We start from the raw sequence: 112,539 nt of genomic DNA on the forward strand, positions 1-112,539 counted from the left end.
GCCGCGCCAGCGTCGACTTGCCCGAGCCCGAGGGGCCGACCACGGCCACCGTCTTACCGGCCGGAATCTCGAAGCTCACATGCTTCAGGATGGGCCGCGCGGGCTCGTAGGCGAAGCTCACGTCCTCGAAGCGCACGGTGGCGTCGGCACCGGCCAGCGGCTGTGCGCCGGGCGCGTCGCGCACCTCGCGCTCCTTCTCGAGCAGCACGAACATCTTGTCGAGGTCGGTCAGGCTCTGCTTGATCTCGCGGTAGATCACGCCCAGGAAATTGAGCGGGATGTACAGCTGGATCATGAAGGCGTTGACCATCACCAGGTCGCCCAGCGTCATGCGCCCGTCGACCACGCCCGAGGTGGCGCGCCACAGCATCAGCACCAGGCTGATGGCGATCAGCGCCTGCTGGCCGGTGTTGAGCATGCTCAGCGTGCGCTGGCTCTTGATGGCGGCCTTGCGGTAGCGGTCGAGGCTGGCGTCGTAGCGGCCGGCCTCGAAGTCCTCGTTGTTGAAGTACTTGACGGTCTCGTAGTTCAGGAGCGAATCGACCGCGCGGCTCTGCGCCACCGAGTCGAGCTCGTTCATGGTCTTGCGGAACTGCGTGCGCCACTCGGTCACGGTGACGGTGAAGACGATGTACAGCACCAGCGCCGCCACCGTGATCCACACGAAGAAGGCGTCGAACTTCACGCCCAGGATGGTGAGCACCAGCACCAGCTCGATGATGGTCGGCACGATGCTGTAGAGCGACATCGAGATCAGCGAATGCACGCCGCGCGTACCGCGCTCGATGTCGCGCGTCATGCCGCCGGTCTGGCGCTCCAGGTGGAAGCGCAGGCTCAGCGAATGCAGGTGGCGGAACACCTCCAGCGCGATCTGCCGGGCCGTGCCCTCGGTGGCCTTGGCGAAGATCAGCTCGCGCAGTTCGCTGAAGAGCGAGGTCGAGAAGCGCAGCAGCCCGTAGGCCAGCAGCAGCCCGATGGGCACGATGAGCAGCGCCTGGGCCATGTCGGGCTTGGGCGTCATGGTGTCGACCAGGTTCTTCAGCAGCACCGGCACGCCGACGTTGGCCACCTTGGCGCCGACCATGAAGGCCAGCGCGGCGAGCACGCGCCACTTGTACTGCCAGAGATAGGGGAAAAGCCGGCGCAGGGTCGCCCAGTCGGAGCGTTCGCCTGCGGGTGCCGGCGCCTGGCCGGCGGCTGCGTGGGAGGAAGGAAGGGCTTCGCCGCTGCGGCGCATGGAGGACAATCGTGGTTGCTTGTTTGTTCCAGATTGTGCCCATGTCAGATACTTCCAGTGCCGCCTCCACGGCCGCTGCCACCCTCAAGAGCCTGCCCACCGACATGGAGCTGGTGCTCAAGGTCATCCCGATGCCGGCGGACTGCAACGCCAACGGCGACATCTTCGGCGGCTGGGTCATGGCCCAGTGCGACCTGGCCGGCTCCGTCATCCCCGCGCGCTACGCCAAGGGACGGCAGGCCACGGTGGCGGTCAACGAGTTCATCTTCAAGCAGCCGGTGCGCCTGGGCGACATCCTGTCGTTCTACTCCAAGCTGGTGCGCATCGGCCGCACCTCGGTCACGGTCACGGTCGAAGTCTTCGCCGAACGCTTCCGCGCACAGGGCGAGTACATCAAGGTGACGCAAGCCACCTTCACCTACGTGGCCATCGACGACAACGGCCGTCCGCGGCCGATTGAAAAGTAATCCCCCCAGGCTTCGCGCACTTCGCGTCGCGTACGCCTTCCCCCTTGCCGGGGGCGACGCCTGCGGCCCGGCAAGGCCGGTTCCGCGGTGTTCCTGGCTAAGGCGGCACCCTCTCAGACGCCCGGGTCGCGCACCCGCTCGAAGCGTTCGAACTCGCGGTTGACCCACCGCCCGTCACGCCGCTCCACGCGGCGGATGTACACCGTCTGCACGATGTCGCGGGTGTGGGCGTCGATCTCGATCGGCCCGCGCGGGCTGTCGAGCTTCAGCCCGCGAAACGCATCCACCAGCCGCTCTCCGCTCGCGTTGCCGCGCACGGCGGGCGAGCTCATCGCGGCGTCGATGGCCTCCAGCGCATCGTGCGCCGCGACCGCGAAGTAGCCGGGCCGCAGATGGCTGCCGTATTCGGTCTCGAAGACGCCGGTGAAGCGCCGGTTGGCCGGCGAGTCGTGCACGAAGGAATAGTGGTGGCTGGTGACGAGGCCGTCGGCCAGTTCGCCGATGCCTTCAAGGTAGTGGTCGTCGGTGGCGTCGCCGGTGGCCAGCAGGCGGATGCCGGTGTCGGCCATGCCCCGGTCGCGCCAGAACTTGAGGAAAGTCGCCGGCATCTGCCCCGAGGGCAGGAAGAAGAACACCGCCTGCGGCTTCAGTTCGCGCAGCCGCAGCATGTAGGCCGAGTAGTCCAGCGTGGCCAGCGGCACCCGCAGCATCGCGCCGATGCGGCCGCCGCCCGCAGTGAAGCCCGAGACGAAGGCGCTTTCGGCATCGACGCCCGAAGCGTAGTCGGCCACCACCGTGCAGACGTCGCGCAGCCCCTGCTGCAGCGCCCACCGGGCCAATGGCATCGTGACCTGCCCGATGGTGAAGGACACGCGCACCGCATACGGGCAGCGCGCCGTGATGCCCGAGGACGCCGCGTTCATCACGATCAGCGGCAGCCTGGCCTGCGTGGCGACGTTGCCCACGGCATAGGCATTGGAGCTGAAGTCCAGGCCCGCGAGCAGCTCGACGCGCTCGCTTTCCACGAGGTCGAGCGCCTGGCGGCGGGCCTGGTCGGGGGCGCTGCCCGGCACGTCGCGCCGCAGCAGTTCGACGGGCCTTCCGGCGATGTGCTGGTTGTGCGCCGCCAGCCACACGGACATGCCGGCATCGAACTGCCGGCCGCCGCCTGCATAGGGGCCGGACCAAGAACCGATGACGCCGATGCGCAGCGGCCTGATGCGCGCCAGGGCCAGCGAAGGCGCCGCCAGGGCGCCGGCGGCCAGCAAACCTAAAGTACGCCTGCGCGAAATGCCGGATGCTACTTTTTCAGTAGCATCATTCACCCGGTGGACGGGCGCCGTGAGCGTTCTTCTCTCCGAGGCTTGCACGCAGGACAGTGTAAGCGTGCAAGACCCGGAAGGCGCTTCCGACCCTCATCAGACCTTGGAGAAATCCGGCTTGCGCTTTTGACGAAAGCTTGCCCGCGCCACTTGCGTGGCTACGCCTCTGGCGAGGCGTCGGATTTCAGCACTTGCTGAAATCCGGCTTGCGCTTTTCCATAAAAGCGCTGAAAGCCTCCCGCGCAGCCGGTTCGCGCAGCATGCGCCCGAAGCTCGCGCCCTCCTCGCCCATGCGCTCCAGCACGGCGGGCATCTGGCCCTTCTTCAGCAGGCGCTTGGTTTCCACCAGCGCGCTCAGCGGCTTGGCCGCCAGCTTGCGGGCCTGGGTCTGCGCGATGGCGTTCGCCTCGGTCGGCGGCACCACGCGGTTGACCAGGCCCACTTCGAGCGCGGCCTCGGCCATGAAGGGTTCGCCCAGCAGCAGCGCCTCGGCGGCGCGGTGGTAGCCCAGCATCTGCGGCACCAGCAGGCTCGAAGCCGCCTCGGGGCACAGGCCCAGGTTCACGAAGGGCATCGAGAAGGCCGCGTTGTCGCCGGCATAGACCAGGTCGCAGTGGAACAGCATCGTGGTGCCGATGCCCACGGCCGGGCCGCACACCGAGGCGACGAGCGGCTTGGGGAAAGTGGCGATGCCGCGCAGGAAGCGGAACACCGGCGATTCCTGGGTGGCGGGCGGCGCGTTGAGGAAGTCGCCAATGTCGTTGCCCGCGCTGAAGATCGTCGGGTCGCCCTGGATCAGCACGCAGCGCACGGCCGCGTCGGTCTCCGCATTGGCCAGGGCGTCGGCCAGCTCGGCGTACATGCCGCTGGTGATCGAGTTCTTCTTGTCGACGCGATTGAAGGTGATGGTCATCACACCGGCTTCGGTGTGGACGAGGATGTCGCTCATAGAAAGATCCTTGAATGAAACGTGTGGTGCCGCCCTCAGGCGGCGTCGAGTGCTTCGCGTACGAAATCGAGCCGGTCCTGGCCCCAGAACATTTCGTCGCCGACGAACATGGTGGGCGCGCCGAACACGCCACGCTCCACGGCTTCCTGGGTGACGGCCTTGAGCCGGTCCTTGGTTTCCTGCGCGCCGGCCAGCGCGAGCAGCGCGCCTGCATCGAAGCCGGCATTCTGCAGGACTGCGCCGACGGTCGCCGGGTCGTTCAGGTTCTTCGGTTCCACCCACATCGCGTGGAAGACCGCGTCGACATACGTGCCGAAGCGGTCGGGCTCCTTCATCTGGACGCCTGTGGCGCCGCGCATCAGCAGCAGCGTGTTGATGGGAAAGTGCGGGTTGTGCGCGAAGGGCACGCCGTAGCGCTTCGCGAAGCGCTGGAGGTCGGTCGTCATGTACGGGCCCTTGGGCTTGATCTCGGCCGGCGAGTGGTTGCCGGTGGCCTGGAACACGCCGCCGAGGAGCATGGGCTTCCATACCAGCTGCGCGCCGGTGTCGGCACACACGTGCGGCAGCTGCGTCGCGGCCAGGTAGGCGGCGGGGCTGCCGAAGTCGAAATAGAAGTCGACGGATCGGGTCATGGGTGTCTCCATTCAATGCTGCGAGGGTCGGGATCGGACTTCCGGACGCAAGGGACGCGAAGGTTTCGCAAAGAGCGCAAGAGATCCGGGACACATCTTCGAATGCATTTTTCGCGTCCTTCGCGAAACCTTCGCGTCCTCTGCGTCCCTTGCGCCCGTGATCAGAACTTCTCGGACCAGGGCCGCAGGTCGATCTCGTGCGTCCAGGCGTCGCGCGGCTGCGCGTGCAGCATCCAGTAGGTGTCGGCGATGTGGTCGGGGTTCAGGATGCCGTCGCTTTCCTTCAGCGCATAGCGCTCGGGGAAGTTGCTTCGGATGAACTCGGTGTCGATCGCACCGTCGACCACCACGTGCGCCACGTGGATGCCCTGCGGCCCGAGCTCGCGGGCCATGGACTGGGCCAGCGCGCGCAGCGCCATCTTCGCGCCCGAGAAGGCGCCGAAGTTCGCTCCGCCGCGCAGCGAGGCGGTGGCGCCGGTGAAGATGATCGTGCCGCGATGGCCACCTTTGGGAAGCTCGCGCGCCACCATGCGCTTCGCCACCTCGCGTCCGTTGAGAAAGCCCGAGAAGCAGGCCATCTCCCACACCTTGAAGTACTTGCGCGCGGTCTCGGTGAGGATGCTCTCGGGCACGTTGGCGCCGATGTTGAACACCATCACCTCGATGGGCCCGATGGTCGATTCGATCTGCTCGACGAGCGCGACCACCTCCTCTTCCTTGCGTGCATCGCATGCGAAGGCATGGGCGCGGCGGCCGTCGGCCTCGATCTGCGCGACCAGCGGCTGCAGCTTGTCGAGGCTGCGCCGCGTGACGCAGGCGACATAGCCTTCGCGCGCGAAGCGGCGGGCGATGGCGCCGCCGGTGGCGTCGCCGGCGCCGACGACGAGAACGGCTTTCTGCGGAGTGGCCATGTCGCTATTCCTTGTAGTAGACGATCTGGTTGGAGGTGGCGAGCAGCACGCCCTTCTCGCTCCACAGATGCGCGGTCTGGTCGAAGAAACCGTTGAAGAACTGCTGGCCCGCGGCGCGGCCCAGCAGGTAGCCGGTGCCGACCTCGGCGAGCTGCTGCGGCCCGGCGTGGAAGTAGGTGGTGATCGACACCGTGCCCGCCGGCACGTGCTTCGCGCGGCGCAGCCACACGCGCGGATAGAACATGTCGCTCATCGCGGCCAGCGATGCGAAGTCCAGCGGCCTGGGCTCGGCGTCGCGCAGCCAGATGCGGGTTTCGCTGTGGCCAAGGCTCTCGTCCCATCTGGCGGGAATGCCGCCGCTGAAGGGGCGCATCTCGTACTGCTTGACCCACGCCACGCCCGAGGGGCCGATGCTCATGCGCTCGACCGTCTCGGGCCTGGGCGACTCGGGCATGGGCATGTCGCTCTCGCCCCAGGTCTCGCGGCGCGCGGCGGTCACCACCGTGGCGGTGGTCGTCATGTTGGGCGCGCCGCTGGCGCCGGCCTGCGTGATCTGCACGGTCCAGTGCTGCGTGGAACGGTTGGTGCGCACGGCCGTGGCCTGGATGTCGAACGCGCCGGCTTCGAGCGCCGCCGCGTAGTTGACCGTGATCGCGATCGGCGTGCCCAGCACGTCGGGGTGCTGCATCACCGACTGCAGCGCGAGCGCCGCGGTGGTGCCGCCGAAGGGCCCGACCATGTTCCAGTAGTCGGGGCTGGTCATGCCGGTGAAGTGCCCCACGCGGATGTCGCTGTGGTGGATCTTCAGGGCCTTGTCGAAGGGGTGCGTGCTCGTCGTCATGGCGGCAGTGTGCCTGCGGTGGCCCGCGTCACGCAGTCGTGTGCGGGACGTTGTCGTGCTGCACCGCAGTAAGCGATGCGAGCCTGTTCAGCTTGTCCGCCGTGCTCGGCCAGAGGCTCTGGCTGAACTGCTCGCGGAAGAAGCCGAAGTGGCCGATGCGGCGCGCCTGCACGTCGGCCGGCGCGATGCGTTCGATGGCGCTCGGCGCGCCGGTATAGAAGCTCACCAGGCTGTTCGTGCCTGCCAGCGTCATGAGCTCGTCGTCGGTCATCGACAGCGCGAGCACCGGGAAACGCACGCGGCTGTAGCTGCGCGCGGCAAGCTCGCCCTCGGCGCCGACGCTGTAGCGCGGGTTGAGGCACCAGCGCCGCCACTGCAGGATCACGCCGCGCGGCAGGTCGCCCACCTTCCTGAGCTTGCGGCCCGGAAAGTAGCCGAACAGCCGGGTGACCAGCGGCACCAGCACGAACCAGAAGTAGAGGATGGAGCGCTTGAGCCTCGGCGCGTTCTCGCGCCAGTAGCCGCTGCCGGCCGCGATGCTCACGAGCCCGTCGACCTGCTCGGGCCGCTGCAGGAAGCCCGGCAGCTGCGCGCCGAGGCTGTGGCCCAGCAGGTAGAGCGGCGCATCGGGCGCTGCGGCCTTGGCGGCATCGATGACCGCCTCATAGTCGCGTGCCCAGTCGAACAGGTCGGCATCGACCTCGCGCAGCGGCACGTCGCCGCGCGAGTCGCCCGAGCCCCGGTAGTCGAAGGTCCAGACGCACAGGCCCTGCTGCGAGAGCCATTGCGCGAAGGGCGCGTAGAAGGACTGGCGCACGCCCATCGCGCCGCCGATCACCACGCTCGCGCGCGGCGTGCCGGCGGGTTCGTAGCGGCGCACCGCCAGTTGCTGGGCGCCGCCGTCGACCGGAAGCTGCTGCTGCGTCTGCATGAAGCTGTCTCCTTCGTTGAACCGGCACTCGTGTCGGTGCCTTGCGCGCTACGGGTCAGACCCGCTCGAAGATGCCGGCTGCGCCCTGGCCCATGCCCACGCACATCGTGACCATGCCGTACTTCAGGTTCTCGCGGCGCAGCGCGTGCACCACGGTGGCCGAGCGGATGGCACCGGTGGCGCCCAGCGGATGGCCCAGCGCGATCGCGCCGCCCATCGGGTTGACCTTCGACGCGTCGAGGCCCAGCGTGTTGATGACGGCCAGCGACTGCGCCGCGAAGGCTTCGTTGAGCTCGTACCAGTCGATGTCTTCCTGCTTCAGGCCGGCATAGCGCAGCGCTGCGGGAATGGCCTCGATCGGGCCGATGCCCATGATGTGCGGCGGCACGCCCTTGCTGGCGAAGCTCACGAAGCGCGCGAGCGGCGTGAGGCCGAACTGCTTGACCGCCTTCTCGCTCGCCAGGATCAGCGCGCCGGCGCCGTCCGAGGTCTGCGAGCTGTTGCCGGCCGTCACGGTGCCGCGCGCGGCGAACACGGTGCGCAGCTTGGCCAGGCCTTCGAGGCTGGTATCGGGGCGCGCGCCCTCGTCGAGGTTGACGGTGCGGGTCTTGGCGATGGATTCGCCAGTCTCCAGGTTCGGCGCGCGGTCGGTCACCTCGATGGGCGTGATCTCGTCTGCGAACTTGCCGGCCTGCTGCGCGGCCAGCGCCTTCTGGTGCGAGGCGAGCGCGAACTCGTCCTGAGCCTGGCGGCTCACCTTCCACTGCTGCGCCACCTTCTCCGCCGTGAGGCCCATGCCGTAGGCGATGCCCACGTCGCCCTCGCGCTCGAAGATCGAGGGCGACAGCGAGGGCGAGTTGCCCATCATCGGCACCATGCTCATGCTCTCGACACCCGCCGCGATCATCACGTCGGCCTCGCCCACGCGGATGCGGTCGGCCGCCATCTGCACGGCCGACAGGCCCGATGCGCAGAAGCGGTTGACGGTGATGCCGCCCACGCTGGTCGGCAGGCCGGCCAGCACCGCGCCGATGCGCGCGACGTTCAGGCCCTGCTGCGACTCGGGAATCGCGCAGCCGCAGATGATGTCCTCGATGGCTTTCGGATCGAGGCTGGGCACCGCGGCCAGCGCAGCGCGCAGCGTGGTGGCCAGCAGGTCGTCGGGCCGGTAGTTGCGGAAGTAGCCCCGGTGCGACTTGCCGATGGGGGTGCGGGTGGCGGAGACGATGTAGGCGTCTTGGACTTGCTTCATGGAAGGCTCCTGGATTTGGCTCCTTCCCCCTCTGGGGGAAGGTCGGGATGGGGGCAGACGGCCGTCAATTCGCCGAGTCGATTGGCAATCGCCTGCAGCACCCCTTCAAAGTTGACAAACGGATCGTTCGATCCGAAACGCAGTACGTCGAATCCCTGCGCGCGCAGGAAAGCGTCGCGTCGGGCGTCGTAGCCCGCCTGCGCCTGATGTTGCGATCCGTCGAGTTCGACGATCAGCTTGGGACCGAGGCAGGCGAAATCGGCGATGTAGTTGCCAAGCGGATGCTGCCTGCGGAACTTCACTCCCAGTTGCTCGCCGCGCAGCCCGCTCCAGAGCTTGCGCTCGGAGTCGGTCATCCCGCGCCGCAGCGTGCGGGCGTTATGTTGCGCGTTGGGAGTAGATTGGTTTTGCATGGGCCGCTTGCCCCCATCCCGACCTTCCCCCAAAGGGGGAAGGAGAAAGACGGGCATCGCTCGTATCAGTTGCGCACAGGCTTCCCCGTGCTGAGCATCCCCATGATCCGCTCCTGCGTCTTGGGGTGCACGATGAGCGAGCAGAACGCCTTGCGTTCCAGCGTCATCAGGTATTCCTCGGTCACGAGCGAGCCCGCGTCCACGTCGCCGCCGGTCACCACGTTGGCGATCAGGCTGGCGATGTGGAAGTCGTGGGCGCTGATGAAGCCGCCGTCGCGCATGTTCACGAGCTGGCCCTTGATGGTGGCGGCGCCGCTGCGGCCCGCGACGCGGAAGGCGCGGCGCAGCGGGGGGCGGTAGCCGGCGTCGGCCATGGCCTTGGCCTGCTGCAGAGCCACGTACAGCAGCTCGTCCTTGTTCGGCACGATCACGTCGCCCTCGAGCAGGTAGCCCAGCTTCTTCGAGTCGAGCGCGCCGGTGCCCACCTTCGCCATCGCGGCGGCGGTGAAGCCTTCGGTGAGGAAGGGCAGCAGGTCGGTGCCCGTCGAGGCCGATGCGTTCTCGGCCGCGCGGCGGGCGATGTAGGTCAGGCCGCCCGCGCCGGGGATCAGGCCCACGCCCACTTCGACCAGGCCGATGTAGCTTTCCATCGCGGCAACGCGCTTGGCCGAATGGATGGCCAGCTCGCAGCCGCCGCCCAGCGCCATGCCGCGCACGGCGGAGATCACCGGCACGTTGGCGTAGCGGATCTTGAGCATCACGTTCTGCAGCTCTTCCTCCGCACCCTCGACCGCGCCGATGCCGGCGACCACGAAGGCCGGCAGCATGGCCTGCAGGTCGGCGCCGACGGAGAACACCTCGTCGGGCGACCAGATCACCAGGCCCTTGTATTCGGCCTCGGCCAGGTCGACCGCGGCGCCGAGCGCCTCGGCCACGTCGGGGCTGATGGCGTGCATCTTCGAATGGATGCTGGCGATGAGCACTTCGCCATCGAGCGTCCACACGCGCACGTCGCCTTCGTCGCTGATGGTGGTGCCGGCGGTGTTGGCGTCAGCCGCGTTGGCGCCGAGCACGCTCTCGGGGAACAGCTGGCGCTCATGCACCGGCAGCCTGCGCTGCGGCACGAACCTGTTCTGCGAGGCGCTCCACGAGCCCTCGGGCGTGTGCACGCCGCCGGCCTCGGCCACCGGGCCTTCGAACACCCACCTGGGCAGCGGCGCGCTGCTCAGCGCCTTGCCGGCGTCGATGTCTTCCTGCACCCACTTGGCGACCTGCGCCCAGCCGGCTTCCTGCCAGAGTTCGAAGGGGCCCTGCTTCATGCCGAAGCCCCAGCGCATGGCGAAGTCGATGTCGCGCGCGCTCTCGGCGATGTCTCCCAGGTGCACGGCTGCGTAGTGGAAGCCGTCGCGCAGGATGGCCCAGAGGAACTGGCCCTGCGGTCCTTCGCTCTCGCGCAGCAGCTTCAGGCGTTCGCCCGCGGGCTTCTTGAGCATGCGGCCGTACACCTCGTCGGCCTTGGCGCCGGCGGGCACGTACTCGCCGCTCTTCAGGTCGAAGCGCAGGATGTCGCGGCCGGCCTTCTTGAAGAAGCCGGCCTTGGTCTTCTGGCCCAGGTTGCCCAGCTCCAGCAGCCTGGCGAGCACGGGAGGCGTCGCGAAGTTGGCGTAGAACGGGTCGGTCTCGGCGTTGAGGTTGTCCTGCAGGGTCTTCACGACGTGGGCCATGGTATCCAGGCCCACCACGTCGGCGGTGCGGAAGGTGCCCGAGCTCGCGCGGCCCAGCTTCTTGCCGGTGAGGTCGTCCACCACGTCGGGCGTGAGGCCGAACTTCTCGACTTCCTTCAGCGTGGCCAGCATGCCGGCGATGCCGACGCGGTTGGCGATGAAGTTGGGCGTGTCGTGCGCGCGCACCACGCCCTTGCCCAGCGTGCTGGTGACGAAGGCTTCGAGGTCGTCGAGCACCTGCGGCTGCGTGGTGGGCGTGTTGATCAGCTCCACCAGGAACATGTAGCGCGGCGGATTGAAGAAGTGGATGCCGCAGAAGCGCGGCTTCAGCGCCTCGGGCAGCGCCTCGCTGAGCTTGGTGATCGACAGGCCCGAGGTGTTGGAGGCCAGGATCGCATGCTTGGCGACGTGCGGCGCGATCTTCTTGTAGAGATCGAGCTTCCAGTCCATGCGCTCGGCGATGGCCTCGATGACGAGGTCGCACTCGCCGAGCTTGTCGAGGTTGTCGTCGTAGTTGGCCTGCTCGATCAGCACCGCGTCGGCCACGTCGCCCAGCGGCGCGGGCTTGAGCTTCTTGAGGTTGTCGATGGCGCGCGTGACGATGCCGTTCTTGGGGCCTTCCTTGGCCGCCAGGTCGAACAGCACGACAGGCACGCGCACGTTGACGAGGTGGGCCGCGATCTGCGCGCCCATCACGCCGGCGCCGAGCACGGCGACCTTCTTCACTTGAAATCGGGACATAACTGGGCTTTGAAGTTTCGAATCAGTTCGGGGAACACCACGGAACCGGCTTTGCCGGGCCGCTGGTGTTGCCCCCTTGAGGGGGTAGGCGGCTACACGAAGTGAGCAAGCAACGGGGGTGGGTCAGGGAACGCGGTTCCAGGTTTGGGTGCGCCAGAAGGGGCCCAGGTAGCCGCGCACCTCGAGCTTCCTGCCGCCATCGACGGGCGTGAAGCTCGCGCGGTATTCCTTGCCGTTCTCGGGGTCGAGGATCTTTCCGCCTTCCCAGACGTCCTTGCCCTCGGCCTTCTTGCCGCCGCGGATGATCTCCAGGCCCGCGATGGGCTTGCCCTTGCGGTCGTCGCTGCATTCCTCGCAGACCGCGTCGGCCTTGGTGTCCTTCTTCAACGACTTCTCGATGCGGCCGGTGAGCGCGCCGTTGGTCTCGGCGATGCGGATCTCGGCCTTGACCTCGCCGGTCTTGTCGTCGACGTTGCGCCACAGGCCCACCGGCGTGATGCCCGCGCCTTGCGCCATGGCGGAAGCGGCGGTGACGGTGAACAGGACGGCTGCAAGCATTGCTTTCATGAGCGGCTTCCGGTTGAGTGTGGGTCGGTCGTCGAAGAAGGAGCCCCAGGCTTACGCCAGGGCGGCTTCGGTGTCCATCAGCACCTTGCTGCCGGCGCGCGCGGTGCGCATCAGCGTCGCGGTCTCGGGGAATAGCTTGGCGAAGTAGAAGCGCGCGGTCTGCAGCTTGCCGACGTAGAACGGGTCGGTGTTGCCGGCGGCGATCTCGCGCAGCGCGACCTGCGCCATGCGGGCGAACAGGTAGCCGAACACGAAGTGGCCGGCCACGCGCAGGTAGTCGACGGCGGCGGCGCCCACTTCGTCGGGGTTCTGGAAGCCCTTGAATCCGATCTCGGTCGTGAACTTGGTGAGCTGGTCGCCCAGGCCGGCGATCGGGTTGATGAACTCGGCCATCTTCTCGTTCACGCCCTCTTCTTCCACCAGCTTCGCGACGAGCTTGCCGAACTTCTTGAGCGAGGCGCCGTTGTTGCCCAGCACCTTGCGGCCCAGCAGGTCCAGCGACTGGATCGTGTTGGTGCCTTCGTAGATCATGTTGATGCGGTTGTCGCGCACGAACTGCTCCATGCCCCATTCCTTGATGAAGCCGTGGCCGCCGAACACCTGCATGCAGGCGTTGGTGGAGATGTGGCCGTTGTCGGTGATGAAGGCCTTGACGATGGGGGTCAGCAGCGCGACCAGCTCGCCCGAGTCCTTGCGCACCTTCTCGTCGGGGTGGTTGTGTTCCTTGTCGAGCAGCAGCGTGCAGAAGATCTGCAGCGCGCGGCCGCCTTCGGCGTACGCCTTGGCGGTGAGCAGCATCTTGCGCACGTCGGGGTGCACGATGATGGGGTCGGCTTCCTTGTCCTTGGCCTTCACGCCCGAGAGGGAGCGCATCTGGATGCGGTCCTTGGCGTAGGCCAGCGCGTTCTGGTAGGCCACTTCCGTGAGGCCCAGCGACTGGTTGCCCACGCCCAGGCGGGCGGCGTTCATCATCACGAACATCGCGGCCAGGCCCTTGTTGGGCTCGCCCACCAGGGTTCCGGTGGCGCCTTCGATCACGATCTGCGCGGTGGCGTTGCCGTGGATGCCCATCTTGTGCTCCAGGCCGGCGCAGAAGATCGGGTTGCGCTCGCCCAGCGAGCCGTCGGCCTTGACCTTGAACTTCGGCACCACGAACAGGCTGATGCCCTTGCTGCCCTTGGGCGCGTCGGGAAGGCGTGCCAGCACCAGGTGGATGATGTTGCTGGTCATGTCGTGCTCGCCGGCCGAGATGAAGATCTTGTTGCCGGTGATGCGGTAGGTGCCGTCGGGCTGCGGCTCGGCCTTGGTGCGCAGCAGGCCCAGGTCGGTGCCGCAGTGCGGCTCGGTCAGGCACATGGTGCCGGTCCATTCGCCGCTGGTGAGCTTGGGCAGGTAGGTCTTCTTCTGCTCGTCGGTGCCGTGCGCGGCGAGCGCTTCGTAAGCGCCGTGCGAGAGGCCGGGATACATGGTCCAGGCCTGGTTGGCGCTGTTGAGCATCTCGAACAGGCACTGGTTCACCACGAAGGGCAGGCCCTGGCCTCCGAAGGCCGGGTCGCACGACAGCGCGGGCCAGCCGCCCTCGACGTACTTGGCGTAGGCTTCCTTGAAGCCCTTGGGGGTCTTCACTTCATGCGTGTTCTTGTCGAGCGTGCAGCCTTCCTCGTCGCCGCTGATGTTCAGCGGGAAGGTCACCTCGGCGGCGAACTTGCCCGCCTCCTCGATCACCGCGTTGATGGTGTCGGCGTCGGTCTCGGCATGGGCCGGAAGCGCCTTGAGCTCCTCGGCGACGTTGAGCACTTCGTGCAGCACGAACTGCATGTCGCGTACGGGGGGGGTGTAGGTAGGCATCCGGGACTCTCCTGGTCGAAGCTAGATAGAAAAAAGAAAAAGGAAAAACGGAACCGGCCGCGCGCTTCGCTCAGCGCACGGTCTTGAGGCGGCGTGCCGCGGGTGCGGCGGCCGCTTCGGGCTTGGGTGCGTCGGGCGTGGCGGCGCGCGCGAGGATGTTGTCGAAGCCGACGTTGGCGCGGCCGATGGAGCCGGGCACCTGCAGGAAGCGGGCTTCGTAGTGCAGCGCGAGGATCAGGCCGTGGATCTCGAACGCCAGCTGGCGTTCGTCGGCGTCGGCGCGCAGGTGGCCTTCGCTCTGCGACTGCACGATGGCGCGCAGCACGGCCGCCTGCCAGATGCTGACCGACTCGACCAGCGCGTCGCGCACCGGACCTGGACGGTCGTCGAATTCGGAAGCGCCGCTGATGTAGATGCAGCCCGAGTCGATCTCGGTCGAGGTGCGCTTCATCCAGTTAGCGAACATGGCGCGCAGGCGCGGCAGGCCGCGCGGCGCCTTCAGTGCGGGAAAGAACACCTCCTGCTCGAAGCGCGCGTGGTATTCGCGCACCACCGAGATCTGGAGCTCTTCGCGCGATCCGAAGTGGGCGAAGACGCCCGACTTGCTCATCTTGGTGATCTCGGCCACGGCGCCGATCGACAGCCCTTCGAGGCCGATCTGCGCGGCCAGTGCCAGCGCCGCATCGACGATGACGGCCTTGGTCTGCTGCCCTTTCTGGGCGGCGCGCGCGGGCTTGGCGGGAACGGCTGTTGCGGTCATCGTGGAATTTCCATGCAAAAACGAACGGTCGTTCTATTTTGCAGGGCTTTGGACTTCCGGCCGCAAATTAACCTTCAGTTATTGAAGGTTAATGAAGGCGGGACGGACCGCAATCGGGTCCGTCCCGCATCACTCACTCTCACTCGCTTCCAGGGCCGTACGGCCCCGGGGCTCAGAACTCCTGCGACACCGGCCGCAGCACGACCTCGTTGATGTCCACGTCGGCCGGCTGCTCCACCGCGTAGACCACGGCGCGCGCCACCGAATCGGCAGGGATCTGGTTGGACTCGTAGAACGCCTTCACGCCGGCCGCGCTCTCGGCATCGGTGGTGCCGAACTTGAGCTCCGACTCCACCGCGCCGGGCGAGACGATGGTCACGCGCACGCCGCTGTTGCCCACCTCCACGCGCAGGCCCTCGGAGATGGCGCGCACCGCGTACTTGGTCGCGCTGTAGACGGTGCCGATCGGCGTGAACACCTTCAGCCCCGCGATGGACGCCACGTTGACGATGTGCCCGCTGCCCTGCGCCTGCATGCGCGGCAGCACCGCGGCGATGCCGTAGAGCACGCCCTTGATGTTGACGTCGATGGTGCGGTCCCATTCGTCGACCTTCAGCTTGTGGATGGGCGACAGCGGCATCACGCCTGCGTTGTTGACCAGCACGTCGATGCGGCCGAAGGCCTCGACGGTGGCCTGGGCGAGCTTCTCGAGGTCGGCGCGCTTCGCCACGTCGGTGGCCACGGCGATGGCTTCGCCGCCGGCTTCGCGGATCTCGGCGACGAGCTTGTCGAGCCGCTCGGTACGGCGCGCAGCCAGCACCACCTTCGCGCCGCGCGCCGCCAGGTGGCGCGCGGTCGATTCGCCCAGCCCGCTGCTCGCACCGGTGACGATGGCGACCTTGCCCTTGATGTTGTCTTGAACAGATGTCATGGAGAGATTCCTTTCGCGGTGTGTTGAAGAAGTGCATGCAGTGTGGAAAATCCATGCGTTCCAGTAAATGAAACTCTGGCGACTTCAGAATTCCCAATTGAGGAACACTCCATGTCCAACCGCCTCGAAGCGCTGCGCGTCTTCTTCACCGCCGCCGATGCCTCCAATTTCCGCGAGGCGGCCGTGCGACTTTCGGTGTCGCCGCAGGTGGTGACGCGCGCGGTGCGCGAGCTCGAGGAAGAACTGGGCGAGCCGCTCTTCCACCGCAGCACGCGCGGCGTGCAGCTCACCGATTTCGGGCGGCAGCTCGCGCAGCGCGCGCGTGCGGCGGTGGGCGGCGTCGACGCTCTGTTCCACCGCACCGACCGGCGCGCGCTGTCGCAGCATGCGGGCACGGTGCGCGTGACCGCACCCAACGTGTTCGGCCGCCGGCTGATCCCGCAGGCGCTGGCGCCCATGCTGGCCGGGCACCCCGGCCTGGTGCTCGACCTGCGGCTGTCGGAGAGCCATGCCGACGTGGTCGACGAGCAGATCGACATCGGCGTGCGCGCTGGACCCATCCGAGATGCGCGCTTCGTCGCCCGCACGGTCGGCAGGATGCGCCTCTACGTGGTGGCGACGCCCGCGCTGATCGAGCGCACCGGCATTCCGGAGAGCCTCGATGCGCTGCCGGGCTTTCCGCTCACTGCGCTGATGGACCGCAGCTCGGGCCGCCCATGGTCGTGGTTCTTCAGCAAGGGGCGGCAGGTGCCGATCGCCGCGCCCGCCTTCGTCACCGACGACGTCGATGCCGAATGCGCGGCAGTGCGCGCGGGCCTGGGCTTCGGCCAGCTCGTGGCCCCGCTGGCCGAGCCCCTGCTGCAGTCGGGCGAGCTCGTGGAGGTGCTGGAGGCCGAGGCGCCGGAGCCCTGGCCGATCCATGTCTACCGCTCGCAGCGCGCACCGGTTCCGGCGCGCGTGCGGCTGGTGTACGACGAGCTGATCCGCGTGCTGCGCTGAGGCGGCTGCCGGCTACTCGTACTTGCGGCCCTCGCGCATCAGCTGCGGCGTGCCGATCACTTCGTTGAGCGCGTCGAAGTCCAGCATCTGCGCCCGCCAGGGCTGCGTGGTGCGGTGCCGGTGCAGGCTGGCGTAGTAGCCCTGCAGCGTGTGCACCACCGCGCGCGCCGTGCCGCCGGGGAAGATGGCGATGCGAAAGCCGTGCCGCTGCAGCACATCGGCGTCCTGGATCGGCGTCTTGCCGCCCTCGACCATGTTGGCCAGCAGCGGCACGCGATGCGCGAAGCGGCTGCAGGCGGCATCCATCTGCTCGGGCGAGCGCAGCGCCTCGATGAACAGGGCGTCCACGCCGCACTCGAGGTATGCCTCGGCGCGGTCGAGCGCGGCCTCCAGGCCCTCGACCGCCACCGCGTCGGTGCGCGCGAGGATCAGGGTGTCGCTGGAAGCGCGCGCGTCCAGCGCTGCCTTGAGCTTGCCGACCATCTCGCGCTCGGGCACCACGGCCTTGCCGTCGAGGTGCCCGCAGCGCTTGGGAAAGGTCTGGTCCTCGATCTGCACCATCGCCGCGCCCGCGCGCTCGAAGCCGCGCACGGTGCGCTGCGTGTTCAGCGCGTTGCCGAAGCCGGTGTCCGCATCGACGATCACCGGCAGGTCCACCCGCTCGGTGATGCGTGCCAGCGTGTCGGCCACTTCGGTGAAGGTGGTCAGGCCGATGTCGGAGCGGCCCAGCCGGGTGTAGGCGATGGACGCGCCCGACAGGTAGAGCGCCTCGAAGCCGGCCTGCTCGGCCACCAGCGCGCTCAGCGCGTCGTACACGCCGGGCGCCAGCACGATGTCGCGGCTGGCGAGGCGGGTCTTGAAGTCGTGTGTCGTCATGCGGACGGCTCCTTGTGTCCAACGAGTGAGGCGGCGGTGCGCGCCGCGATGTAGCCACCGGCGACGGCGCTCAGCAGGCCGTTGCCGGAGAGATAGCCCCACACCGCGTCGCCCGACACGCCGCCGGCAGCGCCGCCCGCGGCCAGCAGGTTGGGAAGCGGCGTGCCGTCCTGGCGCAGCACGCGCATGTCGGGCGCGGTGTCTAGGCCGCCCTGGGTGTGGAAGAGCGCGCCGGTCACCTTCACGGCGAAGTACGGCGCTTCGAGACCGCGCGCGAACACGCGGCCGTCGGGTGCGGCACCGGCGCGCATTGCGTCGAGCGTGGCCTGCAGCACGGGGGCTTCGCAGCCGATGCACCCGGCCAGCGCGGCCACCGAGTCGCAGCGGCGCAGCGCTCCGGCGGCCTCGGCCTCGCAGAAATCGGGGAAGCCGCGCGCCAGGGCGAGCAACGGCGTGTCGAACACGTTCCAGGCGATGCCGCCCGGCTGCGCGAGCACGTGCACCGCGGCTTCGGAATAGCCCTGGGTCTCGTCGTGGAAGCGGCGGCCTTCGCAGTTGAGCTGCACGCCGCCTTCCATCATCACGGCCCACGACATCAGCGCTCCCTGGGGCGTGACCCACGAGCCGTGGCCCTGGTAGCCGCCCAGGTCGCGCAGCCGTGCGCCCAGCGCCGTTCCCCAGAGGATCGCACTGCCGTCGTTGCCCACGTGCCCGCCGAAGGCGGCCTCGCCCATCTCGGGCAGCAGCGTGCGAACCATCTGCGCGTTGCCGCCGAAGCCGTTGCATGCCAGCAGCAGCGCGTCGCAGCCCAGCGTCTCGCGCCGGCCGTCGGGGCGCAGGTAGTCCACGCCGACCACCCGGTCCTGCGCATCGAGCACCAGCGTGTCGACCACGGCCTGCGTCAGCACGGGGATGCCCGCCGCCTCGACCGCGGCGAGCAGCGCCGCCATGAGCGCGGCGCCGGTCTTCTGCGGCATCGCATGCATGCGATGCACGCTGTGGCCCGGGTAGAGAAAGCCGTCGAGCAGGATCCATTCGAGGCCGTGGCGCGCCTGAAGCGCGTCGAGTGCGGGGCCGATGGCACCGGCGTACGCCTCGACCAGCGCAGGCGCCGCGCGGCCGTGCGCCTTGGCCTGGATGTCGGCCGCGAAGCGCCCGGCGCTGTCGCCTGCCACGCCATGCTCGCGCTGCGTGCGCGTGCCGGGAGCTGGAATGAAGCCCGACGAGAGCGCGGTCGACCCGCTCGGCAGCGCGTCGCGCTCCAGCACCACGCAGTCCACGCCCGCGTCGGCCAGCATCAGCGCCGCAGTGAGCCCGCAGGCCCCGCCGCCGACGATGGCGACCGGCACATGCACCTCGGCCTCCACCTGCGCGGCACGCCGGAGCGTTCTTTCGGGACCGCTCATGCCAGCGACGCGATGAAGGGCGCGCAGTCCGTCACTTCGGCCACGTTGCGCATGTCGGCCAGCGAGGTGTTGTGGCGCTCCTCGCCGAATGCCGCGCAACCGTCGCCGAGCACCAGGGTGCGGTAGTCGCGCATGTGCGCATCGCGCACCGTGCTGGCCACGCCGCCGTTGGTGACGATGCCGCACACGGCCACGGTGTCGATTCCCGCGCGGCGCAGCACCCAGTCGAGCTGGGTGTTGAAGAAGGCCGAGTACGCCACCTTGCTCACGGTGACGTCGACCAGGCCGGCCAGCGCATCGACGTTGGCCTGGCCCCAGCTGCCGGGCGCGAAGTCGCCCCTGGCCAGGTACGGGCGCAGCGCCTTCAGGTGCGGCGAGATCATCGGCTCGCCCTTCGCGTCGGGCCACAGGGTGAACTGGCTCGCCACGACCAGTCCGCCGCCCGCCTTCAGCGCGCGCGCAACGGCGGCCACGCGCTCCGGCAGCAGCAGCGCGGGCGGGTTGGCGTCGCCCCCGCGCGCGTAGGCGCCATTCGGGTGGAGAAAGTCGTTCTGCAGGTCGACGACGACCAGCGCCGTCTTCGCCGGAAGGATCTTCGCGCCGGCGCTCATGACGGCCTCACCAGCAGGTTGCCGTATGCATCGACCTCGGCATGGAAGCCGGGCTCCAGCCACACGGTGGTGTCGGCCTGCTCGAGGATGGCGGGCCCGTCGATGCGTGCGGCCACCGGCAGTTCGAGCCGCGCGTAGCGCAGCGCGTCGTGCCACCGGCCTTGATGGAACACGCGCTGCGTGCCCAGCGGCGCGGTGCTGCCCTCGCCTTCGGGCGCCAGCACCTTCAGGTCGAACTTGGGTCGCACGCCGATGCGCGCATAGCGCAGGTTCATCACGCGGATCGCGATGCCGTCGAGCACGCGGCCGAAGGCTGCGGTGTAGGCGGCCTCGAAGGCCGAGCGAATCGACTCCGCCGTGAGCGGCGCCTGGCCCGCATCGGCCAGCACCACCGGCAGCGTGTGGGTCTGGCCGGCGTAGAGCATGTCGAGCGCGACCACCTCGCGCACCTCGTCGAAGCGCACGCCCGACGAATCGAGCCGCTGCTGGCAGCTGGCGGCCAGCTCGTCGATGCGGTGCCGAAGGTCGACCACGTCGAGATCGGCCAGCGCCTTGTTGATGGTCTGCACCGCGTCGTGGCGCATGTCGGCGATCACGCAGCCCAGCGCCGAAGTCACGCCCGGGTAGCGCGGCACGATGCCGGTGGCCACGCCCACCTCGCGCATCATCGCGCACACGTGCAGCGCGCCGCCGCCGCCGAAGGGCATGTACGCGAAGCGGCGCGGATCGTGCCCGCGCTCGATCGACACCAGGCGGATCGCGCCGGCCATGCGCGCATTGGCCACGGTGAGGATGGCTTCGGCGGCCGCATGCACGTCGAGGCCCAGCGGACGCGCGACGTGTTCCTCGATGGCCTGGCGCGACTTCTGCGCGTCCAGCGCCGCCAGCAGGCCGCCGCCCAGCGGGCGGTCCGCCGCGATGCGCCCGAGCAGCACGTTCGCATCGGTCACCGTCGGGCGCGTGTTGCCGCGACCGTAGCAGGCCGGCCCCGGCACGCTGCCCGCCGACTCGGGGCCGACCTGCAGCATGCCGCTCGCGTCCACCGACGCGATGGAGCCGCCGCCGGCACCGATGGTCTCGATCTGGATCATCGGCGAGCGGATCACCATGCCGAACTCGATGGCGGTCTGCGCGGCCAGCGCGGCCTCGCCGTTGGCCACCAGAGACACGTCGAAGGACGTGCCCCCCATGTCCCCGGTGATCGCATTCGGGAAACCGGCAGCGCGCGCGATGGCCGCGCAGGCGATGACGCCGGCCGCCGGCCCCGACAGCGCGGTGCGCACCGGCAGGTCGCTCGCGGTCTGGCGCGACATCACGCCGCCGTTGCTCTGCACCACCAGCAGTTCGCCGCCGAAGCCCTGCGCGCGCAGGTCGCCCTCGAGGCGGCCGAGGTAGCTGCCCACCACCGGCTGCAGTGCGGCATTGAGCGTGGCGGTCGAGCAGCGCTCGAACTCGCGGATCTCGGGCAGCACCTCGCTGGCCGAGGTCACGTGCGGGTTGGGCCACAGCTCGCGCACGGCCGCCACGGCGAGGCGCTCGTTCTCAGCGTTGGCGTAGGTGTTGATGAAGAACACGCACACGGCCTCGCAGCCGGCCTCCAGCAGCGCGCGTGCCTCGGCACGCACCTGCTGCAGGTCGACGGGGGTGTGCAGCGTGCCGTCGGCCAGCGTGCGCTCGTCCACCTCGCGGCGCAGGTCGCGCGGCACGACGGGCAGGAAGCTTCCGCGCAGGCCCCAGGTCCGGGGCCGGTCGCGGCGGCGCATCTCGAGCACGTCGCGGAAGCCCCGCGTGGTGATGATGCCGGTGCGCGCCACCTTGCGCTCGAGCAGCGCGTTGGTGCCCACCGTGGTGCCGTGCACGATGGTGGCGATGGCGGCGGCCGAATCCGCCACGCGCGCGACGCCGTTCATGAAGCCGCGCGCTTCCTCGCCGCGCGTGGAAGGCACCTTGACGATGCGCGCGCTGCCGTTGGCTTCGTCGAGCACGAAAAGGTCGGTGAAGGTGCCGCCGACGTCGACGCCGACGACGAGGGAATTGCCAGGAGAGGTCATTCGGGTGCTTTCTTCGTCTTGTCGCTGCTCACATAGCCCATGGCCACGTCGGCCTCGCGCTGCGCGGGGGTACGCTCGGCCGCAGGGCCCCAGCCGCCGCCGCCGGGGGTTTCGAGGCGCACGCGCTCGCCGCGCGCCAGCGCGATGCCGCGCATCTTCGACACCATGGGGGGCGTGTGCCATTGGCCGGCGTTCTCGTAGCGGAACACGTTGAGCGCGCCCGCGCCTCCGCCGGCGATGCCCTTGGGCGGAGAGGTGCCGCGCTCGCCGAAGACGAACACCTCGGCGTCCTTCTCGAGCAGCTCGATCTCGTACACGGCGCCCAGTCCGCCGCGATGCCGGCCGTCGCCGCCGGAGTCGGGGCGAAGCGACCATTCGGTGAAGCGCACCGGGTAGGCGGCCTCGAGGATCTCCAGCGGCGGGATCGTCGCGGTCGAGATGGGCGCGTTGCCGTGCGCGAGCCCGTCGCCGTCGGAATGGCCGCCATGCCCGCCGCCGAAGAAGCTGAACATCACCCAGCGCTGGCCTTCACGGCCCTTGTCGCTGCGGTGCCCCGCGATCGACAGCGCGTTGATGGTGCCGTAGGCCTGCGCCACGGCGCGCGTGGGGTCGGCCTGCGCAGCGGCGCTGAAGATCACGTCGATCATGCGCAGGATGGTCTCGGTGTATCCGCCCACCGGGCGCGGTCGCTCGGCGCTGATCACCAGCCGCCCGGGAATGACGAAGTCCACCGCGTCGAGCACGCCGGCATTGGCCGGCACGTCGGGGAACAGATGCTTGAGCGCCACGTAGCAGGCGGCCACCGCGGTGGCGCGCGAGATGTTCACCGGGCCCGCGCACTGCGCCGAGGTGCGGGAGAAGTCCAGCGTGAGCCGGTCGCCGGCCACCGTCATGTCGAGCGCGATGGTCAGCGGCTCGTTGACGATGCCGTCGTTGTCCAGCACGTCCTCGACGCTGTAGCGGCCGTCGGGCAACGAGGCGATGTGCGAGCGCATCAGGCGCAGTGCGCGGCCGCGCAATTCGCCCAGCGCACTCAGCACCAGCTCGTCGCCGTACTCGTCGAGCAGGCCGTCCAGGCGCTTCGCGCCCAGCTCCAGTGCCGCGAGCTGGCCGTTCAGGTCGCCCCACAGGCTGTCGGGCAGGCGCGTGTTGGCCTGCAGGATGGCCAGCACGTCGGCGTCGAGCACGCCGTCGCGCACGATGCGCACCGGCGGAATCTGCACCGCCTCCTGCCAGCACTCGGTGGCCGCCGGGTTGTAGTTGCCCGGCACCGCGCCGCCCACGTCATGCCAGTGTGCGGCGGAGGCCATGTGGCAGTAGAGCCTGCCGTTGCGGAAGAAGGGCTTCACCAGCTTGAAGTCGTTGGCGTGCGTGCCGCCGTCGTAGGCGTCGTTGCTGATCCAGATGTCGCCGTCCCTCATGCCGCCGCGCGGCTCGGCCGCCTTCACCGTGGCGCGCACGGCGAAGGCCATGGCTCCCACGAAGACGGGCAGGCCCGACTTGCCCTGCACCAGCGTGTCGCCGGTGGCGGCGTCGTACAGGCCGTGGCAGGCGTCGTGCGCCTCGGCAATGATGGGATTGAACGCACTGCGGTAGAGCGTGGCGTCCATCTCGTCGGCCACCTGCTCGAGGCGGCCGCGCAGCACGGCGAGCGTGACGGGATCGATGGTTGTCGTGGAGGAGGTATCAGGCATCGGGAGCTTTCTTCGAGGCGGGGCGGCCAGCGCGCAGGCGCAGCTGGTTCAGCAGTCCGCCGGCGCGGACCATGTCCATGAGGAATCCGGGCACCGGCTCGCAGGCCAGGGGCCTGCCGTCCGGTCCGACGACCCCGGGCACCGTGGCGTCGAGGGCGATCCGGTCGCCCTCGCCCAGGGTCTCGGCCTGCGCGCAGGTCAGCAGCAGCAGGCCCACGTTGAAGGCGTTGCGGAAATACAGGCCGCTGTACGACGGCGCGATCACCGCCCTCACGCCCAGGTGGACGAGCACCGCGGCGGCCTGCTCCCGCGACGAGCCGATGCCGAAGTTGGGGCCGGCCACGATCACGTCGCCGCGCTGCACGCCGGCGGCGAAATCGGGGCGGACGGCCTCGAGGCAGTGCCTGGCGATGATGTCGATGCCGTGCTTCATGGCATGGCCCGGCGCGAGCAGGTCGGTGTCGATGTCGGCACCGAGCCGCCAGACGCGGTGCGTGGCGTGCGTGACGCTCATGCTGCGACCTCCGCGCGTCGCACCGCGGTACTCGACCCAGGAACGGCCCGGCGGCTCATGCCAGCACCTCGCGCGGGTCGGTCACGCGGCCGCGCAGCGCCGCGGCCGCCACGGTGTAGGGAGAACCCAGGTAGACCTGCGCGCTGGGCGAACCCATGCGGCCCTTGAAGTTGCGCGCCGTGGTCGAGATGACGGTGATGTCGTCGCCCATCGGGTCGCCGTAGCCCGAGCAGGCCCCGCACGCGGTCGGGAAGAGCTCCGCGCCCGCGTCCGTCAGCGCCTGCAACACGCCCTCGGCGCGCGCGCGCTCCTGGTCGCGGATGCTGGCGGGCGCGATGATGAGCCGGACGCCCGCAGCCACCCTGTGCCCGCGCAGCACCCGTGCCGCGGCGCGCAGGTCGTCGAGCTTGGCGCCGGTGCACGCGCCGATGTAGGCCACGTCCACCGGCGTGCCGGCGTAGTGGCTCACCCCGCGCGAGTTGGCGGGGCTGTGCGGCGCGGCCACGTGCGGCTCGAGCGCGGCCGCATCGAAGCCGTGGCGCGTGAGTTCGGCACCGTCGTCGGTGAACCAAGCCCCCGTGTCGGCCGACGGTGCGTCGGCCTCGGCGAGGAAGGCCGCTGTGGTGGCGTCCGGCGCGATCAGGCCGGCCTGCGCGCCAAGCTCCGCGCTCATGTTCGACAGCGTCATGCGCTCCTGCATCGACAGCGCTGCCACCGCGGGCCCGGCGAACTCCACCGCCTGGTAGCGCCCGCCGTTCATGCCGAAGCGGCCGATCATGTGCAGCATCATGTCCTTGGCGGTGACGCCTGCGGGCAGCGCGCCGTCCCACCACATCTGGATGGTCTCGGGCACGCGCAGCCAGATCTCGCCGGTGACCACCACGCCGAGCATCTCGGTGCTGCCCACGCCGAACATGTAGGCGCCGAAGGCACCGCCCGTGGGCGAGTGCGAGTCGCCGCCCACGCACAGCATGCCGGGGCGGATGTGCCCGTGCTGCGGCACCACCACGTGGCAGATGCCCTGGCTGTCGTAGACGTGCGGCAGTGCCTGCTCGCGCGCCCACTCGCGCGCGATGCGCACGATGCGGCGCGAGTCGTCGTCGCGCTCGGGCACGTAGTGGTCCATCACCAGGACGATGCGCGAGGGATCCCAGAGGCGCGCGCCCAGTTCCTCGAGCATGGGCTTGAGCCGGCGCGGACCCGACGAGTCGTGGAACATGGCCAGGTCGACGCCGCAGGTCACGATCTCGCCCACCGCCACGTGCTCGCGGCCGCTGGCACGCGCGATGAGCTTCTGCGCGAGCGTCTGGGGCCGGGCTGGAGCGGCTACGGGTGCGGCCACGGTTGCGCGGGTTGCTGCGGGGGTGTTCATTCGGGCTTGGCTCCGGAGAACTTCACGACCTTGGCCCAGCGCGGAATCTCGCTCTGCACGAAGGCTGCGAACTGCTCGGGCGAGTTGCCGACCGGGATGGCGCCCTCGGTGTCCAGCCGCCTGAGCATGTCGGGCTGCTGCAGCGCACGGCGAGCCGCATCGCTGAGCTTGCGCGACACGTCCGCCGGCAGGCGCGCCGGACCGAACAGGCCGAACCATGCGCTCGATTCATAGCCCGGCAGGGCCTCGGCGATGGCCGGCACCTCTGGGAACGCAGGCAGGCGCGTGGCGGTGGTGACACCCAGCGCCTTGAGCTTGCCGGCCTGGATGTGCGCCTTGACGTTGCCCACCGCCGCGAACATCAGCTGCACCTGGCCGGCCAGCAGATCCTGCACCGCAGGTGCCGTGCCCTTGTACGGGATGTTCACGATGTCCACGCCCGACTGCATCTTGAAGGCCTCGCCCGCCATGTGCAGCGACGAGCCCACCGCGCCGATCGCGAAATTGAGCTGGCCCGGCCGGGCCTTGGCGAGCGCGATGAGTTCCTTCACGTCCTTCGCCGGCACCGACGGGCTCGCCACCAGGATCGACGGCGAGGTCGCCACGCAGGTGAGCGCGGTGAAGTCCTTCACCGGGTCGAAGGGCAGCGAGGGGTACAGCGTGGCGTTGATGGCATGGCCGGTGAAGCTCATCAGCAGCGTGTTGCCGTCGGGCGCGGCCTTGGCGACGGCATCGGCGGCGATGTTGCCGCCTGCGCCGGGCCTGTTCTCGACGATCACGGTGCGGCCCAGCGCGGGGCCCATGCTGACGGCGAGCGAGCGGGCCAGCGTGTCGGTCGAGCCGCCCGCCGGCGCGCCGACGAGGATGCGCACCGGCGCATTGCCGAGCTGCGCCCGGGCAGCGGCGGCGAAGGCCAGGGCGGCAGGTGCGATGAGGATGTCGCGGCGATGGATCATGGGGGGTCCTTGTTGTCTCTTTGTTCTTCGGGGGCTTCAGAGGCCCAGGTACGCGCGCCGCAGTTCGTCGCTGTCCAGCAGCTCGTCGGGCTTGCCCGAGAAGCGCACGCTGCCGTTCTCCAGCACGTAGGCGCGGTCCGCGATCTCCAGCGACTGGCCCACGTTCTGCTCCACCAGCAGCACTGCGAGGCCGCCGTCGCGCAGCTCGCGGATCAGGGTGAACATCTCTTCCACCAGCAGCGGCGAGAGGCCGAGCGAAGGCTCGTCGAGGATCAGCAGCACCGGCTCGGCCATGAGCCCGCGCGCGATGGCCAGCATCTGCTGCTCGCCGCCGCTCATGGTGCCGGCGTGCTGCGTCATGCGCTCGCGCAGCCGCGGGAAGATGTGGAACATCTTCTCGACGTTGGCCGCGCGCCGCTCGCGGGCGCGGGTGAAGGAGCCGAGCTCGAGGTTCTCGAGCACGCTGAGGTTGGGGAACACCTTGCGGCCCTCGGGCACCTGGATGAGGCCGGCCTTCACCACGTCGCGGTAGTGGGCCCCCGTGAGGTCCCGCCCGTCGAAGCGCACGCTGCCGGCCCAGGTGGGCACGAGGCCGCAGACCATCCTGTTGAGCGTCGACTTGCCCGCGCCGTTGCTGCCGAGCAGCGCGACCATCTCGCCGGCGTCGAACTGCAGGTCGAAGCCGCGCAGCACTTCCACGCGGCCGTAGCCGCCGCGCAGGCCCCGGATTTCGAGCAACGGGTTCATGCGCCCGCTCCCGCGGCAGCCTTGCGCAGGCGCGCCGCCGTGCCGTGGCCCAGGTAGGCCTCGACGACGCGCTCGTCGGAGGTCACCTGCGCCGGGTTGCCCTCGGCGATCAGCCGGCCCTGCGCCAGCACCCACACGTGCTCGGCCAGGTTCATGACGGCCTGCATGACGTGTTCGATCATCAGCACAGTCACGCCGCTGTCGGCGATGCCGCGCACCACCGGCAACATGTCGGCGATCTCCTGGGGGTTGAGGCCTGCGAGCACTTCGTCGAGCAGCAGCAGGCGGGGCCGCGTGGCGAGCGCGCGGGCGAGTTCGAGCCGCTTGCGGCCGGCGACGGTGAGGTCGGAGGCCGGCTTGTCGAGCTGCGGCGCCAGGCCCACGCGCAGCGCCACGGCCTCGGCACTGGCCAGCGCCTGGGCGCGGTCGCGCAGGTGCAGGTGCGCACCCACGGCGATGTTCTCGCGCACGGTCTGCGCGGCGAAGGGCTTCACGATCTGGAAGGTGCGGGTCATGCCGAGCACGGCGTTGCGGTGCGGCTCGCGGCCGGTGATGTCCCGGCCGGCGAAGCGCACGGTGCCAGCGTCGGGCCGCAGGAAGCCCGACATCAGCGCGAACAGCGTCGTCTTGCCCGCGCCGTTGGGGCCGATCAGCGCGGTGAGGCTGCCCTCCCTCACCGACAGGCTCACGCCCTGCACGGCCTTCAGGCCGCCGAAGGAGCGCGAGATGCCGTCGAGCTGCAGCAGGGGCTCAGTCATCGCGGCCTCCCTTCGTCTTCCACAGCTGCCGCACCGACAGCCCCAGGCCCGCCACGCCGCGCGGCAGGAAGATCACGATGAGCACGAGCACCGTCCCGTAGATGACCATGTTGATGCCCGGCAGCTCGCCGAACAGGTTGCGCGTGAGGTCCGACAGCAGGTGCAGCACTGCCGCGCCCAGCACCGGCCCCCACAGCGTGCCCATGCCGCCCACGATGGCCGCGACCAGCGCCTCCACCGAGGTGACCGGGCCGTAGGCGATGCCCGCATCGATGTACTGGAACACCTGCACGTAGAAGGCGCCGGCCGCGCCCATGAAGGCCGCCGACAGGCCGATGGCCGCGAGCTTGACGCGGAAAGGGTTCACGCCCACGGCGCGCGCGGCATCCTCGTTGTCGCGCACGGCCTGCAGGTAGGCGCCGAAGCGGCCGTTGCGCAGCCACCAGGTCACCAGCAGCGCCACGACCACCATCGCCAGCACCACCCACAGGTAGCCCGCGCGCGAGGCGAACTGCATGTTCGCGACCGATTCGCGCAGCGGCACCATCAGGCCCACGCCGCCGCCGGTGAACGGCACCGAGGTCGCGAGGATGCGGAACACCTCCGCGAAGGCCAGCGTGACGAGTGCGAAGTACGAGCCCTTCAGCCCGTAGCGAAAGGTCAGCGCGCCGACGAACAGGCCCACCAGCGCGCTGCCGGCAATGGCCAGCGGCAGCGCGACCCACGCGTTGATGCCGCCCTGCAGCTGCGCGATGGCCTGGATGTAGGCGCCCGTGCCGAAGAACAGCGCATGCCCGAACGAGAACTGCCCGCCGAAGCCGCCGAGGATGTTCCAGGCCTGCGCGATGAGCGTTGCATAGAGCGCCATCATCACGAAGTTGAGCATCACGCCCGACTGTGTGACCAGCGGCACGCAGCTGACCGCCACCGCGAAGAGCGCGATGCCCGCGAGCTGCCGGCGTCCCGGGTTCATGCCCGCGCTCATGCCTTGGCTCCGAACATGCCCTGCGGGCGGAAGAGCACGACGCCGATGAAGATCGCGAAGATCCCGATCTGCCCGAGCGACTCGCCCAGGTAGAGCCCGCCGAGCGACTCGACCACGCCGATCAGGAAGCCGCCGACGAGCGCCCCAACGAAGCTGCCCATGCCGCCCAGCACCACGATGGTGAAGGCCACCAGCACGAAGCCGCTGCCCACCTGCGGGTTGACGTAATAGGCCGGCAGCAGGAAGCAGGCCGCGGCCCCGAGGCATGCGAGGCCGATGCCGAAGCTCATGGCATAGACGTGGTCGACGTCGATGCCCATGAGCTTGGCGCCCTCCTTCTCCTTGGCCACCGCGCGGATGGCGCGGCCCAGGTCGGTGCGGCCCATGATCCAGAACAGGATGCCCGACACCGCCAGCGCGCCGGCGAAGGCGACCAGCTTGGGCACGGCGATCATCGCGGGACCGATGGCCACGGTGCTCAGCGAATAGGCGGTGTCGATGCTGCGCGTGTCCGACTTGAAGAACAGCAGCGCCAGGTTCTCCATGACGATGGCGATGCCGAGCGTGGCCAGCAGGATGTTCTCGTCCTTGCCATGGCCCGCACGGTTGATGACCACGCGCTGCAGCGCATAGCCGAGCGCGAACATCCCCGCTACCGCGATGGGCAGCGCCAGGTAGGGATCGATGCCCCAGCGCTCCTTCAGGAAGTACACCGCGTAGAGCGCCAGCATCAGGCTCGCGCCATGCGCGAAGTTGATGATGTGCAGCACGCCGTAGATCAGCGTGAGCCCGACCGCGATCAGCGCGTACACGGCGCCGGTCGTCAGTCCGTTCAGGACCGACGGGAAGAGGATGGTGATGTCTGGCATTGGCTGTCGGGGGCTTGGCCGCTTTCCTGGCTGTGCGTCTTGCGTGGGCGTGCCGCTTCACCGGACTCCGTGCGTGTCCGGAATCCGACGAAGCGCTTCATGGGTGGTGCCTCGTGTCGGCCCGGCTTCAGGCCTTCAGCGGGAAGACCGGGTCGGTCTCGCGGTAGTCGCGCGGGATGATGACCTTGATGTCGTTCTTCACCACCTGCGTCATGAGCGGCTGCGCGCCTTCGTTCTGGCCGTTGACGAACCGCGTGGGGCCGTACGGCATGATGTGGTTGGAGAAGGTGCTCTTCTCCAGCGCGTCGATGATGGCCGCGCGCTCGGCTGACTTCGCGCGCTCGATGGCATCGGCCAGCAGCCACATCGAGGTGTAGGTCATGAACACCTCGTAGCTGAAGAACTGGCCCTTGGCCTCCACGCGCTTGCGCAGCTCCTGCGAGCGCTTGTCCTTCGGGTTGAACCAGTGGTTGCAGTCGATGATGCCGTTGGCTGCGTCCGGAAATTCCTTCACGAACTTGTAGCTCGACGCCGCGCCGCCCAGCACCGAGAAGATCGCCTTGGGCACCACCTTCTGCTGCTGCATGGTGCGCACCAGCAGCGCGTATTCGTTGTAGTAGTTGGCGGGAATCACGATGTCGGGGTTGACCGACTTCATGCGCAGCACGATGTTGTTGAAGTCGCGCGTGGGGTTGGCGTGCTTCACCACCTCCTTCACCTCGAAGCCGTAGCCCGGCAGCTCGCGCGAGAGCAGCTGCGCGGTGCCCGCGCCGAACAGCGACTCCTCGTGGATGATCATCACCGTCTTGGCGGGGCTGCCCGCGGCCTTGTTGAGCACCAGCAGGTTGGCCATGGCCACCTCGGTCGACTTCTTGTAGCCGGGTCCGAAGCGGAAGGTGTTCTTCAGCCCGCGCTCGACGATCTGGTCGGCCACGCCCACGTCGACCACATGCGGCAGGTTGTACTTGGCCGCGGCCTGCGTGGTGGCCAGGCAGATGGCGGAAGCGAAGGCGCCCACGATGGCCGACACGCCGGCCTCGTTCATCTTCTCGACCTCGGCCGCGCCGGCCTGCGGCTGCGACTGCGCGTCGCCCAGCAGGGCCTCGAGCTTCGCGCCGCCGAGCGACCTGATGCCGCCCGCCGCGTTGATGTCCTCGATGGCCATGAGCGCGCCCAGGCGGCACTGCTGGCCCGAATAGGCCAGCGCGCCGGTGACCGGGTGCAGCACGCCCACCTTGACGGTCTTGGGCTGCGCGCCGGCCACGAGGGGGAAGGCGACGGCGGTGGCCAGCGCGGCCGAGCGGGACACGAAACTGCGGCGGTTCTGCATGGGGCTTTCCTTTTTCTCTTCAGTTGAACTGGGCTGACACGTCCTTGCTGACCCACACCTTCGCGTCGATGCTGCCCACGCGGGAGAGCTGCATCTCGTAGGTGTAGCGGTCGGGGCGGTAGAAGCCGTGCAGCCACTGCACGGGCCGCTCGTCCTCGTCGTAGATCAGGCGGCGCACCGCGAGCAGGGCCGAGCCGACGGAGACATCGAGGTGCTGCGCGAGCACGTTGTCGGCCAGCCGGGCGGAAATGGTCTGGTGGGCGCGCCCCACCTTCACGCCCGATTCCTCCAGCAGCACCAGGATGGGCTTCTTCGACAGCTCGCGCCGGCCAAAGCGGCGCGCGATGGTGTCGGGCACGTAGGTCGTGATGTGCGAGAGCGGCCCCTCCTTGGTGGAGCGCACGCGCACGGCCTTCTGCACCGCATCGCCGAGCTGGAGCTGCAGCGCCTCGGCCACCTGCGTGGATGCCGTGATGGTGGCCACCTCGATCACCTTGACCGAGGTGTGCAGGCCCATGGTGACGAGGTTCTCGAGCAGGCCGCGCAGGTTGGCGCGCTCCATGCTTCTGGTGCCGGGGCCTTCGCCGCCGGCCGGCGGCACCGCGCGCGTGCGGCGCCCGGGATTGCGTTCGATGAGTCCTTCGGAAGCCAGCTGCTCCAGTGCGCGGCGCACGGTGACGCGCGCCACGTTGAACTGCCCCATCAGCGCCAGCTCACCAGGCAGGCCTTCCGCAAAGCGGCCTTCGTGCAGCTGCTCACGCAGCACCAGATAGATCTGGTGGTATTTCGGCAAAGGCATCTGCGACATGCCGTTGATGGTTTTGCAGTTTCAATGTTCTGTCAATGGGACATTTGAAGCCGCAAAAAAAAGGCGCCGGAGGCGCCTTCATTGAAACTGCCGGCAGAAGCTCAGAGCTTGAAGGGAACCACTTCCTGGCGCTGGTCGCCCAGGCCCTCGATGCCCAGCGTCATCACATCGCCCTTCTTCAGGAAGAGCGGCGGCTTCATGCCCATGCCCACGCCCGGGGGCGTGCCGGTGGTGATGACGTCGCCCGGCATCAGCGTCATGAACTGGCTGACGTAGCTCACGATCTTGGCCACGCTGAAGATCATCGTCTTGGTGTTGCCGGTCTGCACGCGCTTGCCGTTCAGGTCGAGCCACATCGAGAGCTTCTGCGGGTTGGGCACGTCGTCGCGCGTCACCAGCCACGGGCCGATGGGGCCGAAGGTGTCGCAGCCCTTGCCCTTGTCCCAGGTGCCGCCGCGCTCGATCTGGTATTCGCGCTCGCTGATGTCGTTGATGGTGCAGTAGCCGGCCACGTAGTCGAGCGCGCTCTTCTGCGGCACGTAGCGCGCACGCGTGCCGATGACCACGCCGAGCTCGACTTCCCAGTCGGTCTTGACCGAGCCCTTGGGCAGCATCACCGGATCGTTCGGGCCCTGGATGCAGCTGTTGGCCTTGGTGAACACCACCGGCTCCTTGGGCACCGGCAGGCCGGACTCGGCCGCGTGGTCCGCGTAGTTGAGGCCGATGGCGATGAACTTGCCCACGTTCGCCACCGGGCAGCCGAAGCGCGGCTTGCCCTTGACCAGCGGCAGCTTGTCGATCTTCTGCTTGCGCAGCTTGGCGAGCGCGGCGTCGCCGAGCTGCTCGGGGCCGATGTCCTTGACGAGGGCGCTCAGGTCGCGCAGCTGGCCGTTGTCATCGATGAGGCCGGGCTTTTCCTTGCCGGGGTTGCCGTAGCGGACGAGTTTCATGTTTTCCTTTCAGTGCGTTGGAATTCGGAAGTGTGTGGGATGAGCGGGCCCGGCCGGTCAGTATGTCGAGCGGCCGCCGGACAGGTCGAACACGGCGCCGGTGGAGAACGAGCAGTCCTCGGTGCAGAGCCAGCCGACCATCGCGGCCACCTCCTCCACCGTGCCGAAGCGGCCCATGGGAATCTTCGAGAGCATGAAGGCGATGTGCTGCGGCGTCATCTGGTCGAAGATGGCGGTCTTCACCGCCGCGGGCGTCACGCAGTTCACGCGGATGCCGGTGTCGGCCAGCTCCTTGCCGAGCGACTTGGTCAGGCCGATGACGGCCGCCTTGCTCGCGCTGTAGGCACTGGCGTTGGGGTTGCCGTCCTTGCCGGCCACCGAGGCGATGTTGACGATGCGGCCGTGGCCGCCGCTGCCGTCGCTGCCCTGCCTGCGCATCTGCGCGACCACCTCGCGGCAGCAGAGGAACACGCCGTTGACGTTGACTTCCATCACCTGGCGCCAGTCGTCGACGGGGTAGTCCCACAGCTTCGTGTTGGGCCCGGTGATGCCGGCGCTGTTGACGAGCGCGTCGATGCGCGGCGCATGCGACAGCGTGGCGGCCACGGCCTGGGCGACCGAGGCATGCTGCGACACGTCGACCTTCAGCGCGAAGGCCTTGTCGCCGAGCGATTCGGCGGCCTTGGTGGCTGCGTCTTCGTCGCGGTCCCACAGCGTGACGCTGCCACCCGAGGCGACGAGCCGCTGCGCAATGCCGAAGCCCAGCCCCGTGGCACCGCCGGTGACGACCGCGTGGCGCCCGCGGAAGTCGAGCTGGTTCATATCGTGATGCCGCCGTCGACCGTGAAGTACTGGCCGGTGGCGAACACCGATTCGTCGCTCGCGAGGAACACGACCACCGGCGCGATCTCCTCGGCCTGTGCGAGCCGTCCCATGGGCTGGCGCGCGATGAAAGCGCGGCGCGCGGCGTCGGGGTCGGCATTGGCGTTGATGCGCTCGCCCAGCGAGGGCGTGTCGACCGTGCCGGGGCACACCGCATTGCAGCGGATGCCGCGCGCCACGTAGTCGGCCGCCACGCTCTTGGTGAGGCCCAGCACGGCCGCCTTGGTGGTGCCGTAGACGAAGCGGTTGGGCAGCCCCTTCATGCTGGAGCACACGCTGGCCATGTTGATGATGCTGCCGCGCCCCGCCGCCAACATGCCGGGCAGCACGGCCTGGATGGTCCACATCTGGGCGCGTACGTTGAGGTTGAAGGCAAAGAGCAGTTCGTCGTCGGTCGCCTGCTCGATGGCGCCGTTGTGGACCACGCCGGCGCAGTTGAAGAGGACGTCCAGCGGCGGCAGCTTGGCCGCCAGCGCGCCGATGGCGGCCTTGTCGAGCACGTCGAGCTTCAGCGCGGTGACGTTGGGCACGCCCGCGTAGCGCTCCAGCAGCTTCTCGTTGACGTCGGTGGCCCAGACCTGTGCGCCCTCGGCGGCCATGGCGAGCACGCTGGCATGGCCGATGCCCTGGCCGGCGGCAGTGACCAGCGCGGTCTTTCCCTTCAATCTCATGGAGCTCTCCTCGGGTTTGGCCCGATGATGGTCCGGGCAATGTGGCGTATTCTGAATTGGCCTTACCACTTGGCCAATTCAGGACAACCCCTAACCCTCCCGCCTGCCTTTCCGTTTCCGTGCCGATCCAGACCCTCGAACCCCAGCGCCTCTACCGCCAGATCGCCGAACAGCTGCGCGAGCTCATCGGCAAGGGCGAATTCGCTGTGGGCGCGCGCATTCCCGCCGAGCGCGACCTGGCCCGGCAGCTGGGCGTGAGCCGGCCATCGGTGCGCGAGGCGCTGATCGCGCTGGAGGTGGAAGGCTGGGTCGAGGTACGCACCGGCTCTGGCGTGTACGTGCTCGACCGCTCGCAGCGCACGCTGCCGCCGGCCAACGGCGCGGCCGGCATCGAATGGGGGCCGCTGGAGATCATCCGCGCGCGCCGCATGGTGGAAGGCGAGACCGCCGCCACCGCGGCCCAGCACGGCAAGCGCAAGGACGTGGACGCCATGCGCCGCGCGATCCGCATGATGCGCGAGCTGGCCGCGAACGGCGAGGTGCCGCACGAGGGCGACCGCGCCTTCCACCTGGCCATCGTCAACGCCTGCGACAACGTGGTGCTGACCGAGACGGTCCAGGGCTTCTGGGAGTCGCGGCACGGGCCGATCTTCGCCCGCATGATCGACTACTTCGAGACCATGGAGTCGTGGCAGGTGGCCATCGGCGAGCACGAGCTGATCCTCGACGCCATCGCCGCGCGCGACCCGTCCGCCGCTCGCAGCGCCATGCACGAACACATGGACAAGTTCCACCAGCGCTTCAGCGCGAGCTGGCGCCGCACCAAGGCTTCCTGAACCGAGGAAGAACACCACGATGACTCCCTACATCCGACTCCACCCCGCCGACGACGTCGTCATCGCGCGCTCGCAGCTGCTCGGCGGTGCCACCGTCGAAGGCGTGGCCGTGCGCGGGCTGATCCCGCCGGGCCACAAGATCGCGATGCGCGACATCGCGCAGGGCGAACCGGTGCGCCGCTACAACCAGATCATCGGCTTCGCGAGCCGCCCCATCGCCGCCGGCGAGCACGTGCACACGCAGAACCTCGACATGGGCCCCGACAAGGGCGACTTCGAACGCGACTACGCCTTCGGCGCCGACGTGAAGCCCGCGCCCGCGAAGCGCGAAGCCACCTTCATGGGCATCCGGCGTGCCGACGGCCGCGTGGCCACGCGCAACTACATCGGCGTGCTGACCAGCGTGAACTGCTCGGCCACCGCCGCGCGCGCCATCGCCGACCACTTCTCGCGCAAGACCAACCCGCAGGCACTGGCGGCCTTCCCCAACGTGGACGGCGTGATCGCGCTCACGCACGGCACCGGCTGCGGCATGGACACGCAGGGCCTGGGCATGCAGATCCTGGAGCGCACGCTCACGGGCTATGCCACGCATGCGAACTTCGCGGGTGTGCTGGTGGTGGGCCTGGGCTGCGAGGCCAACCAGATCAACGCCTGGCTCGCGACCGGCCACCTGGCCGAGGGCGAGAACTTCCGCACCTTCAACATCCAGGACACGGGCGGCACGCGCAAGACGGTCGAGAAGGGCGTGGCGCTCATCAACGAGATGCTGCCGCGCGCCAACGCGGTGAGGCGCGAGCCCTGCAGCGCGGCGCACATCACGATCGGGCTGCAGTGCGGCGGCTCGGACGGCTACTCGGGCATCAGCGCCAACCCGGCGCTGGGCGCGGCGGTCGACCTGCTGGTGGCGCACGGCGGAACGGCCATCCTCAGCGAGACGCCCGAGGTGTACGGCGCCGAGCACCTGTTGACGCGGCGCGCGGTGAAGCGCGAGGTCGGCCAGAAGCTGGTGGACCGCATCAAGTGGTGGGAGCACTACACCGCCGTCAACGAAGGCGAGATGAACAACAACCCCTCGCCGGGCAACAAGGCAGGTGGGCTCACCACCATCCTCGAGAAATCGCTGGGCGCGGTCGCCAAGGGCGGCACCAGCAACCTCGAGGCGGTGTACGAATACGCGGAGCCCGTCACCGCGCACGGCTTCGTCTACATGGACACGCCCGGCTACGACCCTGTGAGCGCCACCGGACAGGTGGCCGGCGGCGCCAACCTGATCTGCTTCACCACCGGGCGCGGCTCGGCCTACGGCTGCGCGCCCTCGCCTTCGCTCAAGCTGGCGACCAACTCGGCGCTGTGGCAGCGGCAGGAGGAAGACATGGACATCAACTGCGGCGAGATCGTCGACGGCACCGCGTCGATCCAGGAGATGGGCCAGCGCATCTTCGAGCTGGTGCTCGCGACTGCATCGGGCGCGCAGTCGAAGAGCGAGCAGCACGGCTACGGCCAGAACGAGTTCGTGCCGTGGCAGGTCGGTGCGGTGATGTGAACCGAGCGAACCCATCGACGACGAGGAACTCCATGGCGACTCTCCCCTTCGGCTTCCTGGAAGGCACAGGCTTCGAGCAACTGGACCCGCGCTTCAAGGGCTGCGTCCCGGGCCCCGAGCGCGTGCAGCGCCTGTGGACCGGCGCGCGCTGGTGCGAAGGCCCCGCGTGGTTCGCGGCGCACCGCACGCTGGTGTGGTCGGACATTCCGAACAACCGCATGCTGCGCTTCGACGAGGTCAACGGCACGGTGGGAACTTTCCGCGAGCCGTCGGACAACACCAACGGCAACACGGTCGACCGCCAGGGCCGGCTCGTGAGCTGCGAGCACCTCACGCGGCGCGTGACGCGCACCGAGCACGACGGCACGATCAACGTGCTGGCCTCGCACTGGAAGGGCAAGCGGCTGAACTCGCCCAACGACGTGGTCGTGCACTCGGACGGCGCCGTGTGGTTCACCGACCCGAGCTACGGCATCCTCTCCGACTACGAAGGCCTGAAGGCCGAGAGCGAGATCGGCGCGTGCCATGTCTACCGCATCGACCCGCAAAGCGGTGAGGTCGAGCTGATGGCCGACGACTTCGTCAAGCCCAACGGACTGGCCTTCTCGCCCGACGGGTCGCTGCTGTACATCGCCGACACGGGCGCGAGCCATGCGCCCGACGGCCCGCGGCACATCCGCAGGTTCAAGGTGGGCGCCGACGGCCGCAGCCTGGGCGGCGGCGAGGTCTTCGCCGAATGCACCAGCGGCCTCTTCGACGGCTTCCGCCTCGACACCGAAGGCCGCATCTGGACCAGCGCGCTCGACGGCGTGCACGCCTACCACCCCGACGGCACGCTGCTGGGCAAGATCCTGCTGCCCGAGCGCGTGGCCAACGTCTGCTTCGGCGGCCCCAAGCGCAACCGCCTCTTCATCTGCGCGACAACGTCGCTCTACGCCATCACGCTGAACGCGAAAGGAGCCTGATCCATGTCCCATACGCTCAAGGCCGACCACCTGCAGGCCACCGTCGCCCGCATCCTCGAAGCCGCGGGCAGCTCGCCCGCCGAGGCACAGCAGGTGGCGGCCAACCTGGTGCTGGCCAACCTGAGCGGGCACGACTCGCACGGCGTGGGCATGCTGCCGCGCTATGTCGACGCGGTGGCCGAAGGCGGCCTGAAGCCGAACGCCGCGGTGCGCGTGAACCTCGACATCGGCACGCTGATGGGCCTGGACGGCCAGCACGGCTACGGCCAGATCGTCGGCGTGCAGGCGATGGAGCTGGGCATCGCGCGGGCGAAGCAGCACGGCAGCTGCATCTTCACGCTGTCTCATGCGCACCACCTGGGGCGCATCGGGCACTTCGCGGAGATGGCGACGGCGCAGGGGCTGGTGTCGATGCACTTCGTCAACGTGCTCTCGCGGCCGGTGGTCGCGCCCTGGGGCGGCGGCGACGGGCGCTTCGGCACCAATCCCTGCTGCATCGGCATTCCGCTCGCGGGCGCGGAGCCCTTCGTGCTCGACTACGCGACCAGCCGCGTGGCGCAGGGAAAGATGCGCGTGGCACACAACAAGGGCGAGCGCGTGCCCGACGGCTACCTCATCGACGAGAACGGCGCGCCGACCAACGACCCGGGCGTGGTGGTGGTGCCGCAGGGCAACGGCCTCTTCGGCGCGCTCATGACCTTCGGCGAGCACAAGGGCTACGGCATGGCGGTGGCCTGCGAGCTGCTCGGCGGCGCCCTCACCGGCGGCGGCACCTGGCACCGGCAGGCGGACACGGCACGCACGGTGCTCAACGGCATGCTCACGGTGCTGATCGATCCGGCGAAGCTGGGCACGCAGAAGTCCTTCGACGAGGAGGCCCGGGAGTTTGTCGGCTGGCTGCGGCAGAGCCCGCCCGGACAGGGCTTCGACGAAGTGCAGATCGCGGGCGAGCCGGAGCGCAAGGCGCGCGCGGCACGGCGCAAGGAGGGGATCTGGGTGGACGATGCGACGTGGGGAGAGATCGTCGCGGCGGGGGCGAAGGTGGGCGTGCAGGTCTCGTAGCCAGCCAGCCTACGGACGGGCGCTTCGCGCCTTCTGGCCGAGCACGAGCGCGATGCCGCCCAGGATCGCGATGGAAGCCACGGCCAGCCGCGGCGTGATCGCTTCCGACAGGAACAGCACGCCACCGAATGCGGCCAACAGCGGAACCGACAGTTGCACGGTGGCGGCGCGCATCGCGCCGAGGCGCCCCAGCACCGCGTACCAGACCGCATAGCCGAGCCCCGAGGTCAGCGCGCCGGAGGCGACGGCAAGCACGAGCCCCATCGCATCGGCATGCACATCGGCATGCGCCTCGACTGCGAACACCAGACTCAGCGCCAGTGCCAGCGGCAGGGCCCGCGTGAAGTTGCGCGCGGTGGCGGCCAGCGGATCGGCCACGCTCCTGCCCCGCAGCGAATACACGCCCCAGGCCACGCCTGCGGCGGCCATCAGCAGGGCGCCCAGCGGCGGCGGAGCGGCGATCCCCGGCGACACCAGGTAGACCAGCCCGCCGACCGCCATGGCGAAGCCGAACCATCCGGGCGCCCCGAAGCGCTCGCTGCCGGATCGCAGGCCCGCGCCGAACATCGTCAGCTGGACCGCGCCGAACAGGATCAGCGCTCCCGTACCCGCCGACAGGCTGAGGTAAGCAAAGGAAAAGAAGGCGACATAGCCGAACAGCATGACGGCCGCCAGCCAGTCGGCGCGGACCGGCGGAGCCGACAAAGCGGCCGGCTGCGCCCTGAGGCGCACGAGGAGCCCCAGCATGAGCGCGCCCGCCAGGAGCCTGACGCTGCCGAAGCTCGCCGGGTCGATGCCCCCGCGCTGCAGCGCGAGCCGGCAAAGCAGCGAATTTGCGGCAAACGCCAGCATGGCGATCGCCGTCAGGAGGATGGTCCGCAGGCCGTCGCCGCGCGTCGCGTCAGGCATGAGCACGCACCCGCGAAGAGCGAGGCTCCATCGGACACAGGCAAGCTACCGCGCCATGGCTCATGCGACCTCCGTGGAGGCAACCGCGAACATCGGCCTGCCGCCAGGACTGGCGGCAAGGGCTGAACGATGCTACTGCGCCGGAGGCGCTCGGTGCGAGCCTGCCGGCGCCCTGCGGGGTACCCCTATCGGACGATCAGCGCAATCGTCGCTTCCAGGTGCTCGGAAGGCGCGCGGCGGAAGCCCGAGCGCGCGAAGCGCTGCAGCTGCCCCACCACGAAGGCGGTGAGCGCCGCTGCGCGCACCTGCGCATCGACGCTGGGCGTGGCCGAGCCGTCGGCCGCGGCGGCCCCGCGAAGCACCTGGCGCAGCGTGGATTCGATCTTGTCGAAGAACTGGTTCATGCGCTGCTGGAGGCGCTCGTTCTCGTAGACCAGCGCGTCGCCCACCATGACGCGGGTCATGCCGGGATTGCGCTCTGCGAACTGCACGAGCAGCGTGAGGATGCGGGCGGCCTGCTGGGCGCCGGTGGCGCCCTCGCGCTCGAGGATCTGGTTGACCAGCGTGAAGACGCTCTGCTCGATGAAGTCGATCAGGCCCTCGAACATCTGGGCCTTGCTCGCGAAATGGCGATAGAGCGCGGCCTCGCTCACTTCGAGCCGCGCGGCCAGCGCAGCAGTGGTGACCCGCTCGGCGCCCGGCTGCTCCAGCATGGAGGCGAGCGCCTGCAGGATCTGCACGCGCCGCTCGCCCGGCTTGGGGCGCTTGCGCGCCGGGGGAGTGGTCGTTTCCGCAGGAGTCTCTACGCCGGAAGCACTGGTCGTCTCTTCGTTCTGCATGGGAGCGCGTGCAAAGATGTAATCAATTGATTCTCGCACAGCGCAGTGAGCGCGCGCCCACGCCGGCCTCAACGGGCGCGGATCATCGTGCCGTAGGCCTGGTCGGTCAGGATCTCCAGCAGCATCGCGTGCGGCACGCGGCCGTCGATGATGTGCACCGCGTTCACGCCGCTCTTGGCCGCGTCGAGCGCACCTTCGATCTTCGGCAGCATGCCGCCGGAGATGGTGCCGTCGGCGAACAGGTCGTCGATCTCGCGGGCGCTGAGGTTGGTGAGCAGCTTGCCGTCCTTGTCGAGCACGCCGGGCGTGTTGGTCAGCAGCATGAGCTTCTCGGCCTTGAGCACGGTGGCCAGCTTGCCGGCGACGACGTCGGCGTTGATGTTGTAGCTCTCGTTCTCCTCGCCGAAGCCGATGGGGCTGACCACCGGGATGAAGGCGTCGTCCTGCAGCGCCTTGACCACGCTGGGGTCGATGGAGACGATGTCGCCGACCTGGCCGACGTCGTGGTGCACGTTGGGATCGTTGCGGTCGGCCATCTTGAGCTTCTGCGCGCGAATCAGGCCACCGTCGCGACCGGTCAGGCCCACGGCCTTGCCGCCGGCCTGGTTGATCAGGCCCACGATGTCCTGCTGCACCTCGCCGGCCAGCACCCATTCGACGACTTCCATGGTCTCGGCGTCGGTCACGCGCATGCCCTGGATGAAGCTGCCCTTCTTGCCCAGGCGGTTGAGCGCCGCCTCGATCTGCGGGCCGCCGCCGTGCACCACCACCGGGTTCATGCCCACCAGCTTCAGCAGCACCACGTCTTCGGCGAAGTCGGCCTGCAGCGCCGGGTCGGTCATGGCGTTGCCGCCGTACTTGATGACGATGGTCTTGCCGTGGAACTTGCGGATGTACGGCAGCGCCTGGGCCAGGATCTCGGCCTTGTCGCGCGGGGGGATGTTGAGGACGGGGTCGGTCATGGGCGGTCAGGCTCCAAAGCGGTGGACGATCAGGTGAGGCTCAAATTCTCGCGCAATCCCGGTGACAGCCGACTGACTGCGCGGGCAACACCGTGGAGCCGGCCTCGCCGGGCCACCGGTGTTGCCCCGCGGGCGAGGGGTCGGCGCAGCGACACGAAGTGCGCGAAGCCTGGGGGCGAGCCTGTTCACGGCCGCAGCCAGCGCGGGACCTTGAAGCGCACGATCATCAGGTACGCCCCCACGTAGGTGGTCACGAACAGCAGGCAGAAGAACATCAGCACGATGGTGTTGTTCCAGAACAGCACCGCCGGCACCACCGACAGGGCCGCGAACATCCACAGGTAGGGCGAGGTGCGGTTGTTGCGCGCCAGCAGCTGCCGGGCCTCGTCGTCCGCAAAGGCGACGCGCACGATGCGGCGGAAGATCAGCTGGTGGAAGTGCAGCGCGTCGGCCGTGCCGGGCGACTGCCCGCGCGCCAGCTTGCGGTAGATGGAGAACAGCGTCTCCCACACCGGGTAGATCAGCAGCAGCATCGGGAACCACGGCGACACCACGCGGTGGCGCTGCACCAGCGTCACGCAGGCCACGGCGATCACCATGCCCCAGACGTAGGCGCCGCCGTCGCCGGCGAAGATCTTGCCGCGCGGGTAGTTCCACACCAGGAAGCCGAAGGTGGCGCCGACCAGGCAGATCACCATGGCGGCCAGCTGCCGGTCGCCCACCTGCAGCGCCACGTGCGAGATCGCCAGGCAGACCAGCACCGCGACCGTGCCCGCGAGCCCGTTGTAGCCGTCGATGATGTTGAAGGCATGAGGCAGCCCGCCGATGGCCAGGGCCGCGAAGAGCACGGTGGCGTAAGGCACCATCGCCAGCCAGCCGTCGACCGTCTCGAAGCCGGTGCGCGCCACGCCCAGCCCCAGCAGCCAGCAGACCAGCAGCGCCGAGCCGATGGTCAGCCCCAGCCGGTAGCGCACCTTCACGCGCTGGGTGACGTCTTCAACGATGCCGCCCAGCACTGCCGGCAGGATGCACACCAGCGTGAGCATCGAGGTCGTGACCGGCCAGGAGACATTGAACGGATCGGTGCCGGTGATGCCTGCGGCCAGCCAGGCCGCCCCCATGCCCAGCAGGATGCCCGCACCACCCAGGCGAGGCACGTGGCCCTTGTGGAAGCGCTGGGGCATGTCGGCGCCGTAGAGGCGGGCATGCCGCCGTGCACGTCGCATGAACACCTGGACCGAGAAGGCGGCGACGAAGAAACTGATGACGATCAGAGCAATCATGTGTGGGGTTTGGGGAACCCTAGAATTCCCGGGCGAAATTAGACCATGCCCACGCCCCCCTCCTCCCGCCATCCCATCACCATTTCGATCGTGAGCCACGGCCAGCTCGCGCTGGTGCTGCCGCTGCTGGAGCAGTTGGACAGGTACAGCCGCGCCGTCATCGACAAGGTCCTGCTCACGCTGAACATCCCCGAGGCCGACTTGCTCGCCGGCCGCAGCTGGGGCTTCGAGGTGGAGCGGATCGAGAACGCGAGCCCCAAGGGCTTCGGCGCCAATCACAATCAGGCCTTCGAGCGCTGCGGCACCGAGTGGTTCCTGGTGCTGAACCCGGATATCCGCTTCGACAGCGACGTGCTGTCGCCGCTGCTCGCGCAGGCGGCAGCGGACGCCGGCCTGCTGACGCCGCGCATCCTGGAGCCCGGCAAGACCGAGCCCGAGCCGCATCGGGCGCTGCTCACGCCGCTCGAGATCGTCGGAAGAAAGAAGCCCGGCTACGTGCGCCCGACGGTGCCGGCGTGGATTCCGGGCCTGTTCATGCTGTTTCGCAGCGAGGCCTACCGGCAGGTGGGCGGCTTCGACGAGAAATTCTTCATGTACGGCGAGGACTTCGACATCTGCGCCCGCACCCGGCTCGCGGGCTGGAAGCTGCAGGTGGGCGAGAACCTGCTCGCCCGTCACGACGCGCAGCGCGAGAGCCACCGCAGCAGGAAGTACCTGTACTGGCACGTGACCAGCCTGCTGAAGGTGTGGCTTTCGGGGGCGTTCTGGCGCTACCGGCGGCTCGCGGCGAAGGCGCGCTGACCCCAGTTAGTCAGCCGCGCTCGAGCAGGTCCTGCGCGATGGCATGGCCGCCCCGGCCGAAGCGGGCATAGCGCCCGCGAGCGGCCTCGGCCAGGATCGGAACCACCCGCAGCGGGCGCGCCTTCGGCAACCCGGCCCTGAAGCGCTGGTGCGCCACCTTGGCGCGCTGCGCCTCCAGCCAGGCGGCCGGCACCCGGTCGCCAAGCTGGAGCAGGCGCTGCAGCAGCGCATCGGCGCGATGCAGCCGCGCCACGTGCTTGTCGCCGCGCTCGGCAAAAGCCTTGGCGATCTTCTCGGACAGCGTGAGCCGCCGCGCGCCGATCTGGTTGCTGGCGTGCTGGCGGTAGTCGATGGTCGGCTCGGGCAGCACGTCCATGCGGCCCGTAGCTGCGGCGATGGCGGCCAGCCACTCGTCATGCACCCACTCGGGCGCGAACGGAAGCGCCGCCTCGAGCAAAGTCCTGCGGAACATGGTGGTCGCGCCCGTCACCAGGTTGCGCCGCAGCAGCACGCTGAAGGCGTCTCCGCGCGAAAGGGCCTCCAGCTCGGCGGGCTGCACTTCGAGCGCATGGAAGAGCGTGGAGCCCAGGGGCTGCAGGTCGGCATCGACGAGGCGCGCGTCGGTATGCAGCAGCAGCAGGTCGGGACGAGCCTCGAATTGCGCCGCCATGCGGGCGAGGCGGCCGGGGTGCCAGACATCGTCCTGGTCGCACAGCACGATGAGTTCGTGGCTGCAGGCGCGCACGGCCTGCTCGAAATTGCGCGTCACGCCCAGCGGCGGCGTGTTGCTGAACACCCGCAGCGCGATCCGGTCGGCTACGCCGCACAGGGCGATCGTCTCGCGAACGACGGCCAGCGTGTCGTCAGACGAGCCGTCGTCGGACACGATGATCTCGCGCGGCAAGGGCTCCTGCGTGCAGATGCTGCGGACCTGCGCAGGCAGGTAGCGCGCGCCGTTGCGGGTGCAGAGGGCGACGGAGATGTCTGGCGTCATCAGGCTGGAGGCACGCGAGGGGGCCAGGCGTAGCTGAAGTCTTCGCGGGCGAGCATGAGGTTGGGGCTGTAGGCGGGGTCGTTCTGGATGAGGGCGCCCCAGCGCTTGTGCATGTAGGAGGACTCTTCCTGGAATTGCGCCTGCCGTTTCGGGGACATGTTCTTGGAGCGCGTCGCGGACTCGTAGTGGAATAGCTCGGCGTAGGGTGTCCAGACATTGCGCAGACCGGCCTCGCGCAGGCGCAGGCAGAAATCGATGTCGTTGAAGGACTCCTTGAGGTTCACTTCGTCGAGCCCGCCCACCGCCAGGTAGTGCTGCTTCTGGATCACCAGGCATGCCGCGGTGACTGCCGAGAACGACTGGATCAGCGCTGCACGGCCTGCATAGCCTTCGCGGCCCCCAGGCATGCCTCGGTGCGCGTGCGCGGCAATGCCGCCGATGCCCAAGATAACGCCCGCATGCTGCAGCGTCCTGTTCGGATACCAGAGCCGTGCCCCCACCGCACCCACGCCCGGCTGCACCGCCAGGCTGACCATTTCACTCAGCCAGTCCGGCGTGATGACCTCGATGTCGTTGTTGACCAGCGCCAGGAGTTCGCCGTTTGCAGACGGAACTGCACCATTGTTCAACGCCGAATAGTTGAAATCGCGATCGTCGCGCAGCACGCGCACATTCGGCTTTTCGGCGGCAATCTGCTTGAACCAAGCCAACGTGGCGGGGTCGTCGGAGCCGTTGTCGACGATGATGATTTCGTAGTTCGAGTAGGTGGTCTTCGAAAGGATCGACTCGACGCACTGGCGCGTGAGCCTCAGCGCGTTGCGCGTGGGAATGATCACCGAAACCAACGGCAAGACATCGGGCAAGGCGTAACGCACGCGGTAGCCGAAGTCGAGGTGCTCGGCCATAGCGCGCACGCCGGTGCGCTGAAAGTGTTCGTTCAGCGCGCGCTCTCCGGCTATTGCCGCGTACGGCTTGGCGCTCATGGAGCGGGCGGTGCTCTCGCTGTGCACGCGCCAGTGATACAGCACGCGGGGGATGTGCTTGATTTGTCCGGCTTCGATGCGCTCCATGCAGCGCAGCACCAGATCCCAGTCCTGCGACCCCTCCATTCCCACACGGAATCCGCCCACAGAGCGCATCAGTTCCGTCGAAAGCACGCCCAGATGGCTGAACATGTTCTGCGAGCGGAAAAGATCGACGTTCCAGTCGGGCTTGAAATAGGGGCCGAACCGGAAGCCACTTTCGTCGGCCTTGTCCTCGTCTGAGTAGATCAACTGCACTCCGGGATTCGCGGCTATGCAGTCGGCCACCCAGAACAGCGCGTCGGCGGGCAGCAGGTCGTCATGGTCCATGAGCGCCACCCAGGGGCCGGAAACCAGTTCGAGCGCACTGTTGGAGGCGGCCGAGATGTGGCCGTTCTGAAGGCGGAACACAACCTTGATGCGCGGGTCGCTCTCGCTATATGACTTGAGGATGGCGCGCACCTCGGCCGAGGGCGACGCGTCGTCTGCGATGCAGAGCTCCCAGTTCGGGTATATCTGGGCGCGCACTGACTCGATGGCCTCGCGCAGCCATGCGGGGTTGGGGTTGTACGTAGGCATCACGACCGAGATGAGCGGCTGGCCTTCCAGGGCAGCCGCGCGTTGGGCGAGCCTGTTGCGGCTCTCGGGGGTCAGCGTGTCGTAGCGGCGCACCCAGGTCGTGTAATTGTTGTAGCCGCCAATGCGCCGCCCCATCTCCCAGCGAATGCCCGGCCAGCCTGATTTCTTGAACATGCGCCAGGCCCGCTGCACGCGCCCCATCAAACCCGGGCCCCTCCCGAAGGCGGCCAGAGCAACAAGAAATCGGTAGATAGCATGCATGGATTGCGACCCGCGAGGCGGGTGGAACGAAACTTTGGGTCGGGAAAGGAAACAGACAGCGGCAAAGCCGTGAGATGGCGCCGCCCGGCGATTATCTTCGCAACAGCCCCGGCCAAGCCGCGTCTGCGCAGGTTGGGGGCCCGCACCGCCCGCAGCAGGAGCTGCCCGTAAAATTGGTTGGGTCAACAAGCAAAAGGAAAACAATGAGGCTGCTCTCAGTGGTGCTCTCGGGAGGCGCCGGCTCCAGGCTCTGGCCTGCATCGCGCCAGGCGTTCCCCAAGCCGTTCATGAAGATCGGAGACTCCACGCTGCTCCAGCAAGCCATCGAGCGCGGCCAAGCCTGCGGCACGGGCGACCTGATGATTGTGACCAACAAGGACCATCTGTTTCTGACCCGCGACGTGCTCCAGCAGATGCCCGATCCGCCGGCCACGTCCTTTCTGCTCGAACCCAAGGGACGCAACACGGGTCCGGCGATCGCGCTGGCGGCCCTCCAGTGCGCACGCCAGTTCAGCGGGGACACGGTGATGCTGGTTCTTTCCGCAGACCACCTGGTGCCGGACGTGCACGCCTTCGTGGCCAGCGCAAGCGAAGCCTTCCGCCTGGCGCAGGAAGGCAAGCTCGTCGTGTTTGGCGTAAGTCCCACCAGTCCCGACACAGGATTCGGCTACATCGAAGTCGGGCATGTCTCGCGCGAGAGCCAGGGTGTCAAGCGCTTCGTCGAAAAGCCCGACCTCGAAACGGCCCAGGGCTACCTGGCAACAGGCCGTTACTACTGGAACAGCGGCATGTTCGCCTTCACGGCGGACGCCATCATCGCGGCGCTCGAAGAACACGCGCCGGAAGTGATCCGTTCGGCAAGGGCCGCCTTGGAGGCCTCCAAGGCCTCGGGCAACTGCGTCAATTTCGAGTTGCATGCGTTCGGCCTGCAGCCGGACATCAGCATCGACTACGCGGTGATGGAGCGTGCCTCGAACGTTCATGTCGTCCCGGCCAAGTTCAGCTGGAGCGATGTGGGTTCATGGCCCGCCGTGTCCAACGCACTCATTCCAGATGCCAGCGGCAACACGCTGCCCGACGACGTGGTGGCGCTCGACACCACGGGCACGCACGTACAGGTGGAGAGTTTCGGGCCCAAGGTGGTGGCGGTCGTCGGCGTCCACGACCTGGTGGTCGTCGACACACCGGACGCCTTGCTGGTGCTGCATAAGGACAGCGCGCAAAAGGTCAAGCAGGTCGTGAACGCGCTCAAGGCCCGCAAGCACGACACCGTTCATCAACCCACGCTGGTTCACCGCCCTTGGGGCACGTACACTTCGCTCAAGCAGGAAGAAGGCTACAAGGTCAAGCGCATCACGGTCAGGCCCGGTGAGGCGCTCTCGCTGCAATACCACCACGAACGTGCCGAGCACTGGGTGGTGGTACAGGGTCAGGCACTCGTGCAGATCGGAGAGGTCGAGTACGAGACCTTCCCCGGGCAGTACCGCTACATTCCCTTGAGAGAAAAACACCGCCTAACCAACACCGGCGAAGATGAACTCGTTCTCATCGAAGTCCAGTGCGGCGGGTATTTGGGCGAAGACGACATCGTCCGTCTCGCAGACACCTACGGGCGCACATGAGCCAAGTCCATTCAAATTTACATCGTAGCGCCCTGGCCGACTGGTGGCAGGGTACCCGCCGCACCGACATCTGGCTGACTCTCGCATGGTTCGACATCGTGCTGCGCTACCGGCGCTCGATGCTCGGGCCCTTGTGGCTAACCCTGAGCATGGGCGTGATGATCGCCGGCATGGGGCCGCTCTACAGTTCGCTGTTCGGCACCGAACTGTCCAGATTCTTTCCGCACTTGGCACTAGGGATCATCTTCTGGGCGTTCTTCTCCAGTGTGGTGACTGACGCCTGCAACGCATTCGTTGGGTCGTCCAACTACCTCAAGCAAGGCTACTTCCCGATCAGCCTGTTTGTCTGGCGTAGCCTGGCGCGCAATCTCATCCAGTTTGCTCACCAGATCGTGCTCTACATCCCTGTGGCGCTCTGGGCTGGAGTTTCGCTGTCTTGGTCAGTGCTGCTCATAGTGCCTGCCTTCCTCATCCTCATCATCAACGCGCATGCGCTGGGGCTGCTGCTCGGGCTGATCTGCACGCGCTACCGCGACGTCACGCAGATCGTCACCAGCGTGATGCAGATGCTGATGTTCCTAACCCCCGTGTTCTGGCTGCCCGAAAGCTTGCCGGGCCGCGCCAAGTACGTGCTGTGGAATCCATTTGCGCAGATGCTGGACCTGCTTCGCACGCCGCTTATGGGCGGCGTCGCTCACCTGCACAGCTGGATCGGCATCATGGTATGGACCGCGCTATGCCTAGTCGCGGCCGCACTCCTGTTCTCGAAGTACCGCCGTCGCGTCGTCTACTGGCTCTGATCCATGGCATCCATTTCACTCAAAAACGTCGCCGTCAACTTTCCGATTTATGGGGCAGGCGCGGCCTCGCTGAAGAAGACTCTGGCGGCTTCTGTCACCGGTGGACGATTCGGCAAGGAAACGGGCGTAACCGTCGTACAAGCGCTGAGCGACATCAATCTCGAACTGAAAAGCGGCGATCGGCTTGGCCTGATCGGACACAACGGCGCGGGCAAGTCGACATTGCTGCGCACTCTGGCAGGCGTCTACGAACCGTCATCGGGCGAATTTGTAAGGCACGGTTCGGTCGCCAGCCTCATAGACCCCTCACTGGGCATTGAGATGGATGCCACGGGTATCGAGAACATCATGCTGCGCGGACTTGTAATGGGCATGAGCAAGAAGGACCTCGATCGCCTTACGCCAGATATCTGCGAATTCAGCGGACTCGGCGAGTATGTGAACATGCCGGTACGCACCTACTCTACTGGCATGATGATGCGCCTGGCCTTCTCGATCTCGACCAGCGTCGAGGCAGACATCCTGCTCATGGACGAATGGTTGTCCGTAGGCGACGCCGAGTTCACGGAGAAGGCCGAGCAACGAATGCGCGACGTGGTGTCTAAGTCGGGCATTCTGGTGCTGGCCTCTCACTCACCGGAGCTCATCGCCAAGGAGTGCAACAGGGTGATCCATCTTGAGCACGGACGGATCGTAGAAGTGTCCTGATCCAGGTGCACCGGGCTGATCAGCGGCGAAGGCCGCGCCTCTGCGCCTGAATTTCGGCAAGCCGACGCGCCACTTTCTCACCCGCTACATCCACCGACAGCGCGGCCTGAGCGCTTGCCCGGGCCCTGTCCCCAAGCTCCGCAGCCCATGCCTGGTTGTCGAACACGCGCCGCATCAGTTCGGCTGCATGCGACTCGGATGGCTCCGCCCATTCGAAATGCGCGTCGTACGGCGGGATCGCCTTGCCAAGCTTGACGATTTCGTAGCGCACTGGAAGGCTGTTGCTCTCATCCATGAAATCGACGTTGCCCGAGAAATCGGTGGCGATGACCGGCTTGCCCATCAGCATAGCTTCCGCCATCGTCAGGCCCAGTCCTTCGCTGCGATGCAGTGACACGTAGGCGTCGCAGGCTTCCATCAGCGCGAGCACGTCACTGGGGTTATAGACCTCGTTGATGATCTTCACGTTCCCCGCCTTGGCTGCTGCGTCGCTCAGTTCCCTGAACTGTTCCGGGTGGCGGTCGGCAAACGAGGTCTTGAGCACGAGCTGCACTGGCTCGCCAGACCGGAAAGCGCTTGCAAATGCGCGGATCAGGCCGAGCGGGTTCTTTCGCTCCATGACGCTCATCATGTGGAACGTGAAAAGGAACGTGTACGGCTCCACCTCAAGGCCGAAATAGGCGCGTGGGCGCCGCTCGAAAGGAGCGAGCTTCACCCCCGGAAAGAGCACGTGCACCGGTTTCGAAATCTTCGCGCGCAGGCCGCGCGCCACGAACTCAGTAGCGGCCCAAACCTCGTCAATCTCTTCGACATGCGACAGCCATGAATCCGGAATTACGTCGAACTCCCAGTACCAGTAAGCAATGCGGTAAGTGCGCGGCGAGCGCTCGAACAGGTCGCTGCGACTGTAGGCCTCGCCAAAAAACGGGTCGGGCTGAACATGAATCAGCGTGGTGTCGAACTCCTCGAAGCCCTGGAAGTTCGCATGCAGCGGATCGTCCTTGCGGTCCGTCTTCAGGTCGCGTAAAGACGTCTGCACGCCCACGCTGTGCATACCCTGGACCAATGCCTCGATCGAGACCCGCAGGCCTGAAGGATAGGCGAAATGTCCGATCACATTCATCCCAGGCGTCGCCAAGTCAGCCGACACTTGTGCGGTATCGAAAGCCTTCAACCATTCGACGACCTCCGCAGGCTGCGCCGCCGCGGGAGTGGACAACCACTCGATCAGCGCCAAGGCGCGGCTCGGCTCGTCGAGCGCGTTCGGATGAAGCAGCCGCCAGTCTTCACGTGCCCAATAGGCACTGCGGATCTGACGTGCGGGTGATGCCTCGACCGGCCAGCATGCAGGATCGATCCACCCCGCCTGCACGCGGTAAGTGGCCGACACCCACGCTGCGAACGCGCGGCGTCCGAAGACCGTGAGCCCATCCGGGTACAAGGCTTGCCAGGCGGGCGAGAAGGCATAGGCGCGCACCAGTTCAGCGGCTGGTTGCTCGGACGCCTCGCGAAAAAGCCACCAAATCTCTTCAAGTCTCAGATTCGAAAGATGACGGCCATCGCGCATGAACCACCGGAACAATGCGTGCTGCCCCATCGGCAAAAGGCCATGCGGCAGCTTGTTCTTGATGCCTTCATCGAACAGATAGGCCTGCCGAGCCCGTGCACCAAGGCCTGCCCCCAGGCAGTGGGCTACCCATGTCCTCGCGCTTCCGGGCAAGGCCAACGCAGTGCCGCCTTCGTTCGCAATCCAGCGCCCGAAGCTCCCATCTGGACCATCCGACAGCGCCGTAGAAAAACGTCTCGCGACATCAGGGCAGGTACGCAGAAGGTCCAGGATCCAGCGGGCGGCGGACCATGCGTCGGCAATGCCGTGCGCCGGCTGCGGCGCCCAAAGCACGTCCTCGCGCAACAAGCCCGCAGCGTCGAGGCACGTGCGCTCCACCGACAGATCCAAGGTCGAGGACGGCAACATCATTGAGCCGAGCGCACGTGTATCGATGAGAAGGCTTTCACGCGGTGAGCGTGCAGCGCCTGTGCGAAGGGTTGGAATCGGCCGTTGCGCATCGAGTTCGGGATGCAGGTAAGGGTCTTCGTCGATCCCCAGGAATCGCACGTCGTCTGCAAAACGCCGCAGGTCGGGTGTGGGGTTGATGGCACCACGCGTAGCGCCTTCGTGGTGCACAAGACGCGCGTGCGGCGCGTAGGCTGTGCGGTACCCTGCACGCCAGGCACGCAGACACAAGGCGACGTCACTGAAGGCGAGCAGATAGGACTCGTCGAATCCTCCGATCCTATCGAAGGCTTCACGCGAGACCATCTGACATGCCCCCATCACGGCCATCCAGTTACGCGGATGCGCCGCAGAGCCGAAGACACCCCATGCATCGGCCTGGTCGGCGTAGTACATCAGCCCGCAGAGCGTTACACCCAACCCGACGCCGCCATGCTGAAGCTTGCCGCCCGGATAGCGCAACTGAGTGCCGACCACGCCTACACCCGGACGCTGCGCGAACCTCACCAGTTCTTGCAGCCAGTCCGGCGCGATCACTTCAATATCGTTGTTGAGGAACAGCAGCAGGTCGCCGTGCGCGAAGTCAGCGCCAAAATTGCATGCCGAGGAATAATTGAATTTCCTGCTGAAGTGAACGATCGACACTTCAGGGTAGGCACGCAGTTCTTCGTAGTATGCAAGCGTTGCTTCTTCGGTCGACCCGGTATCGACAAGGATGATCTCCTTACGCGCATAGTCGGTGCCTCGCAGCACCCCGTCGATGCATACCCGAAGCAGATCGACCTTGTCCTTGGTAGGAATGATGATGGACACTAAAGGCGGCGCCTCGATAGCCCATGTGGCGCGCTGTGTGCCATCAGGCTGGGTTTCCACATCGGCCGCAATGCCCGCCCGCGCCCAGTGCGCCCGCAGCGCCCTTCGATGGTCGTCAGCGGCCTTCGATCCCGGCGCGGGCCTCTCAGACCTGCCGTCCGCGCCACGATGGCACAAGACTTTCGGTATACGTGTGATGATGCCGGCCCGGTCGCTCACGCGAAGGTTCAAATCCCACTCCGCGCCTTCTCCCATCTCCGCATCGATGCCGCCAGTGCTCACCAACAGCTCACGCCGCAACAGCGTCAGGCGACCGAAGTAATTGAAGGCATACAGCAGGTCCGGCGACCAGCTGGGCTTGAAGTACGGACTATGACGCAGGTCTTCCCGGGAGAGTCGATCTTCATCGCTGTAGAAAATGTCGCTGTTCGGCGCACGCCGAAGAGCGTGCGCCAGTTCGTTCAATGCGCCGGCCGCCAGCATGTCGCCGGCATCCAGCAATGCAACGAGTTCGCCACGGGCTGATGCAAGGCACGCGGCCAGATCACGCGCCCGCGAGCCGCCCGGCACAGGCACCCGCACGATGCGTACATCCTTCGCCAGACCGTCGAGCACGGTTTTAAGAGCAGCTGACGCGTCGGGCGGCACCGCAATCAAGACTTCCCAGTGCCCGATGGGCTGGGAGCGCACCGAATTCAGCGTCTGCAACAGCGCCTGATCACTGCTACCGACCGAAAGAAGGAACGATACGGGCTTGACCGGCGCATCGATCAAGGCGGGCGATCGTTGCTCGTGGGTTGCAATCCAAACGCCGTAGGCGTCGGAGGCGTCCGACGCACCGCGCAGCGCAACCTCTTTCGGCGCACGAAAACGCATGGCTCGAATCCGTGCCGGCATGCGCCACGGCGTCACCGCCCACCACGCTGCCTTGGCGATGCGGCGCAGATTGGCGCGTACTCGCGGCGACAAGAAGGAAGAGGCTTTTCGCAGCGGCGCCGTGACACGCCAGGACATTGACGCGCGAATGGCGCTCTCGCGGTCGAGCGCAGCTTGCGCACGCTGATTTGCCGCGTCAAGCAGGATTTCGAACGCGGAGCTGTCCCCGCTTTCCGAAACGCCGGAGCGATCCTGATCGGACCTGTTGTTACTCATGGGACTCACCGTGGGAGCGGCAAAGGGGGGGCTGACGGCCCTCAGTCGGTCGTCGCCCGAACAAACTCGCCGTTTTGGGCCATGATCTGCTCAAGCGAACGTCGGCATTGCAATTCTTGTCGAGCCAACCAGGTTGCATCGGCCACTTCCATCGCGTGAAGGCAGATCTTCGACGTCGCCAAGCGCGAATAGTTTTGCTCGACGTAGGACAGGCCGGCTTCGCGCATCGCGTTCCATGCGGCCTCGTCACGATACAAGCGCAAGACCTCGGCAGCGAAATGTTCAGGGTCGTCCGTGGTGGCGAGATGAGCGTCGCCAGGGTTCGCAATGCCCTCAGCAGCAATAGCCGTTGCCACGCTCGGTACCCCATGCGCCAGCGATGTGACAAGCTTGCCCTTGATGCCCGCACCGTAGCGCAGCGGCGCCACAAATACGCGCGAAGTCTCGAAATACGGCGCCAACTCTTCCACGAAGCCCGTGACCACGATGCGGTCCGACGCCAGCGCAAGCACTTCAGGAGGCGGCTTGTTGCCCACGACGAGCAGCCTGGCACCTACGGGCAGCTCCCTCTCCATCGCCGGCCAAATCGACTTGACGAAGTAGAGAATCGAATCGACGTTCGGCGCATGTGGGAAGTTGCCCAGGAACATGATGTCCGCGCGGCCGGCAAAGGCAGGCGTGTCACGGTACACGTCGGCGATCCATGGCAGCACCACCATGTTGCCCAGCGGTGCCGGCAAGGATTGCTGGATCACGTCGCGCTCGATCTCGGTGTGGACGAACGAGGCATCCGCCTGCGCGAACATCTCGAGTTCCAGCTTTTTCGTGACCTTGGCAGAGAACAGGGCCTCCGGCGTGTTCGACGTCTCTGCAGCACGGGTCTCGCGCAGGAAATGGAGGTCGACGTTGGCGAACAGAATTCGCGTGCTGGGCGCCCTTTCCCGCAGTTGGGCATACACCGGATGCGCAACGTTGTAGCGGTACAGCAGCGCGTAGTCGAACTGGTTGTCTGTGTCGAGCAGTTCCGTGATGCCAGATGCAAAGGGCATGTAGTAGCAGCAAACACCGCGGCGCTGTAGGGCACCCGTGTATTTCTTGGACCAATATGGCGAATGCTGCGGGAGGAAGCTCTCGCCAAATCCGCATTCCCGGTAGGCGCTCATCACTTCATCGGTCACGATGGAGCCGGAATCCTGGTCCGGGGTCGGCGTGAGTGCGTCCACCACCAGGATATTGCGACGCACGCGCCAGTTGGCGGCGCGCATCGAACTCGTGCCCGGCTGCGGGTGCGACTTGAGTTCGGCGCTGAAGCGCTTGGCGAACTTCTCAAGATTCGTCACCTGGTAGGCCTTGATGCCCTTGGTGGTGTCACGCCCGTGGGTGATGCCTTCGTAGTGAATGGCACGCGAGGTAGGGACGAACCAGACCTCGTAGCCAACACGGCGCAAGCGGAACGCCAAGTCCGCATCCTCGCAGTAGGCGGGCTTGTATTCAGGATCGAAGCCGCCGAGTTCGTTCCATACCGACTTGCGCAACGCGATGGAAGCGCCGGAAATGAAATCGGCTTGGCGAGCGAAGCAGTACTGCGGCAAGTTCGGATCTTGGTTGCGACCGTAGTTGTGGGCCGAGCCATCGCGCCAGAAAATACCGCCGGCCTCCTGCAAAGTACCGTCGTCGTTGAAAAGCTTGGAGCCGACCATGCCGGCCTTGGGAAACAGAGCGAAGGCGTCGACGAGTTCGTCGAGCCAGCCTTCGACCACGCGGGTGTCGCTGTTCAAGAGAACGACGATCTCGCCGTTTGCCAGTTGCACCGCAGAGTTGCAGCACTCGAGAAACCCGCCGTTCTCGGCTCGTCGCTCGTGACGGATCCACGGAATGACCTTCAATACGTCCACGCGCGACGCCGCCGGCGAAGCATCGTCGGCGACGATGATTTCGACCGAGTGCTTCGAACGCAGCTTGACGAGCGAGTCGAGGCAATTGAGCACGAAGTGAGTTTGCCCGTAGACCGGAATGATGATCGACACCTTGGGCGCGGTGGTTGTCACCTGCATCAGAGGCTTCTTCGCGGCCATCGCCTTCGCGGCTGCCTCAGCCGTCGCCCCAGCCTCGCGCTGCGCGAAATCGAAGCCGGCTCCTGCAAAGTAGGCTTGGCCTGCAATCAGTTCGTACTGAATCACGTCGTCAGGCAAAGCAAAAAGCCGCCCCCCGTCAGACCACAAAGCTTCCGCACTGAGCGCTCGAGGCAAAACGCGGCCTTCGGCGCGGCCAAAACGCACCCAATGGACGAGCGGATTCAGGTTGGCCTTGCGCAGATCTGGGTTCTCGGCCATGTAGGTCCGCATCGAGACGCTGGGCGACGGCTCGAAACCAACTTTCCAACCCTGCGTCAAATAGTGCTTGAGCGGATCCTTGCCGCTGATCGCCACCACAGGATATTCGTTGAGATAGAAGTCGGCATCGAAGAGTCCGCCCTCCTGGATCGCACGGACGTCCGCTGCGGTGTGCCGCGCACTGATGCCTAGGACGCGCAGCGCCTTCTTAAAAAGCCGAACGGCCTGCTTGAGTTCGTTAATCAAATCTTCTCCACTGTGGGCGTCTTGGTGCGCCCGCTTCGTCCGAAAAAGCTCGACGAGGCACGATCGGCAGCTAAGCCGTTAAAACGAGTAGCCCATCTTGTTGCGGCGCAGGTCTGCCTCGACCATCATCGCGCACAGCTCCTCTAGCGTGGTCTTGGGCTCCCAGCCGAGTTTTTCCTTGGCTCGCGCCGGATTGCCGATCAGAAGCTCGACTTCTGCAGGCCGGTAGAACTTGGGGTTCACGCGGACCAGCGTCTTGCCGGTGGCGATGTCAATACCGACCTCGTTGTGTTCTTCACCCTCGAAGCGAAGCTCGTAGCCCGCAGCCTTGAACGCCATGTCGACGAAGCGGCGCACGGTCTCCGTACGATTAGTGGCAAGAATGAAAGTGTCGGCGACGTCGGCCTGGAGCATGCGCCACATGCCCTCGACGTACTCCTGAGCAAAGCCCCAGTCACGCTGGGCGCCCAAGTTGCCGAGTTCGAGCACATCGAGCTTGCCGAGTCTGATCTTGGCGGCTGCATCAGTGATCTTGCGCGTAACGAACTCGCGTCCGCGCAGCGGACTTTCATGGTTGAACAGGATGCCGCTGGCGCCGAAGATGTCATAGCTCTCGCGGTAGTTGATCGTCATCCAGTGCGCGAATAGCTTGGCAACGCCGTAGGGGCTGCGCGGATAGAACGGTGTGTCCTCGACCTGTGGAATCGCCTGCACCTTGCCGAACATTTCCGAGGTCGAGGCTTGGTAGAAGCGAATGCTTCGGTCGGTCAGACGAATGGCTTCCAGCAAATGAAGCGCGCCCATGCCGGTGATCTGCGCGGTTGCATCGGGCTGATTGAAGCTCACGCCGACAAAGCTCTGGGCAGCAAGGTTGTAGACCTCGTGCGGCTTGGCTTCCTTGATGAGCGTGAGGGAACTGCCTAGATCGGTGAGGTCATGTTCGACCAGCTTCAGGTCAGGGTGATCCTGGATGCCCAACTCTTCCATCCGCCAGAAGTTGACCGAACTGGTGCGGCGGAACGTGCCATGCACGGCATAGCCTTTGCTCAGCAGGAGCTGGGCCAAGTAGGCGCCATCCTGACCAGTGATGCCGGTAACAACTGCGATTTTCTTCATGGGTAGTTGGAAATTTCTTAATCTGGAAAACGTGTCGCGTAATTGTGCCGCAATGATTCGCCCAGCTTTCGGAGGCAGGCCCAGGTAACCAGCAATGGGCTTTTCCACCACACTTAACCAAGGCATCCAGGGCGTGGGAGCACACCTTGTCGATACCAACGTTCAGTGGACGCCTGCTCAAACCAGCCTCGGACCACCCATTTGAAGCACGACCAATACGGTAGTGAAACACTCGACGAAGGCTTTCTGGCTTGAAATTGTCAGAAGTCAATACCAGCCGAAACTATCTGCAAGCAGTGAGCGATAGATGTTGGGGCCAGTGGATTCTCTTACGAGGGGGCTCCACTCACTCTCTCTCACTTCGCCACGTGATTGCTCGCTGCACTCTCTGAGCAAAGGACCCAAACGGCGAATGCGCGGCAGATAGCTGAGCATCCGAAGCCTCCAGAAATGGCCTTGAATCGGTGCGGGCAAAACCTTTCGCACCCTCTGCCTTGAGACGAAAAAGTTCTGCCAGTTGGTTGTCATCCGGCGCTGCACACAGGTGGGGCGCCATCATACGGATGGTTTCGGAAGGCTCGTCCCACCACCGCAAAGTGAGCAGAGCGTCGCGGATCTCTGGCGTGAATCGAGTTTTCAGCAGCTTTGCCGGGTTGCCACCCACGATTTCAAAGGGCCCTACGTTTCTTACTACGTTCGAGTTCGCAGCCAAGACTGCACCGTCACCGATCGTGACCCCCGACATGATGGTGACGCCGTGGCCAATCCAAACATCGCTGCCTATCTCTACGCCTCCACGTGTTGCCGGATGGCCCTCAATACCTTCACCGCCGAGTTCATCGGCAAAAATGTGGCCGAAGGGAAACGTCGAGATCCATTCGGTCCGATGATTCCCACCCAAAAAAATGGTGATGCTGGATGCGAGCGAGCAAAAGCTGCCGATACGCAGTGATGCTCCCTCACCCCATTCCCTAATGGCCACGTTCTCGAAGCCATAGGTAAACCGTCCTATGCTTACCTTGCTAGCTCCAACAGTTAGCTCTTGCTGGTGTTTCATAACTTGCCCCAAACCCAAATAAATTCAGGCGCAGGCAGTACTGCTTGAAGCGCCGGATGTGCCCCTCGAAAATGAACGCATAGGCATTCTGCCGCCCCACTTGGCGACCGCTGCTTGAGCAAGAACGATCACGAATCGTGCCGAGCTAGCCAGGCGGCCACGTGCGGCACAATCGAACGCCTTTATGCCATTCGAACAGCCAAAACCATGATCCTCGACGCCATCCAGCCGAACCTGGCTATGTTCATCCGCCCGCTGCGCCTGGTCTCCAGCGGCTGGAGCGGGCATGTGCCCTTCGGCGCCTGGCTCACCGCCGTGCAGCAACCTCGCATTCTGGTCGAGTTGGGCTCGCATTTTGGCATGTCGTATGCCGCCTTCTGCCAGACTGTCCAGAATGAGGGCCTCAATACCAAGTGCTTTGCGGTCGACACCTGGCAGGGCGACGAGCACGCAGGCTTCTACGGCGACAGCGTTTACAACGACTTGGCTGCGTTCAACGACAAGCATTTCGCAAGCTTTTCGCGCCTCATGCGCATGACCTTCGACGAGGCCACGACCTACTTTGAGGACGGTTCAGTCGACCTGCTGCACATCGACGGACTGCACACCTACGAGGCTGTGAAGCATGACTTCGAGAGCTGGCTGCCCAAGTTGTCGGACCGCGCCATCGTGCTGTTCCACGACACCAACGTGCGCGAACGCGACTTCGGCGTCTGGCAATACTGGGCCGAGATCACAAAGAAGTATCCCGGCTTCGAGTTCGATCACTCGGCAGGCTTGGGCGTGCTGGCCGTCGGCCCCAACCAGCCAGCGGAATTGCGCAAGCTCCTGGACCTGCCCAAGGACCAGGCTGGCGCCAAGGCTGTCAAGGAAGTCTTCTCCAGCCTGGGCGAATCCACGCTGCGCCGCTGGGAGCTCGAGAGCACGCGCCAGGAACTGGCCTCCAAGGCCTCGGACGTCGAGCGAGTGCTCGCCCAGTTGGCCAATGTCGACAAGGAGCTGAGCACCCTGCAGAAAGACCACCTCCGCGCAGCCGGCCTGCTGGAGCAGTACGACCGCACCATCAAGGAGACCCACGCCCTCAATGAAGCGCTGAGCGGCGAACTCGCCCGCAGCGAAGCCGCACGTGGCGGTGTCGAAAATTCGCTGTCCTGGCGCATCACAAAGCCGCTGCGCGCCGCGCGCCGCATGTTCAAGGGCTAGACCGCAAAGTGACTTTCAGCTCGCCCGGCTTCCTGTTCGGCTTCATGCCGATCGTGTTCCTGTTGTATTTCGTTCTTCCCGCACGCTCGCGCAACGCGTTCCTGATGTTGGCGAGCTTTGCGTTCTATTTCGTGGACGCCGGGCTGGTGTCGGTGGTTCTGCTGGGGTCGGTGGTTGTCAACGCAATCATCGGCAACGCGCTTCACCGCATGCCCGCCGACGGCAGAGCCCGTGCCTTGCTGGCGGTCGGCGTGGTGACCAACCTTGTGCCGCTGATCTACTACAAGTACTGGAACTTCATGCAGCGCGCGGCACTGGACGCGGCCGCCGCACTCCAGATGCCCGCTTCATGGACGCTCAGCGACATCGTGCTACCTGCGGGTATTTCGTTCTTCACGTTCCAGGGCATCTCGTACATCGTCGACATCTACCGGCGCGACGCGCCGCCCGCGCCCACGCTGGTCGACTTCGGCATGTACCACACGTTGTTTCCCCAGCTCATCGCCGGGCCGATCGTCCGCTACAGCGAGTTGGTGAGCCGCATCCAGCACCGCCCCGTTCGCTTGGAAGATGTGCATGCCGGGCTACTGCGCTTCTGCCTCGGCCTGACCAAGAAGATCGTCATTGCGGACAACGTGGGCGTGGTCGCAGACCGCATGTTCGGGCTGCCGGCCGACCAGCTCGGCACCGCCGCCGCCTGGATCGGCATCCTGGCGTACACTCTGCAGATCCTGTTCGACTTCTCGGGCTATTCCGACATGGCGATCGGCATGGGTCGGATGCTGGGGTTCAAGTTTCCGGAAAACTTCAACCAGCCCTACCGGTCGCACAGCATCACCGAGTTCTGGCGGCGCTGGCACATGACGCTGTCGCGCTGGTTCCGCGACTACCTGTACATCCCGCTGGGCGGCAACCGCGCGGGACCGGTGCGCACGTACCTCAACCTGCTCATTGTGTTCGTGCTGTGCGGCCTGTGGCACGGAGCGGCCTACACCTTCTTGCTGTGGGGGCTGTTCCACGGCGTGCTGCTGGTCATCGAGCGGCTAGCGCTGAACCGGTTCGGCTGGACGCCGCGCGGCTTCAGCGGCTGGCTGACCACGCTGCTGCTGGTGATGGTCGGCTGGGTGCTGTTCAGGGCGCCGTCGGCCGGCGTGGCCGGGCACTACCTGATGGCAATGGCCGGCGTGACGGCGGCCGAGACGCCCGCAGCCGCATGGTCTGTGCTGACATCCGACAAGCTGCTCTTTCTGGTGATCGGCAGCGTGGCGGTTCTGGTGCCCGAAGACTGGCGGCTCTCAGCCTGGCAACGCGCAGGCGACTCGATTGCCGCGCCGGTGCTCTCGCTGGGCGCTCTGGCGCTCTTCGCCTACTCGGCCATGCTGATCGCAGCCAACGGATTCAATCCGTTCATCTATTTCCGCTTCTGAGATGCGCTCCACCGCCACCCGCCGGATCTTCATCACGGCCTTCTTCATCCTGACGCTGCTGCCGGGCCTGCAGATGGCCACGCGATGGCTGCCGGAGATGACCATCGACGAACAGCGCACGCTCGCGGCCCCGCCGAGCATGGCGCACCCGGATCGCTACCTGCAGCAGGCCAACAGCTGGTTCTCGGACCACTTCGGGTTTCGCGCGCTGCTGATCCGGCTCAAGGCAACAGTCGACTACCGCCTGTTCCACGTGTCCGACAAGGTTCATGTAGGCCGGGACGGCTACCTGTTCTACCGTAGCACCCTCGACGTCGAGAAGCCGGCCGTCGACGCTTACCTCGCCACGCACGAGGCCGCCATTGTCGAAGGGGTGCGGCGCTATGCCGAAGCCCTGCATCAAAAGGGAATCGGCATGGTGATGGTGGTCAACCTGCTGGGCGACCGGTTCCTGCCCGACAAGTTGCCAACTTCGGTTGCCGAACGGCCGCCACTTCGGCGCATCGATAGCCTGATCGACAAGCTAAGGCAGGTTCCCAACGTCACCTTTGTCGACAGTACGGCAATCTTGAGAGAAGTCGAGAAAACGCGACCGATCTTCCACCGCACCGATTTTCACTGGAACGATCCAGCAGCATATCCGGTTGCCAAAGGCGTGGTCGATGCGATGAGCCGTGCCGAAGGCCTGTCGGACAGCGCATGGGCGCATCCGCTTCGCTACGAAACACAGTCATACAGCGGCGGCATCGCCCGCTTCATGCCGCTGCTGCGTTCACCGTCCGAAAAGTCTCTCTTCGTGACGATGTCGTGGCAGTTGCCTGCAGGGTTCACGAGCGTGTCAGGCCCGGCGCCGTATACGGACGTCAGCCATGTCGCCCCTGGCGACACGGGGTTGCTGCACCCTGTTTTGTTCATCGGCGACAGCTTCATGGACGCCTGGATGCGCAATGGCATGGCGGCCTATTTCGAGTCTTCTTACCGCCTGCGTTGGGGAGAAGGCTTGCGACTTTCAACAATCACTTCGGCCATACCTTCAGATGCGCGGTGGGTCACCGTGCAGTTCATCGAGGTGCAGCGGCCTGCTTTGTTGGCGTTCGCGGATGAGTTGGACGTCACCCGTTCCATCAAGATACTCGAAGCGAGACGGACGCCCTGATCCAGGGGTTCACGTGCTCGATTTTGCGACGAAAGCAGCAACGCGCTCGCTGAGCTTCGGCCAAGTCGTGAATTGCCGCCGCTCATAGTAAAGCGCCCCCTCATGCGGCCTCGAAGCCAACCGCTCGGGAGAAACCGGCTGCATCGCATCCCGACCGCCAAACACGTAGTGCAGCAGCACGAATGGAAACAGACCGATCCACGTCTTGCGCTGCGTCGGATAACTGAGGCAGTGACGCATGAACGCAATGCGGTGTCTCCAGGGAACCGCGACGCTTTCTACCGGCCCATTCATAGGCAGAGGCCGCATGACGTTGAATAGCTGACCGGGACGCCTGTAGCCGTTGTAAAGCGACGACTGCCTTGCAAGATGCAGCAGCCCCGCGTGCTGCGCGACGTTGACGCCTACCGCGTGCAATGAATCATGGTCGGGATGACCGCCTTCCCAAGCTGGCAAGTACAGCCCGCACAGAGATGGGCAGGCGTCGATCCAGCCGCGCAGCCAGTCCGCGGCATCGCCAAGGCGGTGCATCAACGCGCCATCGTCGATCTCCAATTGCTGCCCAACGAAGATCACGTCGTTCGACCCAACGCCGAGTTTTTCCAGCACGGCGAGCGACTCGCGATTACGCGCCTCAGGAGACGCACCGCCCACAGTGCCCGTGGTCATGAATGCGCAGACCACCCGAGCACCGGAGGCACGTTCATCGAGGATCTTCTGGAACACCCCGAACTCGTCGTCTTGGTGCGCAAAAAGAAAAAGTGCGGTGCCTGCGGTCATGCCATGACGGTTCGCGTTCAAGACTTGGCGCGTACGCGCTTGAGCCGGTGCGACTGCGCGATCTCGTTCACGAACTTGATCTTGGCCGGGATCATGAACGGCTGCAGCCGCTCCTTGCCCAGCTTGCGGATGCCGCTGCGCGCCGCCGCCTCGTCGAAGCCCTCGCGAAGGATGACCTGCGCGCAGACGATCTTACCCAGCAGCGGGTTGGGCTCGCCGTACACCACGGCATCGGCCACTTCGGGGCAATCGAGCAGCACGGCCTCGACTTCGGCCGGGTACACCTTCTGGCCGCCGACATTGATGATGTCGGACTGCCGCCCCAGCACGCGGATCCATTCGCCATCAGTTTCGACCAGATCGCCCGTCATGAGGAAGCCGTCTTCCGTGAACGGGCTGGGCGCATTGATGTACCCCAGCATCGCCGAATCGGCACGGATCTGCAGCATACCGTCGACCACGCGCACGTTGTAGCCTTCGCCCCCGAGCTTGACCCAAAGCGAGTCGGGCGAACGCGACTTAGCGCGCAGCACGCCGAGTTCGATCATTCCGTAGGTCTGTCGCAACTCGATGCCCGGGAACACCTTGCGCATGTTTTTCAGCGTCGCTTCTGGCATTGGCTCGGCGCCGTAGGTGATGAGCTTCAACGAGCCGAGGTCGTGCCCCGTGTAGGCCTTGCTGATCAAGAGCATGCTCAGAAAACTCGGCGTGGCCGGCAACAGCTCGATGCGGTGCGCAGCCACCAGGGCGCAGACCTGCTCGGGCGAACGGCCGGCCGGCACGACGATGAGGCACAGGTTCGACAGGCAGTGCAGCAGCGTGTTGAGCCCGCCCCAGTGGTCGAACAAGAGGAAGTTCAGGGTGATCATCGCGGGGCGAACCGCGTGAAACTTCTCCATGAGCTTGGAGAAATCGTGCACTACAGCCTTCGGCTTGCCCGACGAGCCGGAGGTGAAGAGCACCAGGCCAGGCGCGGCGCGCTCGATCACGATCTTGTACAGATCAGGCAACGGCCTCGCGGCGAGCTTCTCGAAGCTGGCCTCGGTTTTCGACACGTCGATCAACCATTCGGGCGCGACGTCGTCGATCGAGGCGCCGAGGCTGTCGTACGCCTCGGGCGTCAGCGGAATGATGATGCAGCAACGCTCGATGAGGGCCAGCAGCATGCTCACGGCCAGCGCCGAGTAGTCGCCGCGCAGGATCACCGGCACGCCGGGCTGCACGCCGGCCGCCTCGAGCGCCTGCAGCTGCTGCCCGATGGCGGTGGACAGTTCGCCGTAGTTGACGGAGGCTCCGCGGAACACAACCGCCGGGGCTTCGGGTTTCGACGCGAATCGGTCGAGAAGAAATTGGATCTGGCTCACGGTCAGGCCTTCAAACTTGGATGAGAACGGTGGCCCAGGACAAGCCCACGCCGAAGCCGCAAAGGACGATGGTCTGGCCTTCGGCGACGACGCCCCGGTCGATGAGCTTGGCCAGCACCACGGGAATGGAGGCCGAGACGAGATTGCCGGTGTCCTCCATGTCGACGATCATCTTCTGCCCGGGTATCTGCAACGCACGCGAAATGCCGTCGAGAGCCAGGCGGCTGGCCTGGTGGAACACGAACAGCGAAATGTCGGAGACGGCAAGCGCATGCTTGCCGAGCATCTCGCGCACGGCCGCCGGCACGGCGTTGTTGAAGAAGCTCAACAGCCCGATGCCGTCCATGCGGATGTGATCGTCGCTGTAGATGCGGCCACTGCGATCGAGTTCGGCAGGCGGGCCTCCGGAGGTCGACACATGGCGGGCCCCGCCGTTCTTTACGATGAAGCGATCGGCGTTCTTGCCGGACGTGCCGAAGCTCGCGTCGATCACACGCAGTTTCGGCTGCTGTGCGGAAACGACCGTGGCCGCAGCACCATCACCAAACAACGGCCGGATCGACCTGTCCAGCGGATGTACCAGGCGCGAATAGGTATCCGCTGTGACGACCAGGACCCGGCTTGCGGTGCGGCTCATCACGAGGCTGCGCGCGATGCCCAGCGCATAGACAAACCCAGAGCAAGCGTGCGTGATGTCGAAGGCCATGACCGACGGCTGCATGCCGAGCCGGCCGTGCAGCAGTACCGAATTCGGAGGGAGCACATGGTCAGGCGTCTGCGTGCAGAAAATCAGCGCGTCGATGTCGGCCGCGCCAATGTCGAGACGCCGGAACACGTCGGCGCTCGCCTGCATCGCGAGATCGAGCGCAGTTTCTCCTTCGGCTGCGATCGGCCTGGAGGACACACCGGTTCGCTCGATGGTCTTGGACATGTCCCAGTGCGGGTTCTCGGCCTGCAGTTGGTCGTTGGTCACGGCCAGGGCGCCAAGGCTGTAGCCGATGCCCTCGATGCCGACGCTGGCGTTATCTGTCATCGAATTTGCTCCAGAACTCGCCCAGGGCGAACGGCTTGCCGTGGCCCGGATGCACTACATAGCCCGCGTCCAGCTGGCGCAGGTCTTCAAGCGTTTGCGCCAGCTTTTTCTTGTCGCCGCCGGGCAGGTCGGTCCTGCCGGGGGCTCCGGGCAGCAGTGTGTCGCCGCTGAAAAGGTTGTTGCCGACGATCAGGCAGGTGCTTCCGGGCGTGTGGCCCGGCGTGCGAATGACGCGCACGACGAACCCATCGAGCGCCAGTTCGTCGCCCTCCAGTTCGGCCAGATTGCGGTCGAACTCCGGCACCTTGATGCTGGTCTTGCTCTCGAACAGGATCTTGTATATGTTGGCCTGCTTCATCAGCTTGGCGTCGTCACCGTGCAGGTAGAACGGAATGCCGAATTTTTCCTGCACGGCGGCCACCGCGCCAATGTGATCGTAGTGCGCGTGCGTGTTGACGATGGCAACCGGTGTCACGCCGAGCGTGTCGATGAGCGCGAGTAAGCCCTCAGCGTCGCTGCCCGGGTCGACGATCAGCGCCTTGCGCTGCGCATTGCCGACCACATAGCAGTTCTGCCGCCATTTGCCGTTGGTGAAGGTGAAGACGCTGTCGCCGTCGGTGCTGCTCTGGGTGTGGCTCGTGCTGGTAGTCATCACAGCCCCCCGAAATAGAGCGTCTGGCACGTCATGTTGCGCGCCAGGGGTGAAGCAAAGAAATTCACCGCATGAAGAATCTCGTCCACCTCGAGCACCTTCGGCTTCAGCATGTTGGACTGCTTGGCAGACACGGCCTTTTCGCCGAGCGCCTCAAGCATGCCCGAGTTGCTCACGAGCGACAGGCCCAGCGTATTGATCGTGATGTCGGCGTTGCCGCATTCCCTGGCGAGCACGTTCGAGAAAGCCTCCACCCCCGCCTTGCTGGCGTTGTAGAGGGAGCTGCCGGCACTGCCCAACGGAACGTTGATGGACGAGAAGTTCACGATGCGGCCGTACTTCTGGCGCTGCATCAGTTTGAGAGCTTCCCGGGAAACGAAAAAGGTTCCAACCAGGTTCGTGCGGATGATGGCCTCGGCATTGGCCGCCCGCGTCAGGATACCCAGGCTGGCCTGGGAAACTCCCGCGTTGTTGACCAGCAGCGTCAACGGCACCTTGAGCGCCGCGATGTCCTTGAACATGGCGACGACGCTCTGCTCGTCGCTGATGTCGACGACGAAGTGCGTGTAGTTCGGGTGCTCGATGTCGGACGACTGCCGCGAGCAACCCGACACGATGGCGCCGGCCGCGAGAAGCCGCTCGACCAGCCCTCGGCCCAGGCCCCTGCTGGCACCGGTGATCAGAATGCGGCCGTCCTGCATGTTCAAGCCAGCAGGTGGGTCACGTGCTGCAGCAGCGTGCCGACGGTGGCGAAGGGGCTCTGCTCGGTCTCGAAGGCGGTGTCGTCCACCACCGTGATGGCCTTGCCGGTCTTCTCTTCGATGATCCGCTCGACAGCCAGCAGCAGGCGCACCAGCGCGAGCGAGTCGACGTTGCTGCCTTCACTGAGCAGCGCGGTGCTCGGATCGTTCGCGATCTGCGCGTCGGCGTCCTGATCTGCGTTCACTTCGAGGATCGCCTCATCGACGATCTGTTTTGCCAAGTCACTCATGATGTTCCTTCCAGTTTAAAAATAGTCCAGGTCTGCCAGCGAAAAGAACAGGTCCGCTCGCGCCATGGCGCCGCGCCTGCCCTCGACGGCATGAACGAATATCGGCGTCGGATGCGGTAGGTGGCGGTCGGGGATGCCAATGAACGGAAAACCGCCCATCCACTTCAAGGCCGGGTTGTGCAGGTTCGCAATGGTGAACACCGCGTCGCAACCGGCGTCGGCCGCCACACGCGCCGCCATCAGCTTCAGGTGCACAGATTCTCCGCCCGACAGCGGCCGCGACAACACGGAATCCATGATGACCATGATCTTCAGCCCTGCCAGTTCAACCTGCTTGAACGCCAGGTAGCCCAAGCATTCCTGCTTTTTCCAGAGCCACTTCACGTCGCCGCGGAACAAGGTGCCTTGAGAAAATCGCCAGTCGACGAACGCATCGTCGCGCGCGAGGTGCGGGCCTGCATAGTCCCGAAAGCGCCGGAATACCTCGGCCCTTTCGGCTTCTTGCGGCACCGGACCGAACATCAGCAGGGTGCCCCATGCGCACGCGCCCGTGGCCGCGCGGATCAGCAGCCGCCAGGGTGACGCCAGGAAATTGCCGAACGCGATGAGCACGCGGTTCGACACGAAGCGCCCGATCGCGCCGGCAACGCCGATCGGCAAGCCCGTCGCCTGCAAGGAAAACGCAACCGGGAACTTGAACAGCTTGCGATAGAAGACGTCGCTCACCTCGTTCGAGGTGTGAAATACGACGTCAATGCCTTCAGGCGCACGCACCGCACGGGTCATGGAGATCATGGTCGCGGCATTGCGCTCTTCGGGCTTCACCACGAGGTCGGTGACGGTGGCCCCTGCGCAAGACTCTGCCGCGCCCAGCGACACGCGCCGCGGCTGCAAGAAAGAGCGGCCCACCAGTTCACCCTGCGGATTTCGGGCGCTGATGCTCGTGGACACGCCGCCCGGGTTGCCCAAGTGCTTCCAGCGAAGGTGTTCTCGGTCGATGACTTCAGGAGTGGAATACACCGCGGCACCGACTGCGATCTGCTCGTCGAGTCTGTCCGCCTGAAGCGCCTCCAATCGAATCTTGTTCATCAGATTTGTGACGCCTGTGCTCAGATTTTCTTGTCGATCGAAAGAACGACCAGACCCACCACCACAAACGCCAGACCGATCCAATAGCTTCCGCTAGGCATATTGCGCTGAATGATGGCCTGGAAAATTGCGGTAAAGAAAATCGCGGTCGACGAAATGGGGTAAGCATATTTCACGTCGAAACGCGACAAAATATAAACCCAGAAAATCATGGCACAGCCATAGATAAAAATGCCGAACCACAACCACTTGCTAGTGAGTAACGCGTTGATCGACAAACCACCGAGCGCAAAAACTTCCTTCGAAGCCTGGGAAAGCACCAACTGCCCTGCACCCATGATCATTGCAAACAGCAATGTCAGCATGACATTAAACATTATTCGATTTGTCCGTGTTGGAGTAAATATTTTCCGGCAACTAGATTACAGGGCACGTCGTGAAATCTTCTTGTGCAAAGGGGTACGCGGAACTGCCGCAATGTCCTGACCGAAGAACGAAAGAATCAATTGAATTCCCATCAGAATGGGGAGCGCTGCAAGCATAACCGTACCTGAGGAGGTTTCAACGCCAACCCGCATGGAATTGATCCAGTGATAGATACCAAAAACACCACCGCCACAAAACAATAGAAGTCCAGCGGGCAATTCCAGCGAGCCAAGCGACATGTCCCGCAGGTAGTAGTTATAGCCAATTCGCTTCATGAAGTTTCTCGCGTGCTTGAAAAGAAATTCAGTAACGATTTTCGAGATTTTCAGGTTACTGACCTCATCGCCGTATTGCGCCTCCATTGGCACATCCATGACCACTGCGCGCAATGTGTTGAGTCGGAAAAGCACATCAGTTTCAAAGAAATAGCGCCGACTCAATTTCTCCATAGGCAGGTGTTCCGCGACACGCGCATGAATGGCTGTGTAGCCGTTCGTCGGGTCGAAGAGGTCCCAGTAGCCAGACGACAGCTTGGTCATCAACGAAAGAACCGCGTTCCCGAACAGACGAATCTTGGGCATGGCACGGACTTTTTCCAAGTCGAAGAAACGGTTCCCCTTGGTGTAGTCAGCCTCGCCTGAAAGGATAGGGTCAACAAAATTGGGAATGAGCGCCGGGTTCATCTGTCCGTCACCGTCGATCTTCACGATGACTTGGGCCCCATCCTTAATTGCCGCGCGATAACCTGTCATCACTGCGCCGCCGACACCCTGGTTTACCTCATGGAAAACGATCGTAATTCTCGGGTCGGTGCAGTTCGCCTTGACGAAGTTGCCCGACTGATCTGGACAGGCATCGTCGACCACGTAGATTTTCCAGACATACGATGGTATCGAGGCAATCAGTGGCGCTATGTGCCGGGTGACCTTATAGGACGGAATCACGACCGCGATCCGGGCGCTCGACGTCTGCGTTTCGTAGCTGAAGGAAGTCATTGTTTGAAAGATACTTCGCTGAAAGTGACGGGAACATCGGTCTGGCCCGACGCGTAGACAACGGCAACGGCAGCGTGCCGGGGAGCCCTGACTTCCATGGAATAAGACTTGGTGTCGGCGGTGCATTCGAAGACTTGAATGCTCACCCCGATGAAGCGCCCGGCGGCATCCATCCAGTTCACCTGCATGCGTCCCTGCGTCGGTTGTGTGCCGCACTCGCTTTTCACGCTGTTCTTATATCGGCGTCCAGCAATGACTGGGATCTGCTGTGTCGCGACGTTCGTTACATTGACCGAGATCGAGCCCGGGCGCACATCCGAAATATCGGCGGGCAGTGACCAACCATCTCCGGTCGCAAAATCGGGGTTGCGCAGCAGCTCCTGCGAAAATCGGTATTGCTCCTTTACACGACGCACTGCAATGGGAACAAATGCAGTCACCAGATCGCTAGCGTCCTCAATCAGCCTTCGCTGCACCGGCGTGCCCCATCCTGCATCGAGAATTAGATAGTCACCGCCCGCCTGTACTATTGCCTTGGCCATAGCGCCAACCGTGTCGGCCTCGGTCACAGCACGCTCGAATTTCATGTTGTACCAGCTGGGATATAGGGCGTTCGAATGAAGGCCTGCTCCCAATGGTGAAGAAAACATGGCGACTGGAGCATCGTCGAGGTTGAGCTTGTTCACAACGTCTACCGCGCTCCGAATGGGCAGACGCTCGCGAATAAACGCCTCCCTCCCGGCCGAACTGAATAGCGGCTGCGCAACTATGTCACCGTAGTGCGTAGCCGATTTTAAAAATACGAGATTCAGCAGAATGACAACCGTACCGGCAGCCCAAAGTACTCTGTTCCCCATTGAAGAGGTGTTTTGCTGCTGAGAAAACGCGGTAGCGATCAACGCGACCATCAGCACAACTGCCGGAAAGATGTAGCGCAGATAGGCGATCGACTGAAAAGTCACCACCGCCGAGACGGCGCCAGTAAAAAGAATCGCCAGAGCGCGCGACTTTCCCTTGCGCGCAATTAGCACGACTGCAGGCAGCAGCAAGACGAGCCATTGGAAGCCGCTGGCACCCGGCCAGCTTTCGAGGAAGGCGTCCGAGTGGAAGGTTGCTTTGTATAGGGTGTCCCACTTGAAGCCTTTGCTCCAACGCGAATCCTGGAAGTTGACGAACGGCCAAAGCTCCGAGCGGAAAATCTCGTTGAAATAAGGAAACAGCGGATTTTTGGTCAACACCCACGCGTTGAGGTAGGGAACGCAGCCCACGAGCACAAAAAGCCCCAACGCACGCGCAAAGCGCCCCGCCGCGAGCTTCGTGGCCCACACGCGGAAACGCACCAGAAAAATGATGAACAACCCAGGGAGGATTGACAATGTGATCGCTTTTGCAGCCAAAGCGCCGCCGAGCAGGATTGCTGCGGCGCGAATGTCTACAGACTGCAGTCCGTCGCGCTGCAGCGCCCTGAAAAGCGACAGCGCGCCTGCGACCGCGAAAGCAGCCCAGATCGATTCGATATACAGGCTGCTGCTTTCGAGCAGCGTCAGCGGCGTGGTGAGCAATAGCAGCGCGCCCCATTTCGAACCCGTCCGGCTCCCACCCGCCCAACAAACGAGCTCGCGCACCAAGCAACACGTGGCCAGCACAAAACCTACATTCACGAGGCGAGCGCCCGTTTCGCCCGCCAGCATGTATCCCAGCGAAAACAGCCAGTCACCCATCATCGGCATCACAGCCCACACATAAAGGCTGACGTCAAAGCTCCAAGCGTGGCGCGCTGCAAGGTGCGCCGGAATGAATAGGTGCGATGCCAGAGCGTCGTGCCCGGTTTCGGGCATCAGTCCAACGACGAAGTGAAGCAGCGCAACTCCAACGATCAACAGATCGAGGCTTGATGTTGACTTGCGCTGAGCAAAAGTAAGGGCCGACAGAAGCAACTTGCGAATCTGCCGCCAGCCAAAGACGACCGGCAACGCCAGCGCGATCGCATACACACCCGGATAATTGACGGGCTGGTGCGCAGCGAGGCCAATCAACGACCCATAGACGACGGCGCCTACCAGTACAGAGATAAGGATCGAGGGTACTTCGCTGCGCTTGCTCCATAGCGTTAGCACGGTTGAACCCACCACATAGCTGGCGAGCACGATCCATATCACGACAAACAATGCGCCAGCCGAGCCCGTGGCCAGTCCAATGGCAGTCGCCACGACCGCGCCTGCCGCAATCCGGTGGATGCCGAGCCAGCGCGAACCTATTTCGGCAAACAACATGCCGCCTGCCAACACCACAGCGTACGGCTCTAGCGCGTCCCAGCGTACAGCAGCGATCGAATGCCAACTCAAATGTTGCAAGCCTGTCGCCGTTGCCACTACTCCCGCCAGGAGCAGGGCAAACACGGCGGTGGATCTGATATTCATTGGCAACGCTTAGAAAAAATGCGAGGGGGTGGGGTTCTTCATTGTCGCCGCCGTGATGAGCTGGCCGAACGAATGCAGGCCGCAAGACGCAGCCGCGCGAACAGGAAAACGGGGCGAGCGCTCGAAAAATAACCGTGCCGGCGAACCGCGCACGGCGTCATTCAAATACTTCGGCGTCGGCCAGACGTTTGCCGGCTTGGTCTTTGGCGGACAAGATGAAATCAGTCTGCAGGTCGGGCCAAGCGATGGCAATCGCCGGGTCGTTCCAGGCAATACAGCGTTCGTTGGCAGGGGCGTAGTAGTCAGTTGTCTTGTAAAGGAAGTCAGCGGTTTCGCTCAGCACCAGGAACCCGTGCGCGAATCCCGCGGGCACCCAAAGTTGCTTGTGGTTTTCTTCGCTCAGTTCCTGTGACACCCATTTACCAAAGGTCGGCGACTTGCGCCGGATGTCCACTGCCACATCGAGCACCGCGCCGCGCACCACACGCACCAGCTTGCCCTGTGGCTGCTGGATCTGGTAGTGCAAGCCACGCAGCACTCCCTTGGCTGAACGCGAGTGATTGTCCTGAACGAAATCGACATGCTGGCCGACAGCTTCATCGAAGGCTTTCTGATTGAAGCTTTCGAAGAAGAAGCCCCGCGTGTCACCGAACACTTTAGGTTCGATCACCATCACATCGGGGATGGCCGTTGGCGTGGCTTTCATGACCGCACCTCATCGTTCAACAGGTGCCGCAGATACTTCCCGTACCCGCTCTTCTCCAGCGGAGCCGCGAGCTTCTCCAATTGTTCGCTGGAGATAAAGCCATTGCGCCACGAGATTTCCTCGGGGCAAGCAATCTTCAACCCCTGCCGATGCTCCAGCGTCGCAATGAACTGGCCCGCTTCCAGCAGGCTGTCGTGCGTGCCCGTATCCAACCATGCATAGCCGCGCTGCATGATCTGCACGTTCAACTGGTTCAACTCAAGGTACGCTTGGTTAACAGCGGTGATCTCCAACTCGCCACGCGCGCTCGGCTTCACGGCCTTGGCAATATCCACAACCTGGTTGTCATAGAAGTACAGCCCCGTGACCGCGTAGCTGCTCTTCGGCTTGAGCGGCTTTTCCTCGATGCTGCTGGCCTTGCCCTTCGCGTCGAACGCGACCACGCCATAGCGCTCCGGGTCCTGCACGTGATACGCGAACACGGTGGCTCCCGACGGCTTCTTGTCGGCATCCGCCAGCAGGTTCACGAAATCGTGGCCATAGAAGATGTTGTCGCCCAACACGAGCGCGCTGGGCGAGTTGCCAACGAACTTGTCGCCGATGATGAAAGCCTGCGCAAGCCCGTCCGGGCTGGGCTGCACCTCATACTGCAGATTGATGCCCCACTGGCTGCCATCGCCCAGCAGTTGCTGGAACCGCGGCGTGTCTTGCGGGGTGCTGATGATCAGGATGTCGCGCATGCCACCCAGCATCAGCGTGCTCAGCGGGTAGTAGATCATCGGCTTGTCGTACACCGGCAGCAGTTGCTTGCTGAGCGCCAGGGTTGCGGGGTGCAGGCGAGTGCCCGAGCCACCGGCCAGGATGATGCCTTTGCGTTGCGTCGTCTTGGTCATGCTTCTGTTTTTTCGTGGGTGTTCTTCAAAGCGTCTCGCGCAGCATGCGCGCAACGCCTTCCTGCCAAGGCGGCAGGCGCAGGCCAAAAGTGGTCTGCAGCTTGGTGGTATCGAGACGCGAGTTGTGCGGGCGCTTCGCCGGGGTCGGGAAGGCGCTGGTCGGCACGGCCTCGACAGCCTGCGGGCCGGCCTTGAGTTCGACGCCGGCCTGCTGCGCCATTTCGAGCACGAAGCGCGCATAGCCGTGCCATGTCGTTTCACCGCCCGCAATCGCGTGATAGAGCCCAGCCTTGGCCGGATCCTGCAGCGTGGCGCGGATGGCATGGGCCGTCACGTCGGCCAGCAACTCGGCACCTGTGGGCGCACCGAACTGGTCGTCGATGACGGTCAGCTTGTCACGCTCCTTGGCCAGGCGCAGCATGGTCTTGGCGAAGTTGCCGCCACGCGCCGCGTACACCCAGCTTGTGCGGAAGATCAGGTGGCGCGGGCAGTGCTGCGCCACCAGTTGCTCGCCTTCGAGCTTGGTCTGCCCGTACACGCTGAGCGGGCCGGTCGCGTCGTCTTCCTTCCAGGGTTTGCTGCCGCTGCCGTCGAAGACGTAGTCGGTCGAGTAGTGCACCATCAGCGCGCCGATCTGCTGGGCGGCTTCGGCCACCACGCCGGGCGACGTGGCGTTGAGCTTGCGCGCGAATTCGGGTTCGCTCTCGGCCTTGTCGACGGCCGTGTGTGCTGCAGCATTCACGATCACGTCGGGGCGGACCTTCAGCACCGTCTCGGCCAATTGCTCCGGCCTGCTGAAGTCGGCGTGGAAATCGGTGCTGTCGAAGTCGAGCGCCACCAGTTCGCCCAGCGGCGCAAGGCTGCGTTGCAGTTCCCAGCCGACCTGTCCGCCCTTGCCCAGCAGCAGCAGCTTCATGCCGCGGCCTTTGCGTCGTATTGCTTCTCGACCCACTCGCGGTAGGCGCCGCTTTGCACGTTGCGCACCCACTCGGTGTTCGCGAGGTACCACTCGACGGTCTTGCGGATGCCGGTGTCGAAGGTCTCGGCGGGCTTCCAGCCGAGTTCGGCTTCGAGCTTGCGTGCATCGATGGCGTAGCGGCGGTCATGGCCGGGGCGGTCGGTGACGTAGGTGATCTGTTCCTTGTAGGGCTTGCCGTCGGCCTTGGGGCGCAGCTCGTCCAGCAGCGCGCACACGGTATTGACGATCTCGATGTTCGGCTTCTCGTTCCAGCCGCCCACGTTGTAGGTCTCGCCCAGTTTGCCGGCCTCGAGCACGCGGCGGATGGCGCTGCAGTGGTCCTTCACGTACAGCCAGTCGCGCACCTGCATGCCGTCGCCGTACACGGGCAGCGGCTTGCCGGCCAGCGCGTTGACGATCATCAGCGGGATGAGCTTCTCGGGGAAGTGGAACGGGCCGTAGTTGTTGGAGCAGTTGGTGGTGAGCACCGGCAGGCCGTAGGTGTGGTGCCAGGCGCGCACGAGGTGGTCGCTGGCGGCCTTGCTGGCCGAATACGGGCTGTTGGGCTCGTACTTGTTCTCTTCGGTGAAGGCCGGGTCGGTCTTCGAAAGCGAGCCGTAGACCTCGTCTGTCGACACATGCAGGAAGCGGAAAGCAGCCTTTTGGTCGGCCGGCAGCGCGCTCCAGTGGCCGCGCACCGATTCGAGCAGGCGGAAGGTCCCGAGCACGTTGGTCTGCACGAAGTCTTCGGGGCCGTGGATCGACCGGTCGACATGCGACTCGGCGGCAAAGTTGACCACGGCGCGCGGCTTGTGCTCGGCCAGCAGGCGGTCGACCAGAGCGCTGTCGCCGATGTCGCCCTGCACGAAGATGTGGTGCGGGTTGTTCTTGAGCGATGCGAGCGTCTCGAGGTTGCCGGCGTAGGTCAGCTTGTCGAGGTTCACGACAGGCTCGTCGCTGGTCGCGATCCAGTCGAGTACGAAATTGGCGCCAATGAAGCCAGCGCCGCCGGTAACCAAGATCATGGGGTCCCCTGAATGTTGAAGGTCATCGCCGTGTCGCAATGAACCTTAACGTTCGATTATCCCATTGGGCCAATTGGCGGAAACACAAGACGTTACCATTCTGTCCTCGGCGTGTTTACAATCGTTCGCGATACCGCAGGAGAGCGGGCCACCCCGGTGGCCCTACCGAAGGCGCAAACTCCCATAAACGCTCAGGTCGGCCCGACGAAGTCTTGGATTTCGGCAAGGGGTCAGTACTGCATCAACTGAAACGCCGTCTGGAGAGACGCCACTTCACGTGGCGCACCGAAGGAGCAAATTCGTTGCAATGGCGCAACGAATGAATCTCTCAGGTACCGAGGACAGGGGGAGCGGCAACTTGGACAGCGGTCGTCCAGTTGCTTACTATTAAACAAATAGTACTCACCCGATCGCCGTTCAAGCGCTGCAACCTCAAAGGTATTTGAAATGCGCGTGATCGTCCTCGGCGCCGGCCTGCTCGGCGTGACTTCGGCTTACTACCTCCAGCAACTCGGCCACGAAGTGACCGTGATTGATCGGCAGGCCACACCGGCCGCCGAAACCAGCTTCGCCAACGGCGGGCAGATATCCGTCAGCCACGCCGAACCCTGGGCCAACCCCAGCGCGCCGCTGAAGGTGCTGCAGTGGCTGGGCAAGGAAGACGCCCCGCTGCTCTTCCGCATGCGTGCCGACATGCGCCAGTGGCTCTGGGGCCTGCAGTTCCTGCGCGAATGCACGCCGGCGCGCACCCGCCACAACATCGAGCAGATCGTTCGTCTCGGCACATACAGCCGCTCGATGTTGCAACAGTTGCGCCGCGACACCGGCCTCAGCTACGACCAGCGCACCCAAGGCATCCTCCACTTCTACACGACGCAGAAGGAGTTCGACGGCGCCCTCGAGCCCGCCGAGCAGATGCGTGCCCTGGGCTGCGAGCGCCGGGTCATCTCGGCCGACGAGGCCGTGAAGATCGAGCCCGCCCTCGCCCACATCCGCCCCAAGCTGGCCGGCGCTACCTATACGGCCGAGGACGAGTCCGGCGACGCCAACCGCTTCGCGCGCGAACTCGTCGCGCTGGCCGCCGCCGCGGGCGTGAGGTTCCTGATGAGCCACACCGTGACCGCGTTGCGCGAGGCCGGCGGCAGCATCGACCACGTCGAGGCCACCGACAGCGAAGGCCGTTTCCAGCGAATCCGTGGCGACGCCTTCGTCCTGGCGATGGGCTCGCTGAGCCCGCTGTACGCAGCGCCGCTGGGCATCCGGCTGCCGATCTACCCGGCCAAGGGCTATTCGGTGACCCTGCCCGTCAAGGACGCCTCCAAGGCCCACCAGGTCTCGCTGACCGATGACGAATTCAAGCTCGTGTTCTCGCGCTACACCTCCGCATCGGGCGACCGCCTGCGCATCGCAGGCACGGCCGAGCTCAACGGCTACGACCGCGACCTGAACCGCGTGCGCTGCGAAGCCATCGTGCGCCGCGTCGAGGAGCTCTTCCCCGGCGCCGGCGACACCACCCAGGCCCAGTTCTGGACCGGCCTGCGCCCGGCCACGCCGAGCAACGTCCCGCTGATCGGCAAGACGAAGCTGCCGAACCTGTTCCTCAATACCGGCCACGGCACCCTGGGGTGGACGCACGCTTGCGGCTCGGGCAAGTCGATCGCGCGGATCGTGAGCGGGCTGGCGCCGGAGGTGGATTTCGCGTTCACGGGGATGCCGGCGCCCAGTCCCCGCGTTCCTCAGCCCGCTCTGGGCTGACGAGCCGGCAGGCCATGGATCACGCCTTGAAGGTGATCCAGGGCCTGAGCCGCACCGCGCAGCGGATCAGCCCGGCGCGTTCCTGCGCGTCGATCACCTCGCCGATAGGCTTGTAGGCCTGCGGCGCCTCTTCGATCCGGCGCTCCTCGCGCAAGGTCACGCATTGCCAGCTGGCCTGTTGGTCGGCAGTCGCGGGCCGCATCGCGCGCACCTGCTGCCGACGCATCCGCCGGCCGGCGCCATGGCTGCACGACCAGAGCCAGTCCTCATGCCCGAGCCCGGAAGCCAGATACGAGTAGTCGCCCATCGAGCCCGGAATAAGCGCCAGGTCGCCTGCATTCGCCGGCGTCGCTCCCTTGCGGTGGATGTTCATGCCGCGTTCCCGCAGCACGACGTTGTGCGGCACGTCCACCACCAGCTTCGACGACGAGGCACCGAGCAGTTCAGCGAAATCCTTCCGCACCAGTTCGGCCAACACGACACGGTTGGCCCATGCATAGCGTGCCGCCACGCCCATGGCCTCCAGGTATTCGTCGGCCAGCGGCCCCGCCAGACCGTAGAGACCGCTCTTCGGATGGCGCAGGCCGCCAGGCCACTCGGCGCGGGCGCGATCCATCCATCGCCCTCCCACGTGAAATCCGATGTCGCGCGAGCCGCTGTGGATCATCACGACCACATCTCCCGTCTTCAGGCCCGCACGGTAGGCCTCATGGCGGTCCAGGACATGGTCGACCACCTGCAGCTCCACGAAATGGTTGCCGCTTCCCGGTGTGCCGAGGCAGGGGTCACGGAACACCTCGTGGCGGCCGCCGATGTAGGCCTCGGGTGCATGCCGGGCACTGCCGCCGAAGCTCGCGAGGCCGATGCAGACATCGAGCTCGGCCTGCATCCGGTCGCGGTCGCACGACGACCACAGCCCGCCGCTGCGCACCGCCTCCAGGAAAGCCGAGGGGCCCACGTCGAACAGCGCCCTGAACGCCGTCGTATGCACCGGCACGTCGCGGCCGTTGTCGAGCAGGCTGCGCGTGAGCCTCTCGACCAGCCGCGTCCTGTGCGGAGCCACCTGGTCGAGCGTGAGCCCGGTGGTCAGCAGGCGCATGCCGCAGTTGATGTCGGTCCCCACTGCCGCGGGAATGACGAAGTCGGGGTCGGTCGCGACGACGCTGCCGACGGGCGCGACGGAGCCCGGGTGGAAATCGGGCGTCGCGCAGGCCTTGCACACGCCCTTCTCGCCGTCGGGCGAGCGCACGCTGGCGAATGCCAGCAACTGGTTCACCGCCTTTTCTTCCAGTGGAAGACTGGGCGGCAGGAGCACCGTGGCCTGCGAGGCCTCATGGTGCAGGTGATACACGCCATCACGGTAGTCGATGGCGATGCCGGCGCGCGAGAAGGCACGCTGGAGTCTGGAGAAGCGAGGATCGCTCATGGCTGCTGTTCCATTCGGGAAACCATGTCGGTTTCCTGCCTCGTCGCACTTTGCGTGGAGAGGCGAAAAAGATCGGCCGCGCTCGCGAGGGAGGCGATGCGCGGCTGGCTCTTTCTTGCAGCAGCAGAGATTCAAGAAAGCGGGCGGATTCTAGCGATGGTTCCTCCCGCCGAAAACTCGCCCGTCGCTTTTTCGCGTCGGGCGCCAGGTCAGTCGGGCGCGGTGAACACCGTCAACACCCCGGTATACCCATACAGATGGTGCCGCGCGATCTCCCCTGCGGCGAAGAAGCCCACCAGCGGCACGTCGCCCAGCGCGTGCCGCACGATCTGCAGCTCCGCCCCCGGCGCGCCGAAGTGCGGGCCGCCGCGGCCGGAGCAGCTCACGTACACGGCTCCGGCGATGCGCCGCGCGGGATGCGGCGCGGCTTCGGCCTCGCCAGCCGCCACGGCGCGTGCGGTGGCCAGCGTCTGTTCCTCGGGCTCCAGTTCCTCGCGGATTTCCGCGCAGATTCGCATCAGGTCGGCGCGCGCGGCCTGGGCGTTGCGGCGGCAGAAGGTCAGGCGCATGCCGGCTTCCGCGGTATCGGCGATGGCGATGCCGCGCCGCGTGGGGTCGAGTCCGATGATGTGGCGCACGAGCACGTCGGCGCCCAGGTCGCCGGTGCGGCGGATGCCGTCGCTGCCGGCGTCGGCCAGGCCGACCAGGGTGTTGCGCACCGCTTCGATGGCCTCCTGCGGGCGTTCCAGCGACACCTGCAGGTCGGCCAGCAGCACGTCGAGCGCAGGCTCGCCGTCGAGCTTGAGCAGCAGGTTGCCGTCGGCCTCGGTGATCTCGCGTTCGCGCACCGCGCCCGAGCGCAGCGGCTGGCAGCCCTGGGTGACGCGCGACACCAGCCGCACGCCTTCGCCGAAGACCACGCCCGAGAGCCCGCCCGAGAACACGCCGCCCGCGGCGCCATGGCCACGGATGTTGCCGTTGCCGCCGACGGCGAACTGCAGCGCGCCGCCGCGTCCCGACGAAAGTCCGCCGAACAGGTAGCCGGTGTCGGTGCGCCCGGCCATCTCGCCGATCAGTTCGGCGAGGTCGGGCGTGGCGGGGTCGGCGTGCACCAGCGCCGTGTGCGCCTCGAAACCGCTCATTTCCGAATTGCCCAGGGGCGCGACGCCGGAGAACACGCGGTACTGGTCGCTCGGCAGCGCGCACAGCATCAGGGTCATGCCGGGTTCGTCGAAGTACTCGGCGTTGTTGGCCGACACGCCGAGGCCGACGGTGCCCGACCAGTCGGTCACCTCGGGCAGCTCGGCGCTCAGGTGGTCGAGGATGTCCTGCGCGTCGCCGGCGTAGTGGTCGGTGATGTAGAGCAGCCCCAGCGTGGGCGCGGAGGCGTAGTCGGGCAGCGCCATCTGCGCCCGCAGCTGCGCGAGCACGAGGCCCGCGGCCATTCGCCATTGCGGATGGGTGGCATGACCGGAGGGAAAAAGCTTCATGATGCGTGCCAACCCGTTCTTGAAAAATGGATGTGTGTATGACGTCAGCGTCGCGCGGAGGTTCGCTTGCGCGCGGCGGCGGACGTCTTCTTCTTGGCGGCCGGAGCCGTCGTCTTCGCAGACTTCTTCGCGGCGGCCGGCTTGCGGGCCGCCGCCGGCTTGCCCATGACCGAGCCGACCGCATCGGCCAGCGGTTGCGCCATGGACGGCATCTTCAACTGGGCCGCGTCCTGCAGCGCCGTGCTGGCGATCTGCTGGAACTGCTCGGTGAGCGAGCCCCACCACTGCATCGGGTCGACCACGCCTGCACTCTCGCCCGCCGTGGCTTTGGCCTTGGAGGCGGCGGGCTTGCGGGTGGGCTTGCTGGGCGGGGGAGCGGCTTCTTGAGCCTCCTCCTCGGGCGCCTCTTCGTTCTCGACTTCCTCGGGCTCCCGGGGTTCGGGCTCCGGCGCAGCCCTGGAGGCCGCGGCCGCGGGCGCCACGGCTGCTGCGGCGGCGGTCGCCTGCCTGGTGAACGCGCTGGCGATGTCCTCCATGCGCACGTTCATGCCGCGCAGCGTCGAAAGCGTCATCTTCTGCACTTCGAGCGCCTGGATGGTGGCCTTCAGCGCATGGCCGTTCTGCTCGAGCCAGTACTGCACCGTCTTGAGTTCCTGGATGCGCTTGTCGACCTCCTCCACGCTCAGCGTGGGCGCGACCCAGCTCGCGAGGCTCGGGATGCCCGGCACCGAACCGTTGCCCGAGGCAGCGCCGCCGGCGAGGTTCTTCAGGAAGTCGAATCCGGGAACGAACTGGCTGAAGTCGAAGGGCTTGCTGGCGTTGCTCATGCGAGGAGGTCTCCTGGGGTGCTGGGTATGGGTTTTCTTGTGCTGCCAGCTTACTCCAAGCCTCCGGCGTTTGACCTTTCCGTGCCGCCTTTTCCCAACGTGCCGTCCAACTCGAAAGCCCCTCCGCGGGACACCACGAAACCGGCTTTGCCGGGCCGTCGGAATGGCCCCCGGCAAGGCAAGGCGCGCGCGGCGCGAAGTGGGCGACGCCTGGTGGCGAGCCAGATCAGACTTCGCTTCGGACCTTGCTGAAGACCTTCCAGAAGGCCGCGTCCTGCGAGGTGGCGAAGTTGATCCGCATCATGGTGCTCGGCGGCCGGCGCGCATGGAAGAGCGACCCGGGCGCCAGCAGGTAGCCCTGGTCGAGCATGCGCTGCGTGAGCGCGTCGGTGTCCACGCCGGTGTCGACCCAGCCGAAGAGCCCCGCCGGCTCCGAGGCGAAGGTGCAGCCGTGCGCCATCGCCAGCTTCACCGCCCGCCCCCGCGCACCGTCGAGCCGGATGCGTACGCGCTCGGAGTGCCGGCGCAGCTGCCCCTGGTCGATGCACCACGACAAGGCCCGCTCGAACAGCGTGGGCGAGGTCAGCGTGGCCAGCAGCTTGGTCTCGAGCAGCTGCTCCTTCAGGTCGGGCGGCGCGGCCAGGAAGCCGATGCGCCAGTTGGGCGCGAGGATCTTCGCGAAGCCGCTGACGTAGATGGTGCGCTGCAGCCCGTCGAGCGCGCTCAGCCGCGTGGCGTGCTCGGGTGCGAGGTGGCTGTAGGTGTCGTCCTCGACGATGTGGAAGCCGTGCTCGTTGGCCAGCTTGAGCACCCGGTGCGCGCTGCCCGGCGTGAGGCTGTAGCCGGTGGGGTTGTGCAGCACGCTCACGCTGACGAAGAGCTTGGGGCTGTGCAGCTTGCAGTACTGCGCCATCACTTCCAGGTCGGGCCCGTCGGCGCGGCGCGGCACCGGCAGGATGCGCATGCCCAGCGCCTCCAGCCGCGCGAACTCCAGCGCCCAGCCGGGCTCCTCGACCATCACCGGATCGCCCGGGCGCAGCAGCGTGCGGCTCACGATGTCCAGCGCGTGGGTGGCGCCCACGGTGGTCACGATCTGGTCGGGCGAGGCCGGCACGTTGATGCCCACCAGCTTCTGCGAGAGGCTGCGCCGCAGGCTCATGTCGCCGGCCGGCTCGCCGTACTGCAGCGACAGTTCCTGCAGCGCGGCTGTATTGGTCATGCGCCGCACTGCCGTGGGCATGAAGGTCGACGCCATCCAGTCGGGCGGGAACACGCCCATGCCCGGCTGCGGCTTGTCGCTCGGGCGGTGGAACATGCTGCGGATCAGGGAGCTGGCGTCGGCCGGCACGCGCGAGGCCATCATCTGCACCGCGATCGCTGCGGGCACGCCCATCGCGCCGTCGGCGCCGTTCGCCGAGCGGGCGTCCTGCGCAGGAGCGGAGTCGCGAACGTAGAAGCCGCGCTGGCGCCGGGCTTCGACGAGGCCCTGCGCCAGCAGCTGGTCGTAGGCCGCGACCACGGTGTAGGGGCTCACGCCCTGCTGACGCGCGCACTCGCGCACCGAGGGCAGGCGCGCGCCGGGCGGCAGCAGCCGGGTGCGGATGCGCTCGGCCAGGCGGTCGGCGAGCTGCCCGGTCAGCGACTGTGTGGAGGTGCGTGTGAGCATTCGTCGTCCGGGATCTGCCGGATTCCCTGGCTTCTGTGTCGAAGGAGTGACCAATACAGATTGCCCGATTGTTTGATTATCTGTACTGGAACTGTAATGGTCTCAAGTTTAGAGTGTGTGTCATGAACTGGCAAGAATTCACCGCGCTGCTGGTGCTGGCCACGGCGATGAGCTTCTCGCCCGGCCCCAACACCACGCTCTCCACCGCCCTGGCGGCCAACGGCGGCCTGCCGCGCGCCATGCGCTTCGTGGTCGCGGTGCCGGTGGGCTGGACGCTGCTGCTGGCGCTGTGCGCAGCCGGCATCGGCGCGTTGGTGGTGGCGGTGCCTTCGCTGCGGCTGGCCATCAAGGCGCTGGGCATCGGCTATCTGCTGTGGCTGGCGTACAAGCTCAGCGGCAGCGCGACGCTCGGCAAGGCCGACGGCAAGAGCCTGTCGGTGGGCTTCGGGCAGGGCGTGATGCTGCAGTTCGTGAACATCAAGGCCTGGCTGCTGGCGCTCACGCTGGTGGCGGGCTGGATCGCCGGGCAGCCCGACGCGCTGCACCGCTTCGCGATCGTGGCGCCGGTGATGCTGGCCTATGCCTTCGTCAGCAACTTCGCCTACGCGCTGGTCGGCGCCATGCTGCGCGACTGGCTGGCCAAGGGCTCGCGGCTGCTGTGGTTCAACCGCGCAATGGGACTCGTGCTCGTGCTCACCGCCTGGTGGATGGCGGGCGTATGAGATCGGCTCACCCCCAGGCTTCGCGCACTTCGTGTCGCTCCGCCACCCCCCTTGCAGGGGGCAATACCAGCGGCCCGGCCGAGCCGGTTCCGCGGTATTCCCCGACGGCGCACCGCCCGGTTTCAGCGGCACCTTTCTCGGGGAGGTCGCCGACATGAAGAACATCAAGGACGAAACTCTCGGCATGTGGCTGGGCGTGGTGGGGGTGGCGATGTTCGCCATCACGCTGCCGATGACACGCCTGGCCACCGGCTCGCAGGACGCGCCGCAGCTGTCGCCGTGGTTCGTGACGCTCGGCCGCGCCGCGCTGGCGGGCCTGCTGTCGGCCGTCTTCCTGCTGGTCACGCGCTCGCCGCGCCCCGCTGCGCACCAGTGGAAGCCGCTGGGCATGGCGGTGCTGGGCAACGTCATCGGCTACCCGCTGCTGCTGGCCTACGCGCTGCGCGTGGTCACGGCCAGCCATGCGGCGGTGGTGACTGCCCTGCTGCCGCTGGTCACGGCCGCCGTCGCGGCCTGGGTGCTGCACCAGCGCGCGCGGCTGGGTTTCTGGCTCTGCGCCGTCGCGGGCAGCCTGCTGGTGGTGGTGTTCTCGGTGCTGCGCGCGAGCCAGGGCGGTCATGGCTTCGGCTTCGAATGGGCCGACCTGCTGCTGGTGGGCGCGGTCGTCGCCGCCTCGCTGGGCTACATCTACGGCGCGCAGGTCACGCCCTCGCTGGGCGCCGAGCGCGTGATCTGCTGGGTGTGCGTGATGGCGCTGCCCGTCACGCTGCCGGCCACGCTCGCGCTGTGGCCCACGCAGCCGATCGCCACCACCTCCTGGCTGGGCTTCGTCTACGTCGGCATGTTCTCGATGTGGATCGGCTTCTTCGCCTGGTACCGCGGCCTGGCCCTGGGCGGCGCGCTGCGCGTGAGCCAGACGCAGCTGCTGCAGCCCTTCCTGTCGATCCTGGCCTCGATCCCGATCCTGGGCGAGCCGCTGGACGTGGTCACGCTGGCCTTCGCCGCAGCCGTGGTGGCCACGGTGGTCATCGGCAAGCAGCTGTCGCAGCCCGCGCCGGCACCCGCCCGGGGCCGGCACGACAAGCGAGCCCATGTCGTGTACCGTGATTGACCCGCGCCGTGCGCGCCCCCGAACATCCGAATCTCACCTCACCGCCTGAAAGAAGAAAGCCATGAACTGGAAACTCGCCGCCCGCGCCGCCAAGATGAATCCCTCGGTGCTGCGTGAAATCCTCAAGGTCACCGAGCGCCCCGGCATCATCAGCCTGGCCGGCGGCCTGCCCTCGCCCAAGACCTTCCCGATCCAGGCTTTCGCCGACGCCTGCGCCGAGGTGCTGCACAACGACGGCCAGGCCGCGCTGCAGTACGCGGCCAGCGAAGGCTACGCGCCGCTGCGCCAGGCGGTGGCCGACATGCTGCCGTGGGACGTCGACGCCTCGCAGGTGCTCATCACCACCGGCTCGCAGCAGGGCCTCGACCTCGTGGCCAAGGTGCTGATCGATCCGGGCAGCAAGGTGCTGGTGGAGACGCCCACCTACCTCGGCGCGCTGCAGGCCTTCGGCCCGATGGAGCCGCACCCGGTGGGCGTGGCCAGCGACGACGACGGCGTGATCGTCGACGACCTCGTGCAGAAGGCGAAGGACGCGCGCTTCATCTACCTGCTGCCCAACTTCCAGAACCCCACCGGCCGCACCATGACGGAAGAGCGCCGCGCCGCCGTCTCGGCCGCCGCTGCCGCCGCGGGCCTGCCCATTGTGGAGGACAACCCCTACGGCGAACTCTGGTTCGACGAGGCTCCCCCGCTGCCGCTGGCCGCGCGCAACCCCGAGGGCGTGATCTACCTGGGCTCGTTCTCGAAGGTGCTGGCCCCCGGGCTGCGCCTGGGCTTCCTGGTGGCGCCCAAGTCGATCTACCCGAAGCTGCTGCAGGCCAAGCAGGCCGTCGACCTGCACACGCCGATCTTCACGCAGCGCATGGTCTCGGCGGTGATGAAGGACAAGTTCCTCGACACTCACGTGCCCACCATCCGCGCCCTCTACAAGCGCCAGCGCGACGCGATGATGGCCGCGCTCACCCGCGAGATGAAGGGGCTGGACGTGAAGTTCAACGCGCCCAAGGGCGGCATGTTCCTGTGGGCCCGCCTGCCCGAGGGCGTGGACACCGTGAAGCTGCTGCCCAAGGCGGTGGAGCGCAACGTGGCCTTCGTGCCCGGCGCGCCCTTCTACGCCGGCGAAGGCGATCCGCGCACGCTGCGCCTGTCGTTCGTGACGGCCAGCGTGGAAGAGATCGACACCGCCATCGCCGCGCTCGCGCAGACGCTGCGCGAGGAACTGGCGCTGCTCGGCGAGAAGACGCCGGCCGTGGCGCAGGCCTGATACCACGACCCAGGAGCCACCGTGATCGGTCTCGCGACGCTCTCGCTCTTCCTGCTCGCGGTACTGGCGCTGTTCCTGTCGCCGGGCCCGAACATGGCTTTCGTCCTCTCGCACGGCGTGGCCCATGGTCCGCGCGGCGGTTTCGCGGCGGCCATCGGCATCTCGGCGGCCGACCTGGTGCACACGCTCTTCGCCGCCACCGGTGTCACCGCGCTGGTGGCGGCCTGGCCGCCGTCGTTCGACGTGCTGCGCTATGCGGGCGCGCTGTACCTGGTGTGGCTCGCGGTGCAGGCGCTGCGCAGCGGCGGCCTTCGCATGGGGGCGCAGGCGCAGCCCGCCGGCTTCGGCCGCATCGTGCGAATGGCGCTGCTGAACAACCTCGTCAATCCGAAGGCGCTGCTGTTCTTCATGGTGTTCCTGCCGCAGTTCGTCGACCCCTCGCGCGGCAGCGTGCCGCTGCAGCTGGTGCAGCTGGGCGTGGTGCTGTCGATGGCGGCGCTGGCCTTCAACACGCTGCTGGGCGCGTGCAGCGGCCAGATCGGACGCTGGCTGCACAGTCGCCCCGGCGCGGCGCGCTTCCAGAGCGGCCTGCTTGCGGCCGTGATGCTGGGGCTGGCCGTGCGCCTGCTGTTCCTCGACCGCCCCTCGCCCCGCTGAAGAGGCCTTCTCATGAATGTCCTGAAGATCGCAGCCTTCTCCGGTGGAGAGACGGGCGGCAACCCAGCCGGCGTCGTCATCGCCGATGCGCTGCCGCCGGCGGCGCGGATGCAGAGCGTTGCCGCGGAAGTCGGTTTCTCTGAAACCGCGTTCGCGGCTCCCGCCGATGACGCTGGCAGCTGGCGCGTGCGCTACTTCGCGCCGCAGTCCGAAGTGCCCTTCTGCGGCCACGCGACGATCGCGCTGGGCGCCGCGCTGGCGATGCAGCGGGGCGACGGCGTGTTCCCGCTGGTGCTCAACCAGGCGCGGATCACCGTGGAAGGCCGGCGCAACGGCAGCGTGGTCGAGGCTGCGCTGCAGTCGCCACCCACGCGCAGCGCCGCTGCGTCGCCCGGGTTGCTTTCCGAGGCGCTCGCCCTGTTCGGCTATTCGCCGCAGGACCTCGATCCGCGCATCCCGCCGGCCGTCGCCCATGCGGGTGCCGACCATCTGGTGCTGGCCCTGGCAAGCCGCGCGGCGCTGTCGGCGATGCACTACGAGCTGGAGGCCGGCCGCGCGCTGATGGCTCGCGCCGGGCTCACGACCATCGTGCTGGTCTTCGCCGAGACCGCGCAGCGGCTGCACACGCGCAACCCCTTCGCGTCCGGCGGCGTGTACGAAGACCCCGCCACCGGCGCCGCCACGGCCGCGCTGGCCGGCTACCTGCGCGACATCGGCTGGCCGCACGGCGGCGCCATCGACGTGGTGCAGGGCGAGGACATGGGCATGCTGTCGCGCCTGCACGCCGACATTTCGCCCGCGCCAGGCAGCTCGATCCGCGTGTCGGGCACGGCGCGCGTCATGCGGGACTGAACAACCGAAGAATCGAGAAGAGAAAGAAAGAGACCAAACATGCTCAACATCTGGGGCCGCATCAGCTCGATCAACGTCCGCAAGGTGGTGTGGTGCGCGCAGGAGCTCGGGCTCGACTTCCAGCGCACCGAGGCCGGCGGCAGGTTCGGCGTGGTGCAGACGCCCGAATACCTCGCGATCAATCCGAACGCCATGGTGCCCGCCATCGACGACGGCGAGGGCGCCGAGCGCGTCACGCTGTGGGAGTCGAACGTGATCGTGCGCTACCTCTGCGCGAAGCATTCGCACGGCAACCTCTATCCGGCCGAGCTGCCCGCGCGCTTCGACGCCGAGCGCTGGATGGACTGGCAGCAGACCACGCTCAACCGCGCGAGCCGCGACGCCTTCGTCCAGTGGGTGCGCACGCCGCCCTCGGAGCGACAGCCCGCGCTCATCGATGCCTCGGTGCGCGACAGCGAAGCGCTGTTCGCGATGCTCGACGCGCACCTCGCGCGCCAGCCCTACATGGCCGGCCAGCGCTTCACCATGGCCGACATCCCGGTCGGCTGCGAAGCGCACCGCTGGTTCGGCCTGCCCGCCGCCGAATACCGCCGGCCGAGCTGGCCGAACGTGGAGCGCTGGTACTCCGAACTGCTTTCCCGACCGGGCACGCGCGGCGTGCTCGATCTGAGCCTGGAATGACCCCCAGTCTCCGCGCACTTCGTGCGACTGCGCCACCCCCCTTGCAGGGGGCAACACCTGTGGCCCGGCAAAGCCGGTTCCACGGTGTTCCCCGACTGACATCGTCCATTGATCCGACCCTCCTGAGCCTCGAATGAAATCCCGCCCCTTCAAGCAAGTCGACGTCTTCACCGCCACCGCCTATTACGGCAACCCGCTCGCGGTGGTGATCGACGGCCAGGACCTCGACGACGCCGCCATGCAGCGCTTCGCGCAGTGGACCAACCTGTCCGAAACGACCTTCCTGCTGCCGCCCACCGATCCGACGGCCGACTACCGCGTGCGCATCTTCACGCCCGGCGGCGAGCTGCCCTTCGCCGGCCACCCGACCATCGGCAGCTGCCATGCATGGCTGGAGGCCGGCGGCAAGCCCAAGGCGGCGGGCATGGTCGTGCAGCAGTGCGGCGCGGGCCTGGTGCCGCTGCGCCGCGACGGCAGCCGCCTGGCCTTCGCAGCGCCGCCGCTCAAGCGCAGCGCGCCCAGCCCCGCGCTGCTGGCCAAGGTGGCGGGCGCGCTGGGCCTGAAGGCGCAGCAGGTCATCGCGGCGCAGGTGCTGGACAACGGCCCCGTCTGGTTCGGCCTGCTGGTCAACGACGCCGACGCGGTGCTGGCGCTGCAGCCCGACCATCGCGCGCTGAAGGAACTGGGCGTGAAGGCCGGCGTGGCGGGCGTGCCTGCGGCGCACGACACCTCGCTACTCATCGGCCGCTCCAACCGCGAGGCACGCGCCTTCGGCAACCGGCCCGCGGTTCCCAACGCGGACGGCGCGCGCATCGACCTCGAGGTGCGCGCGTTCGCCGAGCCCATCGGCGTGCAGGAGGACCCGGTCACCGGCAGCCTCAACGCGAGCCTCGCCGAATGGCTGATCGCCGACGGCCACATGCCCGAGCGCTACCTCGCGGCGCAGGGCCAGTGCCTGGGCCGCGCGGGCCGCGTCCACATCGAGCGCGACGCGGAAGGCCGCATCTGGGTCGGCGGCGACGCCGTGACCTGCGTGGACGGCAGCGTCTCGCTCTGAACGCACAGCCCGCCATGCACGCGCAGCTCGACCACCTGGTGATCGCCGCCGCCTCGCTCGCCGAGGGCGTGGCGTGGTGCGAGGCCACGCTCGGCATCACGCCGGCACCGGGCGGCTCGCATCCGCTCATGGGCACGCACAACCGGCTGTTCAACGTCTCCGGCGACGCCTATCCGGCTGCCTACGCCGAGATCATCGCGATCGAGCCGGGCAGGAAGCCGTCGCGGCCCAAGACGCGCCGCTGGTTCGACATGGACGATGCCGCGCTGCAGGCCGGCCTCGTGCGGCATGGCCCGCGGCTGATCCACGTCGTCGCGCGCGTGCCCGATGCGCATGCGGCGATGCGCGCGCTGGCGCATGAAGAGCACGCGCACATCGACCGCGGCCAGCTGCTCGAAGCCTCGCGCGACACGCCCGCCGGACGGCTCGAATGGCAGATCACCGTGCGCGACGACGGCCAGCGGCTCTTCTACGGCGCGCTGCCCACGCTGATCCAGTGGGGTGCGGTGCATCCCACCGATGCCATGCCCGCGTCGGGCGTCGTGCTGCGCTCGCTGCGCGCCACGCACCCGCGCGCGCCGGCGCTGGCCGCCGCGCTGTCGGCCATCGGCATGACGGGCCTCGAGGTCGATGCCGGCCCGCCCAACCTGGTTGCCGTGCTCGACACGCCGCGCGGCAGCGTGACCCTCGAATCGCAAGGACTCTGACATGCTGAGCTTCACCGAGATCGCCCTCTTCGCATTCGCCTCGCTGCTGCTGGCGCTCACGCCCGGGCCGAACATGATCTATTGCGTCTCGCGCACGCTGGTGCAGGGCCGGCGCGCGGGGCTCATATCGCTGGGCGGCGTGCTGCTGGCCTTCCTGGTGCACCTGTTCGCGGCGGCGCTCGGGCTCACCGCGCTGCTGCTGGCGGTGCCGCTGGCGTTCGACGCGATCCGCATCGCTGGCGCGGCCTACCTGCTGTGGCTCGCATGGCAGGCGGTGAAGCCCGGCGGCACCGCGCCCTTCGAGGCGCGCGCGCTGCCGGCCGATCCGCCGGGCAAGCTGTTCCGCATGGGCTTTCTCACGAACCTGCTGAACCCGAAGGTGGCGATGTTCTATCTCTCTTTCTTCCCGCAGTTCATCCACCCCGAGCGCGGCTCGGTGCTGCTGCAGAGCATGCAGCTGGGCATCGCGCAGATGACCGCCAGCGCGCTGGTCAACACGGTGATGATCGTCGGCGCCGCAGGCATCACGGCCGTGTTGTCGCAAAGCGCCGGCTGGCTGCGCGCGCAGCGCTACGTGATGGGCAGCGTGCTCGCCGCGCTGGCCGTGCGGGTGGCGCTGACCGAGCGCAAGTAGGCAGACAGGAAGAGAGACACCCCATGAGATTCACCCGCGAAGAGATCGAATCGGCGCAGCGCACCGTGCGCGCGGCCATGCCGCCCACGCCGCAGTACGCCTGGCCGCTCCTGTCGCAGCGCCTGGGCGCCACCGTGTGGGCCAAGCACGAGAACCACACGCCGGCCGGCGCCTTCAAGATCCGCGGCGGCCTGACCTACTTCGAGACGCTGGCGCGCGAGCAGCCGACGGTGCGCCACGCGATCAGCGCCACGCGCGGCAACCACGGCCAGTCGGTCGGCTTCGCGGCGCGCCGCCACGGGCTGGGCGCGACCATCGTTGTGCCGCACGGCAACTCGACCGAGAAGAACGCCGCGATGCGTGCACTGGGCGTCACGCTGGTCGAGCACGGCGACGACTTCCAGGCCGCGTCGGAACATGCGGCCGCGCTCGCCGAACGCGACGGCCTGCACCGCGTGCCCTCGTTCCACCGCGAGCTGGTGCGCGGCGTCTCGACGGCGTATGTCGAGTTCTTCGAAGCGCTCTCGGCCACGCCGCCCGACGTGCTTTTCGTGCCCATCGGCCTGGGCTCGGGCTTCGCGGCCGCAGCGGCGGCGCGCGCGCACTGCGGCGTGTCGACGAAGCTCATCGGCGTGGTGTCGGCGCATGCGACGGCCTATCGCGATTCCTTCCGCGCGGGCAAGCCGGTCGAATCGCCCGTGACCACGCGGCTGGCCGACGGCATGGCCTGCCGCACGCCGGTGCCCGAATCGGTGGAAGTGGTGTTGCGAGAGGCCGACGACGTGGTTACCGTCACCGACGACGAGATCGCGCAGTCCATGCGCATCCTTTTCAGCGACACGCACAACGTGGCCGAAGGGGCCGGCGCGGCCGCGCTGGCCGCGGCGCTCCAGCAGCAGGAGCGCTGGCGCGGCAGGACGGTGGGCGTATGCCTGAGCGGCGGCAATGTCGACTCGGACATGTTCGCCGGCGTGCTGGCCGCCGCCTGACCGGAATTCAGGAAGCTCGGGAGTTCAGGGCAGAGGCCCGGTGTTGGCCGTTTCCAGCGGCAGCCGCGACACCTCTTCCAGCAGCAGCGCGAGCTGCCGTGCGGCCTCGTCGACCACCGCCTGCCCGTGCGCCGCGGTGGCGGCGGCCGCGTTGCCCGCGGCGCCGTGGGCGTTGTAGTCCTCGATGGCCCAGCCGAGCTTCGCGCTCCTGCCGTTGCCGAGGATCGCGTAGTCGGCCGCGCGCTGGCGAGAGGTGGAGTCGAAATCGCGCGCCTCGCCCATGCGCACCAGCTGCGGCGAGAGCGCCAGCATCATCGAGGTCTCGATCTCGCCCGCGTGCACGCCGAAGCGGTGCTCGTGCGCGCTGAACTGCGCACCGGCGTCGCCCAGCGGCAGGTTGAACCAGCTCACGCTGTAGACGATGAGCCCGTGCTCGGCGCGCAGCTCGCGCGCCACGATGTCCATCGCCCCCACGTGGCCGCCATGCGCATTGAAGAGCACCAGCTTCTTCACGCCCGCGCGCGCCACGCCTGCGCCGATCTCCTTCCACATGCGGATCAGCGTCTCGGCCGACAGCGTGAGCGTGCCCGCGAAGCGCGCATGCTCGGGGCTCAGGCCGATCTGCTGCGTCGGCAGGAAGAGCACAGGCAGCGCGGCCGGCAGCAGCGGCAGCGACGCGGCCACGATGCCGTCGGCCAGCACCGTGTCCACGCCCAGCGGCAGGTGCGGCCCGTGCTGCTCGGTCGCACCCAGCGGCAGCACCGCGACGGTGGTGCTCGCGTCGAGCGATGCGAAGTCGCGCGTGGTGAGCTGCGACCAGAAGCGCGGCAGCGCGGGCGATGGCAGCGATGGCGTCGAAGGGGCCTGGGAAGCGTTCATCACGCGATCTTAGGCCGGGCCGGAACCGCGCGGTCATCGGCGGGTCGGGCGCCCGTCCGACAACAGCGATCGACGCAGGCGGCCAAAACGCGAACCTATTCACACCTAGAACCGCAAAAGTTCAGTTCATTGTTTGCGTTAGTTAACAATCATCACTAAAGTCAGCGAAGATTTGATTCTCCGAATCGGGGTTGCCGGCCTGTCACGTAGGCACCCCCGGTCCTTGCGGCGTCGCGATGGGTCGCCCGGGGTCTCTTTTCGGTTTTCCAAGGGAGCAAGGTGTTCATCCAGAAAAAGACTGGAGGCACGGTCATGGCTGCGCGCGCTTCGGCGCCGGCCGGTCCGATGTTTCTTCGATTGGCGCGGACCGCGCAAAAACTTCCCTCACTGCCCCTGGCATGCACCCTGGCGTTCGGCGCACCGGTCGCGCTAGCGCAGCCGTCGCCCGTACAGCCCGCGGCCATCGACAGCGCGCGTTCGCCGAATGACGCGGCCTACGACGCGCGCCGACACGACGCGCTGATCGTCGAGCGCCGCGAAGGCCGCATCACCGGTGCCGACGCGCTGCGCCAGCTCAAGGCATGGCTGGCCTCGCCGATCGACGGCGATGCGCGCCGGCGCGTGGCCTCCGACGCCATCGCGATCGCTTCGGCGGACGGCCAGTACGCGGAGGCCGTCGCGCTCGGCCGCGAGTTCGCGCCCTCGACGCTGCAGACCTATGCGCTGGGCCCGCTGGCGGCGGCCGCCCGGCGCACGCACGACACCCGCCTGCAGGGCGAGACGATCGCCGTCTGGCGCGCGCGGCAGCCCGATGCGCGCGAGCCCCGCCTGCACGAGGCCTGGTGGCGCATCGAGAGCGGCGACCTCGCCGGCGCACAGGCGCTCTACGACACGCTGTCGCAGCCCGCTCCCACGCGGATCGATGACCGCGTGGCGCTGCTCGAACTGCGCGGCGCGCTCGCGCGTGCCCGCAAGGACACGCTGCAGGCCCTGGGCGCCTACGCCGAGGCCGGGGCTCTTCGACCCGGCCGTCCCGACCTGCGCCGCGAGGCCGACTTCCTCCTCGCCGACAGCGGCGCCGCATCGAGCGCCTTCGAGAGCGCGGAGGCCGCGCAGCGCGCCAACCCCGGCAGCTTCTCGCCGCTGGCGCTGTCCACCCTGCAGCAGGAGGCGCTTGCGCAGCGGCTGCGCTGGGCGATACAGGCGCGCGACCAGCGCCTGGGCACCGAGCGCGTCGTGGCACTCGACCGCGTGCTGGCCGAGCAGGAAGCCGCGCTGGCGCGGGTCGATGCGGAGGCGCTCCAGGCGGACTCGGCGGACGCCGACGCATGGCGCAACCTGCGCGTGAAGCTGCAGTCCGACCGCCTGCTGGCGCTGGTCGAACGCGGCCGCCCTGCCCAGGCCATCGCGCTCTACGACGCGATGCGCGCCACCGACACTGACATCCCCGCCTACGCGCTGGTGGCCGCGGGCCGCGCGCTCGCGCAGGAGCGGCGCTCCATCGAGGCCGTGCCGGTCTACGAGGCGGCCATCGCCTGGCGCGGCGCCGAGCTGCCGATGCCCGACCAGGCGTACCTGGGGCTGGTCTACGCCTACCTCGACGTGGGCCGCTTCGCGGACGCCGATGCGCTGCTGCAGCGCATCGAGGCCGCCACGCCCGCGCAGCTGCGGCTCGCGCCCGAGCCCGGCCGCCCGAACGGCGAGTACACCGACGTCAGCGGCCTGCGGGGCATGGTGCAGCTCTATACCGACCGTCCCGCGCTCGCGCAGCGCAGCTTCTCGGTGCTGACGCGGGAGGCGCCGATGAATGCCGGCTTCGCGCACGGCGCGGCCCTCACCGAGCGGCTGCGCGAGCACCCCGAGGCCTCGCTGGCGCGCTACGAGGCACTCGCGGCCGATTCGCCCTACGACACCGATGCGCGCGTGGGCCATGTCGAGGCGCTGCTCGACGCGTCCGAGTTCGCCGAGGCCCGCCGCCGCGCCGAATCGCTCGCCGCCGACGTGCCCGACTCGGTGCAGGTGCGCGAGATGGAACGCAAGCGCCGCGCACTCGTGGGCCCGAGACTCGACGTCGACGCCGAGGCCTCCTCGGGCGGCGCGGCCATCGCCAATCACGAATGGCGCATCGACAGCCGGCTCAGCTCGGGCCTCATCGACGACCGCTGGCGCGTGTTCTACGAGCAGACGCTGGGGCGCGGCAGCACCGACATCGGCAACGCGAACTGGGCACGCGGCGGCCTCGGCCTGAGCTGGGAGCAGGGCCGCTGGCTCGCCGAAGGCATCGTCCAGCACGCGAACAGCGGGCCGTACCGCAACAGCGTGGCCGGCCGGCTCGACTACCGCGCGGGCGACGCATGGCGGCTGTCGGCCACCTACGACGGCGACAGCCGGGAGCTGCCGTGGAAGGCGCGCGCGGCGGGCATCGGCGCACACGAGTTCGGCGCGGGCGTGGGCTACGTGGTCGACGAATCGCGCCGCTTCGATCTCAAGTGGCAGCAGCTCGATTTCAGCGACGGCAACCGGCGCGAAGGCATCGACATCGGCTGGCGCGAGCGCTGGATCAGCACGCCGGCCTTCCAGCTCGAGACGCGCCTTGGCGCCGACGCGAGCCGCGGCCGCGCGGTCGATGCGCCCTACTTCAACCCGTCGAGCGACTCCAGCGTGCAGTTCAGCGTGCGCGCGCAGTGGCTCAACTGGAAGCGCGACGACCGGCAGTTCTTCCAGGTGCTGGAGCTCGGCGGCGGCAGCTACCGGCAGGCCGGCTTCGGAAGCGGCCCGATGTGGAGCCTGCGCTACGAGCACCGCTGGAACCTCGGCCCGAAGCTCACGCTGCGCTACGGCCTGGTCTTCTCCGGCCATCCCTACGACGGCGTGCGCGAGCGACAGCGCGGCGTCTTCCTGAACCTCTCGACCCCGCTGCCGTGATGAGAAGAAAAACCAAGCCCCATCCCCTCGCCTTCTGGCGCTCGACCTTGCCGTGGCTGCTGCTGGCGCTGCTCGCGGCCTGCGCGCTGCCGGTGCCCGCGCAGCCGCTGCCGCCCGCCGACCCGGACGACGGCCTGAGCTTTCGCGTGATCGCGTTCCACGACGTGCGCGCCAACGTGCGCCAGAGCTTCGAGGCATCGCCCGACGAGACCGCGGTGGACGAGCGCACCTTCGCCGACACCCTCGCCTGGCTGCAGTACAACGGCTACCACCCGGTGAGCCTGCAGCAGATCGTCGACGCTCGCGCGGGCGGCAAGCCGCTGCCGCCCAAGCCGGTGCTGCTGACCTTCGACGACGGCTACCGCAGCGCCTACACCAAGGTCTTCCCGCTGCTCAAGCGCTACAACTACCCGGCGCTGATGGCGCTGGTCACGAGCTGGCTCGAGGTGCCCGAGGGCCGGCAGGTGCACTGGGGCGACAGGCCCGCGCCGCGCGAGAACTTCCTCTCGTGGAGCGAGGCGGCCGAGATGGCGCGCTCGGGCCTGGTCGAGTTCGCGAGCCACAGCGACGCGTTGCACACCGGCATCCTCGCCAACCCGCAGGGCAACCTCCTGCCGGCCGCGGCCACGCACCGCTACGACCCGAAGACCGGCCGCTACGAGGACGACGACACCTACGTGCGGCGCGTCGAGGCCGACCTGCGCCGCAGCCGCGAGATCATCGAGCGGCGCACCGGCGCGAAGGTGCGCTCGATGGTGTGGCCCTACGGCGCCTACAACAGCGCCGCGGTCGAGGCCTCGAAGCGCGCGGGCATGCCCATCACCTTCACGCTCGACGACGGCCCCAATGCGCCCGAGGTGCCGCTCGCGCGCATCCGCCGCGCGCTGGCCGCCTACGACAACGAGGCGCCCGCCTTCGACCGCATGCTGCGCAGCCCCGTGGGCGGCGAGGTGCGGCCGGTCAACCGGGTGATGCACGTGGACCTCGACTACGTGTACGACCCCGATCCGGCCCAGCAGGAGCGCAACCTCTCGATGCTGATCGACCGTGTGGCCGCGGTGCATCCGCGCGCGGTGTTCCTGCAGGCGTACGCCGACCCCGACGGCGACGGCGTGGCCGACGCGCTGTACTTTCCCAACCGCCACCTGCCGGTGCGCGCCGACCTGTTCGGCCGCGCAGCCTGGCAGCTGCACAGCCGCGCCGGCGTGAAGGTCTACGCGTGGATGCCGGTCACGGCCTTCAGGCTGCCGGCGTCGAACCCGCTCGCCACGCACGCCGTGACGGCGCAGGACGGTGCGGTGCACGCCGACCGCTACCACCGCCTCACGCCTTTCGACCCCGCGGTGCGGGCGCTGGTCGGCGACATCTACGAGGACCTGGGCCGCCACGCCTTCTTCGAGGGCCTGCTGTTCCACGACGACGCGATGCTGTCCGACGACGAGGACGCGAGCCCTGCCGCGCTGGAAACCTACGCGAAGTGGGGCCTGCCGGCCGACATGGCCGCGATCCGCGCGAACCCCGAACTGACGGCGCGCTGGACCGCGGCCAAGACGCGCCACCTGATCGAGTTCACGCAGGAGCTCGCCGCACGCACCGGCGCATGGCGGCCCGCGCTGGAGACCGCGCGCAACCTCTACGCCCGGCCGGTGCTCGAGCCGCAGGCCGAGCAGTGGTTCGCGCAGAACTACGAGGCCTCGCTCGCGGCCTACGACTACGTCGCGCTGATGGCCATGCCGCGCATGGAACGCGAGGCCGACGCGGAAGGCTGGCTCGCGCGGCTGGCCAGGCGCGCCGCCGACACGCCGCGCGGCCTCGACGGCACGGTGTTCGAACTGCAGGCGCGCGACTGGCGCACCGGCAAGCCCGTGGCCGACGCCGAACTCGCGCGCCAGTGGACGCTGCTGCAGCGCGCCGGTGTGCGCCACCTCGGCTACTACCCCGACGACTTCCTCAACGACCAGCCGGGGCTGGACACCGTGCGCCGCGCGATCTCGGTGCGCACCCTGCTGCCGCGTGCGCTGCGCACGCCGGCCCAGCCCGAAGGCCCGTCGCCCGCAGCGCAGGGAGGACGTGCGCCATGAGCCCCACGACGCAGTTCCTCGCGCAGACGCTGCCCTCGCTGCTGTTCGGCTTCGTCTTCTACTACCCGTTCTTCATGGCCTACGTCTGGATGGCCGGCGGCCTCTCGCATGCGATGGTGTTCGAGCGCAAGCGCGACGTGGACGTCAACCCGCTCGACCTGCTGCCCTCGCGCCCGCTGGTCACGGTGGTGGTGCCCTGCTTCAACGAGGCGCCGCACCTGCGCGAGGTGATCGAGCAGCTGATGCGAACGCGCTACCCCTACTGCGAAGTCATCGCGGTGAACGACGGCAGCACCGACGGCACCGGCGAGCTGCTGGACGAGATGACGAAGGAATACGGGCGCCTGCGCGTGATCCACAACGCCAGCAACCAGGGCAAGGCCGTGGGCCTGAACACTGCCTGCCAGCTCGCGCGCGGCGAGTACATCCTGGGCATCGACGGCGACGCACTGATCGACGAGGACGCCATCGCCTGGATGCTACTGCCCATGCTGGCTTCGGAGCGCATCGGCGCGGTCACCGGCAACCCGCGCATCCGCACGCGCACGACGCTGCTCGGGCGCATGCAGGTGGGCGAGTTCTCCTCGATCATCGGCCTCATCAAGCGCTCGCAGCAGCTGGTGGGAACGCTCTTCACGGTGTCGGGCGTGATCGCCATGTTCCGCCGCCGCGCGGTGATCGACGTGGGCTTCTGGAGCCCCGACGTGCTCACCGAGGACATCGACATGAGCTGGAAGCTGCAGATCGCCGGCTGGAAGCTGCGCTTCGAGCCGCGCGCGCTGTGCTGGATCCTGATGCCCGAGACCTTGCGCGGCCTCTGGAAGCAGCGCCTGCGCTGGGCCATCGGCGGCATCCAGACCATGCTGCGCTGCAGCTCGCACATCCTGCGGCCGCGCCACTGGCGCATGTGGCCCATCTACATCGAGTACATGACCAGCGTCTTCTGGGCCTATGCGATGGCGCTGGTGCTCGTCGTCAGCCTGGTGCGGCCCTTCCTGCCCTCCGACTCGTCGTGGCACTCGGCCCTGCTGCCGCACTGGCAGGGCACGCTGCTGGCCATGACCTGCATCCTGCAGATGCTGCTGAGCCTGTGGATCGACCGCCGCTACGACCGGGACCTGATGCGCTACTTCGCCGGAACGATCTGGTATCCGATCGCCTTCTGGACCATCACGATGGCCACCACCGTGATCGCCTTTCCCAAAGCCCTGATACGCCGCCGGGGCAAACGAGCGGTGTGGACAAGTCCCGATAGAGGAGTTTCCGATGTCCCATGAGTCCGTGTTCCCCTCCAGCTACCCGCCCGACATGCACAACGACACGGCGCCCCCGAGCCGCCGCCGCTCGTGGGGGCAGCCGGCGGTGGAGGAGCCCATCATCGACGCCGCGCGCATTCCGCTGCACGCCTTCGGCAGCAGCCGCTCGCCGCAGCGTGCGCTGGCCATGTACCTGTGGCTGCGCCTGCTGCGCCCCGCCGTCACAGTCGCGATCTGGTTCTGCGCCATCTGGTACGCGTGGCCCTACGTGCTGGGCGCGCGCTCCCAGCCCGAGGTGATGCACCTGCTGAGCCTCTACGGGCTGGTGATCTGCGGCATCCTGCTGTCGATGCTGGTGATCGCACCCTGGCGCCGCCGGCAGCACCGCCGCGAGCCGGCGCCGGTGAAGGAGAAATCCTCCCTCTCCGCCCTGGCCACCTACATCGAGGTGCCACCCTCGCGCCTGTCGACCTGGCAGCGCACGCGCCAGCTGCTGGTGCACCACGACAACGACGGCCACCTGCGCGAAGCCATCGACACCACGCCGGCCGCCCTCGAACCCGAGACCACGAAGAACAAGCGCTGAGCGCCCGTGGTCCATCCGTCCGGGCGCGTGCAGGGGTTTCGCGGTGGTGATTGAATCGCCGCACCCATCCTGCAATCTCCAACAAGGACCCGATTCATGGACCTCCAACTCCAGGACCAGCACGTACTCGTCACCGGCGGCAGCAAGGGCATCGGCCTGGCCTGCGCCCTCGGCTTCCTGCGCGAAGGTGCGCGCGTGAGCCTCGTCTCGCGCGACCTCGCCAACCTGGAACAGGGCCGCAAGACCCTGCTCGAATCGTTCGCGCAGGCCGAAGGCCGCGTCTCCATCCACGCCGCCGACCTCAAGGACCCCGCCGGCGCCGTTGCCGCCCTCGACGCCGCCGAAAAGGCATTCGGCCCCGTCGACGTCCTCGTCAATTCCGCAGGCGCCGCCCGCCGCACCCCGCCCGACGACCTCACCGCCGCGTCGTGGCACGACGCCATGGACGCCAAGTACTTCACCTACATCCACATGATCGACCCGGTGGTCAAGCGCATGGGCCGTCGCGGCCGCGGCGCCATCGTCAACGTCATCGGCCAGGGCGGCAAAGTCGCCAGCCCCGTCCACATGGCCGGCGGCGCAGCCAACGCAGCCCTCATGCTCGTGAGCGCCGGCATGGCCGCCGCCTACGCCGCCAAGGGCGTGCGCGTGAACGCCGTGAACCCCGGCCTCACCCTCACCGAGCGCCTGCAGGAAGGCATGAAGGCCGACGCGAAGCTGCAGGGCATCGGCACCGACGAAGCACTGGAGCGTGCCAAGTCCAGACTGCCGCTGGGCCGCATCGCGACGCCGGAAGAAGTGGCGAACACCGTGCTGTTCCTCGCGTCGCCGAAAGCGAGCTATGTGACCGGCGCGATCGTGGCGATGGATGGTGCGGTCACGCCGATGATTTGAGGGAACAAGAAAGCACGGCGACATCAGCCGCCGCAGTCCTCACCCCAGCCCTCTCCCGCAAGCGGGAGAGGGAGCCAGGCCGAGCGAAGCAAAGGCCCGAGCGTTCCCCCTCCCCTCTGGCTGCGCTGAGGAGCGCAGCGTTTCGCGGATCAGGGCTCGCCCTTGTCTGAGCGAAGCGAGTTTGGGCGAGACCCCGCGAAACGCGAGCACCGCAGGTTGCCCCGTAGCGCAGCGAAGGGGTCGCAGACAGTGGGGTCGCCTTTCTTTTGCCTACTTTTCTTTGGCGAAGCAAAGAAAAGTAGGTCGGCCGCCGGGCCGAGTCCCGGCCCCGGGAAACAACCTCACCCCGCCCCCAACAACCCCTCGAACTTCACGGCAAGAAATTCGACAAACGCCCGAACCCGAGCCGGCACAAACCTCCCACTAGGCAACAAGGCATGCAACGGATAAGGCTCAGTCTCCCAATCCGCCAACAGCTGCACCAACCGCCCTTCCCGAATGTCATTGCGCACATCCAGCGCAGACTTCAGAGAAATCCCATACCCCGCCACAGTCCACTCCCGCGCCAGCGAGGCATCGTCGACGCTGCGGTTCCCATTCACCCGCACCTCCGTCCACTGCCCGTTCTGCGCAAACCGCCACAGCCGGTGCCGCCGCCCCGACCGATTGAAGATCAGGCAGTTGTGGTGCACCAGGTCCTGCGGCACCCGGGGCGCCGGATGCCGCCGCAGGTAGTCGGGTGAAGCCGTCAGCAGCGGATTGGTCAGCGCGAAGGCGCGCGCCACCAGCCGCGAATCGGCCAGCGCGCCGTAACGCAGCGCCACGTCGACCTCGTCGCGCATCACGTCCAGCGGCCGATCTCCCACCGAGAGCGACAGCTGCACGCCCGGATGCAGCGCCAGGAACTCGTCGAACCACGGCAGCAGCGTGCTGCGCGTCAGGTCCGAGGGCGAGGCCACGCGCAGGGTGCCGACCAGCTCGCCGCGATCGGCCGTGACCAGCGACTCCCCCTCGTCCAGCAGCTCGAACGCCCGCACCGCGTAGTCGAGCAGCGTCTGCCCCTGCGGCGTGAGGCGCATCGCCCGCGTCGACCGCTCGAACAGCCGCGCCCCGAGCTGCGCCTCCAGCCGCTTGAGCGTGGCGCTCGCGGCCGCCGGCGTGATGCCCAGCGCATGCGCCGCCGCGGTGAGCGTGCCGGCGCGCGCGGTGTGCACCAGCACCTGCAGGTCGGAGATATTTTCAATCTTCATTTGAAACTGTTGCTGATTTCGGCCTACTTATCAAATCAGCCTTGCGATCCTACAGTTCAGTCATCGTCACTGAAAGGTCCTCCCATGAAAGCCATCGGCTACTACCAGCCCCTTCCCATCGACAACCCCGAGTCGCTGCAGGACATCGAGCTGCCCACCCCCGTGCCCGGCGCGCGCGACCTGCTGGTGCGCGTGAAGGCGGTGTCGGTCAATCCCGTGGACACCAAGGTCCGCAAGAACGCCGCTCCCGAGGCCGGCCAGGCCAAGGTGCTGGGCTGGGACGCCGTGGGCACGGTCGAGGCCGTCGGCGCCCAGGTGAAGAACTTCAAGGTCGGCGACCGCGTGTACTACTCGGGCTCGATCATCCGTCCCGGCACCAATGCCGAGCTGCACGCGGTGGACGAGCGCATCGCGGCGCTCGCGCCCAAGAGCCTCGACGACTCGCAGGCCGCCGCGCTGCCGCTGACCACCATCACCGCCTACGAGCTGCTGTTCGACCGCCTGCGCGTGCCCAAGGGCGGCGGCGAAGGCCAGACGCTGCTGGTCACCGGTGGTGCCGGCGGCGTGGGCTCCATCCTCATCCAGCTCGCGCGCCAGCTGACGAAGCTGCGCGTGATCGCCACCGCCTCGCGCGCCGAGACGCGCGCCTGGTGCCTGGAACTGGGCGCGCACGCGGTCATCGACCACTCCAGGCCGCTGGCCGCCGAACTGAAGGCCGCCGGCATCGGCGAGGTCGACATGGTCGCCAGCCTCACGCAGACCGACCAGCACTACGCGCAGATCATCGAAAGCCTCAAGCCCCAGGGCCAGCTCGCGGTGATCGACGACATGAAGGTGCTCGACGCGATGCCGCTGAAGACCAAGTGCATCTCGCTGCACTGGGAGATGATGTTCGCGCGCTCGCGCTTCGAGACGCCCGACATCGCCGAGCAGGGCGCGCTGCTGGCCGAGGTGGCGGCGCTGGTCGACGCGGGCCGCATCCGCACCACGGCGAACGCGAGCTTCGGCACCATCAACGCCGCGAACCTGCGCCGCGCCCACGCGCTCATCGAGAGCGGCAAGGCGCAGGGCAAGGTGGTGCTGGCCGGGTTCTGAGTCAAGGCACGCGGCAGGCAGGCGCGATTGAGAGAGCCTGCCGCCGCGGGGGCTAGCGTGCAGGTCGAACACAATCGGCCGCATGACCAGAGACATCATCGAAACCGACACGACCCGCCTGCGCCTGCGCCAATGGCGCGACAGCGACCTGGCCCCCTTCTTCGAGCTCGCGTGCGACCCGCTGGTGATGGAGTTCCTGCTGCCGCTGCCCACGCGCGCCGACAGCGATGCGGCGGTGGCGCGCACACGCTCGCGCATCGCCGAGAACGGCTGGGGCTTCTGGGCGGTGGAGCACAGGGAGTCGGGCGAGTTCATGGGCTTCACCGGGCTCAACTCGCCGGCGGCCGAGCTGCCCTTCTCACCGTGCGTGGAGATCGGCTGGCGCTTCGCGCGCAGGTGGTGGGGCCATGGCTACGCGAGCGAGGCGGCACGCGCCGCGCTGCAGGTGGGCTTCGAGCAGCTCGGGTTGCAGGAGATCGTCGCCTTCACCGCATGGAACAACACCCGCTCGGCCGCGGTGATGCAGCGCATCGGAATGAAGGAAGACGTCGATGGCGCCTTCGACCACCCGCTGGTGCCCGAAGGACACGCGCTGCGCCGGCACCGGCTCTACCGCATCGCCCGGCCGCAGCGCTGAGGAACGAAGGACGACGGCTACCGCGCCTTCGACACCCGCCACACGGTGTTGCCCACGTCGTCCGCCACGATCAGCGCGCCGCTCTTGTCGAGCGCCACGCCCACGGGGCGGCCGTGGGCCTTCTCGTCGGCGCTGAGGAAGCCCGTCAGCACGTCGATGGGCGGCCCGCTGGGCTTGCCGCCGATGAAGGGCACGAACACCACCTTGTAGCCCGACTTGGGCTTGCGGTTCCATGAGCCGTGCTCGCCGATGAACACGCCGCTGGCGAACTGCTCGGGCATGCCGCCCGGACGCGAGAAGGCCATGCCCAGCGGTGCGACGTGCGAGCCGAGCGCGTAGTCAGGCGCGATGGCCTTGGCGACCATCTGCGGGTTCTGCGGCTGCACGCGCACGTCGACCACGCCGCCGTAGTAGCTCCAGGGCCAGCCGTAGAAGGCGCCGTCCTTCACCGAGGTGAGGTAGTCGGGCACGAGGTCGCTGCCGATCTCGTCGCGTTCGTTCACCACGGTCCACAGCACCTGGGTCTCGGGCTCCCAACCCATGCCGTTGGGGTTGCGCAGGCCGCTGGCGAAGAGGCGCTTCTCGCCGCTCTTGGTGTCGACCTCCCAGATGGCGGCGCGGCCCTCCTCGGCCGGCAGGCCGTTCTCGCCGATGTTGCTGTTGGAGCCGACCGTCACGTAGAGCTTGCTGCCGTCGGCGTTGGCGATGACGTTCTTGGTCCAGTGGTGGTTGATGCCGGCGGGCAGCTGCGTCACCAGCGTCGGGCTGGCGGTGATGGAGGTCTGGCCCTCGGTGTAGGGCACCTTCACCAGCGCATCGGCGTTGGCGACGAAGAGTTCGCCGCCCACCAGCACCATGCCGTAGGGCGAGCGCAGGTCGGTCATGAACACCTGCTTCACCTCGGCGACGCCGTCGCCGTCGGCGTCGCGCAGCAGGGTGATGCGGTTGGCGCTGGGCACGCCCGCGCCGGCGCGGCCCATGACCTTGCCCATGACCCAGTTGCGGATCTTGGCGATGGGACCGCTGCCGCCGTCGTTGCTGTCGGCGGGCTTGGGCGGCTTGTTGCTCTCGGCCACGAGGATGTCGCCGTTGGGCAGCGTGTAGACCCAGCGCGGATGGTCGAGGCCGCGCGCCAGCGCCGTCACCTTCAGGCCCTCGGCAGGGACGGGCGCGGCGGTGTCGGTCCAGCCGACAGCCGGCGCGACGTTGACGGTGGGAATCAGCGTCTTGTTCGGCTCGGCCAGCTGCGGGCGGGGGCCGGTGGTCAGCTCGGGCGCGAGCTTTGCCGCCTCGCCGCAGCCGGCGACGAGCAGCGCGGCGGCGAGTGCCGCGGCGGTGGCTGCGGGCCACGAAGGCGCGATGCGGGTGGGTGCTTGCTGCTGTCGTTCCATGCGTGTTCCTTTGCGCTGCGGTCGTCTGCGGCGGCGTGCCGCATGCGGCACATCTTCCCCAGGCGGGTGCACCGGGCAGTGTCGGCCGTGGGCGCTTTCTGGCGTGGGCGCACCTCATCGGCGCATCGCCGCTACCATCGCCGGATGACCGACGACCTGTTCAGCGCCGACGCCTACCTGCGCAGCTGCGACGCCCGCATCGTGCGAATCGACGACACCGGCATCGTGCTGGACCGCACGGTGTTCTATCCGCTGGGCGGCGGACAGGCCGGAGACAGCGGCGTGCTGGCCATGGCCGGCGGGCGAGAGATCGTCATCGCCGACACCCGCAAGGCCAAGGATGCGGAAGGCAAGCCGACCGACGAATTCATCCACGTGCCGGCTCCGGGACAGGAAGAGCTGCTGGCCGCGCTCAAGCCAGGCGACGCTGTCGCCGCCCGCATCGACTGGGAGCGCCGCCATCGGCTGATGCGCTTCCACACCGCCTCGCACCTGCTCTGCCACCTGGTGCCGGTCCCGGTGAACGGCTGCTCCATCACGCCCGACTACGCGCGCATCGACTTCCACATGACCGATCCGCTGGACAAGGACGCGCTGACCGCGGGCCTGGCCCGGCTGGTCGAGGCGGCCCATCCGCTGACGGTGGGCGCCATCACCGACGAGGAGCTCGACGCCAACCCCGCGCTGGTCAAGAGCATGAGCGTGCAGCCGCCGCGCGGCACGGGCACCGTTCGCACCATCCGCATCGGCGGATCGGGAGAGGGTGGGACGGCGATCGACTTCCAGCCCTGCGGCGGCACGCATGTTGCAAACACCGCCGAGATCGGGGCGGTGGTGGTCACCAAGATAGAGAAGAAGAGCGCCAGCAGCCGCCGCGTGGTGCTGGGCTGGGGTCCGCAAGCCGCCACGGCAGGCTGACGAGGCCCCGGAACTTCGCCCCCACCGATTGCTCCGACTGACGGCATGATCTTCCCGCGCATCCAATTCGCTACGCTTCTGATAGCAACAGCCGCAGCCAGCATGCCGGCCGTGGCGCAATCGACATCCGAACTGGCGTCGAAGCCGGGCGCGGTGGTCACCACCCCCCATGTGCGCGCCGAACTCGTCGCCCACGCCCCCGACGGCGTGACGCCCGGCGCCCCGGTCTGGGTCGGCCTGCAGATCGCGCACCAGCCCGAGTGGCATACCTACTGGAAGAACGCGGGCGACTCCGGCCTGCCCACCGAGATGACGTGGACGCTGCCGGCGGGCGTCTCGACCGGCGAGATCGCATGGCCGGCGCCGAAGAAGATCCCGGTCGGCAGCCTCGCCAACTACGGCTACGAGAACACCGTGCTGCTGCCGGTGCCGCTGGAGGTTTCCACGCTCTACAAGCCGCCGGTGGCGCTGGGCGGCACGCCGGCGATGGACATCCAGCTCAAGGCCTCCTGGCTGGTCTGCCGCAAGGAATGCATTCCCGAGGAGGGCACCTTCACGCTGTCCCTGCCGCTGCAGGGCTCGACCGCGCTGCACAAGGCCGAGTTCGATGCCGCCCTGGGCGCCGCCCCCCAGCCGCTGGCCAGGCCGGGCGCCGTGGAGGTCGACGGCCACAGCCTGAAGGTGCGGCTCGAGGGCCTGCCGGCCGCCGCGCAGGGCAAGACGCTGGAGTTCTTCCCCGAGACCCCCGAGGTGATCCGCACCGCCGCCGTCTCCGGCAAGGACTGGACCCAGTCCTGGCAGGGCGACACCTGGACCGCCACCGTGCCGCTGGCCGACCAGCGCAGCGCCAGCCCCACCGTCATGCCGGTGGTGGTGACGCTGCCCGAGGCCGACCGCCAGGCCGGCCAGCCGGTGGCGTGGCGCGCCGAGGCGCCTGTCTCGGGCGCGTGGCCCTCGGCCGTCGCATCGCGCGCTGCCGAGGTGTCTCCGGCGCTGCAGGCGGCGCTCGCGGCCAACGCCGCGAATGCCGCGGCAACGAAGGCCGGCGACCTGCCCGCCCCCTCCACCACCACTTTCATGGCCGCGCTTCTGGGCGCCCTGCTCGGCGGCCTGCTGCTGAACCTGATGCCCTGCGTGTTCCCGATCCTCGCGATCAAGGTGCTGGGCTTCGCGCGGCAGGCCGGCAACGCCAGCGCGCACCGCAAGGCCGGGCTGGCCTACACGGGCGGCGTGATGCTGTCCTTCCTCGCGCTCGGCGGCGGCATGCTCGCGCTGCGTGCGGCGGGCGCCGGGCTGGGCTGGGGCTTCCAGCTGCAGTCGCCGGGCGTGGTGGCGGCGCTGGCGGCACTGTTCACGCTGATCGGGCTGAACCTCGCGGGCGTGTTCGAGTTCGGCCGCGCCGCGCCCTCTTCGGTGTGCAGCGCGCAGGCCAAGCATCCGCTGGCCAACGACTTCCTCTCGGGCGTGCTCGCGGTGGTCATCGCATCGCCCTGCTCCGCGCCGTTCATGGGCGCATCGCTGGGCTTCGCCATCGGACTGCCGGCCGCCCAGGCGCTGCTGCTTTTCGCGGCGCTGGGCTTCGGGCTGGCGCTGCCGTACCTCGTGGCCGGCTTCGTGCCCGCCGTGGCCTACCTGCTGCCCAAGCCGGGGCCGTGGATGGGCACGCTGCGCCGCCTGCTCGCATTCCCGATGTTCGCCACCGTGGCGTGGCTGGTGTGGGTGCTGGGCCAGCAAAGCGGCATCGACGGCGCGGGCACGCTGCTGGCGCTGCTGGTGTGCATGGCCGCGATCGTCTGGGCGCTCACGCTGCGCGGGCGCACGCGGATGGTGATCGCCGGCGTGCTGATCGCCTTCACCGCCGTGCTCACCGCCGCCATCGGCCGCAACGTGCTGCAGGTGGTGGAGCCCGCGAAGCTGGCATCGGCCGCCACGAAGGACGGCGTCGGCCAGCGCTGGCAGCCCTGGTCCGCCGAGCGCGTGGCGCAGCTGTCGGGCGAGGGCCGGCCGGTGTTCATCGACTTCACCGCCGCCTGGTGCGTGACCTGCCAGTACAACAAGAAGAGCACCCTGTCCGACGAGAAGGTGCTGGCCGACTTCGACGCCAAGAAGGTCGCGATGCTGCGCGCCGACTGGACCCGCCGCGACCCGGCCATCACCGCCGCGCTCACCGCGCTGGGCCGAAGCGGCGTGCCGGTGTACGTGCTGCAGGCGCCGGGCAAGCCCCCGGTCGTGCTGACGGAGATACTGGGTAAGGACGAGGTCCGCGCCGCCATCGCCGCCCTTTGACCACCGGCGTGACATGGGTTGTCACAAGCACTTGAAGAAACCGTTCTAAGCTGCAGTTGTTGTTTGGAATTTTGTTTTGGAGTTCAAGCTGGCCATGTCTCTCTCGCCAACCGCCGACTCGCGTTCCTTCCGTGCCGCGCGCAATGCCCGCGCCGCCCTGAGCCGGGCCTCCCGCCGTGCCGTCGTCGCCGCCGCAGTGGCGCTCGGCGCCACCTTCCTGATGGGCAACAACGCCGCCGCAGCGCCCACGGTGGGCCAGCAGGCGCCAGATTTCGTCGCGGTCGACACCACCGGCGCCAAGCACAAGCTGTCCGATTTCGCGGGCAAGTTCGTGGTGCTCGAGTGGACCAACCCCGGCTGCCCCTTCGTGCGCAAGCACTATGGCAGCGGCAACATGCCCGCCACGCAGAAGGCCGCCACCGACAAGGGCGTGGTGTGGCTGGCCATCAATTCCACCGAGCGCGCCGCCACCGACTACCTCAAGCCCGAGGCGCTGGACGCCTGGATGAAGTCGCAGAAGGCCGCGCCCACCGCCGTACTGATGGACGAGGACGGCGTCATCGGCCAAGTCTACGGCGCGCGCACAACCCCGCACATCTTCATCATCGACCCCAAGGGCGTGCTGGTTTACGCGGGCGGCATCGACAGCATCGCCTCGGCGCGGGCGGACGACATCAAGACCGCGACCAACTACGTGAACCAGGCCCTGGGCGAGGCCTTCGGAGGCAGGCCGATCTCGGCGGCCACCACGCGGCCGTACGGCTGCTCGATCAAGTACAAGGCCTGACGCCGCCGGGATGAGCGAGATCCGGGGCACGGCCGGCTACGGCGCCAATGCCGCGGCGCTGGCGCAGCAGTACGAGAGCCTGCGCTTCGAAGACGTGCACCGCGAGGTGCTGCACCTGTTGCCTGCCGCACCGGCGCGCGTGCTCGACATCGGCGCGGGCTCCGGGCGCGATGCCGCGGCGCTGGCCGCGCGGGGGCACCGGGTGGTGGCGGTCGAGCCCACGGCACAGCTGCGCGCCGAGGGCATGCGCCGCCATGCCGATTTGCCCATCGAGTGGATCGACGACCACCTGCCCGGCCTGCACCGCACCCTGACGCTGGGCATTCGCCACGACCTGGTCCTGCTGACCGCCGTCTGGATGCACCTGGACGCCGCCGAGCGCGCCGCAGCGATGCAGGCTCTCGCGGGGCTGGTGGCCGAGGGCGGCCAGGTCGCGATGTCGCTGCGCCACGGCCCGGTGCCCGAGGGACGGCGCATGTTCGAGGTCTCGGCCGAGGAAACGGCCGAACTCGCCGGCCGTCACGGGCTGCTGCCGCGCTTCCTCGCGCAGCGCGAGGACATGCTCGGGCGCGCCGACGTGCGCTGGAGCTTCCTGGTCCTGCAGCGCCCCGCCTGAGGGACATCGATGCCGGTGACAGCTACCTGACCAGCGCAGTCAGGTTGCGGTCGGGAAGCCCGGCCTACGCTTGGGCGCACACATCGCCAGAACCGCCCAAGGGGACAACTAGATGAATCCTGCGCCCAGCGCCGCGCAATCGGGCACAGCCGCCCACGCCTCCACCGCTTCCTCCTCCAAGTTCGCCACCGTCCTGCGCGTGACCGGCGGCAACTTCATGGAGATGTTCGACTTCTTCCTGTTCGGCTTCTACGCCACGCAGATCTCGAAGGCCTTCTTCCCGTCGGGCAACGAGTTCGCCTCGCTGATGCTGACCTTCATGACCTTCGGCGCCGGCTTCCTGATGCGGCCCCTGGGCGCGATCTTCCTGGGCGCGTACGTCGACCGCGTCGGCCGCCGCCAGGGCCTGATCGTCACGCTGGCGCTGATGGCGCTGGGCACGCTGCTGATCGCCTGCGTGCCCTCGTACGCCACCATCGGCCTCGCGGCCCCGGTGCTGGTGCTGGTCGGCCGGCTGCTGCAGGGCTTCTCGGCCGGCGTGGAGCTCGGCGGGGTGTCGGTGTACCTGTCGGAGATGGCCACGCCGGGCCACAAGGGCTTCTACGTGAGCTGGCAGTCGGCCAGCCAGCAGGTGGCCATCGTCGTGGCGGCCGCGCTCGGCTACTGGCTCAACGTGACCTTCACGCCGCAGGAGATCGGCGACTTCTACTGGCGCATCCCCTTCTTCGTGGGCTGCCTGATCGTGCCGGTGCTCTTCATCATCCGCCGCTCGCTGCAGGAGACCGAGGAGTTCATGGCGCGCAAGCACCGCCCCGACGCGCGCGAGATCTTCCGCTCGATGATCGCCAACTGGGGCCTCGTCATCGCCGGGATGATGCTGGTGTCGATGACGACCGTGTCGTTCTACCTGATCACCGTCTACACGCCGACCTTCGGCAAGGCCGTGCTGCACCTGAGCACCACCGACGCCCTGATCGTCACGCTGTGCGTGGCCATCTCCAACTTCATCTGGCTGCCGATCATGGGCGCGCTGTCCGACCGCGTGGGCCGCAAGCCGCTGCTGATCGTCTTCACGGTGCTGACCATCCTCACCGCCTATCCCGCGCTCAAGTGGCTGGTCGGCGAGCCGAGCTTCGCGCGCATGCTCGCGGTCGAGCTGTGGCTGTCGTTCCTGTACGCCAGCTACAACGGCGCGATGGTGGTCGCGCTCACCGAGGTGATGCCCGTCAACGTGCGCACCGCCGGCTTCTCGCTGGCCTACAGCCTGGCCACCGCGATCTTCGGCGGCTTCACGCCGGCCATCGCCACGGGCCTGATCGAGATGACCGGCGACAAGGGCGCGCCGGGCCTGTGGATGACGGGCGCAGCCATCTGCGGCCTGATCGCCACACTGGTGCTGTACCGCCGCAAGGTGGACGCGGCCGACGCCACGCGCGTGCCGGTGGTCTGAGCGGCCGCTACCAGCTGCCGGAGGCCCCGCCTCCGCTGCTGGAGCCCCCGCCGCCGGACGAGGAGCTGTCCGACGACGAACTGCTGCTGCTCGAAGAACTGCTCGACGAGCCGCTGCTCCAGCCGCTGTCCGAGCTATCGTCGTCGCCGTCCCCCGAGCCCGTGCCGAAGATCGGGAAGACGAACATGAACAGCAGCGCGACGACGGTCGCGATGGCCACCGGAATCCACATTTCGCCGGGGAAGGGTCCGGGCCTGGTGATCGCGACCGCCGCGCCGGCCACGCCCAGCACGACGACCCAGCGGACCACGAAGCCCAGCACGCTGCCGTCGCGCCAGGTGTTGCGGATGCCGAAGACGATGACCGTGACCAGAAGGCCCGCGCCGCCGATCGCCAGCGCCCACAGGAAGCCCGGCCAGAACACGTCGCCGCCGACCATGAAGCCGATGCAGGTCAAGGCGGCGATCACCGCGGCGATGCCGCCGAGCACATAGGCCACCTCCTTCACGCGCGCGCACAGGTAGCCGAGCCCGTAGAGGAAGAGCGCCGGAATGGCCAGGAAGCCCGCCATGAACGGGTTCAGCAGCAGGGCCGCCCCGCCCAGCGGACCCGCGCCGACCAGGCCGAGCACGAGCCGCCAGTCGCGCGGCTTGCGCGGCTCTTCGGGCTCGATGTCCTGCAGCGCCTCGGCCCAGGGCTCGGGCCGCTGGAGGCGGCGCCCGCGCTTGCCCGAACGCTTGCCCCGCACAGGGGGCCGCGAGGTGCGTCGCCGCGTGGGGACGAGCGGCCCCGCGCCCAGTCCATGCCATGCACCCACGCCGATGCTCCACAGCATCACGCCGAGGAAGGCCTTCCCCTCCGGCGTGAGGCCGCCGCCGGATTCCTTCGGCTCGCGCACGGCTTCCTCATCCACCGGCAGCGGCGCGGACGAGGTGTCCGATGCGAGCGTGTCGGGCCATGACTGCGCCGCTGCCGCCGGCGCACCGATCAGCTGCGAGAGCGCACGCACTGCCGCCTGCAGGCCGGCCGCGTAGTCGCCATTGCGAAAGCGCGGCGCCATCTCCCGGTCGATGATGGCGGCGGCCTGGATGTCGGTGATCGCGCCCTCCAGGCCCGAGCCCACCTCGATGCGCATCTTGCGATCCTTCAACGCGACGAGCACCAGCACGCCGTCGTTCTCGTCCTTGCGGCCCAGCTTCCAGCGCGCGAACACGCGCGTGGCGTATTGCTCGATCGACTCCTGTCCGGTCGTCGGCACGACCAGCACCGCGAGCTGCGCCTGCGTGCTGCTCTCGAGCTCGGAAATCTCCTGGCGCAGCGCATCGGCTTCCTGCGCGCCCAGCGTGTTCGTGAGATCGACCACGCGCGTCTTCATCGGCGGCACGGGCACCGGGCTCGTCCTGGACTGCGCGAAGGCCGGGCATGCGCAGGCCGCGATGAAGACGAAGAAAAGGAAGCAGAGGCACGCCCAGCGCTTCAACGGCCTCTTGCCGGCATTCGCCTGTGCTTGCGGTGCGAATGCGCAGGACTCGGAGTCTGTAAGGAGCATGAGGGCAGGATAACCCCTGCCCCCTGCTGCCCCTGCGCCCCTTCGCGGCGCGATCTCAACCGGACTGCGCGACGGCCACGGTCTTCGGCTCCAGGAAAGCCTCCATGCCGAAGAGCCCGAACTCCCTGCCGATGCCCGACTGCTTCACGCCGCCGAAGGGCGCGCTGAGCTCGGGCGTGACGCGGTTGACCAGCACCGTGCCGGCGCGCAGCCGCGAGGCCACACGCAGTGCGCGCTGCGGCTGCGACGAGAAGACGTAGGCCTGCAGGCCGTAGGGCGAGTCGTTCGCGATCTCCAGCGCATCGTCCTCGCCGTCGTAGCCGATCACCGAGAGCACCGGTCCGAAGATCTCCTCGCGCGCGATGTCCATGTCGTTGCGCACGCCCGCGAACACGGTGGGCCGCACGAACCAGCCCTTGTCGAAGCCTTCCGGGCGGCCTTCGCCTCCGGCCACCAGCGTCGCGCCCTCCTCGAGCCCGCGGCGGATGAACCGCTGCACCCGCTCGAACTGCGCCTTGCTCGCCAGCGGACCGACCGCGGTGGCGGGGTCGCGCGGGTCGCCGACGCGCATGGCTTTGGTCGACGCGCGCAAGAGCTCGATGGCCTGCGCCATCCGCGCATTCGGAATCAGCAGGCGCGTGCCCGCCACGCAGGCCTGTCCGTTGTTCATGAAGGCCGCGCCCAGCGCCATGGGCAGCACCGTGGCCAGATCGGCATCGTCCAGCACCACGGTGGCCGACTTGCCCGAGAGCGCGAGGCTCACGCGCTTGAGCGTGTCCAGGCCCGCGCGTGCGATGAGCTTGCCGGTGGCGGTCGAACCGGTGAAGGAGATCTTGGCGACGGCCGGATGGGTGGCGAGCTCGTCGCCCACGTCGCCGCCGCGCCCGAGCAGCACGTTGACGGCGCCCGCCGGCAGGCCCGCCTCGTGCAGCGCCTCGGTCACGACCCGCGCCTGCAGCGGGCTGAACTCGCTGGGCTTGATCACCGACGCGCAGCCCGCGGCGACGGTCGATGCAAGCTTGCTGCAGATGCTTCCGGCGGTGCTGTTCCATGGCGCG

100 protein-coding genes and 2 riboswitches (1 of these 102 only partly in view) are annotated in these 112,539 nt (G+C 67.3%); of the genes, 36 read left to right on the forward strand and 64 right to left on the reverse strand.

Annotation, left to right across the window (positions count from 1 at the left end; all coding sequences use genetic code 11):
- On the reverse strand, positions 1-1,237 hold a 1,237-nt coding region (locus ACTJLF_RS26205; RefSeq protein ID WP_440884261.1), incomplete at its 3' end, for an ABC transporter transmembrane domain-containing protein.
- A gap of 41 nt (positions 1,238-1,278) precedes the next feature.
- On the opposite strand from ACTJLF_RS26205, the gene ACTJLF_RS26210 reads away from it, so the two are divergent.
- The gene (locus ACTJLF_RS26210) at positions 1,279-1,704 is read left to right on the forward strand and encodes an acyl-CoA thioesterase (protein WP_019656901.1); all 426 of its coding nucleotides are present in this window, start codon (positions 1,279-1,281) and stop codon (positions 1,702-1,704) included.
- 113 nt (positions 1,705-1,817) lie between these two features.
- Here the strand turns inward: ACTJLF_RS26210 and ACTJLF_RS26215 are convergent, their stop codons facing one another.
- From ACTJLF_RS26215 to ACTJLF_RS26275, 13 genes are all read right to left on the reverse strand, one after another.
- Positions 1,818-2,924 (reverse strand): ABC transporter substrate-binding protein, encoded by a 1,107-nt coding sequence (locus ACTJLF_RS26215; RefSeq protein WP_026346620.1) that lies wholly within the window; start codon positions 2,922-2,924, stop codon positions 1,818-1,820.
- Between the two features lie 286 nt (positions 2,925-3,210).
- Entirely contained in the window at positions 3,211-3,975 is a 765-nt protein-coding gene (locus ACTJLF_RS26220) for an enoyl-CoA hydratase (protein WP_019656899.1), read from the reverse strand.
- A 35-nt stretch (positions 3,976-4,010) separates the two neighbouring features.
- On the reverse strand, positions 4,011-4,607 hold the full coding sequence (locus tag ACTJLF_RS26225; RefSeq protein WP_440884197.1) for a 2-hydroxychromene-2-carboxylate isomerase: 597 nt from the start codon (positions 4,605-4,607) through the stop codon (positions 4,011-4,013).
- Between the two features lie 161 nt (positions 4,608-4,768).
- Positions 4,769-5,518, reverse strand: coding sequence for an SDR family oxidoreductase (locus tag ACTJLF_RS26230; protein ID WP_440884198.1), 750 nt, complete (start codon positions 5,516-5,518; stop codon positions 4,769-4,771).
- Positions 5,519-5,522: 4 nt separating this feature from the next.
- Entirely contained in the window at positions 5,523-6,359 is an 837-nt protein-coding gene (locus ACTJLF_RS26235; RefSeq protein WP_132752160.1) for an acyl-CoA thioesterase, read from the reverse strand.
- A gap of 28 nt (positions 6,360-6,387) precedes the next feature.
- Positions 6,388-7,290: an alpha/beta hydrolase family protein gene (locus ACTJLF_RS26240; protein WP_440884199.1), complete on the reverse strand. Its 903-nt coding sequence runs from the start codon at positions 7,288-7,290 to the stop codon at positions 6,388-6,390.
- Positions 7,291-7,345: 55 nt separating this feature from the next.
- Complete coding sequence (locus ACTJLF_RS26245; protein WP_126182446.1) at positions 7,346-8,542, reverse strand: acetyl-CoA C-acyltransferase; 1,197 nt, start codon at positions 8,540-8,542, stop codon at positions 7,346-7,348.
- Positions 8,539-8,955 (reverse strand): endonuclease domain-containing protein, encoded by a 417-nt coding sequence (locus ACTJLF_RS26250; protein WP_126182445.1) that lies wholly within the window; start codon positions 8,953-8,955, stop codon positions 8,539-8,541. Before ACTJLF_RS26250 ends, ACTJLF_RS26245 begins: the two co-directional genes overlap by 4 nt.
- Positions 8,956-9,020: 65 nt before the next feature.
- A complete protein-coding gene (locus ACTJLF_RS26255) occupies positions 9,021-11,420 on the reverse strand; it encodes a 3-hydroxyacyl-CoA dehydrogenase/enoyl-CoA hydratase family protein (RefSeq protein WP_019656893.1) in 2,400 nt (799 codons plus the stop codon).
- Between the two features lie 123 nt (positions 11,421-11,543).
- On the reverse strand, positions 11,544-11,987 hold the full coding sequence (locus ACTJLF_RS26260) for a DUF2147 domain-containing protein (RefSeq protein ID WP_145762063.1): 444 nt from the start codon (positions 11,985-11,987) through the stop codon (positions 11,544-11,546).
- A 51-nt stretch (positions 11,988-12,038) separates the two neighbouring features.
- Positions 12,039-13,835 carry an acyl-CoA dehydrogenase C-terminal domain-containing protein gene (locus tag ACTJLF_RS26265; RefSeq protein ID WP_126182444.1) on the reverse strand — a complete coding sequence of 599 codons (1,797 nt, stop codon included), beginning with the start codon at positions 13,833-13,835 and terminating at the stop codon, positions 12,039-12,041.
- A gap of 70 nt (positions 13,836-13,905) precedes the next feature.
- Positions 13,906-14,595 carry a TetR/AcrR family transcriptional regulator gene (locus ACTJLF_RS26270; protein ID WP_019656890.1) on the reverse strand — a complete coding sequence of 230 codons (690 nt, stop codon included), beginning with the start codon at positions 14,593-14,595 and terminating at the stop codon, positions 13,906-13,908.
- Positions 14,596-14,767: 172 nt separating this feature from the next.
- Positions 14,768-15,526 carry an SDR family oxidoreductase gene (locus ACTJLF_RS26275; RefSeq protein ID WP_019656889.1) on the reverse strand — a complete coding sequence of 253 codons (759 nt, stop codon included), beginning with the start codon at positions 15,524-15,526 and terminating at the stop codon, positions 14,768-14,770.
- Between the two features lie 111 nt (positions 15,527-15,637).
- On the opposite strand from ACTJLF_RS26275, the gene ACTJLF_RS26280 reads away from it, so the two are divergent.
- Positions 15,638-16,525 carry a LysR family transcriptional regulator gene (locus ACTJLF_RS26280; RefSeq protein WP_019656888.1) on the forward strand — a complete coding sequence of 296 codons (888 nt, stop codon included), beginning with the start codon at positions 15,638-15,640 and terminating at the stop codon, positions 16,523-16,525.
- Positions 16,526-16,537: 12 nt separating this feature from the next.
- On the opposite strand, the gene ACTJLF_RS26285 is transcribed toward ACTJLF_RS26280, so the two are convergent.
- The 17 genes from ACTJLF_RS26285 to ACTJLF_RS26365 all read right to left on the reverse strand — a co-directional run bounded on the left by ACTJLF_RS26285 (position 16,538) and on the right by ACTJLF_RS26365 (position 34,005).
- Complete coding sequence (locus tag ACTJLF_RS26285) at positions 16,538-17,401, reverse strand: isocitrate lyase/PEP mutase family protein (protein ID WP_440884200.1); 864 nt, start codon at positions 17,399-17,401, stop codon at positions 16,538-16,540.
- Complete coding sequence (locus ACTJLF_RS26290) at positions 17,398-18,807, reverse strand: FAD-dependent oxidoreductase (protein ID WP_440884201.1); 1,410 nt, start codon at positions 18,805-18,807, stop codon at positions 17,398-17,400. The genes ACTJLF_RS26285 and ACTJLF_RS26290 overlap by 4 nt, the downstream gene beginning before the upstream one ends.
- Complete coding sequence (locus ACTJLF_RS26295) at positions 18,804-19,418, reverse strand: cysteine hydrolase family protein (RefSeq protein WP_126182442.1); 615 nt, start codon at positions 19,416-19,418, stop codon at positions 18,804-18,806. Before ACTJLF_RS26295 ends, ACTJLF_RS26290 begins: the two co-directional genes overlap by 4 nt.
- Positions 19,415-21,469: a hydantoinase/oxoprolinase family protein gene (locus ACTJLF_RS26300; RefSeq protein WP_440884202.1), complete on the reverse strand. Its 2,055-nt coding sequence runs from the start codon at positions 21,467-21,469 to the stop codon at positions 19,415-19,417. The genes ACTJLF_RS26295 and ACTJLF_RS26300 overlap by 4 nt, the downstream gene beginning before the upstream one ends.
- The gene (locus tag ACTJLF_RS26305; protein WP_440884203.1) at positions 21,466-23,163 is read right to left on the reverse strand and encodes a hydantoinase B/oxoprolinase family protein; all 1,698 of its coding nucleotides are present in this window, start codon (positions 23,161-23,163) and stop codon (positions 21,466-21,468) included. The genes ACTJLF_RS26300 and ACTJLF_RS26305 overlap by 4 nt, the downstream gene beginning before the upstream one ends.
- A complete protein-coding gene (locus tag ACTJLF_RS26310) occupies positions 23,156-23,677 on the reverse strand; it encodes a LeuD/DmdB family oxidoreductase small subunit (protein ID WP_019656882.1) in 522 nt (173 codons plus the stop codon). The genes ACTJLF_RS26305 and ACTJLF_RS26310 overlap by 8 nt, the downstream gene beginning before the upstream one ends.
- A 55-nt stretch (positions 23,678-23,732) precedes the next feature.
- The gene (locus tag ACTJLF_RS26315) at positions 23,733-25,049 is read right to left on the reverse strand and encodes a 3-isopropylmalate dehydratase large subunit (protein WP_440884204.1); all 1,317 of its coding nucleotides are present in this window, start codon (positions 25,047-25,049) and stop codon (positions 23,733-23,735) included.
- A complete protein-coding gene (locus ACTJLF_RS26320; RefSeq protein WP_440884262.1) occupies positions 25,046-26,002 on the reverse strand; it encodes a tripartite tricarboxylate transporter substrate binding protein in 957 nt (318 codons plus the stop codon). Before ACTJLF_RS26320 ends, ACTJLF_RS26315 begins: the two co-directional genes overlap by 4 nt.
- A gap of 39 nt (positions 26,003-26,041) precedes the next feature.
- Complete coding sequence (locus tag ACTJLF_RS26325; protein WP_440884205.1) at positions 26,042-26,752, reverse strand: ABC transporter ATP-binding protein; 711 nt, start codon at positions 26,750-26,752, stop codon at positions 26,042-26,044.
- Positions 26,749-27,510, reverse strand: a complete 762-nt coding sequence (locus ACTJLF_RS26330; protein WP_440884206.1) for an ABC transporter ATP-binding protein — start codon at positions 27,508-27,510, stop codon at positions 26,749-26,751. Before ACTJLF_RS26330 ends, ACTJLF_RS26325 begins: the two co-directional genes overlap by 4 nt.
- The gene (locus tag ACTJLF_RS26335) at positions 27,503-28,483 is read right to left on the reverse strand and encodes a branched-chain amino acid ABC transporter permease (protein ID WP_440884207.1); all 981 of its coding nucleotides are present in this window, start codon (positions 28,481-28,483) and stop codon (positions 27,503-27,505) included. The genes ACTJLF_RS26330 and ACTJLF_RS26335 overlap by 8 nt, the downstream gene beginning before the upstream one ends.
- Positions 28,484-28,491: 8 nt before the next feature.
- On the reverse strand, positions 28,492-29,364 hold the full coding sequence (locus ACTJLF_RS26340; RefSeq protein WP_019656876.1) for a branched-chain amino acid ABC transporter permease: 873 nt from the start codon (positions 29,362-29,364) through the stop codon (positions 28,492-28,494).
- 127 nt (positions 29,365-29,491) lie between these two features.
- Entirely contained in the window at positions 29,492-30,694 is a 1,203-nt protein-coding gene (locus tag ACTJLF_RS26345; RefSeq protein WP_126182437.1) for an ABC transporter substrate-binding protein, read from the reverse strand.
- Between the two features lie 19 nt (positions 30,695-30,713).
- Positions 30,714-31,493: a GntR family transcriptional regulator gene (locus ACTJLF_RS26350; protein WP_026346618.1), complete on the reverse strand. Its 780-nt coding sequence runs from the start codon at positions 31,491-31,493 to the stop codon at positions 30,714-30,716.
- A 110-nt stretch (positions 31,494-31,603) separates the two neighbouring features.
- The gene (locus tag ACTJLF_RS26355) at positions 31,604-32,452 is read right to left on the reverse strand and encodes a fumarylacetoacetate hydrolase family protein (protein ID WP_019656873.1); all 849 of its coding nucleotides are present in this window, start codon (positions 32,450-32,452) and stop codon (positions 31,604-31,606) included.
- A 57-nt stretch (positions 32,453-32,509) separates the two neighbouring features.
- The gene (locus ACTJLF_RS26360) at positions 32,510-33,274 is read right to left on the reverse strand and encodes an SDR family NAD(P)-dependent oxidoreductase (protein WP_019656872.1); all 765 of its coding nucleotides are present in this window, start codon (positions 33,272-33,274) and stop codon (positions 32,510-32,512) included.
- Positions 33,271-34,005: an SDR family oxidoreductase gene (locus ACTJLF_RS26365; RefSeq protein ID WP_126182434.1), complete on the reverse strand. Its 735-nt coding sequence runs from the start codon at positions 34,003-34,005 to the stop codon at positions 33,271-33,273. The genes ACTJLF_RS26360 and ACTJLF_RS26365 overlap by 4 nt, the downstream gene beginning before the upstream one ends.
- A 119-nt stretch (positions 34,006-34,124) precedes the next feature.
- On the opposite strand from ACTJLF_RS26365, the gene ACTJLF_RS26370 reads away from it, so the two are divergent.
- Genes ACTJLF_RS26370 through ACTJLF_RS26385 form a run of 4 tightly spaced genes read left to right on the forward strand, consistent with a single transcriptional unit; the run spans position 34,125 to position 38,414 of the window.
- Positions 34,125-34,841: a FadR/GntR family transcriptional regulator gene (locus tag ACTJLF_RS26370; RefSeq protein ID WP_440884208.1), complete on the forward strand. Its 717-nt coding sequence runs from the start codon at positions 34,125-34,127 to the stop codon at positions 34,839-34,841.
- 19 nt (positions 34,842-34,860) lie between these two features.
- Positions 34,861-36,387 carry a UxaA family hydrolase gene (locus ACTJLF_RS26375; protein ID WP_440884209.1) on the forward strand — a complete coding sequence of 509 codons (1,527 nt, stop codon included), beginning with the start codon at positions 34,861-34,863 and terminating at the stop codon, positions 36,385-36,387.
- A gap of 32 nt (positions 36,388-36,419) precedes the next feature.
- Positions 36,420-37,352, forward strand: a complete 933-nt coding sequence (locus tag ACTJLF_RS26380; protein ID WP_440884210.1) for an SMP-30/gluconolactonase/LRE family protein — start codon at positions 36,420-36,422, stop codon at positions 37,350-37,352.
- Between the two features lie 3 nt (positions 37,353-37,355).
- The gene (locus ACTJLF_RS26385; RefSeq protein ID WP_440884211.1) at positions 37,356-38,414 is read left to right on the forward strand and encodes a malate/lactate/ureidoglycolate dehydrogenase; all 1,059 of its coding nucleotides are present in this window, start codon (positions 37,356-37,358) and stop codon (positions 38,412-38,414) included.
- A 9-nt stretch (positions 38,415-38,423) separates the two neighbouring features.
- Here ACTJLF_RS26385 and ACTJLF_RS26390 read toward each other — a convergent pair whose 3' ends face one another.
- From ACTJLF_RS26390 to ACTJLF_RS26405, 4 genes are all read right to left on the reverse strand, one after another.
- Positions 38,424-39,323, reverse strand: a complete 900-nt coding sequence (locus ACTJLF_RS26390) for a DMT family transporter (RefSeq protein ID WP_440884212.1) — start codon at positions 39,321-39,323, stop codon at positions 38,424-38,426.
- 185 nt (positions 39,324-39,508) lie between these two features.
- Complete coding sequence (gene slmA / locus ACTJLF_RS26395) at positions 39,509-40,162, reverse strand: nucleoid occlusion factor SlmA (protein WP_019656865.1); 654 nt, start codon at positions 40,160-40,162, stop codon at positions 39,509-39,511.
- Between the two features lie 68 nt (positions 40,163-40,230).
- Positions 40,231-41,124, reverse strand: coding sequence for an acetylglutamate kinase (argB, locus tag ACTJLF_RS26400; protein ID WP_019656864.1), 894 nt, complete (start codon positions 41,122-41,124; stop codon positions 40,231-40,233).
- A 185-nt stretch (positions 41,125-41,309) separates the two neighbouring features.
- Entirely contained in the window at positions 41,310-42,407 is a 1,098-nt protein-coding gene (locus ACTJLF_RS26405; RefSeq protein ID WP_093207307.1) for an MraY family glycosyltransferase, read from the reverse strand.
- Between the two features lie 45 nt (positions 42,408-42,452).
- On the opposite strand from ACTJLF_RS26405, the gene ACTJLF_RS26410 reads away from it, so the two are divergent.
- Positions 42,453-43,208, forward strand: coding sequence for a glycosyltransferase family 2 protein (locus tag ACTJLF_RS26410; RefSeq protein WP_440884213.1), 756 nt, complete (start codon positions 42,453-42,455; stop codon positions 43,206-43,208).
- Between the two features lie 10 nt (positions 43,209-43,218).
- On the opposite strand, the gene ACTJLF_RS26415 is transcribed toward ACTJLF_RS26410, so the two are convergent.
- Positions 43,219-44,202 carry a glycosyltransferase family 2 protein gene (locus tag ACTJLF_RS26415; RefSeq protein ID WP_440884214.1) on the reverse strand — a complete coding sequence of 328 codons (984 nt, stop codon included), beginning with the start codon at positions 44,200-44,202 and terminating at the stop codon, positions 43,219-43,221.
- The gene (locus tag ACTJLF_RS26420; protein WP_440884215.1) at positions 44,202-46,064 is read right to left on the reverse strand and encodes a glycosyltransferase family 2 protein; all 1,863 of its coding nucleotides are present in this window, start codon (positions 46,062-46,064) and stop codon (positions 44,202-44,204) included. Before ACTJLF_RS26420 ends, ACTJLF_RS26415 begins: the two co-directional genes overlap by 1 nt.
- Positions 46,065-46,267: 203 nt before the next feature.
- Between ACTJLF_RS26420 and ACTJLF_RS26425 the strand changes: the two genes are divergently transcribed.
- The 3 genes from ACTJLF_RS26425 to ACTJLF_RS26435 are packed head-to-tail and all read left to right on the forward strand — an operon-like array spanning position 46,268 to position 49,194.
- Positions 46,268-47,686 carry a mannose-1-phosphate guanylyltransferase/mannose-6-phosphate isomerase gene (locus ACTJLF_RS26425; protein ID WP_440884216.1) on the forward strand — a complete coding sequence of 473 codons (1,419 nt, stop codon included), beginning with the start codon at positions 46,268-46,270 and terminating at the stop codon, positions 47,684-47,686.
- Positions 47,683-48,486, forward strand: a complete 804-nt coding sequence (locus ACTJLF_RS26430; RefSeq protein WP_440884217.1) for an ABC transporter permease — start codon at positions 47,683-47,685, stop codon at positions 48,484-48,486. Before ACTJLF_RS26425 ends, ACTJLF_RS26430 begins: the two co-directional genes overlap by 4 nt.
- 3 nt (positions 48,487-48,489) lie before the next feature.
- On the forward strand, positions 48,490-49,194 hold the full coding sequence (locus ACTJLF_RS26435; protein WP_081268352.1) for an ABC transporter ATP-binding protein: 705 nt from the start codon (positions 48,490-48,492) through the stop codon (positions 49,192-49,194).
- A 19-nt stretch (positions 49,195-49,213) separates the two neighbouring features.
- Here the strand turns inward: ACTJLF_RS26435 and ACTJLF_RS26440 are convergent, their stop codons facing one another.
- The 4 genes from ACTJLF_RS26440 to ACTJLF_RS26455 all read right to left on the reverse strand — a co-directional run bounded on the left by ACTJLF_RS26440 (position 49,214) and on the right by ACTJLF_RS26455 (position 57,925).
- A complete protein-coding gene (locus ACTJLF_RS26440) occupies positions 49,214-53,173 on the reverse strand; it encodes a glycosyltransferase (protein ID WP_440884218.1) in 3,960 nt (1,319 codons plus the stop codon).
- A gap of 41 nt (positions 53,174-53,214) precedes the next feature.
- On the reverse strand, positions 53,215-55,752 hold the full coding sequence (locus tag ACTJLF_RS26445; RefSeq protein WP_440884219.1) for a glycosyltransferase: 2,538 nt from the start codon (positions 55,750-55,752) through the stop codon (positions 53,215-53,217).
- Between the two features lie 78 nt (positions 55,753-55,830).
- Positions 55,831-56,868 carry a GDP-mannose 4,6-dehydratase gene (gmd, locus tag ACTJLF_RS26450; RefSeq protein ID WP_440884220.1) on the reverse strand — a complete coding sequence of 346 codons (1,038 nt, stop codon included), beginning with the start codon at positions 56,866-56,868 and terminating at the stop codon, positions 55,831-55,833.
- 346 nt (positions 56,869-57,214) lie between these two features.
- The gene (locus ACTJLF_RS26455; RefSeq protein ID WP_440884221.1) at positions 57,215-57,925 is read right to left on the reverse strand and encodes a CatB-related O-acetyltransferase; all 711 of its coding nucleotides are present in this window, start codon (positions 57,923-57,925) and stop codon (positions 57,215-57,217) included.
- Between the two features lie 207 nt (positions 57,926-58,132).
- Here ACTJLF_RS26455 and ACTJLF_RS26460 point away from each other — a divergent pair, with 207 nt between their 5' ends.
- From ACTJLF_RS26460 to ACTJLF_RS26470, 3 genes are read left to right on the forward strand one after another with little or no spacing between them, the layout of a single operon-like run.
- Entirely contained in the window at positions 58,133-59,128 is a 996-nt protein-coding gene (locus tag ACTJLF_RS26460; protein ID WP_440884222.1) for a class I SAM-dependent methyltransferase, read from the forward strand.
- Positions 59,129-59,136: 8 nt separating this feature from the next.
- Entirely contained in the window at positions 59,137-60,555 is a 1,419-nt protein-coding gene (locus ACTJLF_RS26465; RefSeq protein ID WP_440884223.1) for an MBOAT family O-acyltransferase, read from the forward strand.
- Between the two features lies 1 nt (position 60,556).
- The gene (locus tag ACTJLF_RS26470) at positions 60,557-61,711 is read left to right on the forward strand and encodes an alginate O-acetyltransferase AlgX-related protein (protein ID WP_440884224.1); all 1,155 of its coding nucleotides are present in this window, start codon (positions 60,557-60,559) and stop codon (positions 61,709-61,711) included.
- Between the two features lie 9 nt (positions 61,712-61,720).
- Here the strand turns inward: ACTJLF_RS26470 and ACTJLF_RS26475 are convergent, their stop codons facing one another.
- The 14 genes from ACTJLF_RS26475 to rfbB all read right to left on the reverse strand — a co-directional run bounded on the left by ACTJLF_RS26475 (position 61,721) and on the right by rfbB (position 75,043).
- Complete coding sequence (locus tag ACTJLF_RS26475; protein ID WP_440884225.1) at positions 61,721-62,491, reverse strand: PIG-L deacetylase family protein; 771 nt, start codon at positions 62,489-62,491, stop codon at positions 61,721-61,723.
- Positions 62,492-62,508: 17 nt separating this feature from the next.
- A complete protein-coding gene (locus ACTJLF_RS26480) occupies positions 62,509-63,855 on the reverse strand; it encodes a class I adenylate-forming enzyme family protein (RefSeq protein WP_440884226.1) in 1,347 nt (448 codons plus the stop codon).
- A gap of 10 nt (positions 63,856-63,865) precedes the next feature.
- A complete protein-coding gene (locus ACTJLF_RS26485) occupies positions 63,866-64,888 on the reverse strand; it encodes a 3-oxoacyl-ACP synthase III family protein (protein WP_440884227.1) in 1,023 nt (340 codons plus the stop codon).
- The gene (locus ACTJLF_RS26490) at positions 64,878-65,570 is read right to left on the reverse strand and encodes an MBL fold metallo-hydrolase (protein ID WP_440884228.1); all 693 of its coding nucleotides are present in this window, start codon (positions 65,568-65,570) and stop codon (positions 64,878-64,880) included. The genes ACTJLF_RS26485 and ACTJLF_RS26490 overlap by 11 nt, the downstream gene beginning before the upstream one ends.
- On the reverse strand, positions 65,540-66,241 hold the full coding sequence (locus ACTJLF_RS26495) for an SDR family NAD(P)-dependent oxidoreductase (RefSeq protein ID WP_440884263.1): 702 nt from the start codon (positions 66,239-66,241) through the stop codon (positions 65,540-65,542). The genes ACTJLF_RS26490 and ACTJLF_RS26495 overlap by 31 nt, the downstream gene beginning before the upstream one ends.
- Before the next feature lie 2 nt (positions 66,242-66,243).
- Complete coding sequence (locus ACTJLF_RS26500) at positions 66,244-66,531, reverse strand: hypothetical protein (protein WP_440884229.1); 288 nt, start codon at positions 66,529-66,531, stop codon at positions 66,244-66,246.
- A gap of 15 nt (positions 66,532-66,546) precedes the next feature.
- Positions 66,547-67,620 carry a hypothetical protein gene (locus tag ACTJLF_RS26505; protein ID WP_440884230.1) on the reverse strand — a complete coding sequence of 358 codons (1,074 nt, stop codon included), beginning with the start codon at positions 67,618-67,620 and terminating at the stop codon, positions 66,547-66,549.
- 20 nt (positions 67,621-67,640) lie between these two features.
- A complete protein-coding gene (locus ACTJLF_RS26510) occupies positions 67,641-67,985 on the reverse strand; it encodes a hypothetical protein (protein ID WP_440884231.1) in 345 nt (114 codons plus the stop codon).
- Between the two features lie 57 nt (positions 67,986-68,042).
- Positions 68,043-69,041 (reverse strand): glycosyltransferase, encoded by a 999-nt coding sequence (locus ACTJLF_RS26515; protein ID WP_440884232.1) that lies wholly within the window; start codon positions 69,039-69,041, stop codon positions 68,043-68,045.
- A complete protein-coding gene (locus ACTJLF_RS26520) occupies positions 69,038-71,461 on the reverse strand; it encodes a hypothetical protein (protein WP_440884233.1) in 2,424 nt (807 codons plus the stop codon). The genes ACTJLF_RS26515 and ACTJLF_RS26520 overlap by 4 nt, the downstream gene beginning before the upstream one ends.
- 157 nt (positions 71,462-71,618) lie before the next feature.
- Positions 71,619-72,167: a dTDP-4-dehydrorhamnose 3,5-epimerase gene (rfbC, locus tag ACTJLF_RS26525; RefSeq protein WP_081268335.1), complete on the reverse strand. Its 549-nt coding sequence runs from the start codon at positions 72,165-72,167 to the stop codon at positions 71,619-71,621.
- Complete coding sequence (rfbA, locus tag ACTJLF_RS26530) at positions 72,164-73,060, reverse strand: glucose-1-phosphate thymidylyltransferase RfbA (RefSeq protein ID WP_440884234.1); 897 nt, start codon at positions 73,058-73,060, stop codon at positions 72,164-72,166. Before rfbA ends, rfbC begins: the two co-directional genes overlap by 4 nt.
- 25 nt (positions 73,061-73,085) lie before the next feature.
- On the reverse strand, positions 73,086-73,976 hold the full coding sequence (rfbD, locus tag ACTJLF_RS26535) for a dTDP-4-dehydrorhamnose reductase (RefSeq protein ID WP_106935829.1): 891 nt from the start codon (positions 73,974-73,976) through the stop codon (positions 73,086-73,088).
- On the reverse strand, positions 73,973-75,043 hold the full coding sequence (gene rfbB / locus ACTJLF_RS26540) for a dTDP-glucose 4,6-dehydratase (protein WP_440884235.1): 1,071 nt from the start codon (positions 75,041-75,043) through the stop codon (positions 73,973-73,975). Before rfbB ends, rfbD begins: the two co-directional genes overlap by 4 nt.
- A 126-nt stretch (positions 75,044-75,169) precedes the next feature.
- Positions 75,170-75,273: riboswitch (glycine riboswitch) on the forward strand.
- 17 nt (positions 75,274-75,290) lie between these two features.
- A riboswitch (glycine riboswitch) is annotated at positions 75,291-75,398 on the forward strand.
- Between the two features lie 92 nt (positions 75,399-75,490).
- Between rfbB and ACTJLF_RS26545 the strand changes: the two genes are divergently transcribed.
- Positions 75,491-76,798 (forward strand): D-amino acid dehydrogenase, encoded by a 1,308-nt coding sequence (locus ACTJLF_RS26545; protein WP_354326487.1) that lies wholly within the window; start codon positions 75,491-75,493, stop codon positions 76,796-76,798.
- A gap of 19 nt (positions 76,799-76,817) precedes the next feature.
- Here the strand turns inward: ACTJLF_RS26545 and ACTJLF_RS26550 are convergent, their stop codons facing one another.
- The 4 genes from ACTJLF_RS26550 to ACTJLF_RS26565 all read right to left on the reverse strand — a co-directional run bounded on the left by ACTJLF_RS26550 (position 76,818) and on the right by ACTJLF_RS26565 (position 82,207).
- Positions 76,818-78,224 (reverse strand): RtcB family protein, encoded by a 1,407-nt coding sequence (locus tag ACTJLF_RS26550; protein ID WP_440884236.1) that lies wholly within the window; start codon positions 78,222-78,224, stop codon positions 76,818-76,820.
- A 209-nt stretch (positions 78,225-78,433) separates the two neighbouring features.
- Entirely contained in the window at positions 78,434-79,714 is a 1,281-nt protein-coding gene (locus ACTJLF_RS26555; protein ID WP_145761874.1) for an FIST signal transduction protein, read from the reverse strand.
- Positions 79,715-79,758: 44 nt separating this feature from the next.
- Positions 79,759-80,541 carry a PhaM family polyhydroxyalkanoate granule multifunctional regulatory protein gene (locus tag ACTJLF_RS26560; RefSeq protein ID WP_440884237.1) on the reverse strand — a complete coding sequence of 261 codons (783 nt, stop codon included), beginning with the start codon at positions 80,539-80,541 and terminating at the stop codon, positions 79,759-79,761.
- Positions 80,542-80,767: 226 nt separating this feature from the next.
- A complete protein-coding gene (locus ACTJLF_RS26565) occupies positions 80,768-82,207 on the reverse strand; it encodes an aminotransferase-like domain-containing protein (protein WP_019656836.1) in 1,440 nt (479 codons plus the stop codon).
- 122 nt (positions 82,208-82,329) lie between these two features.
- On the opposite strand from ACTJLF_RS26565, the gene ACTJLF_RS26570 reads away from it, so the two are divergent.
- The 10 genes from ACTJLF_RS26570 to ACTJLF_RS26615 all read left to right on the forward strand — a co-directional run bounded on the left by ACTJLF_RS26570 (position 82,330) and on the right by ACTJLF_RS26615 (position 90,881).
- Complete coding sequence (locus ACTJLF_RS26570) at positions 82,330-82,929, forward strand: LysE family translocator (protein ID WP_019656835.1); 600 nt, start codon at positions 82,330-82,332, stop codon at positions 82,927-82,929.
- Between the two features lie 154 nt (positions 82,930-83,083).
- Positions 83,084-84,040, forward strand: a complete 957-nt coding sequence (locus tag ACTJLF_RS26575) for a DMT family transporter (protein WP_132802207.1) — start codon at positions 83,084-83,086, stop codon at positions 84,038-84,040.
- A 61-nt stretch (positions 84,041-84,101) separates the two neighbouring features.
- Positions 84,102-85,304 (forward strand): aminotransferase-like domain-containing protein, encoded by a 1,203-nt coding sequence (locus ACTJLF_RS26580; RefSeq protein ID WP_126182402.1) that lies wholly within the window; start codon positions 84,102-84,104, stop codon positions 85,302-85,304.
- Between the two features lie 21 nt (positions 85,305-85,325).
- Positions 85,326-85,961, forward strand: coding sequence for a LysE family translocator (locus tag ACTJLF_RS26585; protein WP_019656832.1), 636 nt, complete (start codon positions 85,326-85,328; stop codon positions 85,959-85,961).
- 12 nt (positions 85,962-85,973) lie between these two features.
- Positions 85,974-86,813, forward strand: coding sequence for a PhzF family phenazine biosynthesis protein (locus tag ACTJLF_RS26590; protein WP_440884238.1), 840 nt, complete (start codon positions 85,974-85,976; stop codon positions 86,811-86,813).
- 39 nt (positions 86,814-86,852) lie between these two features.
- Positions 86,853-87,494: a glutathione S-transferase family protein gene (locus ACTJLF_RS26595; RefSeq protein WP_019656830.1), complete on the forward strand. Its 642-nt coding sequence runs from the start codon at positions 86,853-86,855 to the stop codon at positions 87,492-87,494.
- Between the two features lie 133 nt (positions 87,495-87,627).
- On the forward strand, positions 87,628-88,551 hold the full coding sequence (locus ACTJLF_RS26600; RefSeq protein ID WP_132752120.1) for a PhzF family phenazine biosynthesis protein: 924 nt from the start codon (positions 87,628-87,630) through the stop codon (positions 88,549-88,551).
- Between the two features lie 14 nt (positions 88,552-88,565).
- A complete protein-coding gene (locus ACTJLF_RS26605; RefSeq protein WP_019656828.1) occupies positions 88,566-89,258 on the forward strand; it encodes a VOC family protein in 693 nt (230 codons plus the stop codon).
- Between the two features lies 1 nt (position 89,259).
- Positions 89,260-89,892 carry a LysE family translocator gene (locus ACTJLF_RS26610; RefSeq protein ID WP_019656827.1) on the forward strand — a complete coding sequence of 211 codons (633 nt, stop codon included), beginning with the start codon at positions 89,260-89,262 and terminating at the stop codon, positions 89,890-89,892.
- A 23-nt stretch (positions 89,893-89,915) separates the two neighbouring features.
- Positions 89,916-90,881 (forward strand): threonine dehydratase, encoded by a 966-nt coding sequence (locus ACTJLF_RS26615; protein WP_416489625.1) that lies wholly within the window; start codon positions 89,916-89,918, stop codon positions 90,879-90,881.
- Between the two features lie 24 nt (positions 90,882-90,905).
- Here ACTJLF_RS26615 and ACTJLF_RS26620 read toward each other — a convergent pair whose 3' ends face one another.
- Positions 90,906-91,760, reverse strand: coding sequence for a creatininase family protein (locus tag ACTJLF_RS26620; protein ID WP_132802187.1), 855 nt, complete (start codon positions 91,758-91,760; stop codon positions 90,906-90,908).
- Positions 91,761-92,072: 312 nt separating this feature from the next.
- Here ACTJLF_RS26620 and pgaA point away from each other — a divergent pair, with 312 nt between their 5' ends.
- The 5 genes from pgaA (at position 92,073) to ACTJLF_RS26645 (ending at position 99,502) form a co-directional block, all read left to right on the forward strand.
- A complete protein-coding gene (pgaA, locus tag ACTJLF_RS26625; protein ID WP_440884239.1) occupies positions 92,073-94,685 on the forward strand; it encodes a poly-beta-1,6 N-acetyl-D-glucosamine export porin PgaA in 2,613 nt (870 codons plus the stop codon).
- Positions 94,685-96,766: a poly-beta-1,6-N-acetyl-D-glucosamine N-deacetylase PgaB gene (gene pgaB / locus ACTJLF_RS26630; protein ID WP_440884240.1), complete on the forward strand. Its 2,082-nt coding sequence runs from the start codon at positions 94,685-94,687 to the stop codon at positions 96,764-96,766. The genes pgaA and pgaB overlap by 1 nt, the downstream gene beginning before the upstream one ends.
- Positions 96,763-98,043, forward strand: coding sequence for a poly-beta-1,6-N-acetyl-D-glucosamine synthase (pgaC, locus tag ACTJLF_RS26635; protein ID WP_019656823.1), 1,281 nt, complete (start codon positions 96,763-96,765; stop codon positions 98,041-98,043). The genes pgaB and pgaC overlap by 4 nt, the downstream gene beginning before the upstream one ends.
- Positions 98,033-98,608, forward strand: coding sequence for a poly-beta-1,6-N-acetyl-D-glucosamine biosynthesis protein PgaD (gene pgaD, locus ACTJLF_RS26640; protein ID WP_354411050.1), 576 nt, complete (start codon positions 98,033-98,035; stop codon positions 98,606-98,608). Before pgaC ends, pgaD begins: the two co-directional genes overlap by 11 nt.
- 96 nt (positions 98,609-98,704) lie before the next feature.
- On the forward strand, positions 98,705-99,502 hold the full coding sequence (locus ACTJLF_RS26645; protein ID WP_019656821.1) for an SDR family oxidoreductase: 798 nt from the start codon (positions 98,705-98,707) through the stop codon (positions 99,500-99,502).
- A gap of 341 nt (positions 99,503-99,843) precedes the next feature.
- On the opposite strand, the gene ACTJLF_RS26650 is transcribed toward ACTJLF_RS26645, so the two are convergent.
- A complete protein-coding gene (locus ACTJLF_RS26650; protein WP_132752113.1) occupies positions 99,844-100,752 on the reverse strand; it encodes a LysR family transcriptional regulator in 909 nt (302 codons plus the stop codon).
- 84 nt (positions 100,753-100,836) lie between these two features.
- Between ACTJLF_RS26650 and ACTJLF_RS26655 the strand changes: the two genes are divergently transcribed.
- Entirely contained in the window at positions 100,837-101,847 is a 1,011-nt protein-coding gene (locus ACTJLF_RS26655; protein WP_132752112.1) for a zinc-binding alcohol dehydrogenase family protein, read from the forward strand.
- An 82-nt stretch (positions 101,848-101,929) separates the two neighbouring features.
- Complete coding sequence (locus ACTJLF_RS26660; RefSeq protein WP_132802175.1) at positions 101,930-102,484, forward strand: GNAT family N-acetyltransferase; 555 nt, start codon at positions 101,930-101,932, stop codon at positions 102,482-102,484.
- Between the two features lie 17 nt (positions 102,485-102,501).
- On the opposite strand, the gene ACTJLF_RS26665 is transcribed toward ACTJLF_RS26660, so the two are convergent.
- The gene (locus ACTJLF_RS26665) at positions 102,502-103,875 is read right to left on the reverse strand and encodes a PQQ-dependent sugar dehydrogenase (protein WP_440884241.1); all 1,374 of its coding nucleotides are present in this window, start codon (positions 103,873-103,875) and stop codon (positions 102,502-102,504) included.
- A gap of 144 nt (positions 103,876-104,019) precedes the next feature.
- On the opposite strand from ACTJLF_RS26665, the gene ACTJLF_RS26670 reads away from it, so the two are divergent.
- The 5 genes from ACTJLF_RS26670 (at position 104,020) to ACTJLF_RS26690 (ending at position 109,932) form a co-directional block, all read left to right on the forward strand.
- Positions 104,020-104,793, forward strand: coding sequence for an alanyl-tRNA editing protein (locus ACTJLF_RS26670; RefSeq protein WP_440884242.1), 774 nt, complete (start codon positions 104,020-104,022; stop codon positions 104,791-104,793).
- 102 nt (positions 104,794-104,895) lie between these two features.
- Positions 104,896-107,079: a protein-disulfide reductase DsbD family protein gene (locus ACTJLF_RS26675; protein WP_440884264.1), complete on the forward strand. Its 2,184-nt coding sequence runs from the start codon at positions 104,896-104,898 to the stop codon at positions 107,077-107,079.
- A gap of 94 nt (positions 107,080-107,173) precedes the next feature.
- On the forward strand, positions 107,174-107,866 hold the full coding sequence (locus tag ACTJLF_RS26680; RefSeq protein ID WP_184604932.1) for a thioredoxin family protein: 693 nt from the start codon (positions 107,174-107,176) through the stop codon (positions 107,864-107,866).
- 10 nt (positions 107,867-107,876) lie between these two features.
- Positions 107,877-108,482, forward strand: coding sequence for a class I SAM-dependent methyltransferase (locus tag ACTJLF_RS26685; protein WP_440884243.1), 606 nt, complete (start codon positions 107,877-107,879; stop codon positions 108,480-108,482).
- A gap of 112 nt (positions 108,483-108,594) precedes the next feature.
- Complete coding sequence (locus ACTJLF_RS26690; protein ID WP_019658295.1) at positions 108,595-109,932, forward strand: MFS transporter; 1,338 nt, start codon at positions 108,595-108,597, stop codon at positions 109,930-109,932.
- A gap of 7 nt (positions 109,933-109,939) precedes the next feature.
- On the opposite strand, the gene ACTJLF_RS26695 is transcribed toward ACTJLF_RS26690, so the two are convergent.
- The gene (locus ACTJLF_RS26695; RefSeq protein WP_440884244.1) at positions 109,940-111,412 is read right to left on the reverse strand and encodes a TPM domain-containing protein; all 1,473 of its coding nucleotides are present in this window, start codon (positions 111,410-111,412) and stop codon (positions 109,940-109,942) included.
- Between the two features lie 124 nt (positions 111,413-111,536).
- A protein-coding gene (locus ACTJLF_RS26700) for an aldehyde dehydrogenase family protein (protein ID WP_440884245.1) crosses the window boundary here: on the reverse strand, positions 111,537-112,539 show its 3' portion. The gene runs 425 nt beyond the window's last position; only the last 1,003 of its 1,428 coding nucleotides appear in the window; its start codon lies off the right edge, out of view; its stop codon occupies positions 111,537-111,539.

It is taken from the genome of Variovorax sp. 22077, assembly GCF_052044195.1.
Classification (GTDB): Bacteria; Pseudomonadota; Gammaproteobacteria; order Burkholderiales; family Burkholderiaceae_C; genus Variovorax; species Variovorax atrisoli.

What these genes read in the sequence shown, in the direction of transcription:
- ACTJLF_RS26210 (WP_019656901.1), top strand. Translation starts at nt 1,279, where the DNA reads ATGTCAGATACTTCCAGTGCCGCCTCCACGGCCGCTGCCACCCTCAAG.
- ACTJLF_RS26220 (WP_019656899.1), bottom strand. Translation starts at nt 3,975, where the DNA reads ATGAGCGACATCCTCGTCCACACCGAAGCCGGTGTGATGACCATCACC.
- ACTJLF_RS26225 (WP_440884197.1), bottom strand. Translation starts at nt 4,607, where the DNA reads ATGACCCGATCCGTCGACTTCTATTTCGACTTCGGCAGCCCCGCCGCC.
- ACTJLF_RS26230 (WP_440884198.1), bottom strand. Translation starts at nt 5,518, where the DNA reads ATGGCCACTCCGCAGAAAGCCGTTCTCGTCGTCGGCGCCGGCGACGCC.
- ACTJLF_RS26235 (WP_132752160.1), bottom strand. Translation starts at nt 6,359, where the DNA reads ATGACGACGAGCACGCACCCCTTCGACAAGGCCCTGAAGATCCACCAC.
- ACTJLF_RS26240 (WP_440884199.1), bottom strand. Translation starts at nt 7,290, where the DNA reads ATGCAGACGCAGCAGCAGCTTCCGGTCGACGGCGGCGCCCAGCAACTG.
- ACTJLF_RS26245 (WP_126182446.1), bottom strand. Translation starts at nt 8,542, where the DNA reads ATGAAGCAAGTCCAAGACGCCTACATCGTCTCCGCCACCCGCACCCCC.
- ACTJLF_RS26250 (WP_126182445.1), bottom strand. Translation starts at nt 8,955, where the DNA reads ATGCAAAACCAATCTACTCCCAACGCGCAACATAACGCCCGCACGCTG.
- ACTJLF_RS26255 (WP_019656893.1), bottom strand. Translation starts at nt 11,420, where the DNA reads ATGTCCCGATTTCAAGTGAAGAAGGTCGCCGTGCTCGGCGCCGGCGTG.
- ACTJLF_RS26260 (WP_145762063.1), bottom strand. Translation starts at nt 11,987, where the DNA reads ATGAAAGCAATGCTTGCAGCCGTCCTGTTCACCGTCACCGCCGCTTCC.
- ACTJLF_RS26265 (WP_126182444.1), bottom strand. Translation starts at nt 13,835, where the DNA reads ATGCCTACCTACACCCCCCCCGTACGCGACATGCAGTTCGTGCTGCAC.
- ACTJLF_RS26270 (WP_019656890.1), bottom strand. Translation starts at nt 14,595, where the DNA reads ATGACCGCAACAGCCGTTCCCGCCAAGCCCGCGCGCGCCGCCCAGAAA.
- ACTJLF_RS26275 (WP_019656889.1), bottom strand. Translation starts at nt 15,526, where the DNA reads ATGACATCTGTTCAAGACAACATCAAGGGCAAGGTCGCCATCGTCACC.
- ACTJLF_RS26280 (WP_019656888.1), top strand. Translation starts at nt 15,638, where the DNA reads ATGTCCAACCGCCTCGAAGCGCTGCGCGTCTTCTTCACCGCCGCCGAT.
- ACTJLF_RS26285 (WP_440884200.1), bottom strand. Translation starts at nt 17,401, where the DNA reads ATGACGACACACGACTTCAAGACCCGCCTCGCCAGCCGCGACATCGTG.
- ACTJLF_RS26290 (WP_440884201.1), bottom strand. Translation starts at nt 18,807, where the DNA reads ATGAGCGGTCCCGAAAGAACGCTCCGGCGTGCCGCGCAGGTGGAGGCC.
- ACTJLF_RS26295 (WP_126182442.1), bottom strand. Translation starts at nt 19,418, where the DNA reads ATGAGCGCCGGCGCGAAGATCCTTCCGGCGAAGACGGCGCTGGTCGTC.
- ACTJLF_RS26300 (WP_440884202.1), bottom strand. Translation starts at nt 21,469, where the DNA reads ATGACCTCTCCTGGCAATTCCCTCGTCGTCGGCGTCGACGTCGGCGGC.
- ACTJLF_RS26305 (WP_440884203.1), bottom strand. Translation starts at nt 23,163, where the DNA reads ATGCCTGATACCTCCTCCACGACAACCATCGATCCCGTCACGCTCGCC.
- ACTJLF_RS26310 (WP_019656882.1), bottom strand. Translation starts at nt 23,677, where the DNA reads ATGAGCGTCACGCACGCCACGCACCGCGTCTGGCGGCTCGGTGCCGAC.
- ACTJLF_RS26315 (WP_440884204.1), bottom strand. Translation starts at nt 25,049, where the DNA reads ATGAACACCCCCGCAGCAACCCGCGCAACCGTGGCCGCACCCGTAGCC.
- ACTJLF_RS26325 (WP_440884205.1), bottom strand. Translation starts at nt 26,752, where the DNA reads ATGAACCCGTTGCTCGAAATCCGGGGCCTGCGCGGCGGCTACGGCCGC.
- ACTJLF_RS26330 (WP_440884206.1), bottom strand. Translation starts at nt 27,510, where the DNA reads ATGACTGAGCCCCTGCTGCAGCTCGACGGCATCTCGCGCTCCTTCGGC.
- ACTJLF_RS26335 (WP_440884207.1), bottom strand. Translation starts at nt 28,483, where the DNA reads ATGAACCCGGGACGCCGGCAGCTCGCGGGCATCGCGCTCTTCGCGGTG.
- ACTJLF_RS26340 (WP_019656876.1), bottom strand. Translation starts at nt 29,364, where the DNA reads ATGCCAGACATCACCATCCTCTTCCCGTCGGTCCTGAACGGACTGACG.
- ACTJLF_RS26345 (WP_126182437.1), bottom strand. Translation starts at nt 30,694, where the DNA reads ATGCAGAACCGCCGCAGTTTCGTGTCCCGCTCGGCCGCGCTGGCCACC.
- ACTJLF_RS26350 (WP_026346618.1), bottom strand. Translation starts at nt 31,493, where the DNA reads ATGCCTTTGCCGAAATACCACCAGATCTATCTGGTGCTGCGTGAGCAG.
- ACTJLF_RS26355 (WP_019656873.1), bottom strand. Translation starts at nt 32,452, where the DNA reads ATGAAACTCGTCCGCTACGGCAACCCCGGCAAGGAAAAGCCCGGCCTC.
- ACTJLF_RS26360 (WP_019656872.1), bottom strand. Translation starts at nt 33,274, where the DNA reads ATGAACCAGCTCGACTTCCGCGGGCGCCACGCGGTCGTCACCGGCGGT.
- ACTJLF_RS26365 (WP_126182434.1), bottom strand. Translation starts at nt 34,005, where the DNA reads ATGAGATTGAAGGGAAAGACCGCGCTGGTCACTGCCGCCGGCCAGGGC.
- ACTJLF_RS26375 (WP_440884209.1), top strand. Translation starts at nt 34,861, where the DNA reads ATGACTCCCTACATCCGACTCCACCCCGCCGACGACGTCGTCATCGCG.
- ACTJLF_RS26380 (WP_440884210.1), top strand. Translation starts at nt 36,420, where the DNA reads ATGGCGACTCTCCCCTTCGGCTTCCTGGAAGGCACAGGCTTCGAGCAA.
- ACTJLF_RS26385 (WP_440884211.1), top strand. Translation starts at nt 37,356, where the DNA reads ATGTCCCATACGCTCAAGGCCGACCACCTGCAGGCCACCGTCGCCCGC.
- ACTJLF_RS26390 (WP_440884212.1), bottom strand. Translation starts at nt 39,323, where the DNA reads ATGCCTGACGCGACGCGCGGCGACGGCCTGCGGACCATCCTCCTGACG.
- slmA (WP_019656865.1), bottom strand. Translation starts at nt 40,162, where the DNA reads ATGCAGAACGAAGAGACGACCAGTGCTTCCGGCGTAGAGACTCCTGCG.
- argB (WP_019656864.1), bottom strand. Translation starts at nt 41,124, where the DNA reads ATGACCGACCCCGTCCTCAACATCCCCCCGCGCGACAAGGCCGAGATC.
- ACTJLF_RS26405 (WP_093207307.1), bottom strand. Translation starts at nt 42,407, where the DNA reads ATGATTGCTCTGATCGTCATCAGTTTCTTCGTCGCCGCCTTCTCGGTC.
- ACTJLF_RS26410 (WP_440884213.1), top strand. Translation starts at nt 42,453, where the DNA reads ATGCCCACGCCCCCCTCCTCCCGCCATCCCATCACCATTTCGATCGTG.
- ACTJLF_RS26415 (WP_440884214.1), bottom strand. Translation starts at nt 44,202, where the DNA reads ATGACGCCAGACATCTCCGTCGCCCTCTGCACCCGCAACGGCGCGCGC.
- ACTJLF_RS26420 (WP_440884215.1), bottom strand. Translation starts at nt 46,064, where the DNA reads ATGCATGCTATCTACCGATTTCTTGTTGCTCTGGCCGCCTTCGGGAGG.
- ACTJLF_RS26425 (WP_440884216.1), top strand. Translation starts at nt 46,268, where the DNA reads ATGAGGCTGCTCTCAGTGGTGCTCTCGGGAGGCGCCGGCTCCAGGCTC.
- ACTJLF_RS26430 (WP_440884217.1), top strand. Translation starts at nt 47,683, where the DNA reads ATGAGCCAAGTCCATTCAAATTTACATCGTAGCGCCCTGGCCGACTGG.
- ACTJLF_RS26435 (WP_081268352.1), top strand. Translation starts at nt 48,490, where the DNA reads ATGGCATCCATTTCACTCAAAAACGTCGCCGTCAACTTTCCGATTTAT.
- ACTJLF_RS26440 (WP_440884218.1), bottom strand. Translation starts at nt 53,173, where the DNA reads ATGAGTAACAACAGGTCCGATCAGGATCGCTCCGGCGTTTCGGAAAGC.
- gmd (WP_440884220.1), bottom strand. Translation starts at nt 56,868, where the DNA reads ATGAAGAAAATCGCAGTTGTTACCGGCATCACTGGTCAGGATGGCGCC.
- ACTJLF_RS26455 (WP_440884221.1), bottom strand. Translation starts at nt 57,925, where the DNA reads ATGAAACACCAGCAAGAGCTAACTGTTGGAGCTAGCAAGGTAAGCATA.
- ACTJLF_RS26460 (WP_440884222.1), top strand. Translation starts at nt 58,133, where the DNA reads ATGATCCTCGACGCCATCCAGCCGAACCTGGCTATGTTCATCCGCCCG.
- ACTJLF_RS26470 (WP_440884224.1), top strand. Translation starts at nt 60,557, where the DNA reads ATGCGCTCCACCGCCACCCGCCGGATCTTCATCACGGCCTTCTTCATC.
- ACTJLF_RS26475 (WP_440884225.1), bottom strand. Translation starts at nt 62,491, where the DNA reads ATGACCGCAGGCACCGCACTTTTTCTTTTTGCGCACCAAGACGACGAG.
- ACTJLF_RS26485 (WP_440884227.1), bottom strand. Translation starts at nt 64,888, where the DNA reads ATGACAGATAACGCCAGCGTCGGCATCGAGGGCATCGGCTACAGCCTT.
- ACTJLF_RS26495 (WP_440884263.1), bottom strand. Translation starts at nt 66,241, where the DNA reads ATGCAGGACGGCCGCATTCTGATCACCGGTGCCAGCAGGGGCCTGGGC.
- ACTJLF_RS26500 (WP_440884229.1), bottom strand. Translation starts at nt 66,531, where the DNA reads ATGAGTGACTTGGCAAAACAGATCGTCGATGAGGCGATCCTCGAAGTG.
- ACTJLF_RS26505 (WP_440884230.1), bottom strand. Translation starts at nt 67,620, where the DNA reads ATGAACAAGATTCGATTGGAGGCGCTTCAGGCGGACAGACTCGACGAG.
- ACTJLF_RS26510 (WP_440884231.1), bottom strand. Translation starts at nt 67,985, where the DNA reads ATGCTGACATTGCTGTTTGCAATGATCATGGGTGCAGGGCAGTTGGTG.
- ACTJLF_RS26515 (WP_440884232.1), bottom strand. Translation starts at nt 69,041, where the DNA reads ATGACTTCCTTCAGCTACGAAACGCAGACGTCGAGCGCCCGGATCGCG.
- ACTJLF_RS26520 (WP_440884233.1), bottom strand. Translation starts at nt 71,461, where the DNA reads ATGAATATCAGATCCACCGCCGTGTTTGCCCTGCTCCTGGCGGGAGTA.
- rfbC (WP_081268335.1), bottom strand. Translation starts at nt 72,167, where the DNA reads ATGAAAGCCACGCCAACGGCCATCCCCGATGTGATGGTGATCGAACCT.
- rfbA (WP_440884234.1), bottom strand. Translation starts at nt 73,060, where the DNA reads ATGACCAAGACGACGCAACGCAAAGGCATCATCCTGGCCGGTGGCTCG.
- rfbD (WP_106935829.1), bottom strand. Translation starts at nt 73,976, where the DNA reads ATGAAGCTGCTGCTGCTGGGCAAGGGCGGACAGGTCGGCTGGGAACTG.
- rfbB (WP_440884235.1), bottom strand. Translation starts at nt 75,043, where the DNA reads ATGATCTTGGTTACCGGCGGCGCTGGCTTCATTGGCGCCAATTTCGTA.
- ACTJLF_RS26545 (WP_354326487.1), top strand. Translation starts at nt 75,491, where the DNA reads ATGCGCGTGATCGTCCTCGGCGCCGGCCTGCTCGGCGTGACTTCGGCT.
- ACTJLF_RS26550 (WP_440884236.1), bottom strand. Translation starts at nt 78,224, where the DNA reads ATGAGCGATCCTCGCTTCTCCAGACTCCAGCGTGCCTTCTCGCGCGCC.
- ACTJLF_RS26555 (WP_145761874.1), bottom strand. Translation starts at nt 79,714, where the DNA reads ATGAAGCTTTTTCCCTCCGGTCATGCCACCCATCCGCAATGGCGAATG.
- ACTJLF_RS26560 (WP_440884237.1), bottom strand. Translation starts at nt 80,541, where the DNA reads ATGAGCAACGCCAGCAAGCCCTTCGACTTCAGCCAGTTCGTTCCCGGA.
- ACTJLF_RS26565 (WP_019656836.1), bottom strand. Translation starts at nt 82,207, where the DNA reads ATGCTCACACGCACCTCCACACAGTCGCTGACCGGGCAGCTCGCCGAC.
- ACTJLF_RS26570 (WP_019656835.1), top strand. Translation starts at nt 82,330, where the DNA reads ATGAACTGGCAAGAATTCACCGCGCTGCTGGTGCTGGCCACGGCGATG.
- ACTJLF_RS26575 (WP_132802207.1), top strand. Translation starts at nt 83,084, where the DNA reads ATGAAGAACATCAAGGACGAAACTCTCGGCATGTGGCTGGGCGTGGTG.
- ACTJLF_RS26580 (WP_126182402.1), top strand. Translation starts at nt 84,102, where the DNA reads ATGAACTGGAAACTCGCCGCCCGCGCCGCCAAGATGAATCCCTCGGTG.
- ACTJLF_RS26590 (WP_440884238.1), top strand. Translation starts at nt 85,974, where the DNA reads ATGAATGTCCTGAAGATCGCAGCCTTCTCCGGTGGAGAGACGGGCGGC.
- ACTJLF_RS26595 (WP_019656830.1), top strand. Translation starts at nt 86,853, where the DNA reads ATGCTCAACATCTGGGGCCGCATCAGCTCGATCAACGTCCGCAAGGTG.
- ACTJLF_RS26600 (WP_132752120.1), top strand. Translation starts at nt 87,628, where the DNA reads ATGAAATCCCGCCCCTTCAAGCAAGTCGACGTCTTCACCGCCACCGCC.
- ACTJLF_RS26605 (WP_019656828.1), top strand. Translation starts at nt 88,566, where the DNA reads ATGCACGCGCAGCTCGACCACCTGGTGATCGCCGCCGCCTCGCTCGCC.
- ACTJLF_RS26610 (WP_019656827.1), top strand. Translation starts at nt 89,260, where the DNA reads ATGCTGAGCTTCACCGAGATCGCCCTCTTCGCATTCGCCTCGCTGCTG.
- ACTJLF_RS26615 (WP_416489625.1), top strand. Translation starts at nt 89,916, where the DNA reads ATGAGATTCACCCGCGAAGAGATCGAATCGGCGCAGCGCACCGTGCGC.
- ACTJLF_RS26620 (WP_132802187.1), bottom strand. Translation starts at nt 91,760, where the DNA reads ATGAACGCTTCCCAGGCCCCTTCGACGCCATCGCTGCCATCGCCCGCG.
- pgaA (WP_440884239.1), top strand. Translation starts at nt 92,073, where the DNA reads ATGGCTGCGCGCGCTTCGGCGCCGGCCGGTCCGATGTTTCTTCGATTG.
- pgaB (WP_440884240.1), top strand. Translation starts at nt 94,685, where the DNA reads ATGAGAAGAAAAACCAAGCCCCATCCCCTCGCCTTCTGGCGCTCGACC.
- pgaC (WP_019656823.1), top strand. Translation starts at nt 96,763, where the DNA reads ATGAGCCCCACGACGCAGTTCCTCGCGCAGACGCTGCCCTCGCTGCTG.
- pgaD (WP_354411050.1), top strand. Translation starts at nt 98,033, where the DNA reads ATGTCCCATGAGTCCGTGTTCCCCTCCAGCTACCCGCCCGACATGCAC.
- ACTJLF_RS26645 (WP_019656821.1), top strand. Translation starts at nt 98,705, where the DNA reads ATGGACCTCCAACTCCAGGACCAGCACGTACTCGTCACCGGCGGCAGC.
- ACTJLF_RS26650 (WP_132752113.1), bottom strand. Translation starts at nt 100,752, where the DNA reads ATGAAGATTGAAAATATCTCCGACCTGCAGGTGCTGGTGCACACCGCG.
- ACTJLF_RS26655 (WP_132752112.1), top strand. Translation starts at nt 100,837, where the DNA reads ATGAAAGCCATCGGCTACTACCAGCCCCTTCCCATCGACAACCCCGAG.
- ACTJLF_RS26660 (WP_132802175.1), top strand. Translation starts at nt 101,930, where the DNA reads ATGACCAGAGACATCATCGAAACCGACACGACCCGCCTGCGCCTGCGC.
- ACTJLF_RS26665 (WP_440884241.1), bottom strand. Translation starts at nt 103,875, where the DNA reads ATGGAACGACAGCAGCAAGCACCCACCCGCATCGCGCCTTCGTGGCCC.
- ACTJLF_RS26670 (WP_440884242.1), top strand. Translation starts at nt 104,020, where the DNA reads ATGACCGACGACCTGTTCAGCGCCGACGCCTACCTGCGCAGCTGCGAC.
- ACTJLF_RS26675 (WP_440884264.1), top strand. Translation starts at nt 104,896, where the DNA reads ATGCCGGCCGTGGCGCAATCGACATCCGAACTGGCGTCGAAGCCGGGC.
- ACTJLF_RS26680 (WP_184604932.1), top strand. Translation starts at nt 107,174, where the DNA reads ATGTCTCTCTCGCCAACCGCCGACTCGCGTTCCTTCCGTGCCGCGCGC.
- ACTJLF_RS26685 (WP_440884243.1), top strand. Translation starts at nt 107,877, where the DNA reads ATGAGCGAGATCCGGGGCACGGCCGGCTACGGCGCCAATGCCGCGGCG.
- ACTJLF_RS26690 (WP_019658295.1), top strand. Translation starts at nt 108,595, where the DNA reads ATGAATCCTGCGCCCAGCGCCGCGCAATCGGGCACAGCCGCCCACGCC.